Raw genomic sequence first — 114,740 nt, forward strand, 5'->3', positions numbered from 1 at the left:
CAGCTTCTCTCTGAAGTAGCGGTTCACGGCCGCGCTCAAACATTCGATCTCGGTCTGGTCGATCTGCACCGCTTCGGCAGCACCCTCATAGGCGCGGCAATTAGAGGTGCGGCTACGGTCGCGATTTTTATCTTGATATTTTTATCAAGCTGTGAAATTTTTTTCAATTAAATGCTGGAGGAAGTTTTCCGCACCTCAGAATGCCCTGACAATGGGCATCGGACGGAGAACACGATGGGAGGTTCAATATGCCGGTCCAAGCCGTTTCAACCGAGTGAGCCTTTCCTGCGGGAGACGCCGCGTCCTGGACCTAAAAATCCGACGTCGTCGTCACACCTTCACAGGCAGGGGAAAGAATGCGTCCGCCTTCAGGCGCTTCTTTCGACACGACGAGATCAACACCGCAAGACGCGGCAAAGGTTCCAGAACGTCCGATGACGCGAATAGTGCAGATTTCCGATACCCATCTCAGCCCTGGTAAGCGGCATTTCCTTGCCAACAGCCAGCCGCTCCTCGACTGGCTGAAGGAAAGCGATGCCGACCTCGTTATCCATACAGGCGACGTCACCGTGGATGGCGCCGATGTCGAGGAGGACATGCGCTATTGCGCCGAGATGATGGACTCCATCGGACTGCCCTATCTCGCCGTGCCGGGCAATCACGACGTGGGCGAGCCCAAGCATCTCTATCAGCCAGTCAACGCAGAACGCCTGGCCCGCTGGCGACGTCATTTCGGGCCGGACTGGTGGCATCGCGACATCGAGGGCTGGCGCCTGATCGGACTCGATTCGATGCTGTTCGGCAGCGACGAGCCGGCCGAAACGGAGCAGATCGCGTGGCTGGAAAACGCCATGCGCGAAGCGTCCGGGCGCCGGATCGGCTGGTTCACCCATCGCCCGCTCTTCATCGGCGAGCCGACCGAAGGCGACGTTGGATACTGGGCGCCCACTCCCGAGCCTCGCGCGCAACTGCTCGACATGGTGCGCCGCTACGACGTGGCCTTCGTGGCCAGCGGCCACCTGCACAAACTCTACGATCGTCAACTCGGCGGCGTTCGGTACCTGTGGGGGCCGTCGTCCGGCTTCCTCGTCGAGGCGCACTTGCAGCCGGAAGGGATGGCCGGAGAAGCCACCTTGGGCGTGCTCGTCTACGACTTTTCCGGGTCCGATTTCACCGTGCGGCCTCATGAAATTCCGGGCCTCACACCCTTTTTCATCGGTGATGTCGTGCATGAGGTCTATCCACCGAGATAGCGCCTCTACCCAATTGTTCGCGAAACGGAGCAACCCCAGTGGCTGCAGTGGAAATAAAGAACCTTTCGAAGTCCTTCGGGCCCCACCGGGTTCTCAAAGACATCAACCTGTCCATCAACGATGGCGAGTTCCTGACGCTTGTCGGCCCCTCCGGCTGCGGAAAATCGACGCTCATCCGCATCATCGCCGGCCTCGAGCCGCAAACCTCGGGCTCGATCCTCGTCGATGGCGCGCCGATCGATCATCTGAGGCCGCATGAGCGGCGCATCGCCATGGTGTTCCAGAGCTACGCGCTCTACCCGCACATGTCCGTCTTCAACAACATGGCCCTGCCCCTGACGATGACCGGGCTTAGCCTCTACGAGCGCCTGCCGCTCGTCCGGCTACTCTCGTCCCGGCGCCGCAAGGTGATGCAGGAGATCGGCAAGCAGGTCAGGGGCATCGCGGCGCAACTTCAGATTGAACCTCTTTTAGAGCGCAAGCCCGCCCAGCTCTCCGGCGGCCAGCGTCAGCGCGTCGCGCTCGGTCGCGCCATGGTGCGCCAGCCCGCCGCTTTCCTGATGGACGAGCCACTTTCTAACCTCGACGCCAAGCTGCGCGTCCACATGCGTAGCGAGCTGGCCGAGCTTCACCAGAGACTCGGCGCGACATTCGTCTACGTCACGCACGACCAGGTCGAGGCGATGACCATGTCAAGCCGGGTCGCCATGATGGAAGGCGGAGACATCCTTCAACTCGGCACGCCCGACGAACTCTACGACAGGCCGGCCAACATCCAGGTCGCCCAGTTCATCGGCAGCCCGACGATCAACCTGATTCCCGTGACGGTGGGGGTCGGTGGGCGGCTGGAATTGCTCGGAAAGCCTCTGCCGATCGGCACCGCCCTCCCCGCCGGAGAGAAAGCGACGATCGGCGTCCGCCCGGAAATGATCCTGCCCGGCGCGGTCTCGGGCCAGTCGGCGGACCAGGTCCCGCTTCCGGCGAAGCTGCGGCGCAGCGAGCATCTCGGCTCCGAGAAGATCCTGCATTTCGATGTTCCCTCGCTCCCTGGGATCTTGGTGACCTCGCGCATAGGCGCGGGCGTGCCGGACGGTGAGGTCGAGAACACCGAACTCTTGTTCCATCCCTCGGCCTGCCATGTCTTCGATGCCGCCGGAAACCGCGTGGAACCCCAAGTTTCCCAAGACGCGGCCACCGCCGCCAAGGGAAAGCTGCGCCTCGCAGAGGGAGCGCGCGCATCATGAGCCTGACCGCGGTCCCCGCTCCGCCCGCCCGGCCCGGTGCCCGGCAGGCCTTCATCGAGAGGCTGGTCGCCGGCGGCTTCGCGCTGCCTGCCCTGCTTTTGCTGGTGCTGACGATCCTCGTGCCGCTCGGCGTGCTCGGTTATCTCAGTTTCACCGACTACGAGCTCGGCGAGGTCGATGTCCATTATGTCGGCCTGCAAAACATCACCGACGCGCTGACCGATCCGGAATTCCGCCGCGCACTCAAGAACACGCTCGTCTACGTCGCGATCGTCCTGCCCGGCTCGGTGATCCTGTCGCTGCTCGTCGCCGTCCTCGTTCACCGCCGCAAGCGCACCCGCTCGCTCTACGAAATCATCTACTTCCTGCCTGTGACCTCGACCTTCATCGCCATGGCGACGGTGTGGCAGTTCCTGCTGCACCCCAGCCTCGGCCCGGTGAGCGCGGTGCTGCGCTGGCTCGGCATCGGCGAGGTCGCCTTCCTGAGCAATCCCTCGCTGGCGCTGCCGACGCTTGCCGTGATCGGCATCTGGCAACTGGTCGGCTTCAATATGATCCTGTTTCTGGCCGGCCTCTCGACCATTCCAAAGGACCTCTACGAAGCCGCCGAGATCGACGGCTGCGGCGGCGAAATCGACCGCTTCCTGACGATCACGTGGCCGCTGCTGGGACCGACGACCATGTTCGTCATCGTCACCAGTTCGATCACCGCCTTCAAGGTGTTCGACACGGTGGCGGTGCTGACCCATGGCGGTCCGGTGGGATCGACCGAGGTCCTGCTCTACAAAGTCTACCTCGAAGGCTTCCAGTACTTCCGCATGGCGTATGCGTCGGTCCTCACCTTCATCTTCCTCATTTTCATTCTGGTCTTCTCGATCCTCCAGACCGTCGTCATGGACCGCAGGGTGCATTACTGATGACCGACACAACCATCACTGCTCCCGCGATGGGGGGCACAACAACCACACCAGCTGGCTCCGCCGGCCGACGCTTCGCCTCTCTGTTCATCACTCACGGCATCCTGATCACCGGCGCGGCGTTCATTCTCCTGCCTTTCCTGTGGATGCTGGTGACCTCGATCAAGCCGCCGGAAGAGGTGTTCAACGCCCAGCTCAGGATCTGGCCGAGGCATTTCTACGGCTTCGAGAATTATGCGATGGCGCTGACCAGCGCGCCGCTGCTGCGCTTCGCTCTCAACGGCGTCATAGTGTGCGGCGGCATCCTCATCATCCAGCTTCTGGTCGCCATCCCATGCGCCTACGCGTTGGCCAAGCTGAAGTTCCCGGGCCGCAACCTGCTTTTCGTCCTCGTCCTGCTCGGCCTATGCGTGCCCGAACAGGTGCCGGCGCTGCCGATCTACATCGCGCTGGCGAAGATGGACCTGCTGAATACCTATTTCGCCATGATGGTGCCCTTCTTCCTCTCAGTCTTCGCGATCTTCCTGTTCAGGCAGTTTTTCCGTTCCTTCCCCGACGACATCATTCATGCCGCGCGGCTCGACGGGATGAGCGAGTTCGAGATCGTGTGGCGCATCGTCACGCCCAGCGCCATGCCGGCGATCGCCGCCTTCGCGGTGTTTTCCTTCGTCGCGCACTGGAACGACCTCTACTGGCCGCTAATCGTCATATCCGACGTCAACCTGGCGCCGCCGCCGCTCGGCATGATGTTCTTCTCGGACGCCGAAGCCGGCACCAACTACGGCGCACTGACCGCCGCCGCGACCATCCTGACCGCGCCACTGCTGCTCGCGTTCCTGTTCGCACGCCGCCGCTTCATCGAGGGCGTCACGATGACCGGCGTGAAATAAAACTGACAACTGGCGCGGCTAGAAGCCCGGTCGCGCCGTTCCCCCACACCTTTCGCGGGGCAAGGCGGCATCATCGCCTCAAGAGCATCGGGCAAATCGCATAACCGGAGGAAAGCCTTAATGAAATTCCTGTCAAAGATCATCGCGGCCTCGGCCGTATTGCTGGGAGCGGCGTCGACAGCGCTGGCCCAGTCTCCCGTGACGCTCGACGTCTACTACGCATTCCCGGCCTTCGCGAAGTTCCATGAGCCGCTGGCCGCGGAATTCATGAAGGAACATCCCGACATCAAGATCCAGTTCCGCGCGCCGGCGGCCAGCTACGACGAAGGCCACCAGGCCATGCTGCGGGCCTCCATCACCAACAACCTGCCCGACGTCTATTATTCGGGCTATCACGTCCTGCATGAACTGGTCGGCAAGCTGAAGGCGCGCAACCAGATCTTGGACCTCGGCACGATGATGGACGCCGAGTCGAAGGAATGGCGCGACGCCAACTACGCCGACAACATTCTCGACCTCGGCCGGGTGGACGGCAAGCTCTACGGACTGGCCTTCAACGCTTCCATGCCGATCATGTTCTACAATGCCGACCTGGTTAAAAAGGCCGGCGGCGATCCCGACAACATGCCTACCGACTGGCCGGGCATTATGGAACTCGCCAAGAAGATCAAGGCCACCGGTTCCGGCATCGCCGGCCTCGCCTACAATATTCATGACTGGCCCGACGAATGGCTCTGGGACGCCATGTTGATGCAAGGTGGGGGCGAGCTGACCAAGGACGGCAAAGTGGCCTTCGGCGACGAGCACGGCCTGAAGGCGCTGGAATATTTCCGCAGCTTCGTCACCGATGCCGGCATGCCGTTGATCGACTGGGATCAGTCGCGCCAGGCCTTTATCGCCGGCCAGATTGGCATCTTCTTCGATACGCCTGCCCGTCTCAGCCAGGATACCGAACTGATCGGCGACCGATTCAAGCTGCGTACCGCGGTCTTCCCGGTCGACAACAAGGAAAAGGGTGGCCTGCCCACAGGCGGCAACGCGGCGGTGATCACTGCCTCCGACCCGGCAAAGCAGAAGGCAGCCTGGGAATTCCTTAAATTCGTCACCGGCCCCAAGGCGCAGGAGCAGGTCGTGAAGATGAGCGGCTACCTCCCGACCAACAAGGCCGCCACCGGGACCGACTATCTCGGCCCGTTCTACGAAGCGAACCCGAATTACGCCACCGTTGCCAAGCAGATGGCACTGTCGCGCCCGTGGCCCGGCTATTCGGCGGGCAACACGGTCCGCATCTGGCGCACCCAGCGCGAGATCATCAGCAAGGTCATGAGCGGCGACGTATCCATCAAGGACGGGCTCGACAGCCTCGTCTCCGAAACACAGGCACTCATGAAATAAGTCGCCATGCCACGCGCGCCGGCCGGCTTCGGCTGGCGCGCCCTTTTTAAGGTGGCGCCGATGTGGCGCCCTTCTTGTGTCAGCCCTCCCTTCACACTGCCGGACCTCCCGATGCTCATTGCACAGATCAGCGATTTTCATATCCGACCCGACGGCCAGATGGCCTATGAGGGTCTCCAGACCAACACCATGACTCGTCGCGCCATCGCGACCGTCGCCGCGCTCGATCCGGCGCCCGATTGCGTCCTCGTCACCGGCGATCTCGCCGATTGCGGTCGCCCGGAAGAGTATGCGCTGGTCGCCGACATGCTGTCGGCCCTGCCCATGCCCGTCTTCGTCATTCCTGGCAACCACGACCGGCGTGAGACAATGCGCGAGGTGATGGCGCCGAAATTCCCCTATCTGAGCCAGTCGCCGGATTTCCTGCATTATACGATCGAGGACCTTCCGGTCCGCCTTATCGGGCTGGACACGGTGCAGCCGGGCGAGGACGGTGGTGCGATCTGCGAGCGGCGCGAAGCCTGGCTCGGTGAGCGTCTCGCCGAGGGCGACGGCCGCCCGACCTTCGTCTTCATGCACCATCCGCCCTTTCCCGTCGGCGTGCACGGCATGGACATCATGATGTGCGTCGTCGGCGACGGCTTCCGCGACATGATCAGGTCCCACGCCGAAATCGAGCGGGTGGCCTGCGGGCACTATCACCGGCCCATCACCACGCGCTTTGCCGGCACGGTCGGCTTCGTCGCGCCGGGCGTCGCGCACCAGGTCGCGCTCGATCTTCGTCCGGGCGAGCCCAATCGCTTCATCTTCGAACCGCCGGCTTTCGCCCTGCACGCCTGGTCGCCGCAGACCGGTATCGTTTCGCACGTCGTCCCGATCGGCGATTTCGGCCCCGCCCACGATTTCATCACCGATGTCGACTACCCCGGGAAAAACGAAACATGAGCGACTACCGTCAAATCCTGAAAGACGCCGATGCCGTCGCACGCAAGGCAGCCGCGACGTTGATGTCGATGCGCGAGGAGCGCCTCGACGTCACTCGCAAGGAAGGGCTGGACATTGTCACCGCCGCCGATCTCGCTTCGGAGCGCATTGTCATCGACGGGCTGCGCGCGCTTACGCCGCAAGCTTCCATCCTGTCGGAAGAAGCCGGCACGACGGGAATCTTGGGCGAAAGCCGCTGGATCGTCGACCCGCTCGACGGCACGATAAACTACGCGTCCGGCCTGCCGTGGTTCTCCGTCACCATGGCCTATCAGGAGCAGGGTGCGACGAAGGTCGGCCTGACCGTCGCGCCCGCCGCCGGCTTCGAGGCGCACTACACCTGCGAGGGGATCGCGACCGTCAACGGCAAGACGGCCAATGTGTCGACAACTGCAAGACTGGCCGATGCGGTCATTGCCGTCGTGCTGACGTCGCACTTTTCGGCCGAGGAGGTGGCGCGCACCGCAGAGATCGTGCGGCGGCTCGGCGTCGGCGCGCGCGGCGTGCGCGTTATCGTCTCAGGGGCCTTTGAATATTCGATGGTCGCCGCCGGCCAGCTCGATGCGGCGGTTTCGATCAAGGCCGACGTCGTGTCCTACGCGGCTGCCATGCCGCTGCTACGCGCAGCAGGAGGCAAGGTCACCACGCTTTCAGGTGTCGACTCCACAGACGAGGACACGCAGAAGGTCGGCTCGAACGGGCTCATTCACGACGAACTTCTTGAAGCGCTACGCGGCCTGTGACACCTGGCGCGCAAACCGGAGCGAGCATGCAAGACACATTGATCATATTCGACTGCGACGGCGTGCTGGTCGACAGCGAACCGCTGGCGGCGCTTGCCTACGGGCGGGTCTATTCGAAACACGGCATGGAACTCGACCCGCAGGCGGTCCTGCAATGCGTCGGCATGAAGCAGACCGACATCCTGGAGCGCATCAGGCTCACGACCGGCCATCGTCTTGAGGAGCATCAGACCACGGATTTATGGGACGAGGTGAAAGCGCTCTTCACCGAAAGTCTGCAGCCGATGGCGGGCCTGAAGCCCTTCCTTGAACAGCTGTCCAATCCCCGCTGCGTCGCCTCATCCTCCTCGCTGGAACGGATACATCACAGCCTTTCGGTCACAGGGCTCGCGAGATTCTTCGGCGAGAACATATTCTCATCGTCAATGGTCGCGCGCGGGAAGCCCGCCCCCGACATCTTCCTGTTCGCCGCGGATCAGATGAGCATCGAACCGAAGCACTGCGCGGTTGTCGAGGACTCGCCTTTCGGCGTGCAGGGCGCAGTCGCCGCCGGCATGACGGCGATCGGCTTCATCGGCGGCGGCCACACCTATCCGGGGCATGCCGAGAAACTACGCGTGGCCGGCGCCCGAACCATCTGCGCCGACTGGGACGAAGTCGCGCGCGAACTCGTTTCTCTGGAGTTGATCGCACCCGTCTCCGTGTAGATTTCAGGCCCAGCGAAAGCCGGGCAGCAGATAATCCGGCACCGCCCTTTCCTGCTCAAACACCGTCGAAAGCGCCGCGTCGCCGAATGTAACAGATAGGTAGGATTCCGTAATTGGGGCCGGAACAAGAGCTGTTTCAGAATCTGCTTAAGGTCGAACGGAGAGCGAACACCCGGATGTTCGCTGTGGATGCGCGATTGCCAGCGAACTTTCGAAACTACCTGCCGGTGCCAGAGGTACCGCTCACATGATCATTATCAGGTAGCCGAAGTTGGTCCAAAAGGGGCCGTGCCGTTGACGATCACCGCACCGGCTGAGCCAACGAATCGTCCAATTGCACCGTCGCCGCCACGCCCTGACGAGCGCGAGGCCGCCTTAGATTTCTTTGCTTTCTCTTTTTCACTTGACGCGGTTCTTCGTTTGAAAGCGCACCCGTCACGCAGTCGACCACGTTGAACGCAACAAAGTCCGCTTCCAATTGCTCGGCGAGGCCCGCCGTATCCTCCCTGGGCTTGTCATGGGTGTCGTGCCAGAGCGCGATTCCGATGCGTGCACACGGTGCGAGTCGCCTCAAGCGCCTCACGACGAACACCGCGTGTTTGAACGAATCGCGGTTGAGGAAGCCCACGACGACTGCGTCGCGAGCTTCAAGCGGAAGTTTCCGGATCCGCGCGGGGAGGAGGTCACGGTGGCTCGCGGCCACGCAATCCGCACCCTCGATCGAAATGACCTGCGCGAGCATCGCAGCGGCCACATCGTCGAGGTCTCCGCGCCCGCCGATACACAGCACTGACTTCCCAGCACCATCCGGGAGATCAGGCGCAAACTCGGCTTGATCCTCATCCTCTTCGCCCGGATCCGCGCTCGCGCCTTCTTTTTCCGCGTGCTCGTCTTCTTCCTCTTCTTCTTCCTCCGCGGCGATCTCGTTGAGGTTGGCCACCAGGGTGCGGGCGTTTTCGGCAAGGTTCGCCAACTGACTTGCCGTCAGTGCGCCCCGAGCCCGGTCCTGTTCACCAAGCAGCAACGCCGGAATCGCAACCGTGCTGTGGAACTCGATCAGGTATTTCTCCTCGAGCATTTCTTCCGCGTTGTCGGTGGCTTCGTCGATATCGTCGGCAAGAAGCCGCTGGTACAGACGCTCCTTCGGGTCAAGCACCGGCTCATCGCCAAACAGGATCTGCAGGAATTCGAACTGGGGCACGTGCCGTCCAAGCACGACAAGGCAGACGGTCAACGGCGTCGACAGCACCAAGCCGACCGGGCCCCATAGCCAAGCCCAGAAAACGGCGGCTACGATGATCGCCAGCGGCGAGAGGCCCGTGTGCGAGCCGTAAAGCCAGGGCTCGACGATGTTGCTGATTACGAGCTCTGCCAAGATGAAGAGAGCGCCAGTCCATACCAGTAAGCTCCAGCCGGGAGCCACTGCGAAGGCAAGAAACAAAGGTATCACCGCCGCGATAACCGGACCGATAAAGGGTACGAAACGCAAGACAACGGCCAACATGCCCCATAGCAGGGCATTGGGAATGCCAAGAAACCAAAGACCTATCGCAAGGGGCACGCCGTAAACGATGTTCACGACCAATTGCATGAGCAGATATTGTCCGACGCGACTGCCTGCATCCTGCAATGCCTGGGTCGTGCGATGGAGATCGCTGTAGCCCACAAGGCGGATGAATCGATCCCGCAATTCTTCACGCTCGAGCAGCATGAAAATCACCACGATGATGACAAGGCCGGTCGTGGCGAGTGGTCCGATCAGCGGCTCGATAATGTTCCTCAGCGTCTCTATCGGACGCTGGGGCGAGAATATCTGAACCAGAAGCGGATCCTGCTGCTTCGTGGTTTGCTCCACATCTGCCTGCCCGCTGGATTGGGATTTGTTTATCTCAGTGTTGACGCGCTCGAACACCTTGCCGAGCCGGCTGATAAGGCCGTCTTCGGATCCTGTTTCTTTCAAAGTCCGAATCTTCTCGAGGATGTTGGATTGGTATGTCGGAATGTCCTGCGCGACCTGGCTCACCTGCGTGGCAACGATCAGGCTGAACAGCGACACGAGGACGAAGGCCGATGCAACCGCGCCAAGCACAGCGATCATTCGCGGCAGCTTCAACTTTCGGAGCAAAGAAACAATCGGCGCCAACGCAAATGTGAGAAGGACCGCTATTGCCAATGGCAGCAGGACCTCCTTGGCGACGTAAAGAATGGCGACGGTAGCAATCATCGCCACGACGGTTGCCAACTTCGATGTCATAAAAGCAGGGGGCATGATGGGACCTATCTGCAGTCTCGCGATTTAGAGGACGGCCATGGCCTAACCGCGCAAAGCGTGCGCTGGTCCATATACTGGCACCTCCTCAGCTTCTGGCCAATGACCTGGTTCGTTACACCGCATGTGTGATGATCTCGAACTTTTGCAGGGCATGTAGCCCAAAGGTGTGGATCATCGGAACATCCGCGGCGTCCCTCGCAGGCCCAAAAGATTTCTTTGGCGGCGTGCTTCCTACCCGGCTGGCAATGACCAAGGTCATCACGCATGGCGTGACCGGCGCGTCCGTATTTCGGCCTGGTGACTGGCCAGCGGAATTCGCTGAACGGATCAGCGCTGCGGTTTTGCCGGGTTACAACACGTTCTCCCGAGCCGACACTTTGAAAGCGGCGGATTGTCGGCCGCAGCCGACGCTACCGTGCATTTTCAGCGAGAGGATCCCGACGAGGGTGCCATCACGCGCTACACGGCGGTTACGCGGAAATCCGTTTAGCGATGATCAAGGGAGTGATTGACGAACTCAAAAGCAGGCACCGAAAACCGGTCGAAGCTCGAGTTTGGAAAAGGGCGGCAAGCCGATCGTCGATGGCGAACTCGACTTGGATGCGCTCTCGATGGGGTCGCCGGTTCGACGGCAGACGGCCGTCATATCGGCTTGCCTGGAATCAAGGAACATGGGGGGGAGTCTTTTGTTCGGGAGTTACAGAACCGGATCGATGGGAGCGACTGAAAATGAGACAAGACATTGTGGCTGGCGCGAACTTCCCCGACTACGTTCTTCCCGACCACACCAAGACACCACGGCGGCTGTCGGACCTGCAGGGCGACCAGCTGATGATCGTGATGCTGACGCGTGGGTTCTTCTGTCCGAAAGACCGGCAGCAAATGCTCGAACTGGTGCGGTTTCACTCGCAATTGGTCGTCGGCTACACACAGCTCGTCACGATCACCACGGATGATTGGCATACGACCAACAACTACCGCCAGCAGACCTCCGCGCCCTGGCCCTTTCTTTATGACGAGGAACGGCTCGTGCAGAAGGACCTGGACATCAAGGAATACACCGACACCACGCACGACGTGATGATCCCGCACACGATCGTGCTCGGGCGGGACCTCGAAGTCTTCAAGGTCTACAACGGTTACTATTACTGGGGCCGCCCCTCCACCGCCGAATTGCACGCAGAACTGCGCGAACTGGCGCGAAGGACCTATCGCGACTGGGACATCACCGAACCCGAGCTGCGGGAGAAATGGAAGAAAGGCGATAAATCCGACTTCTACCCCTATGGCGGGAATTCCATCTCCATGGACACACTCATGCTCCAGATGGCCGGCGCGGTCGACCAATATGCCGGTCGGGCAAAGAGAAGCTGAACGGAGGAAGCCAGCATCGCTCGCGGCGGTCTTCTCCCAGTCACGCTTTTTGTCCAGCCGCGCTTGGTAAACGAACTTTTTTCCGATCCGGGCCTGCTACTGGATTTCCGCTTCCGCAACAGGGCCATCCTTTTCTATCTCGGAGAGCTTTCGACGCTTTCGCTGCGCGAATTCCTGCGGATTCGCACGTCTTCGTGACGCACATGCATATGGATCACTTCAGCGGTTTCGACCGCCTGCGCAGGCTGTCGCTTTACAGCGCAAGCCCGGAAGTCCACGGTCAAAATTTTATTGAGCAACATCACTTGTTTAGAGGAAAGCCGATGGTACCGTTGGCTGGGATCGAACCAGCGACCTCCGGATCCACAATCCGGCGCTCTAACCAGCTGAGCTACAACGGCACGTCTGCCTGAGCGGGATCGGCGGAACATAGTCCCCTCGAGCGCTCTGTCGTTCGGCGATGCGTCCTTACGGGCTTATGGATTTTAATTCAAGGCTTTTGCAAAGCAAAGGTCACTTGCCCACATGGAAGCGGATCTGCGGACAAGAAAAAGGCCGGCGGGAGGAGGTGCCGGCCTTTTCCTGTTACGAGCCAGCGGGAGGAGGTGCTGGCTGGTCACCCCGGAGGCGGAGGGAGGAGGTTCCGCCGACCGGGTATTCGTTGATGGCTGCCATCATACACACGATCATTTCGAAGAAAATGCGACCTTTTGTTACATCTTCTGATCATGCGCAAATATTAGGCGGCCTTGATGTCCTTCATCGCCTTCTCGAAAACGGTCTTGATCGGCTTGGAGACATCCTCGGCCGCCTTGGAGGCGACGGTCTGGAACTCCTTGGCTTGCTCGACGGTCATTTCGACGCGCTTGCGCAGGAACGCGGTCTGCAGCTCCACGACTTCCGACAGCGATTTGGCGCCGATCAGCGCCTCGAGATGCGAAAAGCCCGCTTCGGCATTGGCGCGCAGTGCGGCAACGGTCTTGAGCGACAGGTCGCTGGAAACGGTCTTGGCGGACTCGTATGTGGATTCCAGGGCCTTCTGGGTCTCCTCGGCGCCAGTCTTGAGCTTGGCGTAAGCCTCCTTCGACTGCTCGACGCCCTTCTCGGCGAAAGCGCGGATCTGGTCGGTGGCCTTGGAAGCGTCAAAGCTCGGGAATTCAACGTTTTCGATGGTCTCGGCAGTCTTGGTCCTGGACATTTTCCATCCTTTTCAGCGGTAGCGGCTTTGACGGAAAGCCGTCTCGTTCATGTATGATGGCAATATAAAGGCAATTTTTGTGCATTGCAATATCTTTGTTGCACTGCACCATAGATTCCGTTTCGGCCGTTAACCAAGAGCCGAAATTCAGGCCTATGCACGTTCTGGCTTGTGGACCTTCGCGCCGCCGGCTTTTATTAACAAAGCGTTAACTGCAAAAATGCCCGCTGCATGAGGATTTCGCCAGCGCATGCCGTCCGAATATTCCTTTCTTGACGTCGCCGTGCTCGACGCGGTCCGCCAGCGCTTCGCCGCCGGCGACGCGATCGCGATCCTGTCGGCGAATCTGGAGCAGGTGATCTGGGCCAATGGACCGGGTGCCGCGGTGTTCGGCTATCCCGACATCGAAAGCATCATCGGCGCCGAGGCACGGCTGCCGCTGATCGCCAGCCGCCAGATCATGGCAACCAGTGGATTTCCCGACATCGGCAGCGACCGCACCATCACGGTCAGGCTGGCGACCGGCATGTCCAGCCGCGCCATCGGTTTCCTTGCAAGTGCTGTGGCGCTGCCCGACGGCGAGAACGCCATCATGCTGGCGGTGCCGGCGGCCCAGACCGGCTCGCGCAGTGCAGCCGAAATCGCCGGCAGGGCCATCAGCGGCTTCACGGAAGATGGCCATTTCATCGCCTTCATCGACGCCAGCGGCAATGTCGAAGCGGCATCGGAGAGCTTTTCGCAGCTCGGCATCGAGCCCGCGACGCTGGCCGCGCTGGTGGCCGACGTCGCGAATGAGGGCGACCGCATCGTCAAGCGGCTGGTTCCGGGCGGCGGCACATCCTATCCGGCGGGTCTCGCCCGGCTGACGCCTGAGCGGCATTTGCTGGTGGTGATCGACGAGAACAGGCTGGACGACGGTGCGCCTGGGCAGAGAACTCCAGCGGCCGAGCGTTCCGAAGAACGTGACCGCTCACAGGCCATCGCCAAGGATATTTCGGAACCGGCAGCGCGAATCGCTGCCGAAGCGGCCGTGCAGGAGGCGGAGGCGGCAGAACCCGGACAACCGGCGACAAGCGGCACGCCGGCACAGCACGACCATTGGTATTTCAATGCCGGCGAAGACCGGAGGCATGCGCGCGGCCCAGCCGCGCCGGACGCCGAAGCTGCACTTTCGCCGGCTGCCGCCGAAGGTCCAGCCGAGGACGCGAAGCACGATGCCCAGGCTCCAGTTGTTCCGGCAGCCCCGGCCGCCAGGACCGTGGACCGCACGGCGGCGCCGCTGCGTTTCGTCTGGCGAACCGACGCCGAGGGCAGGTTCAGCGCGCTGTCGCCGGAATTCGCCGACGTCGTCGGCAAACCGGCCGCGGACGTCATCGGCAGGCGCTTCAGGGACGTCGCGGCGGCCTTCGGGCTGGATGCGTCCGGCGAGATCGCCGGTCTCCTGGAGCGGCGCGACACCTGGTCCGGCCGTTCCGTGCTGTGGCCGGTCGTCGGCACGGACCTGAAGATCCCGGTCGACCTGGCGGCCCTGCCGGTCTATGGCCGCAGCCGTGCCTTCGAGGGCTTCCGCGGTTTCGGCGTCGCCCGCGCCGGCGACGCCGTCGTCGATCCTGAAGCGATCGGCATGGCGCTGGTGCCCAACAGCGAGGCACCCCCGGCGTCGGAACCGGTCGAACCCGCACCCGAGGAACCGAAGACCGAGGAGTTGAAGCCATCGGACCCGTTCCGGGGCGAGGTGCCGGCGCTGACCATCGTGCCGAAGCCTGAACGCCGCTTTGCCGACAAGGTGATCCGTCTGGCCGAACATCGCCAGCCGGCTAACGACAAGGGTCTGTCGACCCTGGAACGCAGCGCCTTCCGCGAGATCGGCGAGCGGCTGAAGAAGGAAAGCAGCCCGGCCGAGCCGGAGGCCGAAAGACCGGGTCCGGACGATGCCGGGCAACCGGAGGCGGCAACGCCGGCGGGGCCGTCCGAGAAACCAGCGGACGCCCGCAAAAACCTTGCGCCAAAGGGCGAAGCCGCACCGGCCGAGCCGTCCGAAACCGATGTCGATGCCGAGGATGCAGAGGACCTCGCCCGGCTCGATGGCGAACGGCCGGACAAAACGGCTGATGAGGAGCCCGCCGACACGGTAGCCGGAGTGACGGGTTCGCTGCTCGACTATGCCGAGCGGAGCGAGGAACCAGCGCCGATCGCCGACAACAATGACGAGACCCCGGCTTCCGAACCGGCGGCGGCGCGGACGGAACGGGAGAGCGAAGAGCCCGTCGCGGCGGCAGGCGAACCGACCGTCGCCGGCGCCAACGATGACATTGCCGACGACGAGAGCATGACATCGGCCGATTTTCGCGATGCCGAGGACAGTGAGGACTGGGTCGGGGACGAGGAAGCGTCCGCGTCCGATGAGCAGGCAGCAACCGCCGAGGGGGCCGCCGGCACAAGCGACGCGGTGGAGGCTCCGGTCGAGCGGCCACGCCTCAAAGTGCCTCCGCTCAAGCTCGAAGGGTTCGTGCCGTCGGCCTTTGCGGTCGGAGACGAGAGCAAGGCTCCCGACACCTCGCTCCTGAGCAAGCTGCCCGTGCCGCTGCTCATCCATTCCGGGGATGAACTTCATTACGCCAACGAGGAGTTTCTCGTCCTGACAGGCTATGAGACGCTCGATGAACTGGCGGATGCCGGCGGGCTGGGCGCGCTGTTTGCCGATCCCTATGGCCATGATGGCGCCGCCGAGGGCGCCGACCGGGCGTTGCGGCTGAAGACGCATGGCCGGCAGGAATTTCCAATCGAGGCTATCCTGCGCTCGGTGCCGTGGCGCGACGGCAAGGCGCTGATGCTGGTGGTGCGCCGTTCGGGCGAGGATGAGGCACCGGCGGCACTGCATGCGGCCGGCGACGAGCAGACGCAGCCCGATATTTCCGAGCTCAAGGCGCGCATCGCCGAGATGCGCACCATCATCGATACCGCCACCGACGGCGTCGTGCTGATCGGCCGTGACGGCGCGATCCGTTCCATAAGCCGTCCAGCCGAGGCGCTGTTCGGCTTCGATAGCGACGACGTGACCGGCAAGCCGTTCGCCTCGCTGTTCGCCATCGAAAGCCAGCGCGCGGCGCGCGATTATCTCGACGGCCTGTCCGAGCCCGGCGTGGCGAGCGTCCTGAACGACGGCCGCGAAGTCATCGGCCGCGAGGCGCAGGGCCGCTTCATTCCCCTGTTCATGACCATCGGCCGGCTGCCCAACGACAGCGGCTTTTGCGCGGTAGTGCGCGACATCACGCAGTGGAAGCGGGCCGAGGAGGACCTGACCCAGGCGCGTGCGGTGGCCGAGCGCGCCTCCTCGCAGAAGACGGATTTCCTCGCCCGCATCAGCCACGAGATCCGTACGCCGCTCAATGCCATCATCGGCTTTTCCGAACTGATGGTGGACGAGAAATTCGGGCCGGTGGCCAATGACCGCTACCGCGATTACCTGCGCGACATCAACCGATCGGGCAATCATGTGCTCGATCTCGTCAACGACCTTCTCGACATCTCCAAGATCGAGGCCGGCCAGCAGGAAATGGCCTATGAAGCGGTGTCGCTCAACGACACACTGGCCGAGACGGTGGCGATGATGCAGCCGCAGGCCAACCGCGAGCGCGTCATCATTCGCTCCAGCTTCGCGTCGCGACTGCCGGAAGTGGTGGCGGACCTGCGCAGCGTGCGCCAGATTGCCCTCAACATCCTGTCGAACGCCATCCGTTATACCCAGGCCGGCGGCCAGGTGATCGTCTCGACCGCCTATGAGACATCAGGCGATGTCGTCATGCGCGTGCGCGACACCGGCATCGGTATGAGCCAAGCCGAGATCGAGCAGGCGTTGAAGCCGTTCAAACAGATCAATGCATTGAAACGGGGGCGCGGCGACGGCACCGGTCTCGGCCTGCCGTTGACCAAGGCGATGGTTGAAGCGAACCGCGCCCGTTTTATCATCACCTCGACGCCCGGCGAAGGAACCCTGGTCGAGATCGCGTTCCCGTCGACGCGCGTGCTTGCGGAATAGGCAAGCTCCCGTCCATCCAACCGCCTGAAAAAGAAAAGGCGCCCAACAGGACGCCTTGAAAGATGGGATTTGCTGTCACAACGGGGGCTTGAGCGAATTCAGATCCTCCGGGGGCTGAGGAACGGGATTTCTCCCTCAAGTTACGTGCGACTATCGACGCCGGGCCTTAACAAGTCCTTACCAGGTCCCGAAAAAATTTACGAATGTGTACCACTCGTGAAATCTAGGTAAATTCGCGCGGCAGATTTGATTAACCATGCCGGGCGGGGCGGTCACTCGGCCAATTGCGGCAGGTTTCTGAACAGCTCGAGCGCCTCGGGATTGGCGAGCGCCTCCTTGTTCTTGATGGCGCGGCCATGCACGACGTCGCGCACCGCAAGCTCGGTGATCTTGCCCGATTTGGTGCGAGGAATGTCTGACACGGCCACGATCCTGGCCGGCACGTGGCGCGGGCTGGCGCCGGCGCGGATTTTCGCCCGGATGCGCTTCTCCAGATCCTCGTCGAGCTGAACGCCGGCGGCCAGCCGCACGAACAGCACCACACGCACGTCATTGTCGAAATCCTGGCCGATACAGAGCGCCTCCAGGATTTCCGGCATCTGCTCGACCTGATTGTAGATCTCCGCCGTACCAATGCGCACACCACCCGGATTGAGCGTCGCGTCGGAGCGGCCGTGGATGATCATGCCGCCATGAGCGGTCCACTCGGCGAAGTCGCCGTGGCACCAGACATTGTCGAAGCGCTCGAAATACGCAGCCCGGTATTTCTTGCCCTCGGGGTCGTTCCAGAAGCCGATCGGCATTGCCGGGAACGCCTTGGTGCAGACCAGTTCGCCTTTCTCCTGCCTGACCGGCTTGCCGTCGTCGTCCCAGACGTCGACAGCAAGGCCGAGGCCTGGTCCCTGGATCTCGCCGGTCCATACCGGTTCAGTCGGGACGCCGAGGACGAAGCAGGAAACGATGTCGGTACCGCCGGAGACCGATGCCAGATGCACGTTCTTCTTGATCCCGTCGTAGACGAAGCGGAAATCCTCGGGCGACAGCGGCGAGCCCGTCGAGGAGATGGCGCGCACGGTCGACAGATCATGGCTTTGGATCGGCTTGAGGCCGGCCTTGCGTACCGAATCGATGAATTTCGCCGAGGTGCCGAAGAAGGTCATCTTCTCGGCGTCGGCGAAGTCGAACAGCGCATTGCCATTGGGGTAGAAAGGCGAGCCGTCATAGAGCAGCAGCGTCGCGCCCGAAGCGAGGCCCGACACCAGCCAGTTCCACATCATCCAGCCGCAGGTGGTGAAGTAGAAGAAGCGGTCGCCGTCGAGCAGGCCTGCGTGCAGGCGATGTTCCTTGAGGTGCTGGATCAGCGTTCCGCCGGCCGAATGGACGATGCATTTGGGGATACCGGTCGTTCCGGACGAGAACAGGATGTAGAGCGGATGCGCGAACGGCAGCCGCTCGAAGGTGACCTGCCTGACCGCGAAGGGCGACAGCGCCTCTTCCATCGCCACGGCCTTATCGATCGTATCAGCGACATCGGCCGAGGTGCCGAGATAGTCAACGACCACCACCTTGCGGACAGTGTCCAGCTTTGCCGCCACCGCGGCGATCTTGTCGGCGACCTCGATCGCCTTGCCGTTGTACCAGTAACCATCGGGAACGATGAAGACGACGGGCTCGATCTGCCCGAACCGGTCGAGAACGCCCTGCTCGCCGAAATCCGGTGAGCAGGACGACCACACCGCGCCGATAGAGGCGGTCGCGAGCATCGCGGCGACCGTTTCCGGCATGTTGGGCATCATCGCAGCGATACGGTCGCCTTTCTTGACCTTGAGCGACAAGAAGAGTTGCTGGAAGCGCGAGGTGAGCGCATGCAGTTCGTTCCAGGACAGCCGGCGCTCGACCTTGTCCTCGCCGCGAAACACGATCGCCTCTCCTGCTCCGGTCTTCTTCAGGAGGTTCTCGGCGAAATTCACCATCGCGTCGGGAAAGAAGGCCGCTCCCGGCATCTTCTCGCCAGCGACGAGCACACGCTCGCTTTCGGCGCTGCCCTTGTCGCCGACGATGCCGCAAAAATCCCAGACCAGGCTCCAGAACGCTTCGCGGTCCGCCACCGACCAACGGTGAAGGTCGGCATAGGAAGTCACGGATATGCCGCTTTTTGCAGCGGCGGCCTTCATGAAGGCGGTCAGCGGCGCAGCGTCAATCTGGTCCTGCGTCGGGGTCCAGAGTGGTACTTCGGCAGCCATGATGGGTCCTCCCAGGATCGCCACCGCTTATGCATATTGCGCCGCAGCAGAGCAAGATTTTGTTCGGCCGAGGCGTCCAGATGTGCGCAAATGCCATCGCCGGGCCATAAAGACTTGAAATGCCTCGACCCTAAGTCGTAGTGACGACTAGAAGTCGTAGTGACGACTGGAAGTCGTGGTGACGACCGGGTTTACACCCGCCGGACGATTTTTGTCGGAACGAAAGCATACGGGGCGATATGCCATCATCTTTGATCCGACGCGGAACATGGGCGATCGGCGCTGCCGTGATCGTCATCGCGCTGGTGGTCGCCGCCCTGCCGCTGATCGCTTCGACGCGTATCGTGCGCGATCGTATCGCCTGGGAATTGAGTGCCTGGAGCGGTTTCCGGGTTGCCATCGAAGGCTCGCCGCGCATCGAGGTCTGGCCGAACTTCCGGGCGATCCTGACGGATGTGACGCTTTCGAAGTGGACCGACGTCGACGCACCGCCGGTCGTCGAGGCCGAACGGGTCGAGGTCGACCTCTCGGCCATGGCGGCGCTGCGCGGCGACGTGGTGTTTTCCACGGCGCGGCTGGTGCGGCCGACGATCAGGGTCCAGCGCACGGCGAGCGGCCTGTTCCTGCCCACCGCTCCGACCGGCGGCCGCATCGCACGCGCCATCGACGTGGCGCGCGGCGTGGTCGGTGCGGACCCCGCCAAACCCGATCTTGACAAGCTACCGGCCGACACTTTCGGCACGGTGGAGTTCAGGGACGGCCGCATGGTGGCGTCCGTCAACGGCAAGGACGAAGAGGTGCTGAGTAGCCTGAGCGGCCAGGCGACATGGGCGGCGATGAACAGCAATGCGACGCTCTCGGCGACCGGCATCTGGCGCGGCGAAAGCGTCGCCGTGGATGCCGCATCGCCGAAGCCGCTGGTGTTGTTTGCCGGCGGCATGGCGCCGCTCACCCTGTCGTTCAAGGCGGCGCCCGCCACCTTCTCCTTCGACGGCACAGCCAGCATGTCCGAAAACGCCTATTTCGACGGCCAGGCCAAGTTTTCAGCGCCCTCGTTGCGCCGTGTGCTCGAATGGTCGCAGGCCGATATCGCGCCGGGCGCCGCGATCGGCTCCGTCAGCATCTCCAGCAAGGTGACCGCGACGGCGGGGCGCGTCAAATTCGAGAACACCGCACTCTCCCTCGACAATAACCCAGGCATGGGTGCGCTGGACCTGTCGCTTGGCGACGCACAGCCGGTGATCTCCGGCACGCTCGCCTTCGACACGCTCGATCTGAGGTCGTTCCTGTCCGCCTTCACGCCGCTCGGGCCGGCAAGCGGGGCAGGTCCGAGCGAAGTCGACACGAATTTCGCCGACCGGGTCAATCTCGACCTCAGGCTGTCGGCGGCGCACGCCACGGCCGGCTCCATCCAGCTTGCCGACGTCGCCGCCACGGCGCAGGTCAAGGATGGCCTGTCCGTTTTCGACATTTCCGATGCCTCGGCCTTTGGCGGCAACATACAGAGCAGCCTTCGCTTCGACCGCAAGCCCGAGGGCAGCCAGGTCGAGATCCGGCTGCTGGCTTCCGATATCGATGGCGGCGCTTTCGGCACGGCGGCCGGGATGACGCGGCTGGTGCCGGTCGGCACGGGGACCGTGTCCGTCATCCTCAAAGGGCCCGGCAGGACCTGGGACTCGATCTTTGAAACCGCCGACGGCTCGGTTTCGGCGACGTTCGGGCCAGGCGCGCTCAGCAAGTTCAACCTGCCGGCCTTTCTCAAGCATACCGAACAGGGCGGCTTCTTCGCGCTCGATGACGTCTCGGACGGGACGCTGCCGATCGATGGCGCCGAACTGAAGGCCACCATCTCGAAAGGCGTGGCGAGACTGGACAAGGCCGAGGCCAATTCGGCGAAGTACAAGATCTGGCTTTCCGGCATCGCCTCCTATGCCGGACGGGGGCTGGCGCTGTCAGGCGGTGTCATCCAGCCGGACCAGGTCGCCACGCAGGCAAACGGCCAGCAAGGCCCCAAGCAATCGTCCTTCTTCGTTGGGGGGACATGGAGCACGCCGTTCATTTCGCCGATCAACCGCGGCGTGTCGGGCGAATAAGCGCCTTTCGGCCTCTTGTTCAAGGATGATCTCGACAAACGGAACCGTTTGTCCGCGAAAACCGGTGCCCACTTTTCGGGATCATGCTCAGCCGCGTTGCGCGGCCTGCTCGTCGCGCTGGCGCTGCACCTCGCGACGCTTGTTGGCAAGCGAAGCGATGATGACGCCGACCGCGACGACCGCGATCAGAATGGTGCAGGCGGCGTTGATCTCCGGCGTCACGCCGAGACGAACCTGGCTGTAGATCTTCATCGGCAGCGTGGTCGCACCCGGCCCCGAGGTGAAGCTGGCGATGACCAGGTCGTCGAGCGAGAGCGTGAAGGCAAGCATCCACCCCGACACGATCGCGGGCAGGATGACGGGCAGCGTGATCTGGAAGAATGTCTTGACCGGCGGCGCGCCGAGATCCATCGCCGCCTCCTCGAGCGAGCGGTCGAAAGATACGAGGCGCGACTGCACGACGACGGCGACGAAGCACATCGTCAAGGTGGTGTGTGCGAGTGTGACGGTGAGGAAGCCCCGGTCGAGGCCGACAGCGACGAAGAGCAGCAACAGCGACAGGCCGGTGATGACTTCGGGCATGACCAAAGGCGCGAACACCATGCCGGAGAACAGCACCCTGCCCCGGAAACGCGTGTAGCGTGTCAGTGTCAGCGCCGCCAGCGTGCCGAGCACGGTCGCCGCCGTGGCCGAAATGATGCCGACGCGCGCCGTCACCCAGGTGGCGTCCATGAGGCCTTGGTTGTGGAACAGCGACACGTACCATTTGGTCGAAAAGCCGCCCCAGACGGTGACCAGCTTGGATTCGTTGAAGGAGAACACGATGAGCAGCACGATCGGTAGATAGAGGAAGGCGAAACCGAGCACGATCGAGGTGATGTTGAAGCGGCTCCAGCTGCTGTTCATTTGTCCTGCTCCTGCGCCTTCGCCTGGGCTTGCTGGAAGATCATGATCGGGACCGTCAGCAACAGCAGCAGGATGACCGCAACGGCTGAAGAGACCGGCCAGTCGCGATTGGCGAAGAACTCGTTCCACAACGTCTTGCCGATCATCAGCGTCTGCGAACCGCCAAGCAGATCGGGAATGACGAATTCGCCGACCGCCGGAATGAACACCAGCAGGCAGCCGGCGATGACGCCGGGCAATGACAGCGGGAACGTGATCTTCCAGAATGCACTGGTCGGCGGACAACCAAGGTCCTTGGCCGCCTCGATCAGCGAATAATCCATTTTTTCCAGCGACGAATAGAGCGGCAGCACCATGAACGGCAGGTAGGAGTAGACGATGCCGATGAAAATCGCCGTATAGGTGTTGAGGATGACCAGCGGCTGGTTGATCAGATGCAGCGACAGAAGCAACTGATTGAGCAGCCCCTCGGGCTTCAGGATGCCGATCCAGGCATAGACCCGGATCAGGAACGAGGTCCAGAACGGCAGGATGACCAGCATCAGCAAGGTCGGGCGGATCGTCGCCGGCGCGCGGGCCATGCCGTAGGCTATGGGATAGCCGACGATCAGCGTCAGCACGGTCGAGATCGCCGCGATGATCAGGCTGGTGACATAGGCGTTGAAATAGAGCGCGTCCTGCGTCAGCCAGGCATAGTTGTCGAAGTTGAGATCGCGAAAGCCCGCGAAGAAGCCGGAGACGCCATCGCTGAAATCAAGCACCGGCGTATAGGGCGGCATGGCGATCGCCGTCTGCGACAACGAGATCTTGAAGACGATGATGAAGGGGACGAGGAAGAAGAACAGCAGCCAGAGATAGGGAATGAAGATGACGAGACGGTTGACGAAGCCGGCGCCCAGCCGCGCCAGTAACGGTTTTGCCGCGGCCGGTAGGGCGGCGTCGGTGGCGGCGATGTCGGACATGTCAGCCCCCTACCGCGTCAGTACGACGCCGGCATCCGGCCGAAAAGAGACCCAGGCGCGGTCGTTCCAGGTCAGCGGGTCCTCGGTGATGCGCGCCGCGTTCAAGGCGCTTGCCCGCACGAGCTGCCCGTCGTCCAGCCGGACGTGATAGACGGTCATGTCGCCGAGATAGGCGATGTCGTAAACTTCGCCCTCCAGCGCATTGACGCCATCGGCCGGCTTCTTGGACGACACCTTGATCTTCTCCGGCCTGATCGCGAAGACGATATCGGCGCCCGCGGCGGCGGCATTGCCGGCATTCTCGACGAGGATCTGGGCGCCGGTCGCTCCGGTGATGCGCGCCGTCTTGTCCGTCCGTTCGGCAACCTTGCCCTCGAACATGTTCACGTTGCCGACGAAATGCGCGACGAAGCGCGACGCCGGGGCCTCGTAGACTTCCGCCGGCGTCGCGACCTGCATGACCTCGCCCTTGTCCATGATGGCGATACGGTCGGCCATGGTCATGGCCTCTTCCTGGTCGTGGGTGACAACGACGAAGGTGAGGCCGAGTTCCTGCTGAAGGTCCATCAGTTCGAACTGCGTCTCCTCGCGCAGCTTCTTGTCGAGCGCGCCGAGCGGCTCGTCGAGCAGCAGCACCTTCGGCCGCTTGGCGACCGAACGGGCGAGCGCGACACGTTGGCGCTGGCCGCCGGAGAGCTGGTGCGGCTTGCGCTTGGCGAACTGCTCGAGCTTGACCAGCTTGAGCATCTCGGCGACGCGCTTTTCGACGTCTGGCTTGGCCATCCCTTCCTGCTTGAGGCCGAAGGCGATGTTGTTCTCCACCGTCATATGCGGAAACAGGGCATAGGACTGGAACATCATGTTGACCGGCCGGCGATAAGGCGGGATGCCGCGCAGATCCTGGCCGTCGAGCAGGATGCGGCCGGCCGTCGGCTCCTCGAAGCCGGCGAGCATCCTGAGCAGCGTCGATTTTCCGCAACCGGAGGCGCCGAGCAGGGCGAAGAACTCGCGCTCGAATATGGTCAGCGAGAGATTGTTGACGGCGGTGAAGTCGCCGAACTTCTTGGAGACGTTGTCGAACTGAATGTATGGCTTGGCGTTCGGATCGTTCCAAGGCGCGAAATCCCTGCGGATGCTGCCAAGCGATTTCATGTGCCACTCCGCTGCTGTTTTGCCCCATCGAAAAGAAGGAGACCCGGCAGGGTGACTGCCGGGCCTCCTCGGACTGACTACTGACCGGTGACGATTTTGGTCCAGGTGCGCGTAATGACGCGCTGGGTCTTGGGATCGTAGGGCGAGATCGTAAAGAGCTTCTGCAAGGTCGCGGCGTCCGGGTAGACAGCGGGATCCTCCAGAAGCGCCTTGTCGACGAATTGCTGGGAAGCCTTGTTGCCGTTGGCATAGAGCACGGCGTTCGACGATTTGGCGATCACCTCCGGCTTCATCATATAGTTCAGGAACTCATGCGCCTCGGCGACATGCGGCGCATCGGCAGGGATTGCCATCTGGTCGAACCACATTTCGGCGCCTTCCTTCGGCACGGCGTAGCCGATCTCGACGCCCTGCTTGGCCTCCTCGGCGCGGTTGCGCGCCTGGAACACGTCGCCCGACCAGCCAACCGCCAGGCAGATATCGCCATTGGCCAGAGCGTTGATGTATTCGGAGGAATGGAACTTCCTGATGTAGGGCCTGATCTTCATCATCAATTCCTCGGCCTTGGCAAAATCGTCCGGCGACGTGGTCTCAGGATTGATGCCGAGATATTTGAAGGCGGTCGGGAAGATGTCGGTCGGCGAATCCAGGACATAGACGCCGCAATCCTTCAGCTTGGCCAGCTTTTCCGGATTGAAGAACACGTCCCAGCTGTCGATCTTGTCGGTGCCGAGCGCTGCCTGCACTTTCTTGATGTTGTAGCCGAGGCCGACCGTGCCCCACATGTAATTGATCGAATATTCATTGCCGGGATCGTATTTGGCGGTCCGTTCCGAAACCGTGTCCCACATGTTGGAGAGGTTCGGCAGTTTCGACTTGTCGAGCTTCTGGAACACGCCGGCCTGGATCTGGCGGGCAAGAAAATTGCCGCTCGGCACGACGACGTCATAGCCGCTGCCGCCGGCAAGCAATTTGGTTTCCAGGATCTCATTGGAATCGAACGTGTCGTAGACCACCTTGATGCCGGTCTGCTTGGTGAAATCGTCGATGACCGTGGGGTCTATATAGTCCGACCAGTTGAAGACATTGACGACGCGGTCCTCGGCGTGGCCGCCGAGCGTAAAGAGCGCCAGAAATGCCGAAGTCGCCGAAAGCCAGAGCGCTTTGCGGATCATGCTATTCTCCTTTGGTGAGTGTTCCATCGCCGGCGCGTCGCGGTATCCGCGCGGCCGGGCATTTGCTTCAGACTATTGAGCTTTCCAGGAGGCGACAAGCGCCAATTGCCGCGCCGCCGGCTGTCGCAAGCGATGCTCGCGCGCCACTGTCCTGGGCTGGAAGGAGTCGCCGCATCGTCAGAAGCTTTCGCCGCCGCGCAGGCAGAAATACTGGAATATGATCCGGTCTCGATCGGGTCGCCGGGGAGACTTGGCAAGATAAGCCTGTCTTGTTGTTGCCGTGGTCCCAGCCTGCCCGCGCGGCAGCGAACTTGTCAATGGCAAAGCTAGGGCGCCGCATCAATTCGGCGACGGCACGCCGGTGACCCCTGCCCTGACTGGCCGCGTCTGTCGCTTGAACTCCAGTCCGATATGGACGAGCAGCGCCGTGACCACCACCGCGCCGCCGACGATGGTGCGGCCCGACGGCACCTCGGAGTGGATCAGCCACACCCATATCGGCCCGAGGATCGGCTCGAACGTACCCAACAGCGCGGCGACGGCGGCCGGGATCAGCCTCGCGCCGGTGGCGAAGAAAGCGAGGCCAAGGCCCAGATTAACCACCCCGAACACGAAGAGAAAACCCATGTCGATGCCCGATACGGCGAAGGTCGAAGCCTGCGAGGCGGCAAAACCCGCCGCCAGGATCGTGCCGAGGCAGGTCGCCGGCGTCATGCGCACGCTGGAAAAGCGCCGGGTGATGACCGTGGCGATCGAGAACATGACGGCGATCAGCAGCGCCAGCCCGTCGCCCATGGGCGAAACGGCGCCATCCAGCGATTCCGACACCATGATGGCGACACCGGCGATGACGGCGGCAATCGCCAGCCAGGTCGCGACCGCCACTCTTTCGCGAAAGAGCGCCCAGGCAAACAGCGCCGCAAGCAGCGGCACGCCGGCCTGCATCAACAGGATGTTGGCGACGGTGGTGTAGGCAAGCGCCACGACGAAAGAAGTCGACGCGGTGGCGAAGCAGAAGCCCACGGCAAGGCCGGGCAGGCCCATGCCGCGAAACGACCTCAGCATGCCGCGCCAGCCGTCACGCCAGACCATGAAGCAGAGCAGGAAGGCCGCCGCCCACACGGAACGCCAGAACACCACCGTCCAGCTGTCGCCGGCGGTGATGAAGCGGGCGATCGTGCCACCGAAACTCCACATCAATGCCGACAGGAACACGAGCAGGAAGCCGATGCGCTCCTCCCGCTGCGGGACGGTCGATGAACGAGCGATCGGCGATGATGCTGTGTCGGTCATGGGTACGACTGTCGATGTTTGAGAACGGCACAATGCGCAAGGGACGACAAAAACGTACCTTATTCGCGTAACGCAAAGGCGCGGGTCCGGCGTGATCCAGAGACCGGCGGCGATTGTGGCAAGTCCGCCTTGCGAAGCGTCACTGGAAATCGAAGGCGCTCAGGCCTGTCACCATCTCGTCGAGGCCAAGCGGGCGCGTCACCGGCGGCTCGGCGCGCGTCAGGCAGCCGACGCGCTCGCAAAGCCGGCAGGCGGGCCCGACCGGCGTCGCCGCTACCGCGCCAGCTCCGCCTTTTCCGGCCGTCGGGCCGGGAAGTGCCGCACCGTAGACAATGTCGTCGCGAAAGCCGATGTCGCACCCCAGCAGCAGCGCAGTACGGCGCGGCCGCTCGGAGAACGCGCCTTGCGGCCCCTCCAGCGTGCGGGCGATGCAGAGGAACTCGGCGCCGTCGGGCATTTCCACCGCTTCCACGAAAATCTGGCCGGGCTGGCTGAAGGCGACGTGCACGGGAAGCTTGGGACAAGCGCCACCGAAGCGGCTTTGCGGAAAGCCCAGGCTGCCGGCTTTGCGGAAGCGATTGCCGGCATTGTCGATCTCCAGCATGAAGAACGGCACGGCCGAGGCGCCTTGCCGCTGCAGCGTGGTCAGCCGGTTGGCCGCCTGCTCGAAGGAAACGCCGAAGCGTGAGCGCAGCACGTCGATATCGTAGCGGGCACGAACGGCCGCCGCGTGGAAAGCCTGGTAAGGCATCATCAGCGCATGCGCCGCGTAGCGCCCGAGTTCGAACCGGGCGAGGCGGCGGGCCTCATCTGTGGACAGTTTCAACGCCTGGATCTCGCCGGCTATCGCGACGGTCATGCGGATCAGGCATGCCTCCATCGCCATTTCGCGTAACTGGTCGAACGGCGACAGGCGCTCGGACAGGAACAGGCGCTGCGAATGGCGATCGTAGCGGCGGCGCCAGTTCGGCATGGTGGCGACCGGCAGCACCTTGACGACGATGCCGTATTCGCGCTTCAGCCAGCCCTTCAGCGCAGCAGACAAATCATCGCCGGGATCGAGCACCGAAGTGAATGCTTCCGCCTCTTCCTCGATATGCGCAAAATGGTTCGGCCGACGCTCGAAAATCTCATGCACCTCGTCGATCGGCAGGCGGGCGCTGGAAAGCGCCGTCACCCGCCCCTCGCGCGCAAGAAGCTCGTTGAGATCGGACAGGCGCTCGGCCTGTTCGCGATAGGCACGGAACAGTTTTATCACGGCCGCGGAGGCATTGGGCGCGGCTTCGGCAAGCTCGATCAGTTCCTGGTCTCCCGGCAATTCGCCAGCCAGCAGCGGATCGGCAAACACTTCCCTCAAGGCCGCGACAGAGCCGCCCGCTTCGCCCTGCAGCTCATGCGGATCGACCTTGTAGACGGACGCCAGCTTCAGGATCAACTGCACCGTCAGCGGCCGCTGGTTGCGCTCGATCAGGTTGAGATAGGATGGCGAGATGCCGAGGCCTTCGGCCATTGCCGTCTGGGTCAGGCCCTTGGCGTTGCGGATGCGGCGGATACGCGGCCCGGCAAATATCTTCTGGTCGGCCATAGGGCTCCTTGACAGGAATTTACATTGCCGTCGCTGCTACGCTTCCATGCGATTTTTACAATAATTACAAATTTACCTCACCCATCTGTCAAACACAATACAGATTTTCCTTTATTGATGGCCTGATTCTTCGATTTCCATGGTTCTTTTCGCCTCGCACTGTAAATTCGGTCACATTCGAACGCGGCGAGGAATGCCGCCGAGCCGCAAAGAAACAATCCTCCGGAGTAGAGCATGACTGATTTTTACAACCTCGTCCCCTCGGCCCCCGAGGGCCGCTTCGATGGCATCGAACGCCCCTATTCGCCGGAGGATGTGACGCGACTGCGCGGCTCGGTGCAGATCCGCCAGAGCCTGGCGGAAATGGGCGCCAACCGGCTGTGGAAGCTCATCCACGAGGAGGACTTCGTCAACGCGCTCGGCGCCATGTCCGGCAACCAGGCCATGCAGCAGGTGCGCGCCGGGCTGAAGGCGATCTACCTGTCTGGCTGGCAGGTCGCCGCCGACGCCAACACCGCCTCGGCCATGTATCCGGACCAGTCGCTCTACCCGGCCAATGCGGCGCCCGAACTCGTCAAGCGCATCAACCGCACCTTGCAGCGCGCCGACCAGATCGAGACCTCCGAAGGCAAGGGGCTTTCGGTCGATACCTGGTTCGCACCTGTTGTCGCCGATGCCGAAGCCGGCTTCGGTGGGCCGCTCAACGCTTTCGAGATCATGAAGGCGTTCATCGAGGCAGGTGCCGCCGGCGTCCATTACGAGGATCAATTGGCGTCGGAAAAGAAGTGCGGCCATCTCGGCGGCAAGGTGCTGATCCCTACCGCGGCCCACATCCGCAACCTCAATGCCGCACGCCTGGCAGCCGACGTGATGGGCACGCCCACCCTGGTCGTGGCGCGCACGGACGCGGAAGCGGCAAAGCTGCTCACCTCCGACATCGACGAGCGCGACCAGCCCTTCGTCGACTACGACGCCGGCCGCACGGTGGAAGGCTTCTACCAGGTGAGGAACGGTATCGAGCCCTGCATCGCGCGCGCCGTCGCCTACGCTCCCCACGCCGACCTGATCTGGTGCGAAACCTCGAAGCCCGACCTGGCGCAGGCGAGGAGATTTGCCGAGGGCGTGCACAGGCATTACCCCGGCAAGCTGCTGGCCTATAATTGCTCGCCTTCGTTCAACTGGAAGAAGAACCTCGACGACGCCACGATCGCCAGGTTCCAGAAAGAGCTCGGCGCCATGGGCTACAAGTTCCAGTTCATCACGCTGGCCGGTTTCCACCAGCTCAATTACGGCATGTTCGAACTCGCCCGCGGCTACAAGGAGCGGCAGATGGCAGCCTATTCGGAGTTGCAGGAAGCCGAGTTCGCGGCGGAGGCCAACGGCTACACCGCGACCAAGCACCAACGCGAGGTCGGCACCGGCTATTTCGATGCCGTGTCGATGGCGATCACCGGCGGACGGTCATCGACCACGGCCATGCATGAATCGACCGAGCACGCCCAGTTCAAACCGGCTGCGGAATAGCAAACCAGGGATCTCGGCAAACGCCCAAGGGCATACAGCAAGGAGAAGACCAATGGCATCGATAAGCCGCGTCAAGGAACGGGCCGAAGAGCAGTCGACCACGATGAGCATCGACCAGCAAGCGACGATCCGCATGCTGGCCAACGATCTGCACCGGCTCAACCAGTCGGTGATGAAGGCGGTGGAAGCCGGCGTCTCGGTCGAGCTGGTGCGCTCGGCACGACACCATGGCGGCGACGGCAATTGGGGGGACCTGTTGATCCCGGTCATCGTCACGCAGCAAAGCCATGGCTGATCGAAGATCGCGCAGGCCCGCCTCTCACCTGCGCAGTGTATGCGCAGGTGAATTTTATTTTCATGCAACCAAGGAATGGACAGAGCAGTACAGTACTGTTGCTTGAATTGACTGCTGCGGGAATGCTTTCCCCAGCTTTTTATTTCGGCTTGACAGGGACCGCGATCTCACGCCAATTGTCGCCTGATTTCAACTCTGCATTGAAATGGGACGAGTTTCTTGGCTGACTTGGGTGCCCAGTGAAGCGTGACGACGAAAGCGCGAGACATCCGAATCTGGTGAGCCGGGATTCAGCCACGGAGACGATCCGTCAGACCTCGCAGGTGCTCGTTGTCGGCAAGTCGCCGATCAATCGGGTGGTGATTTCCAAGATCGTCGAGCGGTCCGGGCTCAAGCCGATCTCGGAATCACCCGACATGGCGGCGAAGACCTTGCGCTTGCTGGTCCTGGCCGTGATTGTCCTGGACGGCGGCGCCGATAACAGGGACTGCGACACTCTGATGCCCGGCATCGAGATGTTGCGGCGGGCTTCGGGTAAATCGCTCCCGCCCGTGGTACTGCTTTCAACCAAGAACGGCACGCCGGAGAGCCTTGGCCTTTCAAACGTCGTCGACGCGGTGGTGGCCAAACCGATTACGCCCGAGCGCTTGCAGCCGGTGATTGATCGGCTGGTCAACCGCTGAAGGCGGCAAGCAAGCCTATCCGGCGAGGCTTTCGATCAGTTCGGGCAGTTGTCCGAGATCGGAGATCTGCCGGAAGCGCGGTTCGGCAATGGGCGCTTCGACATGTTCAAGCACCCAGGTCAATTCATGCGGCACATGAACGCCCCAGCCGCCGGCCTCGATGGCCGGCACCACATCGGACTTCAGCGAATTGCCGACCATCATGCTCCTGGCCGGGCCGTCGCCATGGCGACTGAAAACGCGCGCATAAGTAGCCGCGTTCTTGTCGCTGACGATCTCGATCGCGTCGAACAGATCGCCGAGGCCGGACCCGGCCAGCTTGCGTTCCTGGTCGAACAAATCACCCTTGGTGATCAGCACGAGGCGATAGGCGCCGGCGAGCCGTTCCACCGTCTCGCGCGCATGCGGCAAGACCTCGATCGGGTGGCTCAGCATCTCGCGGCCGGCGCCGAGGATCTCCGATATGACCGAAGCCGGGACGCGGGCTTGCGTGACCTCGATCGCCGTCTCGATCATCGACAGCGTGAAGCCCTTGATGCCGAAACCGTAGACGGCAAGATTGCGTCTCTCCGCCTCCAGCAGCCGTGCCGAGATATGTTCCTCTTCGCCGTGATCGGCAAGCATGGCGGCAAAGCGCTTCTCGGTCATGCGGAAGAACTGTTCGTTCTGCCACAGCGTATCGTCGGCATCGAAGCCTATGGTGGTCAGTTCGCCGGTCTTCTGCATGGACGCATCTCATATGTGAACGAGGCTGAACCTAGTCTCGCAGCCGCGATTTTCAACCGCAACGGCCAATGCCGGCTGCTCCCCTTCCCTTCGGTCGCCGGGCACAGCTATACTCCTAAATCCGCAACCCAATCTGGTGAATGATGCCGCCTGCAAAAAAGGAAGTCCGTCCGTCGAGCCGCGGAGGGCGCGCCCGCACGCCTGCCTTCGTGAAAAACCTGCGTGGTGTGAAGAACTGGAAGGAAGTCAGCGAATGGCTGCAATGGCGCGGCATCGAAGACATCGAATGCATTACGCCTGACCAGGCCGGCGTTGCCCGCGGCAAGATGATGCCGTCGAAGAAATTCACCTCCAACACCTCGCTGGCGCTGCCTTCAGCCGTATTCATGACCACCATCTCAGGCGGCTATCCCGAAGACGGCAACGGCTTCCATTATCCGGAGGACGACGGCGACCTCAAGCTCATGCCGGACCTGTCGACGCTGACGGTGGTGCCTTGGGAGGAAGACCCGACGGCGGCCGTCATCTGCGACCTCGTCCACCAGGACGGCCGTTCGGTGGAATTCACGCCGCGCAACGTGTTGAAGCGTGTTCTGGCCGCCTATGACAGGCGCGGGCTGAAACCGGTGGTGGCGCCCGAGATCGAATTCTATCTGGTGCGCAAAAACCCGGATCCGGATTACCCGCTGACGCCGCCCGTCGGCCGTTCGGGGCGGGCGATCGGCGGCGGCGCCGGTTATTCGATCGCCGGCGTCAACGAGTTCGACGAGCTGATCGACGACATCTATCATTTTTCCGAAAGCCAGGGCCTGGAGATCGACACGCTCATCCATGAAGAGGGCGCCGGCCAGCTCGAGATCAATTTGCGCCACGGCGATCCCGTCGAACTCGCCGACCAGGTGTTCATGTTCAAGCGCACTATTCGCGAGGCGGCGCTGAAACACGAAATCTACGCCACCTTCATGGCCAAGCCGATCCAGGGTCAGCCGGGCTCCGCCATGCACATCCATCAGTCGATCATCGACAAGAAGACGGGCAAGAACATCTTCTCGGCCGAGGACGGCTCGGAAACCGAGGACTTCTTCCATTTCATCGGGGGCATGCAGAAGCATGTGCCGAACGCGCTGGTCATGTTTGCGCCCTACGTCAATTCCTACCGCCGGCTGACGCAGTCCGCCTCGGCTCCGGTCAACAACAAATGGGGCTACGATAATCGCACAACGGCATTCCGCGTGCCGCGCTCGGATCCGGCGGCGCGCCGCGTCGAAAACCGCATCCCCTCCTCCGACGCCAATCCCTATCTGGCAATGGCCGCTTCGCTCGCCTGCGGGCTGATCGGCATCACCAACAAGATCAAGGCCGAACCTCCGGTGCTGACCACCGCCAATGCCGACGAGATCGACCTGCCGCGCAGCCTGCTCGAAGCCGTCGACCTGTTCGAGGGGGACGAGGAACTCTGCGCGCTTTTGGGCAAGTCCTTCGCCGCGACCTATGCGGCGATCAAGCGGGCGGAATTCGAGACGTTCATGGAAGTGATCAGTCCTTGGGAGAGGGAGTATTTGTTGCTGAATGTGTAGGGGAGTAGGGATGAATGGCCGAAAAGACAGGCTCTTACAAGGACTTGCTTGTTTGGCAGCAGGCAATGGATCTTGCTGTGGCAGTTTACAGCTCCACAAAATCATGGCCCAAGGAGGAACTTTATGGATTGACCAGCCAAGTCCGCCGTTCCGCAAGCTCGGTGCCGGCAAATATAGCTGAGGGGTATGTAGAGAAATTCGAGGATCCTACCAACAGTTTCTTCGCATCGCCCAGGGATCATTGAAGGAGCTGGAAACTCAACTTCTGATCGCTGAGCGGACTGCATCGCCTCGCAGGCGGCGACAGCGTCGTTGTTGGCCAGCACCGAAAGTGTGGGGAAGCTCTTGCGGCTTTTGATCCGCAAATTGTCCCCGGAATAGCCTACCCTACTCCCCTACTCCCCTACTCCGTGAGCATCATGCCCTACCAATCCCCGATCTCCCCCGGCCGTTCCTGGTACGAGGACACGGCCGGCCCGCGACCCGAGTATCCGGCGCTGGACGGTGACCGGAGCTGCGACGTCGTTATCGTTGGGGGCGGTTTCACCGGCTTGTCGGCGGCGGTGCATCTGGCCAAGGCGGGCACCAATGTGGTTTTGATCGAGGCGTATCGCTTCGGAGACGGCGCTTCCGGGCGCAATGGCGGCCAGCTCGGCACCGGGCAGCGCGCCTGGGCCGAGGAATTGGAGGCCGAGTACGGGTTTTCCCGCGCCAAGGCACTGTTTGACCTCGCCGAGGAGGCGAAGGCGCATCTGCTCGAATTCGCCGCCGCCAACCAGATCGATATCGACTACATGCCGGGCCAGCTCTCGGTTGCGCACAAGCCGCGCTATGTCGACGACTACAAGGCGCATGCCGAGATCATGGCCAGCCGCTTCTCCTATCCGCACATTTCGTTCATGGACGCGACGGAAACTGCGCAGCGGCTGGGCTCGACAGCCTATTTCGGCGGGACGCGCGACACCGGCACCGGCCATATCCATCCGATGAAACTGGTGATCGGCACGGCGCGGGCGGCGGCACAGGCCGGCGCACGATTGTTCGAAGCGACGCCGTCGACCGGCATTGTTTCGAGCGGCGGCACGGTGAAGGTTTCGACAGCCAGGGGGACGATCACAGCGCAGAAATGCCTGATCGCGGTCAATGCCTATGGCGGCACGCTCGAACCGGTGAGTGCCGCGCACATCATGCCGATCGGCTCGTTCATCGGCGCGACCGTGCCGCTTGGAGCGGATTCGAACGTGCTGCCGGGCGGCGAGGCCGTCGATGATTCCCGCTTCGTCGTGCGCTACTTCCGCAAGTCGAGGGATGGCCGGCTGCTGTTCGGCGGACGCGAGGTCTACGGCGTCAACGACCCCAAGGACATCCATGTCCATATCCGCCGCCAGATCGCGGAACTCTATCCCGGACTGAGGGACGTCGAAATCACGCATGGCTGGGGCGGCTATGTCGGCATCACGGTGCCGAGAAAGCCGTTCGTGCGCGAAGTCATGCCGAATGTGATCTCGGCCGGCGGCTATTCCGGCCACGGCGTCATGCTGTCGAACTTCTTCGGCAAGCTCTATGCCGAAACGGTAGCCGGCAACCGCGACCGGCTAAAGCTGATCGAGGATTTGAAGATTCCGCCGTTCCCCGGTGGCCGGCGCTTGCGCGCGCCGCTGCTTTTCCTGGCGCTCAACTGGTTCGCGTTGCGCGACAGGATTTAACAATTGTTGAGTAATATCGTGGGGGCCGCGACATCCAAGCGTTGCAGAATCTTCAGCAATGGCGCACTGATGCCACAATCGCGGGCAAAAAGTGCAATCTCTAGGCGAATATAGACGGGGATTTTCTGCGGGCCCGCCCGCTGTTTGATTTGGGACCGGTGCGACCGACGCACGCATTGCGGTGTTTGATCGAAGAACATCGGCCCCTTATGGAGGTGGCAAGAGTGAGAGAGCCCTTCAGTTTCGGTGCTCCGGAACGTCGGCGCTTTGCCATGCAGTTCGGCTACGACATGCGCCCGTCATTCTGGCAGGGAGTCCGTTCGAACTCGCATCTGGTGATTGCCGCGGTCGGCACGGCCGCGCTGCTCGGCGTGGCCGCGGTGGCACTGTGGCTGGCGTTGCCGGCGAACGAGCGGCAAGCGGTTGCCAATCCAGGGCAAGCCATTCCGGCCGTTCCGGTGAAGACGACGAAGATCGCGGCAGCGGGGATCACGGCGGCCGCGGCGGCGGTGCCGCAAGCGGCGCGAAAGTCCGACCAGGTCTCGCCGACCGTGGCTGTCTCGGAAGCCGCCATTCCGGCGCTCGCGGCGAACGACCCGCGCTGGACCGCCTCCCAATCGAAGACCGCACCGGCTGCTTCCGGCCAGTCGGCGAGCAAGGCCGGGCAGACGCCTGACAAGCCGGCGGCGGCGGCATTCGCGCAACCCGCTGCCGACACCGACGCCGCCACCGAGCTCGCCAAGGTCGCCGCACCGGCCCCGGCGGCGGGCAGCAGTCCCGATGGCGCGCAGACCGCCGCCATTCCGGCCGCGCAACCACAAGTAGCGTCGCAGCAATCTGCCGCGCAGGATGACGACAGCAAGGCCGAACCGCGCAAAGCGGCCGCGGCTGGCACCGGGCGCATCCTCAGGGCCGTGACTATGCGTAGCGGCCCGAAGAAGAATGCGGCCGCCATCGTCACGGTGCCCGCCAAGACCTCGGTGCAAGTGATGAGCTGCAAGCGTTGGTGCCAGATCGTCTACAACGGCAAGACAGGCTGGGTCTACAAAACTTACATCAAGACCGGCGCCTGACGCACCAGCGCCCCGATCAAGGCAGGCACGGCCGAGCCGATCTTTGGCGCAGCGATGACGGTGTGCGTCAGATGCAGCGCCCGCCGTCGACCTCCAGTGCAACCCCAGTAATGAAGGCGGCCTCGTCGGATGCCAGCCACAGTGCCGCATTGGCGATGTCGAGCGGGGTCGAAAGCCGGCCGAGCGGGATCGAGGCGCGGAATTTCTCGCGGATTTCGGGTGTATCGGCGCCCATGAATTTTTCCAGCATGCCGGTCTCACCGGCCACCGGACACAGGCAGTTGACGCGGATGTTCTTCGGCGCGAGTTCCACCGCCATCGACTTGGTGGCGGTGATCGCCCAGCCCTTGGAGGCGTTGTACCAGGTGAGGCCGGGCCGAGGGCGCAGGCCAGCGGTGGAGGCCGTGGTCAGGATGACGCCGCCGCCTTGCCGCTCCATGATCGGCACGACGGCAAGGGCAGCATGATAGATGGCCTTCATGTTGACCGATGTGATCAGGTCGAACGTCGCCTCGTCGACTTCGAGCATGTCGCCATTGCGATGGGTGAACCCGGCATTGTTGACCATGATGTCGATACGTCCGAAGGCGCTTTTGGCGGCATGGACCATCTCGTCGAATTCGGAGCGCTGCGAAACGTCGGTCTGGGTCCAGATCGCCGCCTCGCCGATCTCGCCGGCTACGCGTTCGGCGCCCTTGGCATTGAGGTCGGCCACGACGATCCTGGCGCCCTCCTCGGCGAAGCGACGGGCAATGCCCTCGCCGAAACCCGAAGCGGCCCCGGTGACGATGGCGACCTTGTCCTTCAGACGCATGTTTTTCCGCTCCCTGGGTTCATCGCGTGGCTTTTACCGTGGGCTGCCGGCGTCATGGCCTGTGCCACGACAGGCAAAGCGCTGATTCTCCCTTAGCTTTCGTCACATTCACGTCCTATGCTGCAACTGCGAAGGCTTGGCGGAGTTGTCGTTTGCCGACAAGCCTTCGCTTGGTGCCAGTGTCAAGCGCACATCTGGACCGACGCAAATATGTAGCGATCGGTCGTCGATGTGACACCATGGCACTGGAAAATTTAAATCGATTAGAATATATCAGCCGCGTACTCGCGACCGGCGTCAAAGCGGATAGACCATGACCAGCCAGATCATCCCCGTCGACCCTTTCGACTTCATCATTTTCGGTGGCACCGGCGACCTGTCGGAACGCAAACTTCTGCCGTCGCTCTACTATCGCCAGCGCGACCATCAATTTTCCGAGCCAACCCGCATCATCGGCACGTCGCGTTCGAAGATGAGTGATGACGAATTTCGGGCTTTCGCCAAGCAGGCTATTTCCGACCACGTCAAGGCGGCCGATATCGATCCCAAGGAGCTCAAGACCTTCCTGGCGCGGCTTTCCTATGTCCCGGCCGATGCCACGAGCGGCGCGGGGTTCGACAGACTGAAAAAGGCGATCGGTGACAGCGACTGCATCCGCGCCTTCTATCTGGCGGTGGCGCCGGCGCTGTTCGGCGACATCTCGCACAAGCTGAAAGAACACGACCTGATCACGCCGAATTCGCGCATCGTGCTGGAGAAGCCGATCGGCCGCGACCTCGCCTCTGCGCAAACGCTCAACGATCTGGTCGGCGACGATTTCCACGAAAGCCAGATCTTCCGCATCGACCACTATCTCGGCAAGGAAACGGTGCAGAACCTGATGGCGCTGCGTTTTGCCAATGCGCTCTACGAGCCGCTGTGGAATTCCGCCCATATCGACCACGTGCAGATCACCGTCGCCGAGACGGTCGGCCTGGAAGACCGTGTCACCTATTACGACAAGGCCGGCGCGCTGCGCGACATGGTGCAGAACCATATGCTGCAACTGCTCTGCCTGGTGGCCATGGAAGCGCCATCGTCGATGGACGCCGACGCCGTGCGTGACGAGAAGCTGAAGGTGCTGCGCGCGCTCAAGCGCATCAACGGCAACGAGGCGCCGAAGCACACGGTGCGTGGACAATACCGCGCCGGCGCTTCCGCAGGCGGGCCGGTGAAAGGCTATGTCGAGGAGCTCGGCAAGGACAGCAACACCGAAACCTTCGTCGCGATCAAGGCCGAGATCGGCAACTGGCGCTGGGCAGGCGTTCCGTTCTACCTCAGGACCGGCAAGCGGCTGGCAACCCGGGTCTCGGAGATCGTCATCGAGTTCAAGCCGATCCCGCATTCGATCTTCGGCGGCGACAGCGCCGGGCCGATCTTCGCCAACCAGCTGGTCATCCGGCTGCAGCCCGACGAAGGCGTCAAGCAATTCATCATGATCAAGGACCCGGGTCCGGGCGGCATGCGGCTGCGGCAGATTTCGCTCGACATGAGCTTCGCGCAGTCCTTCGACGGCCGCGCGCCCGACGCTTATGAACGGCTGATCATGGATGTTGTGCGCGGCAACCAGACGCTGTTCATGCGCCGCGACGAGGTCGAGGCCGCGTGGAGGTGGATCGACCCGATCCAGAACGCCTGGGAAAGCGCCAGGCAGGAGGCGCAGGGCTATACGGCGGGCACCTGGGGACCTTCGGCCTCGATAGCGCTGATCGAACGTGACGGGCGGACATGGCACGAGAGCAATTGAACAGCGCCAGCTACAACTGGAATGGCTTTTCCGACCGCGCGGAACTGGCGGCTGGGCTGGCCGGCCGCGTCGCCGACCGGCTGGCAAAGGCAATCGCGGCGCGCGGCACGGCGTTACTGGCCGTTTCCGGCGGCACGACGCCGGCAAAATTCTTTGCTGCCCTGTCGGGAATACCGATCGCCTGGGACAAGGTAACGGTGACGCTGATCGACGAGCGCTTCGTGCCGGCCTCCTCGCCGCGTTCCAATGCCGGACTGGTGGCCGCCAATCTGTTGCAGAACGCGGCTGCGGCGGCACGGTTCGTGCCGCTCTATCACGAAGCCGTCAGCATCGAGGATGCCGCGGCATCGGACAATGCGGCGCTCCAGTCCCTGCCCTGGCCGCTCGACGTCGCCGTGCTCGGCATGGGACCTGACGGCCATACCGCCTCATTCTTTCCCGACGCCGACGATCTGGCGAAATTGCTCGACCCGTCCTCGCACAGGATCGTGCTGCCGGTTCATGCGGCAAGCGCCGGCGAGCCGCGGCTGACCCTGTCGCTGGCGCGCATCATCGATGCCGGCTTCCTGGCGCTGCACATAGAGGGCGAGGACAAACGCACCGCCTTCGACGGCGCGGTGGCACCCGGTCCGCGAAAGCCGATCCGCGCCGTGCTCGACACCGCCCCCAGGCCTGTAGAGGTTTTCTGGGCACCCTAACTCTAGACTTATCTGGTCCCGGCAAACGGCGGGAGGATGTTTCCGGGACCTCGCTTGAAAGGACCGAACGCCATGACCGCAAGACGCGATATCGAAGCCATCACGGAGCGCATCCGCCAACGCTCCAAGCCGGGCCGCGAGCGCTATCTCGGCCGCATCGCCAGCGCATCGAACCAGACCGCCAACCGGGCGGTGCTGTCCTGCGGCAATCTTGCCCATGGCTTTGCCGTGTGCAGCCCCTCGGAGAAAGTGGCGCTGGGTGCCGACAAGGTGCCGAACCTCGGTATCATCACCTCCTACAACGACATGCTGTCGGCGCATCAGCCCTTCGAGACATTCCCGGCGCTGATCAAGGAAGCGGCGCGGGAGGCCGGCGGCATCGCCCAGGTTGCCGGCGGCGTGCCGGCGATGTGCGACGGTGTCACCCAGGGGCAGCCGGGCATGGAGCTTTCGCTGTTCTCGCGCGATGTCATCGCCATGGCGGCCGCGATCGGCCTGTCGCACAATATGTTCGACGCCGCCGTTTATCTGGGCGTCTGCGACAAGATCGTGCCCGGGCTGGTGATCGCGGCACTGACCTTCGGCCATCTGCCGGCGGTGTTCATTCCGGCCGGGCCGATGACGACAGGCCTGCCCAACGATGAAAAGGCCAGGGTTCGCCAGCTCTATGCCGAGGGCAAGGCAGGCCGCGCCGAACTGCTGGAGGCCGAGTCCAAATCCTACCATGGACCGGGGACATGCACCTTCTATGGCACGGCCAACTCCAACCAGATGTTGATGGAGATCATGGGCCTGCACACGCCAGGCGCTTCCTTCGTCAATCCGGGCACGCCGCTGCGAGACGCCTTGACCCGCGAGGCGACCAAGCGGGCGCTGGCGATCACCGCGCTTGGCAACGCCTATACGCCGGTCGGGCGGATGATCGACGAGCGTTCCATCGTCAACGGCGTGGTTGGCCTGCACGCGACCGGCGGCTCGACCAACCATACCATTCATCTGATCGCCATGGCCGCAGCCGCTGGGATCGCGCTGACCTGGCAGGATATTTCCGACCTCTCGGAAGCGGTGCCGCTCCTGGCGCGCGTCTATCCCAACGGGCTTGCGGATGTGAACCATTTCCATGCCGCCGGCGGGCTCGGCTTCCTCATTCGCGAGCTGCTCGACGAAGGCGTGCTGCATGAAGATGTGCAGACGGTATGGGGCGAAGGCCTGCGGCCCTACGCAGTCGAGGCAAAGCTCGGTGCCGACGGCAGCGTCGTGCGCGAAGCCGCCCCGCGCGCGAGTGGCGACGCGAAGGTCCTGGCGCCGTTCAAGAAAGCCTTTCAGCCGACGGGCGGCCTCAAAGTGCTGGCCGGCAATCTCGGCCATGCCGTCATCAAGACGTCCGCGGTGAAGCCGGAACGGCGCCTCATCGAAGCGCCGGCCAAAGTGTTCGACAGCCAGCAAGGGCTGAACGAAGCCTTCAAGGCCGGCACGCTCACCGGCGACTTCATCGCCGTCATCCGCTTCCAGGGGCCGAAGGCCAACGGCATGCCGGAACTGCACAAGCTGACCACCGTGCTCGGCATCCTGCAGGATCGCGGCCAGCGCGTCGCACTGGTCACGGACGGGCGCATGTCCGGCGCCTCCGGCAAGGTGCCGGCGGCGATCCATGTCACGCCGGAAGCGGTCGAGGACGGCCCGATCGCCAGGATCCACGACGGCGACATCATCCGGCTGGATGCGGATGCCGGCACGCTTGAAGTGCTGGTACCGGCAGCGGAATTCGCGCTGCGTCGGACGGCGGAAGCCGATCTCATCGGCAATGAGTTCGGCTTCGGCCGTGAGCTCTTCGCCGGGTTCCGTCAGCTGGTGGGTCGAGCCGACCATGGGGCCAGCGCGTTTGGAACCGACGCAGCGGAATTCGCACTGCAATGAAAAGGGACGGCTCCTGGCCGCCGTAGCTGAAATGTGGATTACTTGCTTGTCGCGGGGATCGTCGTCAAAGCCGGTTATTTTGTTGCGAAGATTAGGATTTCTGAGATCGGACGTGGCCGAAAGGGCAAAGCACAAGGCTTTCCGTAAATAACTCGCCCCACTGTGCTTCTCGAATGCAACTGCTCTCCGCTGGCGGCGTACGCTAGCTGTTCATGATTCCTCCGAATCACCACAAAATCTCAATTTTTCGTCAGCTCGCCATATGGGCAAATTCGCGAAGCTGCCGAAACTACGACATGCAAGCCGAAACTCCTCGGTGACGCCAGCTATGCGACGGCCTTCGCCACCATGTCCGGATGCTGACCGATCACGCGCACATAGGCGATAGCGAAATCCGGCGCGGTTGCCCGCGCCTGCTCCCAATCGCGTAGCGTGCCGACCGGAACCCGGAAGCGGCTGGCGAACTCGGACTGCGACAGGCCAAGCCCGGTCCTCGTCTTGCGGATCAGGCGGGCGCGCTGGCCCCGGTCCATCGCCCCAGCCGTCACGTCGAAGTCATCGGCGTCAGCCGGGTCAGCAGGTAGCGAGATATGCTCGTTCTTCACCCTTGTTGCTCCTTCTCACTGAGATGAAGCGGGGCTGTTCACCCCGCCAGACGAAGACGCCGGTGAACAGCTTCTCCCCGACGATGCCGACCACCTTGAACCGTTCCTCGCCGTCGATCTCTCGGATGGAGGGGATAATGAGATGGTTGTCGTCCTCAAAAATCCGATCGCCAAAGGCCAGCGGTAATTTGTGCTTTTCGCGATTCGCCGCATCCTTGGCAGAGTCGAACCTGTCCTGCGTCATGGGCTACAATCATACGGGATTTCCGTATAGATCGCAAATCCCTTTTCACTCGTGAAATGTCGAGGGTTTTAGGAGCGCGACAAACCCACAGAGGAAAGGCGCTTAAACCGCTCGGTATGGTAACTGGAGCCGCTGGGTAAACCTTCGCTCGGCCGGCTAAAGCGCCGGCGATTTCGGGCAGCACATTCATCGCATCTCGTCCATGGTCGAGCTTTCAGCACGGCCGGAATGTCGTAGGTGTCGTTGATTGACTTGACGGTTCGCCAATCGAGACCGGCCTGGTAGGCCGGCTCGTGGGCCGCCCCTTCTGTTGCTGACAACCAAACCCTACTGAACCGTGATCTCGGCCCGTTCGCCAGCCTTGACTGTCACCGGCATCTCCTTGTCATGACCCTCATCCGACATATGCCGGACGACGACATAATCGCCGGCGGGGATCGTCTGCTGCCAGTTGTCGCCGTAGTTGAAGCCGAGCGATTTGCGCTTGCCATCGATGTCCTTTTTCGACGAAAACACCTCAATCGAATAAGCGCCGGGCGCCGATATTGCGAGCACGCCCGCATCGAGCACGACCTTCACGTCCTGGCTGTCGCCGGGCTTGATGCTGAAAGGCTGCTCGACGACGGCGAGATCGAGCGTTGTCACCGCCACATAGTCGTCGGGCGGCAGCCAGAACTTGCTGTCGGCCCCATAGGAGTGCTCGACGCTGTCGCGGCTGCCGTCGATCTTCTTCTTCGCCTTGACGATCTCAAAGCCGATGGCCGAATTGTCGGCCTTCTCGCCGCCAGACGTATAGTAGGCATTGAGCATGGCCTGGCCGACGCCGACCACGACGTCCTTTTCTACGGTCTGCCCGGCGGCGAGCTGGATTGTTTCCGTCACCGTGCCGGCACCGATCTGCACCGTCACCTTCTGTTCGCCCGCCGGCACGATGGCCTGGGTGTCGCCGTAATGGGTGGTGCTGCCACCGGGATAGGCGAAATCGACGCGGGCTTCGCTGCTGATCTCGGCACCCTGGCTGGCATGCGGGTGAATGATCAATGTGCCGGCGTTCAGGATAAAGAGCGGTTTTTGGACCTGGCCGGCCTCGATCTTGACCTTCTGCTCGACCTTGGCTTCGTCGTCGCGCGCGACGACGATATAGTCGCCGGGATCGAGTTTGCCGCTATAGCTGCCATATTCGGTGGTGACGGACTCGCCGCGCGAGCCGTCGGGGTTGGCTTTGTAAATCTCCCAGGCATTGCCGTCGGTGATCGGCTCGCCGCCTTCGGCCATCACCACGGTCGGCTGGAAATTGAAAGCAGGCCTTGCAGGCTCCGGCGCAGGCGCTGGCGCTGGCGCCGGTTCGGTTGCCGGCGCCGGCGCGGGGGGCGGTGACGGCGCCGGTGCGGCGACGGTTTCGACCAAAGCTTGCCGCAGCGCCTTCTCGTCGGACGCCTGGATGTACTTGCCGCCGGTGTTGTCGGCGAGGCAAGCGATCTGCTTGCCTTCGTCGGCCGTAAGGCCAAAGCCGACAACGTCGGCTGTGAAATCGACGCCGGACGATTCGAGTTCCTTGCCAAGCGCGCAAGGATCGCCGCCACAGGTCTCGAGCCCGTCGGTGATGAGAATGACGGTCGCCTTGTCCTCGGTGTATTTCAGCGCTTCGGCCGCCTGCTTGACGGCTGATGTCAGCGGCGTCTTACCGAGGAATTTCATGCTGTCGGCCGCGGCCGAAATCGCGCTCGCCGAGCCGGCCTGCGGCGGTACGATCAGCTGGATGTCCTCGCAACTGCCTTTCTTGCGATGGCCATAGGCCATGAAACCGAGTTCATCGTCGGCGGGAACCGATTGCAGCACGCTTCTCAGCGACTCACGGGCGATTTCCAGCTTGGGCCTGCCGTCGATCTGCGCCCACATCGACCCTGAAGCGTCGAGGATGATGATGAGCTTGTTCGCGGCAAAGCCGAATGTCGTCATCGACAAAAGGAGAAACGCCGCAGCGACGCTCCGTGCAAGTCCCGCCATCAAAATCTCCTGAGTAGCCGCCCCGTCCGCCGGCTGAAGCTATTTGAGCCCACCCTGGGACACAAGCCCGGACGCGGCTTGTCCGCGGCTTAGTAGGTGGTGCGGCGCTCTTCGGAAGGCGGGCGGCCAAACTGCAGCCGGTAGCTCTGGGCAAAATAGGAATGCGAGGTGAAGCCGGTGGCGATCGCCACATCGAGGATCGGCATGTTGGTCTGGCGCAACAATTCGCGCGCCCGCTCCAACCGCAGCCGCATGTAGTAGCGGCCGGGCGTGACGTTGAGGTGGCGCAGGAACAAACGCTCCACCTGACGCACCGAAAGGCCGGCCGATTTGGCGAGCTGCACCGCCGAGAGCGGCTCGTCGAGATGGTCGGCCATCAGCTCGACGATGCGCCTGAGCTTCTCCGACTTGCCGGTGAGATCGCGCTCGGGCCCGACGCGCTGGCGGTCGCCGGCCGAGCGGATGCGCTCGTGCTGGAACTGGTTGGCGACGCCATTGGCGAGGTTCGAGCCGAAGTCGCCGCGCACGATCTCCAGCATCAGGTCGATCGAGGTGGTGCCGCCGGCGCAGGTGTAGCGCTTGCGGTCGATCTCGAAGACGTTGCCAGTGCAGTTGATGTCGGGAAAGCGCTCGACGAAGCCGGCGCGGTTCTCCCAATGGATGGTGCAGCGATAGCCGTCGAGCTGGCCGGCCTCGGCCAGCAAATAGGATCCGACCGACAGCGCGCCGAGCGCATTGCCGCGCCGGCCCCAGCTGCGCAGCGCCGCCAGAACCTTGCTCTTGCCGGGAAACTCCGTGGTCAGCCCGACCGAGACGAAGAGGATGTCGACCGGCGGAAGGTCGGCAACCGCATAGTCGATCTTGAGCGGCAAGCCGTTGGACGCCATCACCGGATCGCCATCGGCCGATACCGTCGTCCAGCCGTAGAAATCGCGGCCGAGCAGCCGGTTCGCCGAACGGAACGTGTCGATCGCGGCGGCCAGCGAGAACATGGAGAACTTGTCGACCAGCAGGAATGCGAATTGCCGGCCGCCTTGAACGGGATCATTCATGACCGGCCGTTCCAAGGGAATAGTTGGGTTCGGCAAAGCTGCTGCTTTCTGGTGGTCAGAAGGAGGGCCGTTTCAACCCGGCCGCAAGGTAGGCGGAGGCTAACGTATTGGCCATCAGCATGGCAATGGTCATCGGCCCGACGCCGCCGGGCACGGGCGTGATGGCGCCGGCGGCCTTCGCCGCTTCGGCATAGGCGACGTCGCCGACGAGGCGGGATTTGCCCTCCCCCTTCTCCGGGGCCGGGATGCGATTGATGCCGACGTCGATGACGGTTGCGCCGGGCTTCACCCAATCGCCCCTGATCATCTCCGGCCGGCCAACGGCGGCGACGAGAATGTCGGCGGTGCGGGCCAGCCCCGGCAGATCCTTCGTGCGGCTGTGCGCGATGGTGACGGTGCAATTGGCGGCGAGCAGGAGATTGGCCATCGGCTTGCCGACGATGTTGGAACGGCCGACGACGACGGCATTGAGGCCCGACAGATCCTTGCCGCGCACGCGCTCGATCAGGAGCATCGAGCCGGCGGGCGTGCAGGGAACGAAAGCGGTGTCGAGTTCGCCGGTGCCGAGCTTGCCGACATTGATGAAATGGAAGCCGTCGACATCCTTCTGCGGCGCGATCGCCTGGATGACCTTGCCGGCGTCGATGTGGGCGGGAAGCGGAAGCTGCACCAGGATGCCGTTGATGGCGGGATCGGCGTTGAGGTCGGCGATGATCTTGAGCAGCGCCTCCTGGGAGGTGTCCGCCGGCAGCGTGTGCTGGACCGAATGAAAGCCGCATTCCTTGGCGGTGCGGGATTTGGAGGCGACGTAGACCTGGCTCGCCGGATCCTCGCCGACGATAACCACGGCGAGGCCGGGCTGGATCTTGCCCTTGGCGACAAGCTCCGCGGTCAAGGTCTTCACCGTCCGCACCACGTCTTCGGCAACGCTTTTGCCGTCAATCACTTCGGCCATATGAATCACCCCTCGATACGTTCCGCCAAACCGGCCGCGTCTGAAAATGCGGCGCTTTGGATCCTTTTCTCAATCGTGTGCCGAAGCCTGCATGACCCGGCCAGCCGGGCTGCGTCTCCGGCAAGACACCGCGCGGCATTTTGACGAAAATTCGAACACGCAATCCCGTCAAAGCGCCGTCCGATGCCGTTTACGCGAAACCGGCCCGCTTTTGTTCGACACAGGAGACTATCTTGTGGCTCAGAAATAGCGGCGGCCGGCGCGGCTCTCGGTAAGCTCGCGAACAGCCTCGCGAAATTCGCGCAGGCTGGCGCGAATTTCCTCGATCGACGCCTGCTCGGCGCCCTTCTCGGCGGCGGCGGGCTGCTCCAGCGGCGCGGCGGGATAGGCCGACGGCTGAGCCGGAGCGGGTGCGGCCGGGTAGGGCATGGGCGCGCCATAGGGCGCCGCGGCCTGGGGATGGCCTGCCGCCGACCGCGTCTGCCAAGGCTGCATGTGCGGATAGACCAAGGGCTGCGCATAGGGATGGGACGAGGCCGGATACATCGCCTGCTGCGGCACCAGGGGCGACCGCAATGGCGGTCCCATGGGCCGCGTATAGCCGGCGTCCGCGTCTGGCTGAAAAGATGGCCGCGGATAGTCTGGAGCTGGCGGGCGATGTCCAAAGGCGGAATCCGGAGCCGGATAGTCGGGAAATGCCGGAGTGCTCGCCGGCCGGCCCTCTTCGGCGACAGCGGCCGATGCAGATGCACCGGGAAACGCATCGTCCTGCGCCTCGGTGCCGGGCTTGCGGGACACGGCTTTGCGCAGCCTCGACATCAGCAAGCCGATCCGGCTTGGACCCTCGGTGGCAGCGGCTCCGGGCTGCGCGGCAAGCGGCGGCACTGATGCTGGTGGCGGCGGCGGTGATTGCGGCGGCGATGCTTGCGGTATCGGCGGCGCCGGCGGAGGCGGCGCCCGGAATGCTTGGTCATCGAGCGGCGCCCGGCGCTCCTCTATCTTGCGGTCACGGCGGGATCGTGACCCGGCGGTCTCACGCAGGCTTTCATAGGCGCCGCGCATGGCGCCGAGACCGACGCCGGAGGCAAAGCCCAGCAGCAGGCCGGCAAGCGCCACCACGGCGCGCGACGGCCCGTTCGGCTCCAGCGGAATGGAGGCGGGCGAGATGACGCTCATATTGGCGGTGTTGATATTCTTCTGCTCGCCGGTCTCCTTGGCGCGCAGGAGATATTGCTCATAGACCGAGCGCTTGGCCGAGGCCTCGCGTTCCAGTTCGCGCATCGAGACAAGGTCGCTGTTGACGTCGCCGCTGCGCACCTTCATCTGCGCCAGGCGGGAAGCAAGGTCCTGTTCGAGCTGGACCGAGCGTTTCAGGTCAACCTGCAGCGACGACGCGATGCGGCTGAGTTCGGCGACGATGCGTTCGCGCGCGCCGGTGAGCTGGGCCTCGAGCGCCTGGCGCTCGGGATGGCGCGGTCCGAGCCGGACCGCTGCCCGATCAGCCTCCTGTTTGAGCGTTGCGTATTGCGAGCGCAGATCGCTCATGGAGTTGGAGTTGATCTCTTCAGGCAAGGTGCCGCTGAGCACCGAATTCACGTTGACCTGACGTGCCGAGGCCGCGCGGGCGTTCAGCTCCAGCGTGCGGGCGCGAGCGACGGAAAGCTGCTCGTTGAGCTTGAGCATCTGGTCGTCGCTGATCAGATGGCCCTGCGCGTCGACAAGATCATGGGTGGCCCTGAAATCCTCGACCTTGCGCTCGGCCGCCTCGACGCCCTTGCGCATCTCGTCGAGTTTCGCCGTCAGTTCGTTGTTGGCCCGGCCGGCAGTGTCGGACTGGATTTCACCCGAAGTCTGCAGGAAGACCTTCGTCATCGTTTCGGCGATGAGCGCCGATTTCTGGGCGTCCTGCGTGGTGACGCCGATGGTGATCACGGAGGTCTTGCCGCCGCGCTCGACCGAAACGCTCTCGGCCAGGTTGACGATGGCAAGGGAAAGGCGGCGGGATTGGTCGACACCGCCCGGTCCGTCCTGGCGCAACAGGATCGAGCGGATCAGCGATATGACGCTCAGGCCGCCATTGCCTTGGCCGTTGAACTCGGGGTCGTCGACAAGGTTGAGCTCCTGGACAACCTTGTTCAACACGGTGCCGGAGGTCAGCAACTTGATCTGGTTCTCGACGTTGACGAGCGCCGCGTCGGGCATGACCACCGCCTGGGTGAGATCGCGATCCGTAAGCTTCAGGTCGCGCGGGTCGACGATCAGTTCGGTGGTGGACTCGTATTTCTTCGGCGTCGACAGGGCAATCGCAACGCCGAGCGCCGCGCCCAGTACCGTCGTGGTGATGATCAGCGCTTTGGACCTGGCGACGCCGCGAACCACCTGCATCGGATCGATCAGGGGCTTCCATTGCTGGCTGTCGGCATCCTCGCCAGGAGATGCTCCCGCTTCGCTCGCGCTCAGCGGTTCGGATGTGCTGCGCGGGGAATCAACGCTCGAGGCGATCTCAGGAACCGTCTCTTCATACGGCATCGCCGGGTCCGAACCGCCGATACCGGCCCCATGGGGCGAATGCGAAATGCCGGCGGACGCCGGAGCCGGCTCGTCGCCCGGCTGCAAGCGTTGCGTTGCGGCGGATGCGGAAGGCGCCGGATTCATCTTCGCCTCGCGCTGCGAACGCGCCAGGCGATGACGTGTGGCGGCATCCTCGCGCCATGACGGATTTGCCCGATCCCCTAGCGAGACCAGCGATGCCTCGTCCTCACCGCGCACGGCTTGGCCAAGCGCCAGCAAGGATCGCTCGCGCCTCCAGTCCTCACGATTTTCCCTGTCGCCCATTGTCGCGGAGCTTACTTTCAGCCGCCAGACAGCGGCAGTCGGCCATTTGTTAAGCCACGCTAAACAAGCATAGGAAACAAAAGGTTAATTTTAGGCGGCCGAAAGCATTGCTTGATGCCGGCTGCTTGGAATTTCAGCAGATGCAGGAAGATTTCAGAAGGGCACGTTAAACTTTGCCGCCTATGCCTTTCCCTGACCTATGACTGAGGCCAGCGACATACCGCAGAGGCGGCCCCTCGCCCGGATCGGCACCTTCGTGGCCGAAAGACGGGGGATGGTTCGCGACTATTTTTCAGCGATCAGCGGCGCCGGCGGGCGGCTGGTGTTTTCACTCGCCTACTTCATCGCCTTGGCCAATACGCTTTCCATCGCCGAGTTCGGCATGTTCGCCACCGCCTCGGCCGCCGGAGTGATGCTGTCGCGGCTTCTGGCCTTCGGCTTCATCTCGGCACTCTACCGCACCGCCACCATCCGCCCCAACCTGATTGGCACCTTCACCGCAGGCTTCCTGCTGCTGGGCATCGTCTCGTTGCCGCTGCTCGCCGCGGCCTCCTACATCGTCTACCTGATCTTCTTTGCCAGCACCGTGCCGCTGCCGGTGTTCGCGGCAATCGTCTTTGCCGAGGCGCTTCTGTGGCGGCCGGTGGAGGTGGCGCTGATCGTCAACAACGGTCTCGGCAAATTCGGCCGTGCCGCCGTGCTGGCGATCCTGGCGACGGCGTTGCGGGCAGCCGGCGCGGTGCTCTTCATGTTCTGGGCGCAACACAGCGTCTGGGTGTGGTCCTGGTTCTATATCGGCGCGAACGCGGCCTCGCTGCTGGTCGCGTTCGGCCTCTTCTATCCGCGCCAGCGGCTGCGGCTGCGCGGCGAGCTCTATCTCAGGCGGCTCGCCGATTCGATCTACGTCGCCGGCGCCGAGGTGTTGTTCTACCTGCAGATGGAGTTCGACAAGCTTCTGGTGCTGGCGATCGGCGGGCCGCACCTGGCCGGCATCTATGCCATCATCATGCGGCTGGTCGACCTGACGGCGATCCCGATCCGCACCTTCTCCATGATGCTGGTGCAGCGCATGATGCGCGCCCCGGAGCTCTTGTCACGGCTGGCGGTCAAGAGCGGCATCGAAGGCGGCGTATTCGCGGTCTCGACGCTGGCGCTGCTGGCGCTTGCCGTGGTGCTGCATTTCTTCCCCGGGGCGCTCGGCAAGAACGTCTCGGAGGCCGCTCCCCTGGTGGCGCTTGCGATCGGCGTTCCGGGACTGCGCAATCTGGTCGAATACCAGGCGGAACTTCTGTTCGCGCGCGGCCAGACGCTGGTGCGGGCGCTCAATCTCGGCCTGCTCGCCGCTCTCAAGGCGCTGCTGCTGACCTATGTGCTGACAACCATTGCCGACACATCGAAGCTGGTGCTGTCGCTCAACGTCGTCTTCCTGCTGCTCTATCTCGCGTCGATGCTGCTGACCTATTCGGCGCTGCGCAAGCCGGCGAAGGCGATCTGATCCTTCATCCGGGCAGTCTTTCCGCGAACCGGTTCGCTTTTCAGGATCAGGGTCGGTCGAGCCCGATCAGCCGGCGGATGCGGCCGGTATCGGTGCCGATGAAGGACTGCATGCCGATCGCCACCTGTTCGGGCGCCATGGCGGCAACGAAGCGACGGAATTCATCATCCGACAGCGCCTCACCGGTCCAGTGGACGCGGCAGAATTCTTCCGAGCCATGGAAGTGGCCAGCGCCGTCCAGCAGATCGTCGACATAGCGGCCATAGATCATGCATTCGGAGAATTTGCGCGCCGAGCCGACGACCTCGACCCAGTTTCGGCCATGCACCTCCTCGATCCGACTGCACATGGCCAGCACGGTGTCGCGGCGCCAGGCGATCAGCGTCGAAATGTAATCGTGAACCGAATTCCTCGACGGATCGATGCCGAGCGCGGAGCCGGCATTGCGCGACCATATGCGATGCTCGTCATGACCGTCCTGCGCAAGCACGCCGTCACGGCGGAACAGCCGCGCCTTGCCGTCGCGCCAGAACGCGCCGCAATCGAAAGGCTTCAGGAAGGCGACGTCGGAATCGCAGAAGACCAGGACGTCCTGGCATGCGTGCGCCGCAACGGCGATGCGGCGCAGCTGCTGCACGTGCCAGCCGCGCAGCGGCTGCGTCTTCAGGCTGAGCCAGACGCGCCGCCGGAACAGGCTAAGCGGATCGTCGAAGACATGCAGCCAGCGCGGCAGCAACTCACGTTCGTCGACGACGGATCGGTTGGCGCTCTCCAACCGGCGAAACAATTTAACGTCCCGGGCTTCGACCAGAATGTAATGATGCGCGACGCCCGTGACGTGGCGGTCGAGGGTTTCGCAGAGCAGGCGGCAACGCTCGAAATCCGGCGCATAGCTTGCCGTCACCATGGCTGCCGTCGGCGTTGCCCGAAGCAGTCCGGGTTCGGCGATCGCGCCCGGAACGAACCTCTCGTTCAACGGACGTCTCCGGCTTGGGGCCGGAACAATTTCTGTTTGAGGACCCGCCACAGGAACAAGGGGTTGCCGACCACATAGCGGCGCCAGAGCCGTCCCGGCTCGACCGCCAGGCGAAACAGCCACTCCAGCCTGAGGCGCCGTATCCACAAGGGCGCGCGCGGCACGGCGCCGCTGAGAAAATCCAGCAGCGCGCCGACCGCGATCGGCAGCGTGCAGTGGCGCTCGTCGATGTGCCGTTCGATCCACAATTCCTGGCGCGGCACGCCCATGGCGACCAGCAGCATATCAGGCCGCAGCGCCGCGATGCGTTCGATGATTTCCGGCTCCTGCGCAGCGGAGAAGTAGCCGTCATGGATGACCACGAATCTGTGCTGGACGGCAATCGCCGCGAGCTTCTTCGACGCGGCCTCGGCATTGACGCGCGTCGCGCCGAGCAGCCCCACGGTCAGCGGCCGGGTCACCGACCGCAGAAAGGCCGGTACGAAGTCGGTGCCGTTGAGATTGTCCGGGAACGGCGCGCCATAGAGAAGCTGCGCTGCGAGATCGACGCCGATGCCGTCCGGCAGGATGAGAAAATCGTCGAGCGCCTGGGCGAACACCGGATCGGTGTAGGCGAGATTGGCGTTATGGGCGTTGAGGAAGCTGACCTTGGTGAAGCGTCGTTCCGCGATCAGCCGCGTCAGCAGGGCGATCGCGTCGTCCCAGCGAATGGCGAGCACGGAGATGCCGAAGATCGTCTTCAATGTGTCGGGCCCGAATGCGGCGCGGGCGGCGTGCATGTTCATGCAAACGCCTCCTGCATGACCGGACCGAGCTTCTCCAGGCCAAGCCGGATGGCGGCGTCGAGCGCCTTGAGCTGCCGGCGGTGGAACGCGCTGCCGTCAACGTCGCTTATGTCGGCCGCCGCGGTCTCCAGCGCCTTGGCAAAGGCGACCGGATCGTCGGTGACCGCGCAATTGACCGGGCGATGGTCAATGCCGCGCAGCGCGTGGCTGGTGGCGACGGCGGGCAGGCCTAGCTCGAACGTTTCGATCGTCTTCAGCTGCACGCCGCTGCCGGCGGTGCTGATGAGCGGGATGACGGCGCCGCCACGTATGAAGGCCTGGGCGTCCGGCACGCGTCCGACGAAAGCAACGCCGGGATGCGACGAGACGATGTCAGACGGCATGCTGCCGGCGATCCTGATGCGGAAGTCCGGGCGCAGATGCGGTACCACCTTGTCCAGGAACCAGCCGAGCCCGATGCGGTTCGGCTGCCAAGTCCAGGTGCCGATCAGCGCGGCGTCGCACTCAATCTTGCGCCGGCCGTTACGCGCCGGTGGCGTGGCGCCCGTCACCAGCGGCAGCACCGCCGAGCGGTCGTCGGAGGCCACGCCAAGTGCCGAACGGTCTTCCTCGGCCAGCGTGAAGACGAAACGCGCGCGGCGGCACAGACGCTCTTCCACGCTCTCGAGCAGCCTTGCCTCGCGGCGGAACAACAGGCGCTGGAAGATGCCCGGGGCGGCAGCGGCATTTTCCCGCGCCGAAAGATGCTCGACATTGTGGGCGACGAAGATCGAAGGCCGCTCGTCGAAGAGTTTTTCGAAGGCGCCGGCGAACTGCACGGAATTGAGCACATAGCCGTCGAAGGGGCCGGCGCGCTCGATGGCGGCGAGGACTTCGGCATCGGAGACCGCACGCAACTTGGCCGACGCGAAGGTGAGGCCCGAAAGCATCGCCTTGCCGACCCAGGCAAGCTTTTGCAGCGCTGAAGCATCTTCGGTGCGCACGTCGACAGCACCCAGAACGATGGTGCTTTCAGGATCGGCGGCGGCTTTCCCCGGCCAGATGAAGCCGATGACGGTGACGCGCGCGCCGGCGCGCCGCAAGGCAGCGATGATTGCAGCATTGGCGATCTCGTAGCCCGATGCGAGAGCGCCATCGGGCACGATCGATGTGGCGAACAGCAGATGCATCTCACCTATCCTGTGGTGCAGCCGGTAGCAAAGCGCGGTGAACCCTTGATTAAACGCGCGCGCATCGACGACCCAAAACCTCGGCTTGAAGAGCCACTCCGTGAAAGGTGATTAACGAAACGTTATCGTCATGGTGCTAACAGAACTCGACCCACCATGCGGCTGACACGGATGATCCCTTTGCAATCGGACGGTTCGGTATCGATCGCGGGACGATCCCCCCGGCTTGACACGGAGGGCGTCGAAGCCGTCGTCACCTTGCCGACCTTCAAGCGGCCGGACCAGGTCCTGCAAACGCTGGCGTCGCTGCGGGCACAGCAGACCGGCAGGCGCTTTGCCGTCATCGTCATGGAGAACGAGGCCGAGGCGCGTGCCGGCGCCCAGGCGTCGCTGCCGCTGTTCGAGCGCGGCGACATACCGGGCATGGTGATCATCGCGCATCAGCGCGGCAATTGCAGCGCCTACAATGCCGGCTGGCAGACGGCGATCCTGCATTTCCCGAATTTCAGGCACCTGCTGGTCATCGACGATGACGAGATAGCCGATCCGCACTGGCTGGAACGGATGTGCGCGGCGGCCGAGAGCCTTGGCGCCGATGTTGTCGGCGGTCCGCAAGTGCCCGACTTCGCCGATCCCGCCCATGCGCGCTGGGCCAAGCATCCGGTCTTCGCGCCGCCCTACCGCAAGACGGGCCTCGTGCCGGCGCTCTATTCGTCCGGCAATCTCCTAGTGGGGCGCAACGTGCTTACCGCCATGGGGCCGCCGTTCCTCGACCTGAAATTCAATTTCATGGGCGGCGGCGATTCCGACTTCCTGAGCCGGGCGGCGCAGCGCGGCTTCGTGCTTGGCTGGTGCGCCGAGGCCAGCGTAACCGAGACAGTCCCGGCCCGGCGGGTCGAGGCCGACTGGATCCGCGCCCGCAGCCTGCGCAACGGCGTGATCTCGACGCTGGTCGAAAAGAAGAAACGCGCCGGCACCCCGCTGGCCGGCGTCAAGGTGTTGCTGAAGAGCCTGGCCCTGCTTGCCGCCTCGCCATTTCGCGGCGCCGCCAGGCTTGCACGGACAGGATCGCCGGCGGCCGCCATCTACCCTGTCCATGTGGCGCTGGGCCGCGTGCTGGCCGAATTCGGATATGCCAATGAGCAATACCGCCAGCCTGAAAAGAACTGAGCGCGCGCCGCTCAGCGCCGCGTTCACACGCGACGGCGTGGCAACCGCGATCGCGGCGCTGCTGTTCACCGTCATCCTGATATCCTTCCGCCCGTTCCAGCCCGCGGGCGCGGAACTCACCGGCGAAGGCGGCGACATCGTCAACCAGCTCGGCTTCGGCTCGCTCGGCGCCGTTTCCATCTTTTCGCTGATGGCGTTCGCCGAGCCGCGCATCGTGCGTTCGCTGCTCAGCCCTTCCTGGATGCTGATGCTGGGTTTCTTCTTCCTGTCGGTGGTGCTGGCGACAGACCCGCCCTCGGCGATGCGCGCCGCCTCCTTCACCATGATCGGCATCCTGACCATGGCGACCGTCCTTGTGCTGCCGCGCGATGCGGACTCCTTCTCGAAGGTCATCATCTTCACCGCGGTGGCCGTCATGGGCCTGTCCTATCTCGGCCTCATCGTCTTTCCGCACGAGGCAATGCACACGGCCGATTCGCAGGAACCCGAACATGCCGGCCTGTGGCGCGGCGTCTTCACCCACAAGAACATCGCCGGCCCGGTCATGGCCTGCTTCAGTTTCGCCGGCCTCTATCTCTTCCGGCGCGGGCAGCGGTTCTGGGGCGCCGGAATTTTCTTCGCGGCGATGGTGTTCATGCTGCACACCGGATCCAAGACCACGGCCGGCCTGGTGCCGTTCTCGATCCTGATCGTCATGTTTCCAAGCATCGTCGGCATGCGGCTCGGCACGCCGATCCTGTTCGCGCTGGCGATCGTCGCTACCGCGGTCGGCACGCTGGGCATCGTTTTCCTGCCGCCGGTGAAACAGCTGGCGGCGATCTATTTCCCCGGCCTGACCTATACCGGGCGCACCACGCTCTGGGAGTTCGCCGGCGAGATGCTGGCGAAGAAACCGTGGACCGGCTACGGCTATGAGAGCTTCTGGGGAACGCCGCTGCTGCTCAACCAGGATCAGCCCTTCGACCGGCCGTGGGATATCAGGACCATCGTGCACGGCCATGACGGTTATCTCGACATCGCGGTGCTGATGGGCATTCCGGCGCTTTGCGTGGCGGTCTACACTTTCCTGATCGCCCCTTTGCGCGACTACATGCGCATTCCCTTGCGCAAGGAAAACATCTATCTCGGCGACTTCTTCATGATGGTGGTGCTGTTCGCCGCGCTCAACGCCTTCCTCGAAAGCTTCTTCTTTCATCGCGGCGATCCGGTGTGGCTGTTCTTCGTGCTCGGTGTGCTTGGGCTCAGACAAGTTTCGCTGCGTCCGGTCGCGCTGCGCAACGCCGGTCGTGGCGCGCGATTGGGCCACTCCACCTGACAGGGCTTCCCCGTTGATCCGCGAGCGTTTATGTGAAGCCTTTCCTCGGAGGGCTTTCGATGACGATCAGGCTTGTTCTCGCCGGCTGCGGCAATATGGGTTACGCCATGCTCTCGGGCTGGCTGAAATCCGGCAAGCTTGCACCGTCGTCCGTTTTCGTGGTCGAGCCCAATGCCGACCTGCGCCAGCGCGCGGCCGCACTCGGATGCGGAACGGCTGCCGACGCCACCGATATCCCGGCCGGTGCCGTGCCTGATCTCATCGTCATCGCCGTGAAGCCCCAGGTGATCCGCGACGTCACCGCCGCTTACAAACGTTTCGGCGAAGGGCGCACCACCTTCGTCAGCATTGCCGCGGGCACGCCGGTCGCCACCTTCGAGGAAATCCTGGGCGACCGCGCGCCTGTTGTGCGCTGCATGCCCAACACGCCTGCTTCCATTGGCAAGGGCATGATGGTGGTGTTTTCCAATCCGCTGGTTTCCGACGACACCAAGCGTTTCGTCGCCGACCTCTTGTCGGCCAGCGGCGAAGTGGCCACCATCGACGAGGAGGGACTGATGGATGCGGTGACCGCCGTGTCGGGATCGGGGCCGGCCTATATCTTCCATTTCATCGAAGCGCTGACCGTCGCCGCCGAGAAGGCGGGCCTGCCGGCGGCGACCGCCAGGCTGCTCGCCATGCAGACCGTCTATGGTGCCGCCTCCCTCGCCGCCGAAAGCGGCGAGGAGCCGGGCCTGCTGCGCCAGCAGGTGACCAGCCCGAACGGCACGACGGCGGCGGCGCTTGGTGTGCTGATGGGCGAGGACCGGTTGACCAATCTCCTCACGCAAGCGGTGGAAGCGGCGCGGCTGCGGTCGATCGAACTGGGGAAATAGAGCAGACTCCCTAGGCCAGATCGGTATGCGAGAAGTCGTTGCCTTTGTAGAGCAGAGCAGAGCCACGACTCTTTGCGCATGCATAGGACAGGCAATCGGCCAGGTTGAGTTGGGCGGGATGCCCGCGTCCTTTTCCATAGTCTGAAAAAGCTTGGACCGCGAGCTTGGCGTCGCCGGCGTCGATCGGAACGATTTCGATTTCGGACTCGCGCAGAAAAGCCTCTATCGCCACTTCAGCGACAAGCGGCTCAACGGCCAGCATAGTTGAAAGCCGCATAGCCGCTTCGAGCACCACCAACGCGGAAGTAATTTTGCGAGGTGCTACCGCGATGCGGTTGCTCCACTCGCCAGCATCTCCCTCTCCCGAAAGAATTGCGACGACCACCGAGGTGTCGACAAACATCAAGAGTGGCCCCACATCTCATCGATCTCATCCTTGTCTACGGGCCGGCCGCCATGACCAGCTCTGGCTTTGAGTTCATCAGCGATGGCAGCCAGCCGCTGCGCCAACGGAGCGCGTCCACTTTCCCGTTTCAGTTCGGACTCAAGAGCTTCGATCACCGCCTCGGTCATCGAAATCTTGCGTTTGGCGGCGAGCCGCTGTGCCAGCTCACGTGCACGCGGGTCCCTGATCTGGAGGTTCATTGGTCGATCCTCAGCGTCATCTGCCATTACAATATAGTGCATCTGTCATGACAGCGCCACAACGGGCTTATTTTTCGTACAGCATCTCATCCTGCAGCCGGCGCAGAGCGAACAGTCTCGTCGCCCGGTCGGGTGCGGCGTTGTCGGCCGTCAACAGCTCGCCTTTCCTCACCGGTTTCAGCACCTTGCCGCCCTCGAGTAGGCCGACCGGCACGGCACGCCGGGCGCGAGCGTCTTCGACGGTCATCGTCCAGGAGCGATAGCAGGTCTCGCCGATCGCATCGAAGGTTTCGCCGGCGGCCAGATCCCGCTTGGCGACGGCGCATACCTCGGCGACCGGCCTTGGCAGCGGCACCATGTCGGGCTTGCCGAAGAGCACGATGCGGGCCGCCGTCAGCGGCACTTCCAGCGAGGTCAAATGGTAGGGTCGGAACAGGCTGTAATAGGGACCGTGGCCGATATGCAGGTCGTCCATGCGCTCGACGATGCGCGGGTGGGTCGCCTCGACGATGACGAAGACACCGGGTGCGACACCCTTGCCGATGGTGTAGTCGACAACGCCCTTTTTCGTGAGCAGCCCGCCATGCTCGCGCGGAATGAGCACCTTGACGAGGTCGTCGCGGTCGGCCTTCGGGCCGCGCATGCCGGGCACGTCGGGCACCAGCCCGGTGGCGTTGGCGATGGCGCACATCTCGACCATGGTTTTCGAACCGTCGACGAACTCGACCAGCATGCGCGGGTTCATGTTGCGGCGGATCGCTTCCTCGCGATAGTCGTCGGGCACGGCATCGTGGTTAAGCGGGTTGTTCTTGCCCTTGCCGGCCGAGACGATGGTCAAGTCCAGTGCGGAGGCGAACTCGATCAGCTCCATGCAGCTCGAGGGCTCGTCTCCGGCGCCGACCGAATAGACGACGCCGAGGCGATCTGCCTGCTGCTTGAGATAGCAGCCGATGGTGACGTCGGCCTCGACATTCATCATCACCAGATGCTTGCCATGCTGCATCGCCATCAGGTCGAAGTCGGCGGCGACGCCGGGCTTGCCGGTGGCGTCGATGACGACGTCGATCAGCGGATTGGTGACCAGCATCTCGTTGGAGGTGATGGCGATCTTTCCCGACTCGATCGCCGCGGTGACTTTCGAAGCGGTATCGGCTTCGACGGCCATCGCTTCGTCACCATAGGCGATGCGGACCGCTTCGCGCGCCGTATGCGGACGTCTTGTCGAGACCGCGCAGACCGAAATGCCGGGCATCAGCATGCCTTGCGTGACCAGATCGGTGCCCATTTCGCCCGAACCGATGACGCCGATGCGTACCGGGCGGCCCTCGGCGGCACGGCTGGCGAGATCGCGGGCGAGCCCGGTCAAGGCGACATTGGTCATGCGGGGATGTCCACAGCTTCCTGGTTCGCGTCGGATTAGCAGGGAATAGCTCCTCCTTGCCAACGAAACTGGCCTCGGCCCGTCAATTTCCCATGAAATCGCGCAGGACAGATGCGCTCGCCACGGTTCGGTTGGCCCAAAGACTGGGCTCCGAACTCGGCGACAAAGACCTGACGACTGCCAGTCCGCTGTGCCGGCAGTTTCTCCTGATAGGAATTTTTTCTTGACTGGGTGAGGGCAACTATGCTACATATTTGCCCATGGTGCTGAGTTGCGCCAAGGGCCCGCCGCACAGGCGGGTTTTTCCGTTCAATGGTCCGTCAAGAGCGCACAGGCGAAGGCTCCGTCAGCCCGGATGCCTTGGGTTCAAAGACTTGCCAATTGACATTGCCTTGAACTGCCTCAATAAAACATTCGTTCGCCAGCGAAGGCAAATGTTCATCCCGCATCACCGAGCGGGACGCATTCCGCCTCGCGGGCAGAACGGGGAGTGCCTTTGCGCCGAGGTTGGCGGCAAAGGCGTTGGAGGTCAACGGGGCATCATTTCGAACCCGGGGGTCGGGCTCGGTGCTCCAGGGGAGGACAAATGGATACTATTCTTGCGGGCCTCAAAGGGGCCATCGACACGCTCGGCGCAACAGTGCTGCTGCCGATCGTCATTTTCATCATAGCCGTCGTTCTGGGCGCAAAGGTCAGCAAGGCTTTTCGCGCCGCGGTCACCATCGGCGTCGCCTTCATCGGCATCAACCTCGTGCTTGGCCTGATGTTCACGTCGATCGGCGACGTCGCCAAGGCCATCGTCACCAACACCGGCATTCATCGCGACATCATCGATGTCGGCTGGCCGTCGGCGGCCGCCATCGCCTTCGGCTCGTCGGTCGGCCTGTGGGTCATCCCCGTCGGCATCCTGGTCAACATCGTGCTGTTGCTGACGCGCATGACGCGCACGCTCAATGTCGACGTCTGGAACTTCTGGCACTTCGCCTTTGTCGGCTCGCTGGTCGTGGCGGCGACCGACAATCTGGCCTACGGCATCGCCATCGCGGCATTGGTCGCGGCACTGTCGCTGCTGTTCGCCGACTGGTCGGCGCGCGCAGTGCAGCAGTTCTACGGCGTGCCCGGCATTTCGGTGCCGCACCTGGCTTCCGCGCAGATCCTGCCGATCGCCATCATCCTGAACTGGATCATGGACCGCATTCCCGGCATCAACCGCATCAACATCAACACCGAGACGATCGAGCGCCGGTTCGGCGTGTTCGGCGAACCTGTCGTGCTCGGCTTGATCATCGGCCTCGTGCTCGGCGCCATCGCCTTCTACAATGCCGGCGATCTCGGCACGGTGCTCGCCAAGGTGCTGGGCACCGGCATGACCCTGGCAGCCGTCATGCTGCTTTTGCCGCGCATGGTGAAGATCCTGATGGAGGGCCTGATCCCGGTCTCCGACGCGGCGCAGGAATTCGTGCGCAAGCGCACCGGCGACCGCGAGCTTCTGGTCGGCCTGGACTCCGCCATCCTGATCGGTCATCCCGCCGCGATCTCGTCATCGCTGATCCTTGTGCCGATCGCGATCATCCTGTCGGTGATCCTGCCGGGCAACCGCGTCATCCTGTTCGCCGACTTGGCGGTCATTCCCTTCATCGTCGCCATGACCGCGCCATTGGTCAAAGGCAATGTGTTCCGCATGGTGGTGATCGGCACGGTGACGCTGGCGATCGGCTTCTACGTCGCCAACGCGCTGGCGCCGCTGTTCACAAGTGCTGCCGTCGCCTCGGGCTTCAAGCTGCCGGCAGACGCGCTGCAGATCACCTCCGTCGTCGACGGCTTCCTGTGGGTGCCCTATGTGATCATCGAGGCGATCCAGGGACTTGGCCTTACCGGCATCGTCGTGATCGCCGTGGTCATCGCGGCACTGTTCGTCCTCTATCGTCGCAACACGCTCGGCTGGGAGCGGGCAGCGGGCGCCGAGGACGAGCCGGCCGAAGGCACGGCCTGAGCCTCGTCGCGCCTGACGTTTGAAATGATGGTGCGCCCTCCCCGGGCGCACGATTTTGCCGACGGAGCAAAAACATGTCTGACAGCCTCATGCAGCTTCTGGACCCCGAAGCGATCGTGCTCGGATCCGATGCCTCGACCAATGAGCAGATCATCCGCATCCTGGCCGGCCGGCTCGAGACGCTCGGCTATGTCAAGAACTCCTATGCCGACGCGGTCGTGCGTCGCGAGTTGACCATCCCGACAGGACTGCCGCTGGAGCGCGCCGACAATGTCGCGGTGCCGCACACCGATCCCGAACATGTCCTGAAGCCCGGGATCGCTTTGGGCACATTGAAGCACCCCGTCGTCTTCGCCAACATGGAAGACCCCGACGAGAAGCTGCCGGTCGGCTTCGTCTTCCTGCTTGCCATCAATGACAAGGACAAGCAGATTGAAGCGCTGCAGGCCGTTATGGCCACCATCCAGAATCCAGATGCATTGGACGGCCTGAGGTCGGCCACGACGCTAGACGACGTTCGGGCCGTGCTCGGCTGAACAAGGAGAAGCAAGAGATGTCCAGACAGAAAACAATTCTCTTTGCCTGCGGCACGGGCATAGCCACCTCAACCGCGGTCAACGTCGCCGTCACCGAGGCGATGAAGCAGCGCGGCCTGACCTTCAACGCCCAGCAGGCCAAGGCGACCGAAGTGCCGGGGCTGGCCGACAGCGTCGACTTCATCGTCGCCACGACGCCGATCTCGGCTTCGGTGACCAAGCCGGTCATCAAGGGCCTCGCCTTCCTCACCGGCATCGGCAAGGACAAGGTGCTCGACGAGATCGAGGCGCAACTGCGCAAGTAGGCCGCGGCACGCGCTCGGTTTCAGGTCACCCTGACGTAGCTCGTCATGCCCGACTTCTGATGCTCGATGATGTGGCAGTGCAGCAGCCAGTCGCCGGGGTTGTCGGCGACGAAGGCGAGGCTCACCTTCTCGTTGGGCTGGATGAGATAGGTGTCTGAAATCAGCGGCTGCACGGGCCGAGTCGAGGATGACAGCACTTTGAAGCTCATGCCGTGCAAATGCATCGGATGCGATTGCGGCGTCAGGTTCTCCATGTCGATGACATAGCTCCTGCCAAGCTTCAATTCGGCCAGCGGCGCGGTCGGATCCGGCGTGTCACCCGGCCACGGCACCTTGTTGATGGCCCAGAAACTGTAGCCGAGCGAACCGCATATGCCGTCGCTCGCAATGTTCTCGGCCGTGGCGCTGAGCGCCAGCGAAATATGCTGGGCAGCGGAGAGATCGACCTCCGCCACCGGATTGGCCTCCAGCGGCGCGACATCACGAATGTCGCGCTTCAGCGAGCTGCCAGCCGCACGCAAGGTAGCCAGCACCTTGGGCTTGGTGCCCCTGACGTCCCGCAGGCTCACGACCGCGCCCTCCGCGTCAGGCATGCGGATGGCGAGTTCCATGCGCTGTCCCGGGCCAAGCAGCAAGGCATCGGGCGAAAAACGCTGCGGCACCGGATTGCCATCCAGCGCGATCACCGTCGCCTCCGCGCCGTCGACGCGAAAGGCATGGATGCGCGTCACGTCGGTGATGGCGACGCGCAGCCGCACCAGCCCGCCGGCTGGCGCGTCATAGTGCGGCTGGTCGAGCCAGTTGGCCGTGCGCACCGTGCCATAGGTGCCGGTTCTCGCGGCATCCCGCGGCCGGAACTGATCGATGAACTGGCCATCGTCGCCGAGGCGCCAGTCGCGCAGATTCAGGACGATTTCGGCATCGAATTTCGGATCACCGGGATTTTCGACCACGATGACGCCGGTCAGGCCGTGCCCCATCTGCTCCAGCGTGTTGCAATGCGGGTGGTACCAGAAGGTGCCGGCATCGGGCGGCGTGAAGGCGTAGTCGAAATGATCGCCGGTATAGACATAGGGCTGGACCAGGAACGGAACGCCGTCCATCCTGTTGGGGACCCGAACGCCGTGCCAATGGATCGTCGTCGGGTCGTCGATCGCGTTGACGAGCCGGGCGGCGAAGGGCTCGCCCTTTTTCATCCTCAGCACCGGCGGCATTCCGGCGCTGCCATATGTCAGCACGTCCCGGGTCGGGCCGACCTCCATCAGCGTGGCCTGGATCCTGGCCGTCCGCAGCACCACCGGCTCGGGCGTGGCGACGGCCCAGCCGCCAAGCCTCCCCATCGCCGCGAGCCCGCCCGCACCGGCAACCGCGGCCGATTTCAGAAGTCGACGGCGTGTGATCAAGCTCATGCTGCGCTCCAGCGGGAAAACCCTCGGAATCGCCGACTTGAATCACGATCGGACGGCCAGCGCAAATGCCGATATCGGCATTTGCGTCTCGATGAAGCCGCGGCCAGCACCGTCTGCGCGGACGGCGCTTCGCCCTGCGACTCTGATCGGGACGACGGCCGCGCCAGGTCATGCTTCAAGGCACTGACCGGAGCGGACTCGCCCGGGTCGCCAATGCCGATGTTTTCAACCGTCCGATCGGGCGGGTGGGTAGCGGAAGGGCGTCAAGCGGTCGCCCCCTATGGGCAGGCGCTCGTCGCGGAGGAAAGCAAGCAGGCCGATTTGCTCCCGCCATGAAAGCGCGACGAGAACCAACCTTGCGCGAAATCTCGGATTCAGGTGCCCGATGCGCCTTTTTTTTGCCCATTCGTGCCGCAAGGGCTTAAGAATGGGATGGATGGCGCTGAAAATGTCGGGCAGTCTGGTGCTGCGAGAGAGGATTGAACTCTCGACCTCTCCCTTACCAAGGGAGTGCTCTACCACTGAGCTACCGCAGCCGCTGATGGCGGGGCTTCTGCCATATCGAACCGGCAAGCGCAAGGCCAAGTGCAAAGCATCTGTGAAAGCCTTTGCCGGATACGTTTTGATGACATGGCCGCGCCACAATGTTGGTTATGCCTGAATAGCGGCCTGGCCGGCCGCCGGCTAGGACGGGACGATGAACGATAAGACAATTCCACCGAAAAAGGGCGGCACCGGCCGCAAGGACCGCCTGGCCGAGCAGCTGCGCGCGAATCTGCTGAAACGCAAGGCGCAGTCGCGCTCGCGGCGCGCCGGCGACGCTGACAAGCGGCCGGACGGGGTCGGCGCGGCGAAGGAAATACAAAAAGATTAACTCAAATCCGCCACTCTTGGGTCGGGTGCCAGGAAATCCTATTTCTTGAACCAGCTCGGCCGATGGTCTAGACGGGCCGATACTCAAACGATTGAAACCGGCTTTCAGGGCCGAGGGGATAGTCTTCATGGATCGCATCAGAATTGTCGGCGGCAACAAGCTCGCCGGAAGCATTCCGATCTCGGGCGCGAAAAACGCCGCCCTGCCGCTGATGATCGCGTCGCTTCTGACAGACGACACGCTGACGCTCGAAAACGTGCCGCATCTGGCCGATGTCGAGCAGCTGATCCGCATCCTGGGCAATCACGGCGTCGATTATTCGGTCAACGGACGCCGCGAAAAGCAGAATGAAGGCTATTCGCGCACCATCAATTTTTCCGCCCGCAACATCGTCGACACGACGGCCCCCTACGAGCTGGTGTCGAAGATGCGCGCTTCGTTCTGGGTCATCGGCCCGCTGCTGGCCCGCACGGGCGAGGCCAAGGTGTCGCTTCCGGGCGGTTGCGCCATCGGCACGCGGCCGGTCGACCTGTTCCTGGAAGGCCTGCAGGCGCTGGGCGCCGACATCGACGTCGACACCGGCTACGTTATCGCCAAGACCAGGAACGGCCGCCTCGTCGGCAACCGTTACGTCTTTCCGAAAGTGTCGGTCGGCGCCACCCATGTGCTGATGATGGCGGCGTCGCTCGCCAAGGGCGAGACGGTGCTTGAGAACGCCGCCTGCGAGCCCGAGATCGTCAACCTCGCCGAATGCCTCAATGCCATGGGCGCCAGGATTTCCGGCGCCGGCACGCCAACCATCACCATCGACGGCGTCGAGGCGCTGTCGGGCGCGCGCGTGCGCGTCATCCCGGACCGGATCGAGACCGGAACCTATGCCATGGCCGTCGCCATGACCGGCGGCGACGTCGTGCTCGAGGGCGCGCGTCCCGATTTGCTACAGACCGCGCTGGACGTGATCTCGCAGACGGGCGCCGAGATCACGCCGACCAATTCCGGCATCCGCGTCAAGCGCAACGGCGCCGGCATTTCACCGGTCGACGTGACGACGGCGCCCTTCCCGGCCTTCCCCACCGATCTACAGGCGCAGTTCATGGGGCTGATGACCATGGCCAAGGGCAAGTCGCGCATCACCGAGACGATCTTCGAAAACCGCTTCATGCATGTGCAGGAACTCGCGCGCCTGGGCGCCCACATCACGCTTTCGGGCCAGACGGCGATCGTCGACGGCGTGCCGAAATTGAAGGGCGCGCCTGTCATGGCGACCGACCTTCGCGCTTCCGTTTCGCTGGTCATTGCCGGCCTGGCGGCCGAAGGCGAAACCACGGTCAACCGCGTCTATCATCTCGACCGCGGCTTCGAGCGGCTGGAGGAAAAGCTGTCCAATTGCGGCGCGGTGATCGAACGGATCTCGGCTTAGGCCGATCCCCGCCCGCCTCACGGCTGCGCGGACCGGAACGACCTCCGGATTCCTGCTTGAGCATGATCTTTTCCGAAAAGCGGTTTCCACTTTTCGGGATCATGCTCTAACAGAAGGCTGAACAGTCAATTTTCAGGTGCGAAATCCGCATGAACGGCCTCAAGCTTATCGCCCTCGACGACCAGGACCTGAGCATCGTCTCCGCCCACGTCCAGGACGCCGTGATGAAAGTCTCGGACCTTGAATACCTTCCCGCGGCCAAGCGTTTCGTGCTGACCATGAACCGTTTCGTCTGGGAGGCCAAATCGGGCTTCTTTCGCCAGCACAACGAACGGCGCCAGGCCGTGCTGCATTTCGATCGGGTTCTGGGCGCCAAGACCAGCGGCATAGCCCGCGACAAGCCGGCCGAAGTGCTGTCGCTGCTGGCGATCAGCTTCATCGAGATCAGCAAGCCGGCCGGCATCGTCGAGCTGATCTTTTCCGGAGGCGGCGCGATCATGCTCGATGTCGAATGCATCGAGGCCCGCCTTGCCGATGTCGGCGGCGCGTGGGAAGCCACGTCGCGTCCCGTGCACAGGGCTTGAGCGATGGCCATCACGCTTCGTCAGTCCGACGCCGATTTCGAACAGCGTTTCGCCGCTTTCCTCACCACTAAGAGGGAAGTGTCGGCCGATGTCGACGCGGCCGTGCGCCAGATCATCGCGCGCGTGCGCGCCGACGGCGACGCCGCCCTCGTCGATTTTACCAGACGCTTCGACCGGGCCGACCTCAGGGAACTTGGCATTGCCGTGTCGAAGGACGAGATCGCCCGCGCCTATGCCGCTTGCGACCACCAGACGATCGAGGCACTCGAATTCGCGCGCGACCGCATCCGCGCCTACCACGAGCGGCAGCGGCCGAAGGACGACCGCTTTACCGATGCCGCGGGCGTCGAGCTCGGCTGGCGCTGGACTGCGGTCGAGGCGGTCGGGCTTTACGTGCCGGGCGGTACTGCGAGCTATCCCAGTTCGGTGCTGATGAACGCCATACCGGCCAAGGTCGCCGGCGTAGAGCGCATCGTCATGGTGGTGCCGGCACCCGGCGGCGTCATCAATCCGCTTGTGCTGGTGGCGGCCGACCTTGCCGGCGTGCCGGAAATCTATCGCGTCGGCGGCGCCCAGGCGATCGCTGCCCTGGCCTATGGCACCGAGACGATCAAGCCGGTCGCCAAGATCGTCGGCCCTGGCAATGCCTATGTCGCGGCGGCCAAGCGCCAGGTGTTCGGCACCGTCGGCATCGACATGATCGCCGGCCCCTCGGAAGTGCTGGTCGTGGCCGACGGCGACAATGATCCCGACTGGATCGCCGCCGATCTCCTGGCCCAGGCCGAACATGACGCGTCCGCGCAGTCGATCCTGATCACCGACGATCCGGCCTTTGGCAAGGCGGTGGAGGAGGCGGTCGAACGGCAGCTGCCAAACCTGCCACGGGCGGAGACGGCAGCGGCGAGTTGGCGCGATTTCGGCGCGGTGATCGAGGTTGCGGCGATCGAGGCGGCGCTGCCGCTGGTCGACCGTATCGCGGCCGAGCATGTCGAACTGGCAATCGACGATGCCGAGGGTTTCCTGTCGCGGATGCACAATGCCGGTGCCGTGTTTCTCGGCCGCCATACGCCGGAAGCCATCGGCGACTATGTCGGCGGTTCCAACCACGTGCTGCCGACGGCACGCTCGGCGCGTTTCTCGTCAGGCCTTTCGGTACTCGATTTCGTCAAGCGCACCTCGATCCTGAAGCTCGGGCCCGAGCAATTGCGCGCGCTGGCGCCCGCCGCGATCGCGCTGGCCAAGGCCGAAGGGCTCGACGCGCATGGACGCTCCGTCGCTATCCGGCTGAACATGTAGGCGCCATGTCGGGCTCCGATCAAACCCGTGCGAGGCTGATCGATGTCGAACTCGATGAATCGATCGGCCGTTCGACGCCCGACGTCGAGCACGAACGCGCGGTGGCGATCTTCGACCTGATCGAGGAGAACAGTTTTCAACCGGTCAACGACAGCGGCGCCGGCCCCTACCGGCTGAAGCTGTCGCTGGCCGAGTCCCGCCTGGTTTTCGCCGTGACGCGCGACGACGGTTCCGCCGTGGTCACCCATATCCTGTCGCTGACGCCGCTCAGGCGCATCGTCAAGGACTACTACATGATCTGCGAAAGCTATTACGACGCCATTCGCTCCTCGACGCCGAGCCATATCGAGGCGATCGACATGGGTCGCCGCGGCCTGCACAACGAGGGTTCGCAGACGTTGATGGACCGGCTCGCCGGCAAGATCGACATCGATTTCGACACGGCGCGCCGGCTGTTCACGCTGGTCTGCGTGCTCCATTGGCGGGGTTAACCCCTGACCGCCGACGCACCGCCCCGTTCGATCCTGTTCCTGTGCGGCATGAATGCCGTGCGCTCGCCGATGGCCGAGCTGTTGGCGCGGCGCATGCTGCCGGCCAGCACCTTCGTCGCCTCCGCGGGCGTGCGCAGCGGCGAGCGTGACCCGTTCGTCGATGCCGTACTTGCCGAGGAAGGCCTGTCGCTGGGCGAGCGCCATCCAAGGACGATGGACGAGCTGGAAGACGACTATTTCGATCTCATCGTCACGCTCGCGCCGGAGGCGCACCATGCCGCGCTGGAGCTCACCCGCTCGCTCGCCGTCGAGGTCGAATACTGGCCGACGCCGGATCCAACCGGCGCCAGCGGCACGCGCGAGCAGATCATCGCGGCCTATCGCGATGTGCGTGAACGGCTGAAGTTGCGCATAGGCCGACGTTTTTTGCTTCCAGAAGCAAAAAACGCGACGGATTAAGCGTGTTCACAAGCCGACGATTATCATATAGGTTCCGCCGAATTTCCGGCTAGAGTCGGATGCGGTTGGGTCTCTTCGACCTGACAGCTTCCGACTCTAGATCAAAGAAGTAGAGCATGATGTCGTCCGAAAACCGCTTCATACTTTTCGGCATCATGCTCTAAACGCCGGGAAACCATCCAAGCAAAGGTATCGAATGCCGAAGGAAGAAGTCCTCGAGTTTCCGGGTGTCGTCACGGAACTGCTGCCCAACGCCATGTTCCGGGTGAAACTCGAAAACGAACACGAAATCATAGCCCATACGGCCGGCCGCATGCGCAAGAACCGCATCCGCGTGCTGACCGGCGACAAGGTCCTGGTCGAGATGACGCCCTACGACCTGACCAAGGGCCGCATCACCTATCGTTTCAAGTAAGATCAAGGCCGACTGGTCCGCGATGAGCATTTTGCTGAAGCTGGTGCTTGCCTCGGGTTCGCCGCGCCGCATCGAACTCCTGCAGCAGGCCGGCATCGAACCGGACCGCATATTGCCCGCCGACATCGACGAGACGCCGCTGCGTGCCGAGCATCCGCGCTCGCTGGCCAAAAGGCTGTCGAAGGAAAAGGCCGAAAAGGCATTTGCCTCACTGAAGTCGGAAACCGACTACGCGCCGGCCTTGGTGCTGGCCGCCGACACGGTGGTCGCTGTCGGGCGGCGCATCCTGCCCAAGGCCGAGACGCTCGATGATGCCGCCAACTGCCTCGGACTGCTGTCGGGGCGTTCGCACCGGGTCTATTCCGGCATCTGCCTGATCACGCCCGGCGGCAAACTGCGCCAGCGGCTGGTCGAGACGCGGGTGCGGTTCAAGCGGCTGCCGCGCGAGGAGATCGACGCCTATGTCGCATCGGGAGAATGGCGCGGCAAGGCCGGCGGCTATGCCGTACAGGGGCTTGCGGGCGCTTTCGTCGTCAAGCTGGTCGGCTCCTACACCAATGTCGTCGGCTTGCCGCTTTACGAGACCGTAGCGTTGCTTTCGGGCGAAGGCTTCAAGGTCCATCACAACTGGTCCTCGGCGCGGCCATGAGCGCGGACGACAAGGTGACGCCGCTGCGGCCAAGGCGCCCCTGCCCCGAATGCGGCAAGCCTTCGGCGCGCGAGACCTACCCGTTCTGCTCCAAGCGCTGCAAGGACATCGACCTCAACCGCTGGCTGAAGGGCGCCTATGTCATCAAAGCCCGCGACGACGAGGAAGAACCCGACGCCGACGAGCCGAAATAAGCTAAGAGCGACGCTTGATCAGGCGGCTTGGATCTTGCGGCTCACGCGCGCCCAGGCCGGCAGCCAGTCGCCGTGAGCGGCAAGAAGCTCGTCCACCAGTGACCATATCTGGTCGAGGTCGAGCTCGGCTGCCGTGTGCGGATCCATCATCGCCGCATGATAGATGTGTTCCCGGTTCTCGCTCGTCAGCGCCCGCACCGTCAGTTCCTGCACGTTGATGTTGGTGCGGATCAGCGCCGTCAATTGCGGCGGCAGGTCGCCGATGTAAGTCGGCTGGATGCCGGAGGCGTCGACCAGGCACGGCACCTCGGCGGCGCACTCGCGGGGCAGCGAGGTGATGCAGCCATTGTTGCGAACATTGCCGTAGATCACCGACGGCTCGCCGGTCCAGACCGAATTCATGATCGAGGAGGCATATTCCTTCGACTGCTCGACCTCGATGCGCTCGGCCGAACGATAGGCTTCCGCCTGTCCCTGCCAACGCTCGATCTGCTCGATGCAGCGCTTGGGATATTCATCCAGCGGGATACCGTATTTCTCGATCAGGTCGGGACGGCCGCTCTTGATGAAATAGGGCGTGTATTCGGCGAAATGTTCGGAGCTTTCGGTGACGAAATAGCCGAGCCGGGTCAGCATCTCGTAACGCACCTTGTTGGGGCAGCGCGGATTCCAGCCGGGCTTGGGCGCGCGGCCATCGCGATAGGCGCGCAGGAGATCCGGGTAGAGGTCGCGGTAGGAGCCGTCGGCCTGGCGGTGCTCGAACTTCAGGTAGAAGGCCATGTGGTTGATGCCGGCGGAGCGATAGCGGATGTCCTCGTAGGGAAGATCGAGATCGTGCGCCAGTTCCATCGCGGTGCCCTGCACCGAGTGGCAGAGGCCGACCTGCCTGATCTCTGGATATTTCTCCGATATCGCCCAGGTGTTGATCGCCATCGGGTTGACGTATTGCAGCATGATCGCCTCGGGGCAGACGGCGAGCATGTCCTCGCAGATCTTCCACAGATGCGGCACGGTCCTCAGGCCTCGCATGATGCCGCCGATGCCGAGCGTGTCGGCTATGGTCTGGCGCAGGCCATATTTCTTCGGCACTTCAAAGTCGGTGACGGTGCAGGGCTCGTAGCCGCCGATCTGGAAGGCGACGACGACGAAATCGGCACCGGCCAGCGCCTTGCGCTGGTCGGAATAGGTCTCCGCTTTCGCCTTCACGCCGAGCGTCGCGATCAGCTTGTTGACGACGACGGCACTCTCTTCCAGCCGCTGCGGATCGATGTCCATCAGCGCGATCGTCGCGCCCGAAAGCGCCGGCCGCTGCAGCACGTCGCCGACGATGTTCTTCATGAACACGGTCGAGCCGGCGCCGATGAAAGTGATCCTGGGATGTCTTGCCACGCTAACCTCCGGCATGTGTTCAGGCCACGTCGAAAGCGGCCCGGACGAGCCGTTCGGTGTAGGCGGTCTTGGGATTGGTGAGGACCTCGTCGACAGGTCCCTGTTCGACGATCTTGCCGTGCTGCATGACGATGACGCGGTGGCACAGAGCGCGAACCACCTTGAGATCGTGCGAGATGAAGAGATAACTCAGGCCGCGCTCGTCCTGCAGCTTGCGCAAGAGATCGATGATCTGCGCCTGGACGGAGAGGTCGAGCGCTGATGTCGGTTCGTCGAGCAGGATGAATTCCGGTTCCAACGCGATGGCTCGGGCAATCGCGATGCGCTGCCGCTGTCCGCCGGAGAACTCGTGCGGAAATCGCGAAAGGATGTCGCCCGGCATGCCGGCGCTTACCAGCGCCTCGCGCACCCGCTCGACCCGCTCGCGCCGCGTCGCCCCGATGCCGTTGACGATCAGCCCTTCCTCGATGATCTGCCCGATCGTCATGCGCGGGTTGAGCGAGGAGAACGGATCCTGGAAGACGACCTGCATGCGCGATCGCAGCGGCCGCATCTCGGCCCGTGACAGCCCATGGATCGGCTGGCCGTCGAAACGGATCTCGCCGCGCTTGGCATCGATCAACCTGAGCAGGCACTGGCCGAATGTGGTCTTGCCGGAGCCGGATTCGCCGACCAGTCCCAGTGTTTCGTGGCGGCAAAGCTTGAGATCGAGATCGTCGACGGCGACCAGCTCGCGCCAGTCGGGTTTGAGGAAGGTGCCGTGACGCAGCATGAAGCAGACGCGCACCCCGTTCGCTTCGAGGATGGTGCCGGAGCCCTCCGGCAGCGGTTGTGGCCGCCCGCGCGGTTCGGAGGCGAGCAGTCGTTGCGTATAGGGATGCTGGGGATCGGAGAACAGACGTTCGGTGACGTTATGCTCCCGCATCTCGCCATGCTGCATGACATAGACGTAGTCGGAGAATTTGCGCACGACCGTGAGGTCATGGGTGATCAGGATCACCGCCATGCGCAGCTCTTTCTGCAGATTGCGGATCAGGTTCAGGATCTGTGCCTGGACGGTGACGTCGAGCGCCGTCGTCGGTTCGTCGGCGATCAGCACGTCGGGATCGTTGGCCAGCGCCATGGCGATCATCACGCGCTGGCGCTGGCCGCCCGAGAGCTGATGCGGATATTGCTTGAGCCGCGCGACGGGATCCGGGATCTGGACATGCTGCAGGAGTTCGAGCGCCCGTGCCCAGGCTTGCCGCCGGCCGACCTTGCGATGAACCCTGATCGCCTCGACGATCTGGCTGCCGATCGTATAGATCGGATTGAGCGAGCTCATCGGCTCCTGGAAGATCATCGAGATGCGGTTGCCGCGCAGCTTGCGCCGGGCGCTTTCGGGGAACTTCAGGATGTCCTGCCCATCATAACAGACGGTCGATCTCGGCGACACGGTGGCGCGCCGGGACAGCAATCCCATGACGGTGCGCGCCGTCACCGATTTGCCGGAACCGGATTCGCCGACGATGGCGATCGTCTCGCCGCGATAGAGCTGGAACGAGACGTCCTTGACCGCCTCGACCGTGCCGTGCTCGACCTTGAAGACGACCTCGATGTTGCGGGCATCGATGACGGGTTCTCCCTGGCGTCCGTCATGGTCGTGCCGGACGGAAGGTGCGAAAGGTTCGGAGAGCGCGAGCGTCATCCCAGCCACCTCAGTAAGGATCGACGGCGTCGCGCAGGCCGTCGCCCAGCGCGTTGAAGGCAAAGACGGTGACCAGCACGAAACCGACCGGCGACAGTATCCACGGATAGGTGCCTATGACGGAGTAGGTCGCGGTGTCCTGCAGCATCAGCCCCCAGGAGATCAGTGGCGGCTTCACCGCAAAGCCGAGAAAACCGAGGAAGGATTCGAGCAGCACAACGGTCGGGATCGCCAACGTCACCGCGACGATCACATGGCTCATCACATTGGGGAAAATGTGCTGCATGATGATGCGCCGGTCGGTGGCGCCCACCGCCATGGCGGCGCGTACGTATTCAATGCGCGCAAGCGCCAGCGTCTTGCCGCGCACCTCGCGCGACATCTGCGCCCAGCCCAGCGCCGACATGACGATGATGACGAAGGCGAGGAAGACGTTGGTGGGCGCGGTGACCGGGATCAGCGTCGTCAGCGCCAGATAGAGCGGCAGCTGCGGGAAGGCCAGCACGAGGTCGACGAAGCGCTGCATCCAGACATCGAACCGACCGCCGAAATAGCCGGAAGCCATGCCGACCGTAGTGCCGATGACGGTGATGATGAAGACCACCGTCAGCGCGATCATCAGCGAGACTCGCGAGCCGTGGATGGCGCGCGAGAGCACGTCGCGTCCAAACTTGTCGGTGCCGAGGAAATGCACCGGCTGGCCGTCCATCGAACCGAAGAAATGCCGGTTCGCCGCAATGAGCCCGAAGAGCCTGTAGGGCGCGCCCTCGACGAAGAAGCCGAGCAGTCTTGGATGATCATAGTCGGGACCGACGATGGGCTGGAAGGTGACCGGATCGAGATCCGCCGAATCCGCCAGCGCATAGACCCTGGGCCGGGCGACGAAATTGCCGTCCCTGTCGTGGAAAATAGGGGTTTGCGGCGGCGCGAAGGCGACATCGGTCACCTTCGGGTCCATCGGCGCCAGGAACTCGGCGAATACCGCCATGAGGATCAGCAGCACGACGAGCCAGAACCCCGCCATGCCGGTCCAGGAGCGCTTCAGCCGGCGCCAGACGAGCGCGGTGTAGCTCTCGTTGCCGCGCGCGGGTCTCTCGACGGGTCCTTCGGCCGGCAGCGGCGGTGGCGATGTATCGCGGGCCAACATCTAGCTCTCCCCGAACTGGCGCACGCGCGGATCGAGCAGGACCAGCAACATGTCGGCGATGATGTTGCCGACGATCAGCGTCGCCGACAGCACCATCATGAAAGTGGCGGTGACATAGACGTCGCCGACCGCCATCGAGCCGACGATCGCCGGGCCGACGGTCGGCAGCGCGAAGATGATCGCCGTCTCGATTTCGCCGGTCAGCATGTAGGGCAGCACCACGCCCTGATACATGACCAGCGGATGCAGCGCATTGGGCACGGCGTGTCGCATGACGACGGCGCTGCCGGTCAGCCCCTTGGCTCTGGCCGTCTCGACATATTGCGCATTCAGCGTGTCGAGCAGATTGCCGCGCATGACGCGCATGTTGTAGGCGAGCCCGCCGAAGGTGGCGATCGCGACCACCGGCCAGACATGCTTGACCAGATCGACGAACTTGGCCCACGACCATGGCGCACCGCCATATTGCGGCGAGAAGAAGCTGCCTATCTCCGAGACGTTGAACTGGAAGACCAGGAGATAGACGATGATCAGCGCCATCAGGAAGCGCGGCACCGTCATGCCGAGGAAGGAAATGGCCGAAAGTGTCGAGTCGATCCAGGTGTATTGCCTGGTTGCCGCCCAGATGCCGAAGGTGATGCCGAGCACCGAGGCGAGCAGATGGCACACAAGCGCCAGGATGAGGGTGCGCGGCAGGCGCTCGCCCACGACGTCGGCTACCGGCTTGTTGTAGTAGAGGCTGTAGCCGAAATCGCCGCGGGTGACGATGCCGCCGATCCAGTTGAGATACTGGACGGGCAGCGGCTTATCGAGGCCATGTTCGATCCGGTAGGCGTTGGCCTGAGCGTCGGCTTCGGCGAAGGAAGCGCCTCCCTGGTTGATCAGCTGCGAGCGGATGTAGTCGGCATAGTCGCCGGGCGGTGCCTGGATGATGGCGAAGGTGACGAGGCTCAGTATGGCAAGGACCGGGATTGCCGACGCTATGCGCATGAGCAGAAATCGCAGCATGGACGGTCGCTTCCTCGTCTTGCCGATCGCGTCTTTTTGGTGCGTTCGGAGGTTGCCTTTGTCCGGCCGCGCCAGCGGCGCGGCCGGAGGTCTCAGTCAGGGGAGGTAAACTTACATCGGGCCCTTGTCTCCAGGCTTGCCGGGCAGCTCTTCCGGGAACAATTCGTATTTCGCCTGCTTGTCGGCCGCCACGAAGACCCGCTCGCGGATGATCGAATCCTCTGCCCAGTTGAACATGTAGATCGGCGTGCCCCTTGGAACGTTGGAGAAGCGCTTATTGACGATCAGCGCACCGGGATATTCCGTCAGGCCGACATTGTAGACGTGCTCCGTCGAAATCTTCTGGAAGTCTCTCATCAGGGCGGCGCGCTGGTCATTGTCCTCAGACGTGACAAATTTGTTGACGATGTCGACGAGGTCCTTCTCGAAAGGCATCAGGTCGACCTCGCCGCTTTCAGGTGCGCGGTGATCCCAGCTGGTCTTGGGGCCGACGGGAGCGAGCTGCACGGTGTTCTGCACGATGGAGGTCAACTCCTGGTCGTTGCGCCGGATCAGCCAGTCGAAGCGCCCGGAATATTGCGAGGCATCGCGCTGCGTGCCGTTGAGACCGTTGAGCACGATCCGCAGCCCGAGCTTCTCCATCTGGGCGACAACGCCTTCGGCGAGGCTCTTGTCGGTGCCGTAGTCATTGTTGACCAGCATGACGATCTCGACATTCTTGCCGCCGGCCGTGCCGGCCGGGAAGTTCACGAAACCGTCGCCATCGGTATCCTTGAGTCCGGCCTTGGCGAGTTCGGCCTTGGCGCCCTCGAGGTCGAAGGGATAGTAGACCGTCGACTTGCGGTCATAGAAGCTGGTGCCGGAGGACAAGCCGCCGGGGTAGATGGCGGTGAACGGCCCCTTGACCAGGGAGTTGCCAAGCGCCTTGCGGTCGAGCGCCATGGTAACGGCCTTGCGGAAATCCTCATTGCGGTTCAGCTCGCGAATCGCCTGACCGCGCTCGTCCGGGTTGCCCCAGCCATTAGCGGAAAAATTGAGGCGCAGATTATAGCCGATCAGCCGTGGACCGAACGCCAGGCGTGCAGGCGCATTCGCCTCCGCGGCCCGCTTCAGCGAGGCGACGAAGTTCTCCGGCTGCTCCAGATTGGAGAAGTCGCCCGAGCCGGCCACCGCCTGAACATCACGGTCAGCCCAGGTGGACAGCTTGTAATGCAACTCGTTGAGGTAGGGCAGCTGATTGCCCTTCTCGTCGACCTTCCAATAATAGGGATTGCGGCGCATGACGATGATGTCATCCGGCCGGTATTCAACCGGCACCCAGGCGCCCATGACCGGCATGTTCATATATTCCGGCGGGAAGGCGTTCTTGAACTGGTCGTAGGTGTTCTTCGAGTATTTCGGATGTTGCGGCTTCAATATGTGCGCGGGGCCGGGGCAGAAGGTGCCGTAGGCCATCGCGTAAAGATACTGTTTCGGGAAGGCCTCCTTGAAGGTCCACTCAACGGTGTAGTCGTCGACCTTCTTGAGCGTGGTGCCGACCCCGAAAGTTTCCTGGGTGGCACCATTGAGCGGCGAGACATTGGGATCGACGACCTCGTCGTCCCAGTAGAACATGACGTCGTCTGAGTTGAAGGGCGCGCCGTCGGACCATTTGGCACCCTCGACGAGGTGCATGGTGAGCTTGTGGCCATCCGCCGACCAGTCCCAGCTTTTGGCGAGGTTGGGCAGCGGTTCGGTGTCCTTGGCCTCGACCTGAAACAGCGGCGCGGTGCGCGTCAGGCATTCGGACAGGCCGATATCGATGCCGCCCCATCCCTGCGTCTGACCGGCGCCGTAGTTCCAGCCTTCCGGCCGCCCGCCGATAACGTGGCGCATCGTATCGCCGTAGACGCCGATGCCATCAGGCATGTTGCCCGTCTTGAAAACCAAGGGCTCCTTCGGCAGCCTGTCTTTCACCGGCGGCAGCTTGCCGGGCTTGACGTATTTCTCGGTCACCCAGTCCGGCTCCTGATAGTCCGGCAGCGCCTTGAACTCCAGAATGGAGTCGCGCGGCACATAAGTGATCTTGCCTTCGGCCGGAAACGCCGCCGGTACCGGCGGGACCGTCGGCTCGGAGGCGAAAGCGTTGAGCGCCGGGACGGAGACGCTCAGCGCCAGTCCCGCGACCATGCTAATGCTGCGTAGGTTCCTCATTGTCTCCTCCCTCGTGTTCGGACGTTTTGTTTTGCTGCTGCTCGTCTTGTGCCTGGACGGCTGACTGCGGTGGACCTACCTCCCGTGGATCCGCCGTCGCACCCTGTTTTCAGCCAGCCTGCTTCAGCGCGGCCTTCTCGGCGCGCAATTCCTCGATCGAGCGGACGCTGCGCCGCGCGGCGCCCGCCCATTCGCGGGTCTTGACCCTGGATCTGGACAGCCGCTCTTTTGCCGCCGGAACCGCATGCGCAAATTGAGGCAGCCAGGCCGCCTGGGCGACGACCATTTCGTCGACCATCTGCCAGACCTCTTCCGGTGTCGACACCGCGCCGACCAGCGGGTCATGCAGCACGGCAAGCTTGAGCAGGTCGATGTCGCCGGATATGGCGGCATGCACCGACATGCGCTGGACATTGATCGAGGACATGCAGGTCGCGGCACATGCCTCCGGCAAGGTGATGCCGGCCGCCATGTTGATGCCGAAGCGGTCGACGAAGCCGGGCGATTCGACGATGGCGTCCTGCGGCAAATTGGTGATGACACCGTCATTCTTGACGTTGAAGTGGCCGCGATAGACGCGGTTGGTCTCCAGCGCCTCCAAGATGTGGCTGGCATGCTCGTTGGAGCGTTTTGACGGATCGATCGGCTTCGACGCCGCTTCGAGGAATTGCGGATATTCCGTCTCGAACCAGTTGCGGGTCTCGGTGGAATAACGGAGATAGCCGCCCGTCTCGCCATGGATCCAGTCGGACATGTCGATCCAGCGGGTGATCTCGTCCGGGCGCTTGCGGTACCAGGGAAGATACTCGGACAAATGGCCGTTGCTTTCGGTCGAATAGACGCCGAAGCGCTTCAACACGTCTATGCGCAGCTTTTCCTGCCTGGAATAGACCGGGTGAGCCTCGAAGGCGGCGACCAGCTCGTCCTTGCCGATTTCGCGCCCGTTCAGGCGCAACTCGATGAACCAGGTCTGGTGGTTTATGCCGGAACAGACATAGTCAAGCTCCCGAGGTGACTTCGCGCCCAGTACCTCGGCGATCTGCTCGGCGCCGTGCTGGACCCCGTGGCACAGCCCGACCGTGTCGACCTTGCCGTACTCGATCGCCGCCCAGGTGTTCATCGCCATCGGGTTGGCATAGTTGAGGAATTTCGCATCGGTCTCGGCGACATCGCGTATATCCTTGCAGAAATCGAGGATCACCGGGATGTTGCGCTGGCCATAGAGGATGCCGCCGGCGCAGATCGTGTCGCCGACGCATTGGTCGATGCCGTATTTCAAGGGGATCCTGATATCGTCGGCATAGGCTTCGAGGCCACCGACCCGCACACAGCTGATGACATAACGAGCGCCCTCGAGCGCCTTGCGGCGGTCTGTCGTCGCCGTCACCTTGGTCGGCAATTTGTTGGCCTCGACGATCCGGTCGAGGATCGCCTTGATCATCTGGAGATTGTGCTCGCTGACATCGGTCAGCGCGAATTCGATACCCTTGAATTCCGGCACGCACAATATGTCGGTGAACAGTTTCTTGGTGAAGCCGACGCTGCCGGCGCCGATAATAGCGATTTTGAAACTCATCACCTTCACCTCGATCCGATCGAATGCTAGGCAAGGAGCAACAAGGGAGGATATGGCCACACGCCAAGGCGCGCGTGCCAATCGAGCCGAATTCCGGCTTTTTTCCTCCCGCCCGCTCCTCGACTGCGGGTTCTTCACGTTCTTCGAGGATGGATTATGCGCTTATTCGCGAGCACGGCCAGAGAAGGATTATGCTTTCAAGGGTAATTTTGTGCTGCGGGATCTGATCGCCAACGGACAGTCGATGCGTACGATCTCGCTGCCGCGCGGTCGCCAGCGCCTGCATGCCATGCCGACGAGCACCGGCTACGAAGTGCGCGAAGGCGAAATCTATGATTGGGACGGGCGCAAGCGCGGCCAGACGCCATTCACCGTGCTCCAGCACACGATCAACGGAAGCGGCCGGCTTCGCTATGAGAACCGCAACTATCGCCTGCAGCAGAACGACACGCTGCTGGTGCTGGTGCCGCACAACCACCGCTACTGGCTGGCCAAGGACGAGCGCTGGGAATATTTCTGGATCTCGATGAATGGCGAGGAGGCGCTGCGCATCCACAAATCGATCCTCGACGTCTCGGGTCCGGTGTTCCGGCTGCAGCCGGAGACGATCGATCATCTCGCCGATTGCAGCCTGCGTCTCATCAACGGGGCCGCTGCGCCGGGGGCGGCTTCAGCGATCGCCTATGAGGCGGCGATGGCGCTCTACGACGATGTCTTCGGCTCGCACGCCTTTGCGGAGAAGCAGAGCGCCATGCAGCCGGTCATCGACCACATCAACGCCAATCTCGACAGGCCGCTGCCGGTAGCGGACCTCGTCCAGATCAGCGGCCTCAGCCGGGCGCACTTCTCGCGCTGCTTCGCCGAGAGCGAAGGCATCCCGCCCGCGGAGTTCGTACTGCAGCAGCGGCTGCAACGCGCCGCCAAGCTTTTGACCAAGGCTGACTTCCTGCCCGTGAAGGAAGTCGCCATCCTGTGCGGCTTCGAGGACGCGAACTATTTCTCGAAGGTCTTCCGCCGCTGTTACGGCATTAGCCCGGGCCAGTTCCGCACCACCGGCATGTATGCCAGCATGAGGGTTCCGGCCAGGCGCGACATCAGGGTGTCCGACGACGAGACCTGACCCCGTCGCCGTCCAGCGCAGCCTTGCATGACATGCACTACGCCGCTTGCCGGCTGCCGCCGTCCAGCCATTGGAGATCGGCAGGTGAAAGCGCGATGTCGAGGGCGCGCAAGCTGTCGTCCAGTTCGCCCAGCGTGCGCGGGCCGATCAACGGCACCGATGGGAAAGGCTGGTTGAGCACATAGGCGAGCGCAATATGGATCGGGCTCTTGCCCAGCCGCGCGGCAAGTTCGATCGCCCGGTCGCGGCGGCCGAAATTGCGCTCCGAGTACCAGACCCGCACCAGTTCTTCATTGTCGCGCCGGTCGCGCCCGGCGCGTTCGGTGAAGAAGCCGCGCCCTTGGCTCGACCAGGCGAAATTCGGCATCTGCCGGGCGGTCAGCCAGGCCTTCCAGTCATCGGTGGAGGAGGTCACGCAACCGGCCCAGATCGGCTCCAGCATTTCAGCCAGCGAGAAGTTGTTGGAGAGCGCGCCGGGCTTTTGCTTGCCGGTGCGCTCGGCATAGGCGATCGCCTCGTCCATGCGCTGCATCGTCCAGTTCGAGCCGCCGAACGGGCCACGGATGCGGCCTGCCTTGACCTCGCGGTCCATCGCATCGACGAATTCTCCGACGGGCACGTCCGGATTGTCGCGATGCATGAAATAGATATCGACATGGTCGGTCTGCAGACGGTCGAGCGACTGGACGAGCTGCTTGCCGATCACGTCGGGATAGCAAAGCGGCGAATGTGCCCCCTTGGCGATGACCACCGACTGCTCGCGAACGCCACGGTTCTTCAGCCATTGCCCAAGCAGCGTCTCGGTGTAGCCGCCGCCATAGACATAGCCGGTGTCGAACAGATTGCCGCCAGCCTCGAAGAAGGCATCGAGCAGGATCGAACCCGACGAGAAAGTGCGGAAATCCTCGAAACCGAGCGCCACGATCGAGGCCGGCTTCGACAGGCCCGGAATGGCGCGTTTGGCGATCGCCGTGCCGCCGGATCGCAAGGGCCGGTCGGCGATGGTGTTGGTGCGTCGCGAGGCCTTTTCGATCTCGTACTCCAACCCCACAGCCGCGCGCCATCTGTCGAGCACGCGCAAGGTGCCGAGGCTGTCGGCCCAGGCCATGCCCGGCCAGGCGAACTCCTGCCGGCCGGCAAGGATGGCGTCCCCGGCGGCGTCGACTTCGAAGGAATAGACGTGACGCTTTTCGTTCACGCTGATGGTTTCGCGCACGCCGTCCGCGCCGATCACATCGATCCGGCCGAGGCCGACATCGCGGTCGCCGCCGGCGAACCAGAAATCCGGCACTTCGATGCGGCCCCTGGTGCCGAAAATCCTGAGCACATTGTCCTGGTTGAGGGAGATGCTGCAGGAGACCTCGGCGACGATGCCGCCCGGGAAATGCAGCAGCGCGGAGGCCCATTCGTCGACGCCGGACTGGCCAAGGTGGGCAACGCCGGTCACCTTGTCCGGCTCCAGGAACGGCTTGCCGGCCGCGGCGCCGGCAATCAGCCGCGCCATCGAGACGGGATAGCCGCCGACGTCCAGGATGCCACCGCCGGCGAGGTCGTTGGCATAAAGCCGGTGCTGCGGCATGAAATCAGGCATGGCAAAACCGAAGCTCGACTTGATCATCCTGATCTCGCCGATGACGCCGGATTTGATCAGTTCCACCAGCTTCAGCGTCTGCGGGTGCAGCCGGTACATGAAGGCCTCGCCGAGAAAGGTGCCGGCCTTGCGCGCCGCATGCATCATGGCGTCGGCCTCGAAGGCGGTCAGCGCCAGCGGCTTTTCGCACAGCACATGCTTTCCCGCCTCCGCCGCCCGGATCGCCCATTGCGTGTGGCCCGGGTGCGGGACCGAAATGTAGATCGCGTCGATTTCCGCGTCAGTGAGCAATGCTTCGTAACCGTCGAGAATGCGGGCGCCGGGAAAATTCTCGGCCAGGCCCGGCTTGCCCGGATCGCGCGCACCGATGGCGACCAGCTTTCCGTTGCGCGAGCCGGCGACGCCGCCGGCGAAGGCCTTGGCGATGCTGCCCGGGCCGAGAATACCCCAGCGGATGGGCGTGGTTGCAGTCATTGTCATTCTCCTTGCGGGATGGGAAAGGGCAGCCGATCAGCGCAGCCGCAGCCCTTTTTCGTCGAACAGGTAGGATTTGCGGATGGATACGGTGATCTCCGATGTTTCGGGGACCTTGGCCGCGTCGCGCTGGATCACCACGTCCTCGCCATTGGCCGTTCTGGCGTAGAGAAAGCTCGTGCCGCCCAGGTGCTCGACCACATCGATGGTGACGGCAAGATCGGCGTCGCCTTCTCCGGCGCTGCCAAAATGTTCGGGCCGCACGCCAACGATGACCTTGCTGCCGATTTCGGACGCGGCGCCCGTCAGCGGCTGCGTGATGCGGGTCTTCTCCTGGCCAGCGAGTTCCACCACGACGCCGCGCGCATCGCAGCCGACGACGCGGCCCTTGATGAAATTCATCTTCGGCGAGCCGACGAAACCGGCCACGAACTGATTGTCGGGATTGTCATAAAGATCGAGCGGGCGGCCGATCTGCTCGACATGGCCGCCGCGCAGCACGACGATCCGGTCGGCGAGCGTCATCGCCTCGGTCTGGTCGTGCGTGACATAGACCATGGTGGTGCCGAGCTCCTTGTGCAGGCGCGAGATCTCGACCCGCATCTGGACGCGCAGTTCGGCGTCGAGGTTGGACAGCGGCTCGTCGAACAGGAACACCTGCGGCTCGCGCACGATGGCGCGGCCGATGGCAACGCGCTGGCGCTGGCCGCCGGAGAGTTTCTTCGGACGGCGCTCCATCAATTCGCTGATGCGCAGGATCTCGGCCGCCCGTTTCACCCTGCGGTCGGTGTCGGCCTTCGGATTGCCGGTCATACGCAGGCCGAAGGAGAGATTCTGCTCCACGTTCATATGCGGATAGAGCGCGTAGGACTGGAACACCATGGCGATGCCGCGGTCGGCCGGCTCGACATCGTTGACCACCTTGCCGCCGATGGCGATCTCGCCATCGCTGATATCCTCCAGCCCGGCGATCATCCTGAGCAGGGTGGACTTGCCGCAGCCAGACGGGCCGACGAAGACGACGAACTCGCCATCCCTGATGTCGATGTTGGCGCCATGGACGACCTCGAAAACGCCGAAGCGCTTGACGACATTCGTGAGCGTGACGGTTGCCATGCCTACCCTTACTTGACCGCGCCGGCGGCGATGCCGGCAATGAAATGGCGTTGCAGCAGCACGAACACGATCAGCATCGGCACCGTCAGCATTACCGCGCCCGCCATGATGCCGCCCCACGACACTTTGGTGAGGCCGATCAGCGTGCCGAGCGCCACCGGTGCGGTCATCGCGCCGGGCTGGCTGTTGATCAAAAGCGGCCAGAGATAATTGTTCCAGGACGCCAGGAACAGGATGATGCAAAGGGCGGCCAGCATCGGCCGCGCCAGCGGCAGCGCGATGAAGACGAAGATGCGCCACTCCTTCACGCCTTCGACGCGGGCGGCATCGAACAGGTCATCGGGCATCATGGAAAAGCTCTGGCGCATGAACAGCACGCCCAGCGAATTGAACAGCGGCGGCACGATCAGCGCCACCCAGGTGTTCGCGAGCTTGAAATCGCGCGCCACCATGATGAATTGCGGGATCAGCACCACCGCATAGGGAAGCGTGATGGTGCCCAGGATGATGGCGACGACCAAGCCCTTGCCGACGAACCGGTAACGCGCCAGCGCCCAGCCGGCCATCGACGTCAGCAGCACCGACAGAAAAGTGTAGGTGACCGCCACCGAGACGGAGATGAAAATCGCGCCGACAAAGTCGGTGTCGCGCTGCAGGTTGTTGAAATTGTCCACGAAATTGCCGTGCGGCAGCAACTCGATGCCGGGGCTGAAGATGCCGTTGTCCGGCATGGTCGAGAACACGACCATCATCCACAGCGGAAACAGCCAGATCAGCGCCAGTGGCGTGAGGAAAAGATGCAGCAAAAGGCTGCGCTTCAGCCTGGCCGAGGCGAGCGAGCTCATTTCGGTTCCCTCGTCAGCCACAGTTGCACCAGGGTGATGGCGATCGCCAACCCCGCCATCGTGTAGGCGACGGCCGAGGCGTAGCCGAAATTAAGCGACCGGAAGCCCTGGCGATAGAGCAGCAGGCCGAGCGTCTCGGTGCCGCCGCCCGGCCCGCCGCGTTCGGTGATCAGGAACGGCTCGGTGAACAGCTGCATGGTGCCGATGATTGACAGCACGGTGCAGAACACGATGACCGGCTTCAACAGCGGCAAGGTGATGAAGAAGAACTGCTTGAGCTTGCTGACCCGGTCGAGCGTCGCCGCCTCGTAGACATCCTCGGGAATGGACTGCATGCCGGCCAGAAGGATGATGGCGTTGTAGCCGGCCCAGCGCCAGGTGACCGCGATCATGATCAGCGCCATGGCCGGCGTGACATTGGAGAACCAGTCGATCTTTGGCAGCCCGACGCTGTTCAGGAGCTTGTTGATGATGCCGAAATCGAGGTTGAACATCAGCCGGAACACCGCGGAGTAGGCGACCTCGCCGACCACCACGGGAGCGAAGAAGGCGAAGCGGTAAAGTCCCCTCGCCTTCAGGAGCGGCGAATTCAAAAGCACGGCCATTACCATGGCCAGCGCGATCATCACCGGCACCTGGATGACGAGGATGAGCAGCGTGTTCTTCAAGGCATTGAAGAAGGCCGGATCGCCGATCAGCCGGCCCCAGTTGAAGCCGGGCGCAAAGCGCCAGGGCACGGTGCGCGTCGCCTGGAACGAGATCAGGAACGAAGAGATGATCGGCCATACCCAGAAGACGGAGAAGATCAGCAAATAGGGCGCGAGGAAACGATAGGCCGTGGCGTTGCGGTTGCGCATCGTGCTCCTCCTTCTCTCGTCGGCGTTTCAAGCTGTGGTCCCGCGCGCAGCGGCAACCGGTTGGTCGGGACATGCGACATTTCACACGTCCCGCGAGGAAGCCCCGCGGGCCGCGGTCGGGTCCGGGCGGCGCATGCCTGCCCGGACCCCGTCTGGGAGGTTATGACTTGACCGGCAGCCCGGTCGCCGCCGCGATCTGGCCGGCGGCATCGTCGAGTGCCGCCTTGGCATCGGGATAGCCGCCGGCGAGATATTTGGTCTGCACCGCGCGCATGATGATTTCGGCATCGCTCTGGAACTGCGTGCCGCGGCTGGGGACGATCTTGGGCAGGGTGGCGAGGATGTCCTTCCACACCGCCTGGCCGCCCCAATAGGGCAGGCCTTCAGACACGTAGGGGTCGTTCAGCGCCGACACCAGCGAGGGAACGAGGCCGAACTCCTTCAGCATGGTGATCTGGCCCTCATTGGTTTCGAGCGTGTATTTCAGGTACTCGTAAGCCGCTTCCTTGTTCTTCGACCCCGAAGTGATGGCCAGCGACGACCCGCCGAGATTGGCGGCGCGTGGCCCGTCGGCGGTAAGGCTCGGCATCAGGTAGACGCCCCATTTGCCGTTTTCGCCGGCCGATTCGGTGCGGATGGTGCCTTCATACCAACCGCCATAGACCTGGGTGGCGACGGTGCCGGCGGTGTTGTTGGTGATCTTGGTGCCCCAGTCGGCCGAGGAGATGACGCCGGCGTCCTTCATCTCCTTGATCTTGGCCAGCGTATCGATGCATTTCGGCTGGTTCACCGTGATCGACTGGCCATCCTCGGAGAAATAGCCGCAGCCCTGTTCATTGGAGATCATGCGGAAGAATTCGGTGTCGCCGTTGAAGTCGGCGTTGGTCATCGTGACGCCGGGATTGGCGGCCTGGATCTTCTTGCCGGCGGCAATGAAATCGTCCCAGGTCTTGATCGACGCCGGATCGACGCCGGCCTTTTCGTAGAAGTCGCGGCGGTAGAAGGCGGCGACCGGGCCGGAATCCCACGGCATTGCATAGGCCTTGTCGCCGACTTCGAGCTCGGTGCGCTTGAAATCGGGGAATTTCGCCTGGTCCTCTGCGCTGTAGCCCAGCGTGTGCAGGTCGACAAAGCAATCGGGAAATTGGCTCCAGTAATTCTCGGCCTCGCCGTTCTCGATGGTGACGACATCAGGCAGGCCGACGCCACCGGCGGCGCATCCGGCGATCGATTTGTCATAGGTCGGCTGGTTGCCGAGATCCTGGACGGTGACCTTGATGTCAGGATGCAGCTTGTTGAACCCGGCAATCGTCGCCTTCAGCGACGAGGCGGCGATGTTCCAGCTCCAGATGGTGATTTCGCCCGATTGCGCGAAGGCCGGGGCTGAACCCAAGGCAAGCGCGAGCGCGGCGCAGGACAGTGTGATGCGCATTGAAATCCTCCCATTTCATTTGCTCTCTCTGCGAGCCGGGCTAGACTATGCGGCGCGGAAGGCTTGTCCCCGACAAAGGGAATACGAAATTGGCGGAAAGTAAGATGCCGGACCGGCCGTTTTACCAGCCTGGCGCCAGCAGCGTGGAAGGAATGCCGCTGCTGTTGCAGATGTTCCACACCGCTCCCCTGGTGATGCTCAAGCCGCATTGGCATGCGCAGGTCGAGGTGAACTTCATCGTGCGCGGCAGCGTGCATTACCGCATGAACGACCACGAAATCTCGCTTTCGGCCGGTGAGATGTGTCTGTTCTGGGGCGGACTGCCGCACCAGATGGACGATTTGAGCGACGACGCCATCTATGCCGGCGCGCATCTGCCGCTGGTGCATTTCTTCCGGCTGCATCTGCCGGCTGACATACGTCACCGGCTGATGACGGGTGCCACGCTGGTGACCAGCGCCACCGATCAGTCCGACAACGATAATTTCGACCGATGGAACCGCTACGCCCGCTCCGGCGACCCGGCCAAGGCCGAGCACGCCGTCAACGAACTGTTGCTGCGGCTCGAGCGGGTGCGGTTCGAGCCCTACAGGCTGGTGCCGGAAAACGCGGCTGGACAGGAAGCGGGCAGTCCGTTCGACCAGCAGTCGTCGCGCAATGTCGGGCGCATGTGCGATTTCATCGCCGAGAATTTCCTCTACGACATCGATTGCATGAACATAGCGGCGGCCGCCGACCTCCATCCCAAGTACGCCATGAGCATCTTCAAGAAATCGACCGGCATGACACTCAACGAATATGTCAACCTGTTGCGGCTGAGCTATGCGCAGGCGCTGCTCATGCACCAGGATGCCAATGTGCTCAGGGTCGCGATGGATTCGGGCTTCGGTTCGCTCAGCGCCTTCAACAAGTCGTTCCGGAAGCTCGCCGGCATGACACCTACGGATTTTCGCAAGGGATTGGCGGGCGCCAGATAGCGGCGGCGTGGCGCGGAAACCAGCGCATCGGGCGGCACTTCTTTTCCTGCCGGAAATCCACATCTGGGCGCTGGACAGGCCGGATTCCCATGCTATAACCCACGCGCTTTCAAGGGACGCCCACGGCGCTTCCATGAAATCCGGAGCGCGAGTTTTCGTTAGCCGGAACAGGCCCAGATAGCTCAGTTGGTAGAGCAGCGGACTGAAAATCCGCGTGTCGGTGGTTCGAATCCGCCTCTGGGCACCATTTCCCCCTAAGCCGCTGATTTTCCTGAAGCGTTATTTTCCAAGGGTTTGACCCACCTCGACTGTCATACACGCTGTGATACAGTCGAGGAATGGACGACATGCGCAAGATACCAAACACAATCATCCGAAATGGCATCTACTATGTTCATGTCCGCGTGCCGAAAGACCTCATAGAGAGTTAGCCGCCCTGCTTGGGGCAAGAGTTGTCGAAGGTGACGATGGCCCAGCGGTTCTGGCGCAAGGCCAACTTCCGCATCCATCCGGTCCTCTCCCCGAACTTGGCGCGGCACCAGGCGCCGTCGGTCGCCGTCATGCACAGTTCGGTCGTGACGCAGGTTTGCGACGGAACCACGCCGACCACCTCAGCGTCGTCGCGCGCCTCGGCGCGGACGTTCAGGTTAACCAGGACCTGGACGCTGGCGCCTTCCGGCGCGGGAGGCGCGGCCTGTGCCGCATCCGCGCACTTGCTGGTGAAGCCCGAATAGAAGCAGCCCCCGGCCCGCTTGGCAGTCTTGAGCATGGCCGCCGTTCCGGCAACACCGACCTTCTCGAAGATCAGGGGAGCGCCCGATACGCTGGTGCCGCTGATCCGCCGCTGGTTGCCGCCAAGACGGGCGATCACCGCTCCGGCCGCATCGAACAGGGCCATCTGACCCTCGCTCACGCCCCAGGAACTGACCAGAGCGGCATCGCCGCGGCAGCCCAGCCCCTTAATGGCGAAGCGGCCGTTCGCATCGGCTGTCGACCCCAGCGCCATGTGGCAAGTTGAGGGAAGGTTGGAATAGCGCGCATCAACGAGCTGCCAGGTGCCGCTGAATGCCTGAACGAACTGGTCCACGGACTGCGCCCGTACCACCGTGGCCGGGAACGACATGCCCGCCACGGCCAGAACGACGGTCAAAAATCTCGCAACCTTCATGATGCCCTCTCCGCTGCGCAAAAGTCGAAAATTAGGGAGCTAGCGACTTCCTCAGGGCTCGCCCGCCGAAACCTCGGCCTGGCCGACGACCCTGCCGTCCTGCCGGAGAACAACCCTGATGGAGATGTGGTCGCCCTTGGCGAGAGACAGCGCAGTCCTGGCTATGTCCTGGGATTGGCCGGCGGAGAGCCTCAGTGTGCGGTTCTGGCGCGTGGTCATCGTGCCCGAGCCGCCCGTCCGGTCGATCTCAACCGAGCCCTCGATCTCCACAACGCCAAGGCCGACGGCCGATGCAGTGATCTGGACCCCGGCGCCCGTGGGCACGATGGCGATGGAGGGGACCGCGACGGCGCCTCCGTGCTGCGCCACCGCGCCGCCTGCACCGCAGGCGGCGGCAAGACCCACGACGAGTGCAGCCGCGCCGCGCATCGCTAGAAACCGGTCTGGGTGATCGAAACTGTTCCCGGCGCCGTCGAGAACACCTGCATGCCTGTCACGCCGACCGGGCTAAGATTGTTGCCGTTCTGCGTGATGGTCACGGCGGTGTTGGCCGCCACGGACGTGGAGAAGGTGTTGCCGTTGCCGTTCTGAACTATCTCGCCGCTGCCACCAGAACCCACGGTGAGTGAGTTGGCATTGCCGCTGCCGTTCTGCACGATCAGACCGGTTGCGCCACCGCCTACGGTCAGCGATGCATCGTTGCCATCGCCGAGCTGCAGGACGGCGCCAAGGGAATCGGCTCCAAATGCGCTCAACTGAGCCGAATTGCCCAACGTCCCGCCAGCCGAATTGTCCTGGAGAAGAAACAACTGACCACCATCGCCTTCGATGGTCAGCGTTGCGGTGTTGCCCTGGCCTGTCTGAAGCGCGGACGGCGCAGTCGCCTGGTCCATCCGGTACAGGTCGCCGACAGCAAGCGTGCCGCCGAGCGCGTTATCGATCATCTGCTGCGTCGGGCCGGCGACAAGCGAACCGGTGGCGCGCGACTGGTCTGACGACAGGACGTTTCCCTCGAGCGCGCCAGGAGGGCTGGTCTGGATGATCTTCAGGACGTTATTGTCGCCAGCAAAGGCCGGAGAGGAACATAAGACGAGAGCGCTCGCCAGAACAGCCGTAGATTTGCGCATGATGCGAACAAGCTCCCTGTGTTGCGTCACCAGGATGTCTGCGAGACGCCGACCGTATTGCCGTTTCCGGACTGTGAAAATCCCACGACGTTATTTCTTCCGGCTTGGGTGACGGCTGCCTGATTTGCCATGCCCGAGATCGAGGCTGTAAGCCGGTTGCCGCTGCCCTCCTGCGCGAAAGCGAAGAGATTGTAGCTGCCGGTTACGCTGGCGATGATGTGGTTGTCGAATCCGCTCTGTGTGATCGAACCGGGCGTGAGGCCAGCCGAGAGGATCGCTCCGATGAAGGACGGGCCAAGCGGGCCGCCGTTGAAATCGCTCTCGATGTTGACGTCGATCACGTTCGCCGCGCCGAGACCGTGGTGGGCCTGAAGAACGGACACCGCATTGAGGCTGCCGCTCACGTCGAGCATGAGCGAATTGGACAACCCGTGCTGGGCCAGGATAACCAGTTCGTTGCCGGCCTGGGCAGGCGCCGACGCCAAGACGACGCCCGCAACAAAGACAGAATGCAGATTCATTGTTACAGTCCCCTCGTAATGTGGGGAGATCATCGCAAGTGCTGCCTAATATCCGGGCCTCGGGATCGATCAAAGTTGAAGCAACGTCGCTTTCTCCGGTCCGACCGAAGACAAGGTCATTGCTGGAGCACGACGGCGCTCTGCCAGAACCAGCCTGAGGCGCCACGCCACCGAACTGGTTGCTGTCGCCGTGCACCGACGCCAGGAGGGTAAGCGCCGCGCCGCCCTTTGCGTTGGAGAACGGATTGAGAGGGTCCATGAGCATCGTCAACGCACCGGCGCTATCGAGGCCACATAGTCACGTTGCCGGGCCGCCTTCGGAGTCGCGGCAGGGTTTGGCGCCGTCGCCGCGCCGGCGACCGCAGGCGAAGCCTCGGGAACGGCCACGCCCGGCTCAAGCGAGCCGACGGTTTCGTCCGGCGCTGCGGGAGGCGGAGCCACGGGAACGGGCGCGCCCGGCGGCGGAGCCGCCAGGGCCGGAGTCGTGCGTCGCGGCGCAGCCGCCGCGCGCGGCCATGCGGCTGTCGTCTCGACGACGTCCGCGGCGTTGCGTGTCTTGGGCGGCGGCACGATTTCAGCGGCCGCGGTCAGCTTGGTGCCATACTTCTCGTTGCGGTAGTCGGCTATCAGCTCGCGTCCTGCATCCCGGTCCTCGAACGACCAGACACCGAGTTCGGCGCCCTCGATGATCATACCCATCACCGCCTTCTCGATGGCCTGCTGCACGGCGATCTGCTTGGGCTCGTTCTGGGTGACGCCCGCCTCAGCCTCGAGGATCTTGTCCAGGGCGACATAGCGGAATGCACCGCCCTGCAGCGCGTAGGAGGCGATCATCTTGTGAACCGCCACGCTGGACAGCACCTCTCCCGTGTTCGTCGAAACAGCCCGCAATGTGACGGTCACAGTGTCCTGCTGCCACTTCACATCGCCGCCGATGCCCAGGTAGCGCGCGCCGATGCCGCCCGTCATGGTGTTGGTGTCGTAACCGGTGATTCCGCCCTGGAGGATGATGCCCGCGTGATCGAGCGGCGGCAGGACCCGCGCGTCGATACGCTGCTCGTTGCGGTAGAGCCGCCGCATCTCGGTGACGATCTGCCGTTCCTTGAGCAGGTCGTCAAGGCGGGCACGGTCGAGCACAGTGAACCAGCGCTTCTCGCCAGCATCCTGCAAGGCCTTGATCAGCATGGGCGCACCGCCCTGGGTGACAGCCCGCGACAGGGTCTGGACGTTCTCGCGTTCCTTGTACTGGCCGGTGAGATCGGGGAAATCGTAGACGGCGACGGTAATTCGCTTCGAGGGGGCCGGGATGGTGCGCAGGCTGTGGCTCTGCTTCGTCACAGGCGTATAAACAGGCTGCAGAACGCCTTCGGTCGGCACCGCTTGGCATCCGCCAAGCACTGACACGAGTGCGCCTACGACGGCGACCCTTGCGATCTTTGTCCCAAAGCGCCGGCTTTTCGGCATGTCGCCCTCCCGTGAGGCCGCTGCCCGCACTCGCACTGATCCATCCCGCATCGAAATCAATTGAGCCCCGGGCTGAGCGACGTGCTCGACGTCAGGTCGCCGCTCAGGGCGCCGGTGTTCAATCCGCCGGACAGAGCGTTGCCCGACTCCAGGCCACCAGCGCCCTGCATGAGGGAATTCACGGTGTTGTTTGTCGCGACCAGCAGGGGCACCACGATCTCGGTGACGCCGGTCGGGTCAGTGATGATCAGCCGGATCGAATCGACGGTCCGCTCGAAGGTGACGGTCGTCTCACCGAAACGGACCGTACCCGAGTCCTGGGGATTGTCACCGAAGATCGCCTCGGTAACCTGATTCGCGAGCCCCGAAAGCAGGCGGCTCTGGAGCTGGCGGATGAAGAGGTCCGCGTCGGTGGAGCCCGGATCGCTCGGATCCGTCGAATCCGTGCCCGGGCCTGGCGTGCGGGCCGTGGCCGTACGCTGGGCGTTGGCGAGGCCGAGCAGGTGAGACGAATTCAGCGGGCTGCCGCCGAAGGAGGGGTTGACCGGAGTGTAAACCATATCCTGAGCGACCGAACCGCCCGCGGCAGCCAGAACAACGCCAGCGGTCAGAAGCGCCGCACAAGCAGTCTTCATCATCTCATCTCCCCCAACACCTTGCGAATGAAAACCGCCATAACGGCGTTTCTTGCAAACACTTCCAGGCACCGTTTCCGCCACCCTGCCGCTTTTCCCCAACGTACATGGCAGGATCGCTATTTGCGCCTGCGCCCGGCCTCACTGCGCTTTTACGGGACGTGCTGGCGGGGCGGCCTGGCAACCCTACTGCGAGACGCCGATGCTGTTTGAGCTGCCGATCTGGCTGAACGATGCATAGTTGCTGTTCCCCGCCTGGACGATCGCGACCTCGTTGCCGGTTCCCATGACCGACCCGTCGATCGTGTTGCCGCCGCCGATCTGGGCGAAGGCGAACTCGTTCAGATTGCCGACGACGTCATAGGTCAGGCTGTTGCCCGACAGCGCCGAGGACGAGTCCTGAAGCGCCCTGCCCGCCACGAGTTGACCGCCAGACGTGCTGACCAGCAATCCCGCGGCGCCGGTCAGGCTGCCACTGCCGTTCGAGTCCCCCTGGAAGGTCATGCTGACCGTATTGAAGCTGCCGTTCTGGTCGATCGCTACATCGTTCTGGTCGCCGAAGATGTCGACAGAGCCGGTATTCACGTCTCCTGTCTGACTCAGCGTGACCTCGTTGGCATTGCCGTTCGCCAGCGCCACCGCGTCGTTGAAGGTGCCGTCCTGATCGACGTCGAACTGGTTGCCGTCCCCGTAGATCTCGATGAGCGCGCTGTTGATGGCGCCGTCCTGGGCGAGCGTTGCGCCGTTGAGGTTTCCGGTGACGACCATCCCGCCCGTATTGCTGCCCTCCTGGTCGACCGCCACGTCGTTCTGGTCGCCCTGGATGTCGACTGTCGCTTCGTTGGAGCCGGCCGCGCCGAGTTGATCGACGACAAGGTTGTTGCTGTTTCCATCGACGCGGATCCCGGCTTCATTACCGAAGGAGGAGATGGCTTCCTGGTCGAGCGAAACGACGTTGAGGTTTCCGGTGACGAACACCTCGCCCGTATTGCTGCCGTCCTGGTCCACCGCCACGGCGTTCTCGTCGCCGAGAATGTCGACGGTCCCGTAGTTGCTGCCGATCACGCCCAGCTGGTCGAGCGAAATCGTGTTGGCGTTCCCGTCGACGTCGATCTCGCCGACATTGCCGAACGAAGCGAGGCTGTCCTGGTTCAGGACCACCGCATTGTCGTCGCTGCTGCCGGCGGTCCGGGATCCGATCAGGACCTCGCCGAGATTGGCGATTCCGATCTGGCTCAGTGTAAGTTCGTTGGAGTTGCCGTTCGCAAACGCCAGCGCCTCGTTTGCCTCGCCAATCTGGGCAATGCCGAACTGGTTGCTGTCTCCGCGGATCTCGAGTTCGGCGCTGTTGACGTCGCCTTCCTGCGATACCGCGACCTGATTGGCATTTCCGTCCACAGTGCCGACGATCCGGTTACCCAGCCCGTCCTGGACGAAGCCGAACAGGTTGCCGTCGCCGGTCGCGACATAGCTCAGGTCGTTGCCTTCCCCGGTCTGGCGAATGCGCGACTGGGAGATCCCCACGCCCAGCGCCACCCCGGTGAAGACGCCGGACGTCACCCCGTTGCCGGCACCCGAGAAGGTCAGCCTCGCGGTGTTGTCCAGGGTGCCGGTGTTGGTCTGGCTCAGCTCGCGAATCTGGTTGCCATTGCCGCCGCCCTGGGTCACCGACGCGACGTTCGTGCCGCCGCTCGAGGCGCTGTTGATCTGCGTCGCCGTGTAGACGAGCTGGGAATTGCCAGTCTGGTTGACGGTCAGCTGGTTGCCGAAGCCGGTCTGGTGCGCGCCACTGCCGTCATTGCGCGGGCCGCTGCTGGTGTTGCCCACGCGCGAAGACTGGCCGGTCTGGGCGATGGTGACGTCGTTGGAACCGTCCGCGGCGCCGCCGGTGAAGGTCTGCCGCAAGTTGGAGACGCGTGCCGACCAGCCGCCGTTCTGGGTGATCGTTGCGTTGTTGGAAGAGGTCGTCGCAGACGTGCCGCCATTCTGCTGCACCTCGAAGACGGCCTGGTTGGCACCCGTCTGATCGATTCGCAGATAGTTGGAGTTTCCGATCTGGTCGATGCCAAGACCCGCCTGGTCGCCCGGCGCTCCTGCCCGGTTGATCTGGTTGCGCGGCGGGCTGTTCACGTTCGAGTCATGCGTCTGGTTGATGATCAGCTCGTTGTCGGTGCCGTCCTGCCGGATTCGCTGCGTCGTGTGTCCGGCTCTGTTGCCGACGGCTGAACCGTTCGACTGGCCCTGGACGATGGAGGCCGAGTTACCGTCGCCGATCTGGTCGATATAGGCCTCGTTCTCGCCTGCGAGTGCCGCCCCCATGAGAAGTCCGACCGCCGTGGTGGTCGCAAGTGTCAGCTTGAATGTCATCGTGTAACCCCTGTCACGCGGTTGAATGTTGCTCGAAGACGGCGGCCGGGCGGCTTCCCGCCCGGCCGATAGTGCTTACTGCGAGACTGAGAGGCTGTTCGAGCCGCCACCGTTCTGGGTGAACGACGTCACGTTGTTCGACCCGTTCTGCAACACGGCGACCTGGTTTCCATCGGATGCGCCGGCGTTGCCGACGAGGCCGGTGATGGAGTTGCCGCCACCGATCTGAGCAAAGGCGAACTGGTTCAGATTGCCGATGGCCTCATAGGTCAGGCTGTTCCCCGTCAGGGCCGAGGACGAGTCCTGAAGAGCCCTGCCCGCCACGAGGAGGCCGCCCGAACTGCCGGCCAGAGCTCCCGCAACGCCAGTCAAGCCGTTGGCGCCGTTCGTGTCACCCTGGAAGGTGATGAGGGCCGTGTTGAAGCTGCCAATCTGGCTGATCAGCGCTTCGTTGCCATTGCCGGTCGCCAGAGCCAGCGCATCGTTCAACGTGCCGGACTGGACCACGGCCAGCTCGTTGCTGTCTCCGAGGATCTCGATCTGCCCGTTGTTGAAGTCGGCGGTCTGGTCGAGCGATGCGGTGTTGAGGTTTCCGACCACCGACACCAAGCCCTCGTTCCTGCCGACCTGGTCGACCGTCACCTGGTTCGTGTCGCCGAAGACGTCGACGAGCACGTTGTTGCCGTAATCGAGACTGGTCACGCCGAGCTGGTCGACGGAAATCGTGTTGGTGTTTCCATCGACGAGAATCTCGGCTTGATTGCCGAGCGAGGCGCCGCTGTCCTGGTTCAGAGCCACGACATTGTCGTCGCTGCCGCCGTTCCGGTCGCCGATCAGGATCTGGCCGATATTGGTGCCTCCTGTCTGGCTCATCGTGACGTCGTTGGCGTTGCCGGTCGCCCGCGCCGTCGCCTCGTTGTAATCGCCGGACTGGTCACCGTCGAACTCGTTGTCGTGCCCGATGATCTCGAGCAGCGCGCTGTTGACGGCTCCGTCCTGGTCCAGCGTTGCGTCGTTGGCGTTTCCTACGACGTACACGTCGCCCTGATTGCTGCCGTTCTGGTCGACAGCCACGTCGTTGTCGTCGCCCTGGATGTCGACGCCCGCATCATTGTAGCCGGTCGCGCCGAGCTGATCGACCGACACCGTGTTGCCGTTTCCGTCGACCAGGATCTCGGCGTCATTGCCGAACGAGGAGCCGGTGTCCTGGTTCAGGACCACCAGGTTCTCGTCGCTGGCGCCGTCCCGGTCTCCGATCGCGATCCGACCGATATTCGCGTCGCCCGTCTGGCCCACCGCGAACTCGTTGGCGTTGCCGGTCGCCCGAGCCACCGCGTCGTTCCCCGAGCCGGACTGGTCGATGCCGAACTGGTTGCCGTCACCGAGAATGTCGAGCAGCAGGCTGTTGCCGTTGCCTTCCTGCTTGATCAGGCCCTGCGTCACCGAGGACGAGGTGGTGACGAAGGTGCCGAAGCCGGTCGTGCCGTTCGAGTTGCCGACCTGCGACGCGTCCGCGGTGTTGCCATCGCCGACCTGCGATCCGTCGATCGCGTTGCCGTCGCCGTCCTGGCTCATGGCCGTCGCATTGCCCTGACCGTCCTGGACCGAGGCGCCGATGCGGTTGCCTGCCCCGGTCTGACTCAGGTTGGCGTCGTTGCCGCCGCCGGTCTGCGTGACTCCGCCGCTGACGGAGTCAGCGTTGCCGGTGCCGATGATGTTGCCGCCGGCGCCTTCGCTGGTCTGGGTGATCGCCACAGTGTTGGCAGCACCCGAGACATGCGTCTGTGCGATGCCGGTGACGGTGGAGAGCCCATCCACCGGCTCGCCCGAAGCGGTCTGCTGGGTGACGGTCGCGCTGTTGAGCGTCCCCGAGCCGCTTGCGCTGCCCTGGTTGATCTGGTTGACGCGGTTGCCGTCGGAAAGCTGGTCGATGACCAGCACATTGCCGTCGCCGGTCTGGTCGAGGCCGGTGCCGCGGGTACCCACCTGGTTGCGGTTGCCGGCCTGCCCGACGTCGAGGCTGTTGCCCGAGCCGTTCTGGCTGGCCGCGTCGGTCGCGGTGCCGACTTCGTTCTCGTCGCCGGGACCCTGCACCACCATGCCGGTGTTGCCGCCGCCCGTCTGCGAGACGTTAGCGAAGTTGTCGTCGGCCCAGGCCGGCGCAGACACCAGCGCCATCGCCGTCGCGGCCAGAAGTGTCGAAGCGAAACGTTTGGATGAGAGTAGTGCGGTCTTCTTCATTTTGGTTATCCCCAACTAGAGGTTTGAGAGATATCGATGCCGGTCGCGCCCGGATGCCGGAAGCCGGATTGGAGCGCGGGGACACCGTCAATTTGTTGAACCTTGGCGTCTGCAACGTGTCCTAAGCCGCGCACACTGCTTGCGGCTTCAAACTGAATAGACGCACCATGCTTCTGCAAATGGACGCCGGAGCAGGCGAACCTGGCTCCGGCGTCATAAGACCTCTACGGCTTGGCAACTGCCGCCATAGCGGCGCGCGCCTGCTCGACCAGATCGACGCCGATCTTTTCGCTGTACTCTTTCACGACAGGCGCAACGCGTTCGGTCATGGCTGCGAGCGCTTCAGGCGTGGGTTGGGAAATCTCGAAGCCCTTCGCCGCGAGCTCCGCCTCCAATTTCCCTGCCTCCTTGCGAGAAAGATCCCGTTGGAAGGCTGCCGATTCCTTCGCAGCTTCCATGACGGCTGCCTTGTCCTCCTCGGAGAGGCTGCCAAACCATTTCTGGCTCGCGAGAAGAACAAACGGCGTATAGACATGGCCCGTCTTGGTCAGATACTTCTGCACCTCATAGAACCTTGCGGTGTAGATAAGAGCGTACGGCGTCTCCTGGGCATCGACGGCGCCATTTTCGAGCGCGCTGTACAGCTCAGGCCAAGGAAGCGGCGTCGGATTGGTTCCCAAAGCCGTCCAGGTCGCAATGAACAACGGGTTGGGTATGACGCGGATGTTGATCCCTGCCATATCGTCCACCGTTTTGACGGGACGAACCTTGTTGGTCATGTGGCGGAAGCCGTTGTCCCACCACGCCAGACCGACGATGCCGGTCTTTTCCTTCAGTTGTGCAAACAGCTGCTCGCCGACCGCGCCGTCCATGACGGCATCGACCGCGGCGAAGTCCTTGTAGAAAAACGGAAGATCGTAGATCATGAATTGCGGAACGACGCCGACCAGGTTGGGCGTGGGGCCAACCATGATATCGATGAAGCCGGCCTGAACCGACGCCTGCATCTCGGGCTCGCTGCCGAGCACGCCATTTCCGAACGTGTCGATCTTGATGCGCCCGCCCGTCTTCTCTTCCACCAGCTTCGCAAAATAGCGCGAAGCCTGTCCGACCGGATGGTCTTCCGTAGGCACGTAGCCCAGGCGCGGGTTCTGAGCCATGGCCGGAGCGGCGGCCAAGATCCCTCCCAGCAGCGCCGCAGTCAGAAACAATACTTTCTTCATAGTTCAACCTCCCAAGAATTGGTTCAAAGGAACCAGAATGCAGGAACTGCAACCACTAAGGAACAGGACCGGCGGTACGAGAATGGCCTATTCGGCCAAGACTAACGATATGGCGTCCCTGGCTGCTGAAGCGGACGGTACGCCGCTTCTGCTACGGCGCCGACGAGCCTCCGACGGGCGGTGTGATCAATTCTACGGCCACGATGAACGCGCCCCCGCGAATACACCCCGGCCGATGCTCCCCCGCGCCAAAGTCAGGTCAGACCAACGGCCCGCCCTCACGATGAGGACGGGCCACCGGCAACATCAATCAAGCCATCCCTTGCCCGAGATCGGGGGCATCGGTGGGTTGGGCTGGCTGGCAGTCGGCGGCCAGTTATGCGTACCGGTCGGGAAGGGATTGATGGCAATCCGCGTGTCACTCCCCGGACAATAGTTCGCCGCCGAGTGCCACCGGCCGGCCGGGACATAGACAATGTCGCCGGCCTCCGAGACGAAGCCCGGCAGGCCTTCGAGGTTGTATTGGATCTGACCTTCCATGATGAACCAGAATTCACCATAGTTGATGTGCCTGTGTCCGAGCGCCGTGGGGGACTGCATATTGCAGTTGAACGCCTGGCCGCGGATGGCGTTAACGAACAAGCCAGGGGCGGTTACGAATGCGCCGCCCGAGGGCGAAGCAAGGAAATCCCTGAAAGTAGAATTGCCCGTCCCAAGGGCTTCTGCACCCGGATCCTGTCGCGTCAACGCCCAGGTCATCCCCGGCTGCGGCTTAGGCAAGGTTGCCGCCGCCTGCGGGTAAGTGATCTTGGCGTCCGCGGTGAAGACCTCGAAGTGCAAGGACGGCACCGCGCCGACGTTCTTCATCTGGAACTGCGTACGCGCGGGAACCTGGACCATAAAGCCTTTGGTGGCCGTAAACGGCGCCTCGCTCCCGATCGTGAACTCGACCGAACCTTCCCAGACAATGAAGGCCGCGCGGGTATCCGATATGAACATGGCCGGCGACTGATCACCGACCGCCAACTGAACCCATGAAGCCCGCAGGTGCGCGTCGCTGACGATCTCCTGGTGCCAAGTCTTGGACTGATTGGCGGGAGAAATCTTGGCGCGCACGTCGGCTATCGTCGTGTGTGGCTTGTTCGGGGCCTTGTATGGTGCCAGCGCCACCGGCTTTGGCGTCCAGGTGAACACCGTCTGTGCGAGCGCCGCGGTGGACGATACCGCCCCGATCGCCAGCGCGGCCACCACGGCCAATCCGCCTTTCCATAGGTTCATGAGAGTCACTCCTCCGTTTTCTGCTTGACCGATGGTGACACCGCGAATCTGACCGAAACCCCAAGCATCGACCGATCAGAAAAATCCACAATGTGGACGCGATGTCCAACAATGCATATTGGGCAGACTATTAATGGGTTGTCAACGCCTCACCGCGGCGCTTCAGGGCCTGTCGATCGGATGCTTGCCTGTTGGGTTAACGTGCATGGATCATAACGTCCGCTGACAGTGCAGGAGGCCTCGGCGGCTGATCGGAGGCTGTCTAGGGTACGGGTGTGATCGCCGCTCCACTCTGGAACCAGGCGATCACGTTCTGGGCCACGAGGTCCGCCATTGCGGTGCGCGTACTGACCGACGCGGACCCGATATGCGGCAGGATCGTCAGGTTATCGAGCGCCAGCAGGTCTTCGGAGACATTGGGTTCATCCGCGAGCACGTCGAGGCCGGCCGCCGCAATGGCTGCTGTGCGCAGGGCGCCGATCAGTGCATCCTCGTCCACGACGGTTCCGCGGCCTACATTGATGAACACGCCCTCGGGCCCGAGGGCGGACAGCACCTCGGCATTCACGCTGTTTGCGGTCGACAGGTCGCCCGGCACGATGGAGATGAGTACATCGACGGCACTGGCAAGTTCCAGCAGTGAAGGAAAGTAGTCGTACGCAACCCCCTCCGCCGGGCGCCGGCTGTGATAGCCAACAGGAAGCCCAAACGCTTCAATTCGTCGGGCAATGCAGCGACCGATCCGCCCCATTCCGTAGATGCCGACCCTGCGGTTCCGCAGTGTCAGACGGCTAAGCGGGTAGTCGGATGCTTTCCACCGACCCCCGCGAACGAAGGCTGCCGCCTTGGGTATCTCGCGCACGACGCTGATAAGGAGCCCCAACGTGAGATCGGCGACCTCCTCGTTCAGGACATCAGGGGTGTTCGTGACGACGACGTTCTTGCTGCGTGCGTAGGCAGCATCCACCGCGTCGTAGCCGACGCCGTAGCTGGCGATGATCTCAAGGTTGGGAAGGGCGTCTATGAACTGCCGATCGATTGTGGCGCGACAGGCCACGCCACGAATTGACGCCCGCACCTCCGGGGACAGATGGGCGTGAATGTCACAGTCAGGGGTTTCGACCAGGCTGAAATGCGTTCCGAGCATGCAGCGGGCATGCTCGTGCATCCAGCCTGGTATCAACACGGTGGCGGCGGGTTTCGACAAAGGCTTTCCTCCGGTTCGGGGTGTCACTGCCGGCACGAATGGCCGCAGGTGAATCAGGGTTTTCGCACGGGAGGCCTTTGGATTGCGCAATGCGCCGATAGTGAGCCGCGGACTTGATTTTGGCTTCGAGTTCGCGGCGGCTGGCCAGTTCCTCCGGCGCAATCGGCATGTCAGCGGTTCCTGTACCATGTCCTCCAAGGTCGTCATCGATGTGACCATATTGTGGTCAGTTTGTCCAAAATTCTGATAGGGGCCTGCAACCTCTTTGTCAAGATGGCGGGAACGCCGCAACCACAAGGTGGAGCTTGACAAGTGTGCCGTTCCACCTAATGCTTGGGCAGATTGTCCATATTATGGACGGAGCGATTCCAAAAAGGTCGCACGTCGCATTCACCGGCTGCACGAAATGTGCCGAATGCCAGACGGTGGCTGCAGCGATGCATGTGCGGAATGTCAAGGAGAGTGGCAGCGTGAACAATATAAACTACCTTACAAATATCAATTTCGGGCTTGGAGCAGCCGAGTCACTGGCAGAAATTTTGGACGAACTCGGCGTGTCCCGCCCTTTGGTGATCAGCGATCACGGCATCAAATCCGCTGGTTTGCTTGAGCGTCCGGTATTCGAGTTCCTGAGAACAGCGCCGATCTTCCTGGACGTTCCCTCCAACCCGACTGAGAGCGCAGTTGCTGCCGGTCTCGCGCTATACAGGCAAGGCGGCTGCGATGGGGTAGTGGCGATTGGCGGAGGCTCTCCGATCGACCTGGCCAAGGGCGTGGCGCTGCTTGCCACGCACGATGGTGAACTTGAGCGTTATGCAGCGATCCTGGGCGGGGTGGCACGCATCACTGGCGCGGTAGCGCCGCTTGTGGCCATCCCGACAACGGCGGGTACGGGGTCCGAAGTTGGACGCGCGGCACTGATTACACTGGATGACGGCCGGAAGCTCGGATTTATCAGCCCGCACCTCATCCCGCGCAGGGCGATCTGTGACCCGGGGTTGACGATGGGGCTCCCCCCGGCTCTGACGGCCTCGACAGGGCTCGACGCACTGTCGCATTGTATCGAGACGTATCTTTCCCCCCGCTATAATCCGCCTGCCGAGGCAATTGCCACCGACGGCTTCCAACGGATATGGAAGGCTTTGCCTGTCGCCTACGCAGACGGCGCGAACGCGGAGGCGCGGACCGAACTCATGATGGGTGCCCTCGAAGGGGGCATGACGTTTCAGAAGGGGCTTGGCGCCGTCCATGCGCTTAGCCATGCATTGGGCGGTCTCAAGGAGGCTAAGCTCCATCATGGGACGCTCAACGCCATCCTGATGCCGACCGTCCTTCGGTGGAACGTGGAAGTTCAAGCCGTGGCTCAGAAGGTCGACTACCTCGAGCGCCTGGCGGGACTTGAACATACAACGCTCGCAGATGCACTGGACGGGTTGAACAGTAGTCTTGGCATTACGCCCAGATTGTCCGAACTGGGGGTTCCCCGGCACGTCATCGATTGGGTGTGTGAGCGAGCCATTGCAGACCACAGCCATCCCACAAATCCACGTTCGCTGACCAAGGAAGACTACGCCGCGATCCTTGAGACCGTTTTCTAGGCTGCGAATGCCCTCAAAGGAGGAGCGAGGAGGTAATTCCGTGAGACCGATCGTGATCGTAACGGGCGCAAGCCACGGCATCGGTGCCGCAACGGCGCGGCTGTTCGCCGTTGAAGGCTACGATGTTTGCATAAACTATCTTTCGGATGCTGCCGCTGCATCCGAAGTCGTTGAGCACTGCAACGCCGCAGGCGCCCGCGCCATCGCGGTACAGGGAGACGTGGGCAAGAGGGAGGACATCGAGGCCCTGTTCAGTGCCTGCGACGATGCACTGGGGCGAGTGACCTGCCTGGTTAATAATGCCGGGATCATTGGGAAAGCCTGCAGAATCGATGAGTTGCAGCCCGCGGTGCTGGAAAACACCTTCAGGACCAACGTCTTCGCCGTCATGTACTGTATACAGGAAGCCGCGAAACGCATGTCCAACCGCAAGGGCGGCAGAGGCGGGACGATTATCAACATGTCTTCGCTCGCCGCCTTCCTCGGCAGCCCGAACGAATATGTGCATTATGCCGCAAGCAAGGGTGCAGTGGAATCCATCTCCATCGGCGCGGGGAAAGAACTGGCGCCGGAGGGCATCCGTGTGAATGCCATACGTGTCGGGACCACCAACACGCGGATACACACACAAGGCGGAAACCCCGAGCGACCAGCCAGGATTGCGGCGGCAACCCCCATGGGGCGCATCGCGGAGCCTGAAGACATCGCGCGCGCGGCCCTGATGCTTGCGTCTCCTGGCGCGGGGTTCATGACAGGCACCCTGATCACGGTGTCCGGGGGGCTCTGATGCTCCGCGGTCGGGATATTCCGCTGGGAGTGCCAGGCTGGCCTGGCACTCCTGCTGAGACCAGTCGCGCCCCATCCACGGGCATTCATTCCAGCTCAATTGCCGCGCGACGCCAGTCAAGCACTCTGTAAGGTGCCTCGTCCGCGTTCGATACAAGTATCAATGCCTCGAAAGATTCGCTGTAGCCGGACCGCAGGGTCGTCCTGAGATCGACGCGCCAGCTCGGTGCCGGCTTCAGTGTGTTGAAGGTCACCCCCGCCAGCGACTGATCGAGTTGCTCGCGCGACAGACGGCCGGCGTGGAAATCCTTGATCGCCTTTCGCACCGACGGCGGCAGGCCAGGAATGTCGCCCAGCAGTCCATCATCGAGCGCTTCCAGGCGAACGCCGGCCAATCCGGAGGAGACGGTGACATAGGGTTCGATGGCGATGGCCATGTCGGGCGTTATTCCCGGGAAGGCGGCCAATTCGGAGACCGTCTGAAACAGCTTTGTGTCGTTTCCAGCCTGCTGCGGAGCGGAACCGGCCGGCTGTCCGTTCGCCGGAGTCGGCCGGGCGCGGTGGCCGATGATCTTTGTCGCCAGATCCTCCGCGGTTCCGGGAGCGGCGCCGGCGGCTCGCAACGCGCCAACGATCAGCGGCCGCTCGGCGGTGTTGAGATCGATCCGCAATGCTTCATTTCTCGCAGAGATGGAAGCGACCCCGGCCGGCAGGGTGATCGTGGACGAAATCTGATCGCTCAGCTTGCCCACACTGTCGGGCGGGCCAGCGCGGATCTCGGCCGCGGCCTGCGACAGCCCGGCTTCCGCCAGAATGCGCGCCGACGCCTTGTCTTCCGTGACGCGCACACTGGCCACGACCCCGGTCATCTGCACGCGAAGTATGACGGCAAGGAATCCCAGAAAAATCATGATCCACAGGACGCTGACGAGGATTGCACCTCGCCGGGTCGTTGCCGAGTTCATGCCCACTGCCGCAAGACCCATTTCGGCCCCATGCTTCGCCACGAAAGGTGACGCCACGATCGCGTCGAAATCAAGACTTCGCTCCCCGGCTCAAGCAATGTGATCACCATGCGGCGGGCAGCCACGCCCAGATGATGACCAGTGCCGGCGCGAGGAACGTTCCGAACGGAACGCGCGCCGCGGCACGGAGCGGGCGGCGCAAGCGAACCGCGCGGATGATGCTGAAGATGAAAGCCGCGACCGAAGCAAGCAGGATCTGGGCGCCGACGCCGGCCAGCCCGGCCAAGACGGTGGATACACCGATCAGCTTGATGTCGCCGAAGCCTATGCCGTCGCGGCCGCGCAGCCTCCCATACGCGACGTCGAACAGACACAGCAGGAGCATCAGGACGCCCCCCGGCCCGATGCGCCAGGCCAGCGCGGCGAAATCGCTCGCCTCGAACCACCAGTCGGCGAGCGCGACGACCAAGATGCCGGCCGTGTAGCGGTCAGGAATGAGCAAAGACGCAAGATCATGGACCGCGATTGCCGCGGCCAGAAGGCATAGCGCAAGCGCCGAAGCGACGACGAATGCGGGGCTTCCGATGACAGCCGGCACGGTAGCGGCGGCGAGCGCGACTGCGACGGCGGCGGTAGACCGACGCCGCGCCCTCAGAATCTTCATTCGATCATCGTCTTGGCCGGCCGCCGAAGCGGCACGTTTCTGGATGGCTCGTTCATCAGCCGCAATTGCGACCGCATCTCCTCCGCCACATGTTGCGCATCCATGCCGTCCTTCATGACCTGAGGCCGGATCAGGATGATCAGCTCCGTCCGCGTCGCGGAGTTCTGGTTGCTCCGGAAGGCGTCGCCGATGACGGGCAGATCGCCAAGCACCGGCACACCGTCGCGGCCGCGCTGCTGGCGTTCGCTGATCAGTCCGCCGAGCATCACGGTCTGGCCGCTGGTGACCGATACGGTCGAGCTGACCTTTCGTTGCGATATGGTCGGCGTCAGGGACTGGGCCTGGCTGCGCTGGACCGAGCTGATCTCCTGTTCGATGACGAGGCTGATCGTGCCGTTCCCGGTGATCCGGGGCAGAACCTTCAGGATCACGCCGGTATCGCGGAACTCGACGTTGTTGACGACCGGCGCTTCGGGATCGGTGACGGACTGCGCGGTGCGGGTGACGATCGGTATTTCATCACCGACCTGCAGCAAGGCGGGTTTGTTGTCGAGCACCACTACCGAGGGCGAGGAAAGCACCTTGACCTCGGTAACGCCGCGCAGCGCATCGATGACAACGCGCGGCTCGGTGTCGGGGCCAAGCAGCAGGTTGAAGCCCGGAAGCGTTCGCGACAGCACGGCCTTGCTGGCTTCCTGGAACAGACCGACCGATCCGTGGTTGCCGCCCACGCCGATATCATTGGATTTCAGGAAGAACTGCACGCCATAGCGCAGCTCGTTGGTCAGGGTGACCTCGGCTATCGTCGCTTCGATAGCGACCTGCTCTTGCGGCCGGTCGAGTGCGGTGATCGCCTGTTCGATCAGCCGTTGCTGGTCGGGCCGCCCGTAGATGAGAATGGTGTTGTTTTCGGGGTTCGCGGCGATGCGCACGCCGCTTTGCGACCCACCACCGCCCGGGATAGGCTGGTCGGTTTCGCCAGCGGGGGCCGGCAGGCTATCCGCCATGCGCTGATCCGGCGTCGCAGTGGCCGCCTGCGAACCGTTTGCGCCCTGATTCTGGCCGTCAGCCTGCGAGCCGGGCGGAAACTGCGAGGCCGGGTCTTCTGAAGCCGACGATGCCGGGGCGCCGTTGAATATTTCGTTGACCATCGATGCAAGGCGCCGTGGCTCCAGGTGCTGGACCTTGTACACCCGCAAATTGGAGGCAGACGCGTCGATCCGGTCGAGCCGCTCGATCCAGCTCGCCGCGCGCTGCAACTGGTTGCGCGTCTTCGCCACCACCAGAATCGCATTGCTGCGCTCGATCGGCTCGACCCTGATCGTGTTGCGTCCGCGACCGCCCTCCCCGATGTCGAGCACGCGGGTCAGCTCGGGCATCATGGTGGCCGCGCTGGAATTGTTGACAGGGAAAATGCCGACTGACTGGTCGGCCAGCCAGTCCTGGTCGAAAGAGCGCGCTGCTTCGATCGCCGCAGTCCGCTCCGCCGCCGTCCCCTGGAAGATCAGCGCGTTGCGGCTGGGATCCTCGCGCACCATGCCGGGACGGGCGACGAAGTTTTCGAGCAGCGGCAGGATCGTGCTGGCGGAAACGTTTTTCAGGGGAAACACCGTGACGGCGTAGCCAGGCTGGATGGTGGTGCCCGGATCGAGTTGGGCGGCTCCGAACGCTTCGTTCGCAGGTATCAGCCGCAGACGGTCGCTTTCGCGCATCATGGCCACGCCGCTGCTGTGCAGCGCGGACTCGAACATGGTGAGGATTTCCGCGGCCGGCGTAGGCTTCGACGTCGTGATCGATACCTTGCCCGCGATTCTGGGGTCGAGCGAGTAGCTGATCCCCAGCACCTCGCCCAGCACCGTGCGGGCCGCGACTTTGATCTCGGCCTCCTCGAGGTTGACCTCGAACTTTTCGCCGCTCAGCCGCTCGAGCGACTTGCGCTCGCCGGCAGTCAGCTGCTGTTGGTATCCGTAGTATACTTCACCCTGCCGGTTGTTCTGCGTGCGGCCGAAGCCGAGCCTCGACAGAAAACCGCCGCCGGAAGGTTTGCGCGCACTCAAATCTGCGTTCGCGACCTTGTCCAGGGCATCCGGCCGCGCGGCAACGTCTCCAAGATAATCACCAGTGGAGGTACACGCGGCCACTACCGCCAAGAGGCAGGCCGCCGCGCCTCTGCGAACCCACACGGAACAGGCATTTGGGGCACTGCCTTGCCGACCTACGCTCACCTACACACCCAACCCAAGCCTACGCCCGGCGCCTCGGGAAAGTACCGTTCTATGACGCTTGAAAACCACAAGGCACGCTTTCTGCTTCCCGCTTGGACACCGTACACCTCGTCGACCTCGGTCAGCCCGAGGTAGGTGAAGAACTCGAACTTATGCCGCGATTCGACATGGACCTGCGCCAGCGGCTGCAACTCCTCCCGCGTCAGGGCCCCGCCGACGTCGTCGTTGAGGCCCTGCTCGCATGGGCGGCAAAGCCATCGTCGAATGTTCAGCCTAACTCCTCCACGGTTGGGATTCTCAATGGAACCAGCCCGCTGGCACGGTCACCAATGCCGGGAACAGAACCAGCAGCACGATGAGGACCATCTCGGCCAGAAGGAAAGGCCACACACCTCTCAGGGCCGACCCCATTGAAACTTTGCTGATTCCGCACACCGTGTTGAGGACAGTTCCGACAGGGGGCGTAATCATGCCGACCGCGGCGGTCATGATGAACATGACCCCAAAATAGATCGGGTCGATCCCGGCCGCCGTTACGAGCGGCATGAGGATGGGTACCAGTATGGTGATCGAAGGTGCGAAATCGAGCACCATGCCGATGACAAAGATCGCCAGAACGATCATGGCCATCAGCAGGATCGGCATATCGATGAAAGGACTGAGGAGAGTAACGAGCTGGGCGGGCAGACTGGCGATCGTCATCATGAAGCCGGTGACCACGGAGGCTGCCACCAGCAGCATGATTACTGCCGTCATTCGACCGGCGTCGAGCAGCGCGTCAAAGAGCAGCCGCGGCGTCAGCTCCCGATAAACAACCAGCCCCACGAACAGTGCATAGAAGGCTGCAACGACGCCGGCCTCCGTGGGGGTGAAGATGCCGAACCGCAGTCCGACCAGGATAATCACCGGCAGCATCAACGCCCAACCGGCGGTCAGAATGGCTTTCGGGATGTCCCTGCGCGGGAGTTTGGGCTGGACCGCCGACGTTTCCTTTCTGGAGACGATCCACCAAGTCACCACCAGGCTCAGCCCCATCAGGATCCCTGGCACGATTCCGGCGAGGAATAAGCCGACGATGGAAATGTTTGCGGTGACGCCCAGGATGATGAATCCGACAGAGGGCGGGATCACGGGGGCAATGATGCCCGTCGCCGCCATCAAGCCCGAGGCGCGACTCATGCTGTAGCCCGCATCGCGCATAAGAGGGATCAGCATGACGGCAAGCGTCGCCGTATCCGCGATTGCCGATCCGGAGAGGCTGGCCATCAGCAAGCCCGTGCCGATGACCACGTAACCGAGGCCGCCACGTATGTGACCGAAGAGCGCCAGGGCCACGTTCACGATGCGGCGGGAGAGGCCGCCGGCGTTCATGAGCTCGCCGGCAATGAGAAAGAACGGGATCGCCATCAGCGGATAACTGTCCGCGCCATTGACCAGCCGTTGCGCGAGGATCTGAGCATCCAGATTTCCCATCAGCAGCATCATCGCAACCCCCGACAGCATCAGAGCGAAGGCAATGGGAATCCCGATGCCCATTGCACCGAGGAGTGAACCTATGAAGACCAAGCCGCTCACGGTGTTTTCTCCGAAACTAGCGCGGGGGACACGGCCGGTGGCGGCACATCGATCTCTGCTCCCGACCATGGGGCGGGCAGGATGCCGCGCAGCGAGCGCCACAGATCAAGAAGGAGGATCAGAGCCATCATGATGGCAGCGGTGATACCCGCGGCGTAGATGGCCCCGACGGGAATTCCCGACAGTGCTTGGACGTTGCCCCATTCGATCACGGTGAGTGACCAGCTGCCTTGTGCCAGGAGCCAGCAGCACCAGAGCATCAGGCCGTATGAAACAAGAAAGCAGACGAAGCGCGCCCTGCGAGGCAACCGGACCACCAATGAGTCGACGCCGAGATGCGCGCCCTTGGCTAGGGCCACCACGGATCCCATAAAGATGATCCAGACGAGAACCACACGGGAGACTTCAACGGCAAACGGAATGCCTGAGCTGAAGCCGTAGCGTAGCACGACATTTGTAAAGATTAGGATGCTGATGACGGCCATGCCGACGACGACGAAGACGTCAAAAGCCTTGAAAAGCCACTGTAACGGCGTGGTCATAACTGCTCCCAAAAGGTTGTGCGCGCATGCATCGATCCTTGCGGCACTCTGACGAGAATCCGCAGACCGTGAGCAGGGAGCCTCCAGCATGCTGATGGGGTAGAAACACCCAATCGCGTGATGAAGGCCTGTCCTGCTCATCCGGTCGAACAGCGCAGGGGTAAAGCCAACGATCCCTCCAACCAGTAGGAGGTCCCGGGCGAGCTTCCGGTGTCAGACACCTTCCACCACGGCCAGATGTGCCTTGGCATGCTTCTCGCGGGCCTTGATCGCCGTCTGATACTCTGGAGAGTTGTAGCAGGCGAGAGCGGTCTCGTAGTCCTTGAACTCGATGACCGCCAGGCGGTTCGCGTGAGGGCCCTCCATGACCTGGCTCGTTCCCGCGCGAACGACGAAGGACGCCCCGTATTTGTCGAACGCTGCCTTGTTCAAGGCAATGTATTCTTTATAGCCCTCATGGTCCGCGATATCGACCATTGCAACCCAGTATCCTTTTTTGGTCATCTGCTTCCTCTCCCACAGAAATTCCCATACCCTCTCGCGGAAGATACGGACGTCCCGATGCATTCAAATTCGCCACAAGTGCGTTTGCCGTTGATCCTCCTCGATCACACGGCTAGAACCGAAACTACGACGCTGACTACAATATGGACAGCTTGTCCAAAAGCGTGTAGTACCACCATGTTTCGTTGTCAAGCTTGCAAGGAGATGCGCCATGGGCCTAAGTGAGCTCCAGGACGAAGCCGATGAGAGAGCTTCTACTCACGTGCAGGGAGCGGCCTCGTTCTCGAAGTTCATCACGGTGCTGCAGATCATCGCGGATGCCCCTGGAACCTTGGACATTGCCCAACTGACAAAGTGCGCGCCATTTCCCCGGGGGACGGTCTACCGTCTCGTTTCGGCGCTCACGGCGGAGGGACTCATCACACAGTCGGGAGAGGGTGGAACGTTCCGCTTGGGGCCGCGCCTCCTCCAGCTTGCTGCCAAGACCTGGGAGGACTCCGACTTGCGGACGATCGCCAGGGATTTTCTGGTTTCGCTCCGCGACGCAACCGATGAGGCGGTTCACCTTGCGGTGCCCAGCAACAACCGGATGGTCTACATAGACAAGTTGGTGGGCTCCAGCAGGGTTCAGATGAAAACCAGCATTGGCGGCCAGGTTGAACTTCACTCGACATCCGTGGGTAAGGCGTGGCTGTCTGGTCTGCCAGACCAGCGGCTGTTGGAAGTCATCAAGAGCCTGGATCTGAGACGCCATACCGCCAAGACGTTCACGACACCCGAAGCGCTGTTCGATGAGTTGAAGCGGACGCGCGAGCAAGGGTTCGCGTTCGATGACGAGGAGAACGAACCGGATATCCGCTGTCTCGGCAGCCCGATCTTCAATCGTTCGGGGGAACCGATCGGAGCGGTCAGCATCAGCATGCCGGTGTACCGGCACGACGCTCGGCGCCACGAGCTCTGCGCAAGGCTGGTGCGTCAAACGGCGAAACAGATCAGTGGCGAATTGTCCAGGATGGTGTAGCGCCGGGCGCGCCACCGCGTCCATCGCCACCATCGACGTACCGCTTTAACGGCATCGCTATCATTCGACGCTGAGGAAGATGGCTGATCCAACAGCACCGAAACAGCCTTGGGGGCCGTTCAAGCCAGGTCAGTCCGGAACCCGGCAGGCAGGCCCGAAGGGGCCCACAACAAGCTCGTTGAAGCATGCCTCGAAGACATGCTCGCGGATTGGGAGGCCAACGTGCCAGCAGCCATTGGCAAGAAGCGAGAGAAAAAGCCAGACGCACACCTCGAAATCGCCGCTTCGATCCTGCCGCGAGACTTGCCGCACCAGATCGACAAGCGGCAGCCCTTCGTCAATGCCTTCGCCCACCGCTACAACCGTCACAGGGCACACGACGCTCTCGACGAATCAACTAAGCCGAGTATCTCAAGACCTTCAGCGGCGCGCCCCGCAGGCCTCCTCACATGTCTTGAACCAGGACATCCTCCAGGATGACACCAAGCGAACTCACTGTGCCGGAATGGCTGCGACGATCTCAGGCGATAGCCTGGGTGACATTGCTTGGCATGCTCTTCCATATCGCATTTGCTTTCGGACACATCGATGGCCCGACGCATAGAAACGGCTTGCTCTTATCCAGCTTCGAGCGGTCGCTCGCAGGATCCGGAGAAGGGCCCGCGTCGGGGCACCACGACGACAAGTCCCAGGGCCGTTGTGACATATGCATCATCGGCTCCATGGGAGCCGCACTGCCGGCGCCTGCGGCAGTTCATGTCCTTTCCGAGCTCACCTTCTACGCGATCGACTGGGTCGCGACTGCGGCGCGCCCGGACACCAGAGAACTCTCTTCACACTACGACATCCGCGGCCCTTCGCGAGCTTGAATGGATGGCTGAACTGCCGCTTCTCGCGGTCGCGCAACGCGCCGACACTTGTTATGGCGGCTAATGACCATATCGATCTGGAGAGACAGAGATGGGATTGCATCACCACACCGGGACGTTGTTTGCCGCTGGCATGTTTATTGTTATTTCGACGGCGCACGCAGAAGAAGATCGTCGAGAGCTTGGACCACATGTTCATGGACACGGGACATTGGCGATCGCTTTCGAGGCCAACAATGTTGAGATGGAGCTCGCTGCCCCTGGCATGGATATTGTCGGGTTTGAGCACGAAGCTGAAACCGCGGAGCAGAAGAGCGCCGTCGAGACCGCGCTCGCCGACCTTAAGGAACCCTTGAAGCTCTTCGCGATGCCCGACTCCGCAGGGTGCACCGTCACCTCCGCCGACGTCAAAGTCGTCGCGGAAGAACATGAGGACCACCCTGCTACCGCGGAGGCTGGTGAGGCCGCGGGTTCTGAAGAGCACGGGACCCATCACACCGAGTTCCGAGCAACTTATGCTCTCGCCTGCGCGGATACTGCCCAGGCCGCGTGGCTCGACTTCCCCTTCTTCGATCGCTTCGCCGGATCCTGGAAACTCGGCGTGACGGTCGTCGATGCCAATGGACAGACCGCTTTCGAGGTGTCCCGCGAGGCGCGCTATCTGGAGAGATGAGATGAACGCGGACGCCGCGACGGACGCCGTGCGCTTGCACGGCGTCGAATACAGGTGGAACGCGCGAGACCCGTTTTGCCTCTCAATCGGCGAGTTCGAAGTTTCCCGCGGTGAGCGTCTTCTGCTGCTTGGCGCATCCGGTAGCGGAAAATCGACGCTCCTCAGCTTGCTGACAGGCATCGCGTTGGCGCAAGCTGGGCGCTTGGAAGTCCTCGGGCAACGGCTTGACGAATTGAGCGGCAGCGGGCGCGATCGGTTTCGGGCGGAACATTTTGGCATCATCTTTCAGATGTTCAATCTTCTTCCCTACGGCGCCGTCATCGACAATGTGCTGTTACCGCTCAGCTTCGCGCCGGAACGTCGCGCCCGCGCAACGGCCGCGGGAGGCGCGGAGAGCGAAGCCCGGCGCCTCTTGTCGGCCCTGGGACTTCCGGCGGATATCGGGCAGCAGACGGCGGCCACCCTGAGCGTCGGTCAGCAGCAACGCGTCGCGACGGCGCGGGCGCTCATCGGCTCCCCCGATATTGTTGTCGCCGACGAGCCTACATCGGCTCTCGACGACGATCGGCAGCAGGATTTTCTCGACCTGCTGTTCGGCCAGATCGAGGCCACAAAGGCAACTCTGATCATGGTCAGTCACGACCGCCGCTTGGCGCAGCATTTCACGCGGGCGATCCAGCTCAACGACATCCTTACAACGTCGAAAAGCCGAGCCCGGGCATGATTGTCGCACGTCTCACTCTGCAATCGCTGCGCAACCGCTGGATCACGGTGTTGCTGACGATCCTTTCGATCTCCGTCAGCGTCATGCTTCTGCTCGGTGTCGAGAAGGTGCGCAGTGGCGCGCGAGACAGCTTTGCCGGGACCGTGTCTGGTGCGGATCTGGTCATTGGCGCCCGATCGGGTGCCATGCAGCTCCTTCTCTACTCGGTGTTCCGCATTGGCAACGCGACCAACAATGTCACCTGGCGCAGCTACGAAGACATCGTTTCGCGCCCGCAGGTAGCCTGGGTAATTCCGCTTTCACTTGGCGACAGCCATCGCGGCTTTCGCGTCATCGGGACGACTCCGGATTACTTCGAGCACTTCCAATATCGCGGCGGCCAGGCCTTGACGTTTGCCGCAGGCGCACCCTTTGACGACCTGTTCGATGTCGTCCTCGGCTCGGATGTTGCGAGCCGGCTTGGCTATTCCATCGGCGACAAGATCACTGTCGCGCACGGTGCGGGCTCCCTTGGGCCGCAGCATGACGACCTCCCGTTTCGCGTGTCCGGCATACTGGCACGTACCGGCACGCCGGTGGACAAATCCCTCCATGTCAGTCTCAAGGCTATCGAGGCCATTCATGTCGACTGGCGGTCCGGTTCACGGATCCCGGGACAAGTTACACCGGCCGACCGTCTGCGGCAGATGACCATTGCTCCGAAGGCGGTAACCGCCGCGATCATCGGCTTGAAGTCGCGCCTGCAAGTCATCGGGTTCCAGCGCGGCGTGAACGAGTACAGGGCCGAGCCTCTTTCGGCTGTGCTGCCGGGGGTCGCCTTGCAGGAGATGTGGGGACTGGTCGCCACCGCCGAGACCGCATTGCTTGGCGTCTCCGCGATGGTCGTGGTGACCTCGATGCTCGGCTTGTCGGCAATGATCCTGTCGACGCTCAACGAGCGACGGCGTGAGATCGCGATATTGCGCTCGCTGGGGGCAAAGCCCGGCACGGTTGCAGGACTTCTTGTCGGAGAGGCGACACTGCTGACAGTAGCGGGAATCGCAATAGGAACGGCGGCACTTTATGCGGTCCTGGTGGTGGCCCGCCCGCTTGTTGACAGACAGTTCGGCATCGACATCGGCATTCAGCCCCCATCCGCAACCGATGCCCTGTTGTTATTGGCAATATTGATCGGCGGGATGGCCGCCGGGTTCCTGCCGGCCTGTCGCGCCTACAGGATGTCACTCGCAGATGGCATGATGGTGAGAACATGAAGACTTCCGGATTCCTCGGCAACGCGAGGTCGATGTTGCGCTGCATCGCTCTCATCCTGGCCGTTTTGGGCGCGGGCTGCGGCGCGGCATTCAGCGAGGCCGCAACCCAGCTGAAATGGGAGATGCTGATCCCGCCGACAGAACCGCTGGCAAATTTCCCGGACGAACTTCCTTTTGAGCAGCAGGAGGCCCTGAGAAATGTCCTATACTGGAAAGGTCACCCGTCGGGCGAGTTGAGCGAAGAGTTTGCCCTTCAGCGCGACGAAGCCAAAAAAAGGGTCGACGCCGACAGGGAGAAACTTGCAAAGCAAGGCGTCGATCTTGATGCGCTTTACGAACGATACGTCGCCTGGGCTACGGAGATCGAGAGGCGTGGAACCCTCACCGAGAAGAAGTTGGACGGGGCGCAGGTAGCCATCGCCGGCTATCTGCTGCCCCTGGATTTTAACCCGGACGGTACGACGGAGTTCCTGCTGGTCCCCTATTTCGGTGCGTGCATCCATGAGCCGCCACCGCCGCCGAACCAGGTGATCTACTTGAAATCCACCGCTCCGTACGCGCCTGCGGCCCTGTTCGAGGGCGTGATGATAACCGGCACGATGCGCGTGCAGTCCGAAAGGAAAGACCTCTCCTTTGTGGACGGTTCAAGCGAAGTTGCTTCGGGCTACGTCCTGGAGAGCGAAAGCATCGAGCCCTATCAAGGCGAAGGTGGCGGGCAATAGTGGCCAGTCCTGCGGAGGCGATGCCAACCGCCAGTCCGCGGGTCAGAGGCAGGCACGGACGTGGATGGATGCGCTCAGCGAAACCCGGTGACCCTGAGCACCTCCGCCGGCGAGGTGAGACCTTGCCCTGCCTTCCTGGCACCGTCATGCGCCATCGTGCTCATGCCCCGCTCCAGCGCGAGCGCTTCGATCCTGGAGTGGTCTGCTCCTTGTGAAGCGAGCTCGATGATAGCCTCCTCGAGGACCAGGATCTCGAACACGGCGATGCGGCCTCGATACCCGGTGCCGTTGCAACGGCCGCAGCCCACTGCGCTGAACACTTTCTGGCCCTGGGAGAACCCGACGGCCTGGTAACGCGAGTCGGAGGAGAAAGTCTCGGCCGGAAGAATTCCTTCCTGCTTGCAGTGATCGCAGAGCCGCCGCAACAGGCGCTGGGAGATGATGCCGCGTACGGCGCCGACCAGCAGATAGGTCTCGACACCCAGGTCGCGCATACGGGTGAAGGCCGCCGCCGCGGTGTTCGCGTGGACCGTGGTGAGAACGAGGTGTCCGGTGAGCGCTGCCTGGACGGCGGCCCGTGCCGTCTCGCCGTCGCGTATCTCGCCGACCAGGATCACG

Annotated in this window: 98 protein-coding genes, 3 tRNA genes and 4 pseudogenes (2 of these 105 running past the window's edge); 47 read left to right on the forward strand and 58 right to left on the reverse strand. The window is 63.1% G+C overall.

What is annotated here, in order from left to right:
- Positions 1–93, reverse strand: a pseudogene (locus FJ942_RS07565) (glycerol-3-phosphate dehydrogenase) (its annotated part extends 460 nt beyond the left edge of the window); the annotation flags it as partial.
- A gap of 353 nt (positions 94–446) precedes the next feature.
- Between FJ942_RS07565 and FJ942_RS07570 the strand changes: the two are divergent.
- The 8 genes from FJ942_RS07570 (at position 447) to FJ942_RS07605 (ending at position 8,133) form a co-directional block, all read left to right on the forward strand.
- Positions 447–1,253, forward strand: coding sequence for a metallophosphoesterase (locus FJ942_RS07570; protein WP_181169853.1), 807 nt, complete (start codon positions 447–449; stop codon positions 1,251–1,253).
- A 38-nt stretch (positions 1,254–1,291) separates the two neighbouring features.
- A complete protein-coding gene (locus FJ942_RS07575) occupies positions 1,292–2,497 on the forward strand; it encodes an ABC transporter ATP-binding protein (RefSeq protein WP_140666402.1) in 1,206 nt (401 codons plus the stop codon).
- Positions 2,494–3,414: a sugar ABC transporter permease gene (locus FJ942_RS07580; protein ID WP_140498510.1), complete on the forward strand. Its 921-nt coding sequence runs from the start codon at positions 2,494–2,496 to the stop codon at positions 3,412–3,414. Before FJ942_RS07575 ends, FJ942_RS07580 begins: the two co-directional genes overlap by 4 nt.
- Positions 3,415–3,443: 29 nt before the next feature.
- Entirely contained in the window at positions 3,444–4,304 is an 861-nt protein-coding gene (locus FJ942_RS07585) for a carbohydrate ABC transporter permease (RefSeq protein WP_140558077.1), read from the forward strand.
- Positions 4,305–4,424: 120 nt separating this feature from the next.
- Positions 4,425–5,699, forward strand: coding sequence for an ABC transporter substrate-binding protein (locus FJ942_RS07590; protein ID WP_140897439.1), 1,275 nt, complete (start codon positions 4,425–4,427; stop codon positions 5,697–5,699).
- 111 nt (positions 5,700–5,810) lie between these two features.
- Positions 5,811–6,644, forward strand: a complete 834-nt coding sequence (locus tag FJ942_RS07595; RefSeq protein WP_140498512.1) for a phosphodiesterase — start codon at positions 5,811–5,813, stop codon at positions 6,642–6,644.
- Positions 6,641–7,426 (forward strand): inositol monophosphatase, encoded by a 786-nt coding sequence (locus FJ942_RS07600; RefSeq protein ID WP_140561359.1) that lies wholly within the window; start codon positions 6,641–6,643, stop codon positions 7,424–7,426. Before FJ942_RS07595 ends, FJ942_RS07600 begins: the two co-directional genes overlap by 4 nt.
- 26 nt (positions 7,427–7,452) lie before the next feature.
- The gene (locus FJ942_RS07605) at positions 7,453–8,133 is read left to right on the forward strand and encodes an HAD family phosphatase (protein WP_140567202.1); all 681 of its coding nucleotides are present in this window, start codon (positions 7,453–7,455) and stop codon (positions 8,131–8,133) included.
- Between the two features lie 301 nt (positions 8,134–8,434).
- On the opposite strand, the pseudogene FJ942_RS07610 reads toward FJ942_RS07605, so the two are convergent.
- Positions 8,435–10,381: pseudogene (locus tag FJ942_RS07610) on the reverse strand (AI-2E family transporter); the annotation flags it as partial.
- Positions 10,382–11,134: 753 nt separating this feature from the next.
- Between FJ942_RS07610 and FJ942_RS07620 the strand changes: the two are divergent.
- A complete protein-coding gene (locus tag FJ942_RS07620; RefSeq protein WP_140567197.1) occupies positions 11,135–11,779 on the forward strand; it encodes a redoxin domain-containing protein in 645 nt (214 codons plus the stop codon).
- Between the two features lie 324 nt (positions 11,780–12,103).
- Here FJ942_RS07620 and FJ942_RS07625 read toward each other — a convergent pair.
- A tRNA-His gene (locus FJ942_RS07625) sits at positions 12,104–12,180 on the reverse strand.
- Between the two features lie 338 nt (positions 12,181–12,518).
- Positions 12,519–12,977, reverse strand: a complete 459-nt coding sequence (locus FJ942_RS07630; protein ID WP_140498518.1) for a phasin — start codon at positions 12,975–12,977, stop codon at positions 12,519–12,521.
- A 250-nt stretch (positions 12,978–13,227) separates the two neighbouring features.
- Here FJ942_RS07630 and FJ942_RS07635 point away from each other — a divergent pair, with 250 nt between their 5' ends.
- The gene (locus tag FJ942_RS07635; RefSeq protein ID WP_140897440.1) at positions 13,228–17,016 is read left to right on the forward strand and encodes a histidine kinase dimerization/phospho-acceptor domain-containing protein; all 3,789 of its coding nucleotides are present in this window, start codon (positions 13,228–13,230) and stop codon (positions 17,014–17,016) included.
- 272 nt (positions 17,017–17,288) lie between these two features.
- Here the strand turns inward: FJ942_RS07635 and FJ942_RS07640 are convergent, their stop codons facing one another.
- Entirely contained in the window at positions 17,289–19,259 is a 1,971-nt protein-coding gene (locus FJ942_RS07640; RefSeq protein WP_140897441.1) for an acetoacetate--CoA ligase, read from the reverse strand.
- Between the two features lie 239 nt (positions 19,260–19,498).
- Between FJ942_RS07640 and FJ942_RS07645 the strand changes: the two genes are divergently transcribed.
- Positions 19,499–21,352 (forward strand): AsmA family protein, encoded by a 1,854-nt coding sequence (locus tag FJ942_RS07645; protein WP_140498521.1) that lies wholly within the window; start codon positions 19,499–19,501, stop codon positions 21,350–21,352.
- A gap of 87 nt (positions 21,353–21,439) precedes the next feature.
- Here FJ942_RS07645 and FJ942_RS07650 read toward each other — a convergent pair whose 3' ends face one another.
- The 6 genes from FJ942_RS07650 to FJ942_RS07675 form a co-directional block, all read right to left on the reverse strand.
- A complete protein-coding gene (locus FJ942_RS07650) occupies positions 21,440–22,258 on the reverse strand; it encodes an ABC transporter permease subunit (protein ID WP_140498522.1) in 819 nt (272 codons plus the stop codon).
- Positions 22,255–23,220, reverse strand: a complete 966-nt coding sequence (locus FJ942_RS07655) for an ABC transporter permease subunit (protein WP_140498523.1) — start codon at positions 23,218–23,220, stop codon at positions 22,255–22,257. Before FJ942_RS07655 ends, FJ942_RS07650 begins: the two co-directional genes overlap by 4 nt.
- A 9-nt stretch (positions 23,221–23,229) precedes the next feature.
- Positions 23,230–24,372 carry an ABC transporter ATP-binding protein gene (locus FJ942_RS07660; RefSeq protein ID WP_140513400.1) on the reverse strand — a complete coding sequence of 381 codons (1,143 nt, stop codon included), beginning with the start codon at positions 24,370–24,372 and terminating at the stop codon, positions 23,230–23,232.
- 77 nt (positions 24,373–24,449) lie between these two features.
- The gene (locus tag FJ942_RS07665; RefSeq protein ID WP_140513398.1) at positions 24,450–25,547 is read right to left on the reverse strand and encodes a polyamine ABC transporter substrate-binding protein; all 1,098 of its coding nucleotides are present in this window, start codon (positions 25,545–25,547) and stop codon (positions 24,450–24,452) included.
- Positions 25,548–25,886: 339 nt separating this feature from the next.
- Entirely contained in the window at positions 25,887–26,840 is a 954-nt protein-coding gene (locus tag FJ942_RS07670) for a DMT family transporter (RefSeq protein WP_140525264.1), read from the reverse strand.
- Between the two features lie 139 nt (positions 26,841–26,979).
- The gene (locus tag FJ942_RS07675; RefSeq protein ID WP_140498527.1) at positions 26,980–28,425 is read right to left on the reverse strand and encodes an XRE family transcriptional regulator; all 1,446 of its coding nucleotides are present in this window, start codon (positions 28,423–28,425) and stop codon (positions 26,980–26,982) included.
- A gap of 234 nt (positions 28,426–28,659) precedes the next feature.
- Here FJ942_RS07675 and aceA point away from each other — a divergent pair, with 234 nt between their 5' ends.
- The 3 genes from aceA to FJ942_RS07690 all read left to right on the forward strand — a co-directional run bounded on the left by aceA (position 28,660) and on the right by FJ942_RS07690 (position 30,927).
- Positions 28,660–29,949 carry an isocitrate lyase gene (gene aceA, locus FJ942_RS07680; RefSeq protein WP_140633110.1) on the forward strand — a complete coding sequence of 430 codons (1,290 nt, stop codon included), beginning with the start codon at positions 28,660–28,662 and terminating at the stop codon, positions 29,947–29,949.
- A gap of 52 nt (positions 29,950–30,001) precedes the next feature.
- The gene (locus tag FJ942_RS07685) at positions 30,002–30,244 is read left to right on the forward strand and encodes a hypothetical protein (protein ID WP_140498529.1); all 243 of its coding nucleotides are present in this window, start codon (positions 30,002–30,004) and stop codon (positions 30,242–30,244) included.
- Positions 30,245–30,483: 239 nt separating this feature from the next.
- Positions 30,484–30,927, forward strand: a complete 444-nt coding sequence (locus FJ942_RS07690; RefSeq protein ID WP_140498530.1) for a response regulator — start codon at positions 30,484–30,486, stop codon at positions 30,925–30,927.
- 15 nt (positions 30,928–30,942) lie between these two features.
- Here the strand turns inward: FJ942_RS07690 and FJ942_RS07695 are convergent, their stop codons facing one another.
- Positions 30,943–31,653 (reverse strand): HAD family hydrolase, encoded by a 711-nt coding sequence (locus FJ942_RS07695; protein WP_140498531.1) that lies wholly within the window; start codon positions 31,651–31,653, stop codon positions 30,943–30,945.
- A gap of 140 nt (positions 31,654–31,793) precedes the next feature.
- On the opposite strand from FJ942_RS07695, the gene FJ942_RS07700 reads away from it, so the two are divergent.
- The 4 genes and pseudogenes from FJ942_RS07700 (at position 31,794) to FJ942_RS07715 (ending at position 36,009) form a co-directional block, all read left to right on the forward strand.
- A complete protein-coding gene (locus FJ942_RS07700) occupies positions 31,794–33,230 on the forward strand; it encodes a glutamine synthetase family protein (protein ID WP_181168616.1) in 1,437 nt (478 codons plus the stop codon).
- A 14-nt stretch (positions 33,231–33,244) separates the two neighbouring features.
- Positions 33,245–33,611: pseudogene (locus FJ942_RS07705) on the forward strand (four helix bundle protein).
- Between the two features lie 38 nt (positions 33,612–33,649).
- Positions 33,650–34,936 carry an FAD-binding oxidoreductase gene (locus FJ942_RS07710; protein ID WP_140897442.1) on the forward strand — a complete coding sequence of 429 codons (1,287 nt, stop codon included), beginning with the start codon at positions 33,650–33,652 and terminating at the stop codon, positions 34,934–34,936.
- Positions 34,937–35,160: 224 nt separating this feature from the next.
- Positions 35,161–36,009 carry an SH3 domain-containing protein gene (locus tag FJ942_RS07715; protein ID WP_246675049.1) on the forward strand — a complete coding sequence of 283 codons (849 nt, stop codon included), beginning with the start codon at positions 35,161–35,163 and terminating at the stop codon, positions 36,007–36,009.
- 67 nt (positions 36,010–36,076) lie between these two features.
- On the opposite strand, the gene FJ942_RS07720 is transcribed toward FJ942_RS07715, so the two are convergent.
- Positions 36,077–36,823, reverse strand: coding sequence for an SDR family oxidoreductase (locus tag FJ942_RS07720; RefSeq protein ID WP_140501098.1), 747 nt, complete (start codon positions 36,821–36,823; stop codon positions 36,077–36,079).
- Between the two features lie 313 nt (positions 36,824–37,136).
- Between FJ942_RS07720 and zwf the strand changes: the two genes are divergently transcribed.
- The 3 genes from zwf to edd all read left to right on the forward strand — a co-directional run bounded on the left by zwf (position 37,137) and on the right by edd (position 41,224).
- A complete protein-coding gene (gene zwf, locus FJ942_RS07725; RefSeq protein ID WP_140501096.1) occupies positions 37,137–38,609 on the forward strand; it encodes a glucose-6-phosphate dehydrogenase in 1,473 nt (490 codons plus the stop codon).
- Positions 38,591–39,307: a 6-phosphogluconolactonase gene (gene pgl / locus FJ942_RS07730; protein WP_140658445.1), complete on the forward strand. Its 717-nt coding sequence runs from the start codon at positions 38,591–38,593 to the stop codon at positions 39,305–39,307. The genes zwf and pgl overlap by 19 nt, the downstream gene beginning before the upstream one ends.
- 72 nt (positions 39,308–39,379) lie before the next feature.
- Positions 39,380–41,224, forward strand: coding sequence for a phosphogluconate dehydratase (gene edd / locus FJ942_RS07735; RefSeq protein ID WP_140525577.1), 1,845 nt, complete (start codon positions 39,380–39,382; stop codon positions 41,222–41,224).
- A 326-nt stretch (positions 41,225–41,550) separates the two neighbouring features.
- Here edd and FJ942_RS07740 read toward each other — a convergent pair whose 3' ends face one another.
- From FJ942_RS07740 to FJ942_RS07770, 7 genes and pseudogenes are all read right to left on the reverse strand, one after another.
- A complete protein-coding gene (locus tag FJ942_RS07740; RefSeq protein WP_140501090.1) occupies positions 41,551–41,829 on the reverse strand; it encodes a helix-turn-helix domain-containing protein in 279 nt (92 codons plus the stop codon).
- A complete protein-coding gene (locus FJ942_RS07745; protein WP_140501088.1) occupies positions 41,798–42,073 on the reverse strand; it encodes a BrnT family toxin in 276 nt (91 codons plus the stop codon). The genes FJ942_RS07740 and FJ942_RS07745 overlap by 32 nt, the downstream gene beginning before the upstream one ends.
- Positions 41,985–42,360: pseudogene (locus tag FJ942_RS28825) on the reverse strand (hypothetical protein); the annotation flags it as partial. The pseudogene FJ942_RS28825 and the gene FJ942_RS07745, both read right to left, overlap by 89 nt.
- A gap of 40 nt (positions 42,361–42,400) precedes the next feature.
- A complete protein-coding gene (locus FJ942_RS07755) occupies positions 42,401–44,080 on the reverse strand; it encodes a VWA domain-containing protein (RefSeq protein WP_140513380.1) in 1,680 nt (559 codons plus the stop codon).
- An 89-nt stretch (positions 44,081–44,169) separates the two neighbouring features.
- Positions 44,170–45,132, reverse strand: a complete 963-nt coding sequence (locus FJ942_RS07760; protein WP_140501084.1) for a GlxA family transcriptional regulator — start codon at positions 45,130–45,132, stop codon at positions 44,170–44,172.
- 55 nt (positions 45,133–45,187) lie between these two features.
- Positions 45,188–46,087 (reverse strand): bifunctional methylenetetrahydrofolate dehydrogenase/methenyltetrahydrofolate cyclohydrolase FolD, encoded by a 900-nt coding sequence (folD, locus tag FJ942_RS07765; protein ID WP_140501082.1) that lies wholly within the window; start codon positions 46,085–46,087, stop codon positions 45,188–45,190.
- A gap of 240 nt (positions 46,088–46,327) precedes the next feature.
- Positions 46,328–48,922 carry a GumC family protein gene (locus FJ942_RS07770; protein ID WP_140897443.1) on the reverse strand — a complete coding sequence of 865 codons (2,595 nt, stop codon included), beginning with the start codon at positions 48,920–48,922 and terminating at the stop codon, positions 46,328–46,330.
- A gap of 199 nt (positions 48,923–49,121) precedes the next feature.
- Here FJ942_RS07770 and FJ942_RS07775 point away from each other — a divergent pair, with 199 nt between their 5' ends.
- On the forward strand, positions 49,122–50,417 hold the full coding sequence (locus FJ942_RS07775; RefSeq protein WP_140501079.1) for a lipopolysaccharide biosynthesis protein: 1,296 nt from the start codon (positions 49,122–49,124) through the stop codon (positions 50,415–50,417).
- 46 nt (positions 50,418–50,463) lie between these two features.
- On the opposite strand, the gene FJ942_RS07780 is transcribed toward FJ942_RS07775, so the two are convergent.
- From FJ942_RS07780 to FJ942_RS07790, 3 genes are read right to left on the reverse strand one after another with little or no spacing between them, the layout of a single operon-like run.
- A complete protein-coding gene (locus FJ942_RS07780; RefSeq protein WP_140897444.1) occupies positions 50,464–51,393 on the reverse strand; it encodes a DUF6492 family protein in 930 nt (309 codons plus the stop codon).
- A complete protein-coding gene (locus FJ942_RS07785) occupies positions 51,390–52,178 on the reverse strand; it encodes a WecB/TagA/CpsF family glycosyltransferase (RefSeq protein ID WP_140897445.1) in 789 nt (262 codons plus the stop codon). Before FJ942_RS07785 ends, FJ942_RS07780 begins: the two co-directional genes overlap by 4 nt.
- Positions 52,175–53,347 (reverse strand): glycosyltransferase family 4 protein, encoded by a 1,173-nt coding sequence (locus FJ942_RS07790; RefSeq protein WP_140897446.1) that lies wholly within the window; start codon positions 53,345–53,347, stop codon positions 52,175–52,177. Before FJ942_RS07790 ends, FJ942_RS07785 begins: the two co-directional genes overlap by 4 nt.
- Positions 53,348–53,518: 171 nt before the next feature.
- Between FJ942_RS07790 and FJ942_RS07795 the strand changes: the two genes are divergently transcribed.
- From FJ942_RS07795 to proC, 3 genes are read left to right on the forward strand one after another with little or no spacing between them, the layout of a single operon-like run.
- Complete coding sequence (locus FJ942_RS07795; protein ID WP_140897447.1) at positions 53,519–54,517, forward strand: glycosyltransferase; 999 nt, start codon at positions 53,519–53,521, stop codon at positions 54,515–54,517.
- The gene (locus FJ942_RS07800; RefSeq protein WP_140897448.1) at positions 54,486–55,832 is read left to right on the forward strand and encodes an O-antigen ligase; all 1,347 of its coding nucleotides are present in this window, start codon (positions 54,486–54,488) and stop codon (positions 55,830–55,832) included. The genes FJ942_RS07795 and FJ942_RS07800 overlap by 32 nt, the downstream gene beginning before the upstream one ends.
- A gap of 59 nt (positions 55,833–55,891) precedes the next feature.
- Positions 55,892–56,707: a pyrroline-5-carboxylate reductase gene (gene proC / locus FJ942_RS07805; protein WP_140501067.1), complete on the forward strand. Its 816-nt coding sequence runs from the start codon at positions 55,892–55,894 to the stop codon at positions 56,705–56,707.
- 10 nt (positions 56,708–56,717) lie between these two features.
- Here proC and FJ942_RS07810 read toward each other — a convergent pair whose 3' ends face one another.
- The 3 genes from FJ942_RS07810 to FJ942_RS07820 all read right to left on the reverse strand — a co-directional run bounded on the left by FJ942_RS07810 (position 56,718) and on the right by FJ942_RS07820 (position 58,733).
- A complete protein-coding gene (locus FJ942_RS07810; protein ID WP_140501065.1) occupies positions 56,718–57,110 on the reverse strand; it encodes a type II toxin-antitoxin system VapC family toxin in 393 nt (130 codons plus the stop codon).
- Positions 57,110–57,352: a type II toxin-antitoxin system VapB family antitoxin gene (locus FJ942_RS07815; RefSeq protein ID WP_140501063.1), complete on the reverse strand. Its 243-nt coding sequence runs from the start codon at positions 57,350–57,352 to the stop codon at positions 57,110–57,112. Before FJ942_RS07815 ends, FJ942_RS07810 begins: the two co-directional genes overlap by 1 nt.
- Before the next feature lie 67 nt (positions 57,353–57,419).
- Positions 57,420–58,733 (reverse strand): NAD(P)H-dependent oxidoreductase, encoded by a 1,314-nt coding sequence (locus FJ942_RS07820; protein WP_140897449.1) that lies wholly within the window; start codon positions 58,731–58,733, stop codon positions 57,420–57,422.
- Between the two features lie 586 nt (positions 58,734–59,319).
- On the opposite strand from FJ942_RS07820, the gene FJ942_RS07825 reads away from it, so the two are divergent.
- From FJ942_RS07825 to FJ942_RS07835, 3 genes are all read left to right on the forward strand, one after another.
- Positions 59,320–60,726, forward strand: a complete 1,407-nt coding sequence (locus tag FJ942_RS07825; protein WP_140501059.1) for a PTS transporter subunit IIC — start codon at positions 59,320–59,322, stop codon at positions 60,724–60,726.
- Positions 60,727–60,800: 74 nt separating this feature from the next.
- On the forward strand, positions 60,801–61,262 hold the full coding sequence (locus tag FJ942_RS07830) for a PTS sugar transporter subunit IIA (protein ID WP_140897450.1): 462 nt from the start codon (positions 60,801–60,803) through the stop codon (positions 61,260–61,262).
- A gap of 17 nt (positions 61,263–61,279) precedes the next feature.
- Complete coding sequence (locus tag FJ942_RS07835) at positions 61,280–61,567, forward strand: PTS sugar transporter subunit IIB (RefSeq protein ID WP_140513359.1); 288 nt, start codon at positions 61,280–61,282, stop codon at positions 61,565–61,567.
- 20 nt (positions 61,568–61,587) lie between these two features.
- On the opposite strand, the gene FJ942_RS07840 is transcribed toward FJ942_RS07835, so the two are convergent.
- Positions 61,588–62,976, reverse strand: coding sequence for a multicopper oxidase family protein (locus FJ942_RS07840; RefSeq protein ID WP_140897451.1), 1,389 nt, complete (start codon positions 62,974–62,976; stop codon positions 61,588–61,590).
- A gap of 461 nt (positions 62,977–63,437) precedes the next feature.
- Positions 63,438–63,512, reverse strand: a tRNA-Thr gene (locus FJ942_RS07845).
- Positions 63,513–63,673: 161 nt separating this feature from the next.
- On the opposite strand from FJ942_RS07845, the gene FJ942_RS07850 reads away from it, so the two are divergent.
- The 9 genes from FJ942_RS07850 to yacG all read left to right on the forward strand — a co-directional run bounded on the left by FJ942_RS07850 (position 63,674) and on the right by yacG (position 69,358).
- Entirely contained in the window at positions 63,674–63,850 is a 177-nt protein-coding gene (locus tag FJ942_RS07850; RefSeq protein ID WP_140897452.1) for a hypothetical protein, read from the forward strand.
- Between the two features lie 127 nt (positions 63,851–63,977).
- Positions 63,978–65,270 (forward strand): UDP-N-acetylglucosamine 1-carboxyvinyltransferase, encoded by a 1,293-nt coding sequence (murA, locus tag FJ942_RS07855; RefSeq protein WP_140897453.1) that lies wholly within the window; start codon positions 63,978–63,980, stop codon positions 65,268–65,270.
- Positions 65,271–65,419: 149 nt separating this feature from the next.
- Positions 65,420–65,854, forward strand: a complete 435-nt coding sequence (locus tag FJ942_RS07860; RefSeq protein ID WP_140501047.1) for a DUF2948 family protein — start codon at positions 65,420–65,422, stop codon at positions 65,852–65,854.
- A gap of 3 nt (positions 65,855–65,857) precedes the next feature.
- A complete protein-coding gene (hisD, locus tag FJ942_RS07865; RefSeq protein WP_140525560.1) occupies positions 65,858–67,150 on the forward strand; it encodes a histidinol dehydrogenase in 1,293 nt (430 codons plus the stop codon).
- A 5-nt stretch (positions 67,151–67,155) separates the two neighbouring features.
- Entirely contained in the window at positions 67,156–67,641 is a 486-nt protein-coding gene (locus FJ942_RS07870; RefSeq protein WP_140501043.1) for a UPF0262 family protein, read from the forward strand.
- 48 nt (positions 67,642–67,689) lie between these two features.
- The gene (locus tag FJ942_RS07875) at positions 67,690–68,100 is read left to right on the forward strand and encodes a low molecular weight phosphatase family protein (RefSeq protein WP_140501041.1); all 411 of its coding nucleotides are present in this window, start codon (positions 67,690–67,692) and stop codon (positions 68,098–68,100) included.
- 196 nt (positions 68,101–68,296) lie between these two features.
- On the forward strand, positions 68,297–68,515 hold the full coding sequence (gene infA / locus FJ942_RS07880; protein ID WP_006200926.1) for a translation initiation factor IF-1: 219 nt from the start codon (positions 68,297–68,299) through the stop codon (positions 68,513–68,515).
- Between the two features lie 22 nt (positions 68,516–68,537).
- The gene (locus FJ942_RS07885; RefSeq protein WP_140513345.1) at positions 68,538–69,164 is read left to right on the forward strand and encodes a Maf-like protein; all 627 of its coding nucleotides are present in this window, start codon (positions 68,538–68,540) and stop codon (positions 69,162–69,164) included.
- Positions 69,161–69,358: a DNA gyrase inhibitor YacG gene (yacG, locus tag FJ942_RS07890; RefSeq protein WP_140501037.1), complete on the forward strand. Its 198-nt coding sequence runs from the start codon at positions 69,161–69,163 to the stop codon at positions 69,356–69,358. Before FJ942_RS07885 ends, yacG begins: the two co-directional genes overlap by 4 nt.
- Before the next feature lie 18 nt (positions 69,359–69,376).
- On the opposite strand, the gene FJ942_RS07895 is transcribed toward yacG, so the two are convergent.
- From FJ942_RS07895 to FJ942_RS07920, 6 genes are all read right to left on the reverse strand, one after another.
- Positions 69,377–70,747, reverse strand: coding sequence for an alpha-glucosidase/alpha-galactosidase (locus FJ942_RS07895; RefSeq protein ID WP_140897454.1), 1,371 nt, complete (start codon positions 70,745–70,747; stop codon positions 69,377–69,379).
- 19 nt (positions 70,748–70,766) lie between these two features.
- Positions 70,767–72,434, reverse strand: a complete 1,668-nt coding sequence (locus FJ942_RS07900) for an ABC transporter ATP-binding protein (protein WP_140625613.1) — start codon at positions 72,432–72,434, stop codon at positions 70,767–70,769.
- 10 nt (positions 72,435–72,444) lie between these two features.
- Entirely contained in the window at positions 72,445–73,581 is a 1,137-nt protein-coding gene (locus tag FJ942_RS07905) for an ABC transporter permease (RefSeq protein ID WP_140686536.1), read from the reverse strand.
- On the reverse strand, positions 73,582–74,589 hold the full coding sequence (locus FJ942_RS07910) for an ABC transporter permease (RefSeq protein ID WP_140686535.1): 1,008 nt from the start codon (positions 74,587–74,589) through the stop codon (positions 73,582–73,584).
- 111 nt (positions 74,590–74,700) lie between these two features.
- On the reverse strand, positions 74,701–76,782 hold the full coding sequence (locus FJ942_RS07915) for an ABC transporter substrate-binding protein (protein ID WP_140897455.1): 2,082 nt from the start codon (positions 76,780–76,782) through the stop codon (positions 74,701–74,703).
- Between the two features lie 109 nt (positions 76,783–76,891).
- The gene (locus tag FJ942_RS07920; protein WP_140897456.1) at positions 76,892–78,358 is read right to left on the reverse strand and encodes an alpha-glucosidase/alpha-galactosidase; all 1,467 of its coding nucleotides are present in this window, start codon (positions 78,356–78,358) and stop codon (positions 76,892–76,894) included.
- A 211-nt stretch (positions 78,359–78,569) separates the two neighbouring features.
- On the opposite strand from FJ942_RS07920, the gene FJ942_RS07925 reads away from it, so the two are divergent.
- Positions 78,570–79,478: an AraC family transcriptional regulator gene (locus FJ942_RS07925; RefSeq protein ID WP_181169855.1), complete on the forward strand. Its 909-nt coding sequence runs from the start codon at positions 78,570–78,572 to the stop codon at positions 79,476–79,478.
- Positions 79,479–79,515: 37 nt separating this feature from the next.
- Here FJ942_RS07925 and FJ942_RS07930 read toward each other — a convergent pair whose 3' ends face one another.
- The 5 genes from FJ942_RS07930 to FJ942_RS07950 all read right to left on the reverse strand — a co-directional run bounded on the left by FJ942_RS07930 (position 79,516) and on the right by FJ942_RS07950 (position 85,793).
- Complete coding sequence (locus tag FJ942_RS07930) at positions 79,516–81,543, reverse strand: aldo/keto reductase (protein ID WP_140897457.1); 2,028 nt, start codon at positions 81,541–81,543, stop codon at positions 79,516–79,518.
- 36 nt (positions 81,544–81,579) lie between these two features.
- Positions 81,580–82,659 (reverse strand): sn-glycerol-3-phosphate ABC transporter ATP-binding protein UgpC, encoded by a 1,080-nt coding sequence (ugpC, locus tag FJ942_RS07935; protein WP_140897458.1) that lies wholly within the window; start codon positions 82,657–82,659, stop codon positions 81,580–81,582.
- An 8-nt stretch (positions 82,660–82,667) separates the two neighbouring features.
- Entirely contained in the window at positions 82,668–83,504 is an 837-nt protein-coding gene (locus tag FJ942_RS07940; RefSeq protein WP_140513329.1) for a carbohydrate ABC transporter permease, read from the reverse strand.
- Entirely contained in the window at positions 83,501–84,361 is an 861-nt protein-coding gene (locus tag FJ942_RS07945; RefSeq protein ID WP_140501017.1) for a sugar ABC transporter permease, read from the reverse strand. The genes FJ942_RS07940 and FJ942_RS07945 overlap by 4 nt, the downstream gene beginning before the upstream one ends.
- Before the next feature lie 160 nt (positions 84,362–84,521).
- The gene (locus FJ942_RS07950) at positions 84,522–85,793 is read right to left on the reverse strand and encodes an extracellular solute-binding protein (RefSeq protein ID WP_140501015.1); all 1,272 of its coding nucleotides are present in this window, start codon (positions 85,791–85,793) and stop codon (positions 84,522–84,524) included.
- A gap of 104 nt (positions 85,794–85,897) precedes the next feature.
- Here FJ942_RS07950 and FJ942_RS07955 point away from each other — a divergent pair, with 104 nt between their 5' ends.
- Together FJ942_RS07955 and FJ942_RS07960 are read left to right on the forward strand one after the other, a co-directional pair.
- Entirely contained in the window at positions 85,898–86,770 is an 873-nt protein-coding gene (locus FJ942_RS07955) for a helix-turn-helix domain-containing protein (RefSeq protein WP_140567748.1), read from the forward strand.
- A gap of 171 nt (positions 86,771–86,941) precedes the next feature.
- A tRNA-Phe gene (locus FJ942_RS07960) sits at positions 86,942–87,017 on the forward strand.
- Between the two features lie 180 nt (positions 87,018–87,197).
- Here FJ942_RS07960 and FJ942_RS07965 read toward each other — a convergent pair.
- From FJ942_RS07965 to FJ942_RS08015, 11 genes are all read right to left on the reverse strand, one after another.
- On the reverse strand, positions 87,198–87,938 hold the full coding sequence (locus tag FJ942_RS07965) for an AprI/Inh family metalloprotease inhibitor (RefSeq protein ID WP_140501010.1): 741 nt from the start codon (positions 87,936–87,938) through the stop codon (positions 87,198–87,200).
- 51 nt (positions 87,939–87,989) lie between these two features.
- Entirely contained in the window at positions 87,990–88,367 is a 378-nt protein-coding gene (gene csgH, locus FJ942_RS07970) for a curli-like amyloid fiber formation chaperone CsgH (protein WP_140501008.1), read from the reverse strand.
- A 2-nt stretch (positions 88,368–88,369) separates the two neighbouring features.
- Positions 88,370–89,065, reverse strand: a complete 696-nt coding sequence (locus FJ942_RS07975; protein WP_140525781.1) for a hypothetical protein — start codon at positions 89,063–89,065, stop codon at positions 88,370–88,372.
- Positions 89,066–89,091: 26 nt separating this feature from the next.
- Positions 89,092–89,586: a hypothetical protein gene (locus FJ942_RS07980; RefSeq protein WP_181169857.1), complete on the reverse strand. Its 495-nt coding sequence runs from the start codon at positions 89,584–89,586 to the stop codon at positions 89,092–89,094.
- Between the two features lie 267 nt (positions 89,587–89,853).
- The gene (locus FJ942_RS07985; RefSeq protein ID WP_181165454.1) at positions 89,854–91,050 is read right to left on the reverse strand and encodes a CsgG/HfaB family protein; all 1,197 of its coding nucleotides are present in this window, start codon (positions 91,048–91,050) and stop codon (positions 89,854–89,856) included.
- Positions 91,051–91,106: 56 nt separating this feature from the next.
- Positions 91,107–91,688 (reverse strand): curli assembly protein CsgF, encoded by a 582-nt coding sequence (locus FJ942_RS07990; RefSeq protein WP_210243341.1) that lies wholly within the window; start codon positions 91,686–91,688, stop codon positions 91,107–91,109.
- Between the two features lie 183 nt (positions 91,689–91,871).
- Entirely contained in the window at positions 91,872–94,052 is a 2,181-nt protein-coding gene (locus FJ942_RS07995; RefSeq protein WP_140897460.1) for a hypothetical protein, read from the reverse strand.
- A 75-nt stretch (positions 94,053–94,127) separates the two neighbouring features.
- Positions 94,128–96,293, reverse strand: coding sequence for a hypothetical protein (locus FJ942_RS08000; RefSeq protein WP_140897461.1), 2,166 nt, complete (start codon positions 96,291–96,293; stop codon positions 94,128–94,130).
- Between the two features lie 224 nt (positions 96,294–96,517).
- Positions 96,518–97,516 (reverse strand): TRAP transporter substrate-binding protein, encoded by a 999-nt coding sequence (locus FJ942_RS08005; RefSeq protein ID WP_140500995.1) that lies wholly within the window; start codon positions 97,514–97,516, stop codon positions 96,518–96,520.
- 306 nt (positions 97,517–97,822) lie between these two features.
- Complete coding sequence (locus tag FJ942_RS08010) at positions 97,823–98,794, reverse strand: cupin domain-containing protein (RefSeq protein WP_140500993.1); 972 nt, start codon at positions 98,792–98,794, stop codon at positions 97,823–97,825.
- A gap of 262 nt (positions 98,795–99,056) precedes the next feature.
- Entirely contained in the window at positions 99,057–100,001 is a 945-nt protein-coding gene (locus FJ942_RS08015) for a 2-hydroxyacid dehydrogenase (RefSeq protein WP_246679722.1), read from the reverse strand.
- Between the two features lie 470 nt (positions 100,002–100,471).
- Between FJ942_RS08015 and FJ942_RS08020 the strand changes: the two genes are divergently transcribed.
- Both FJ942_RS08020 and FJ942_RS08025 read left to right on the forward strand, forming a co-directional pair.
- Positions 100,472–101,599 carry an iron-containing alcohol dehydrogenase gene (locus FJ942_RS08020; RefSeq protein ID WP_181169859.1) on the forward strand — a complete coding sequence of 376 codons (1,128 nt, stop codon included), beginning with the start codon at positions 100,472–100,474 and terminating at the stop codon, positions 101,597–101,599.
- 40 nt (positions 101,600–101,639) lie between these two features.
- Positions 101,640–102,386: an SDR family oxidoreductase gene (locus FJ942_RS08025; protein WP_140525786.1), complete on the forward strand. Its 747-nt coding sequence runs from the start codon at positions 101,640–101,642 to the stop codon at positions 102,384–102,386.
- A gap of 85 nt (positions 102,387–102,471) precedes the next feature.
- On the opposite strand, the gene FJ942_RS08030 is transcribed toward FJ942_RS08025, so the two are convergent.
- The 6 genes from FJ942_RS08030 to FJ942_RS08055 form a co-directional block, all read right to left on the reverse strand.
- Positions 102,472–103,350, reverse strand: coding sequence for a type II secretion system protein GspK (locus FJ942_RS08030; RefSeq protein ID WP_181167615.1), 879 nt, complete (start codon positions 103,348–103,350; stop codon positions 102,472–102,474).
- A gap of 103 nt (positions 103,351–103,453) precedes the next feature.
- Entirely contained in the window at positions 103,454–104,014 is a 561-nt protein-coding gene (locus FJ942_RS08035; RefSeq protein ID WP_140500987.1) for an A24 family peptidase, read from the reverse strand.
- Positions 104,011–106,155, reverse strand: coding sequence for a type II secretion system secretin GspD (gspD, locus tag FJ942_RS08040; RefSeq protein WP_224519202.1), 2,145 nt, complete (start codon positions 106,153–106,155; stop codon positions 104,011–104,013). The genes FJ942_RS08035 and gspD overlap by 4 nt, the downstream gene beginning before the upstream one ends.
- 381 nt (positions 106,156–106,536) lie before the next feature.
- Positions 106,537–107,814 carry a TRAP transporter large permease subunit gene (locus FJ942_RS08045; RefSeq protein ID WP_140560829.1) on the reverse strand — a complete coding sequence of 426 codons (1,278 nt, stop codon included), beginning with the start codon at positions 107,812–107,814 and terminating at the stop codon, positions 106,537–106,539.
- Complete coding sequence (locus FJ942_RS08050) at positions 107,811–108,356, reverse strand: TRAP transporter small permease (protein WP_181165438.1); 546 nt, start codon at positions 108,354–108,356, stop codon at positions 107,811–107,813. Before FJ942_RS08050 ends, FJ942_RS08045 begins: the two co-directional genes overlap by 4 nt.
- Before the next feature lie 213 nt (positions 108,357–108,569).
- The gene (locus tag FJ942_RS08055; protein ID WP_140558623.1) at positions 108,570–108,860 is read right to left on the reverse strand and encodes a DUF1330 domain-containing protein; all 291 of its coding nucleotides are present in this window, start codon (positions 108,858–108,860) and stop codon (positions 108,570–108,572) included.
- Positions 108,861–109,071: 211 nt separating this feature from the next.
- Here FJ942_RS08055 and FJ942_RS08060 point away from each other — a divergent pair, with 211 nt between their 5' ends.
- Positions 109,072–109,881 carry an IclR family transcriptional regulator gene (locus FJ942_RS08060; protein WP_140500977.1) on the forward strand — a complete coding sequence of 270 codons (810 nt, stop codon included), beginning with the start codon at positions 109,072–109,074 and terminating at the stop codon, positions 109,879–109,881.
- A gap of 129 nt (positions 109,882–110,010) precedes the next feature.
- Here the strand turns inward: FJ942_RS08060 and FJ942_RS08065 are convergent, their stop codons facing one another.
- The gene (locus FJ942_RS08065; RefSeq protein WP_140500975.1) at positions 110,011–110,235 is read right to left on the reverse strand and encodes a hypothetical protein; all 225 of its coding nucleotides are present in this window, start codon (positions 110,233–110,235) and stop codon (positions 110,011–110,013) included.
- A gap of 606 nt (positions 110,236–110,841) precedes the next feature.
- Here FJ942_RS08065 and FJ942_RS08070 point away from each other — a divergent pair.
- The 4 genes from FJ942_RS08070 to FJ942_RS08085 are packed head-to-tail and all read left to right on the forward strand — an operon-like array spanning position 110,842 to position 114,122.
- Positions 110,842–111,423, forward strand: coding sequence for a DUF2796 domain-containing protein (locus tag FJ942_RS08070; RefSeq protein WP_140500972.1), 582 nt, complete (start codon positions 110,842–110,844; stop codon positions 111,421–111,423).
- Position 111,424: 1 nt separating this feature from the next.
- On the forward strand, positions 111,425–112,147 hold the full coding sequence (locus tag FJ942_RS08075; RefSeq protein WP_140500970.1) for an ATP-binding cassette domain-containing protein: 723 nt from the start codon (positions 111,425–111,427) through the stop codon (positions 112,145–112,147).
- Positions 112,144–113,400, forward strand: a complete 1,257-nt coding sequence (locus FJ942_RS08080; RefSeq protein ID WP_210243342.1) for an FtsX-like permease family protein — start codon at positions 112,144–112,146, stop codon at positions 113,398–113,400. Before FJ942_RS08075 ends, FJ942_RS08080 begins: the two co-directional genes overlap by 4 nt.
- Positions 113,397–114,122 carry a DUF3299 domain-containing protein gene (locus tag FJ942_RS08085; RefSeq protein WP_140558626.1) on the forward strand — a complete coding sequence of 242 codons (726 nt, stop codon included), beginning with the start codon at positions 113,397–113,399 and terminating at the stop codon, positions 114,120–114,122. The genes FJ942_RS08080 and FJ942_RS08085 overlap by 4 nt, the downstream gene beginning before the upstream one ends.
- A gap of 74 nt (positions 114,123–114,196) precedes the next feature.
- Here the strand turns inward: FJ942_RS08085 and FJ942_RS08090 are convergent, their stop codons facing one another.
- Positions 114,197–114,740, reverse strand: partial view of a GspE/PulE family protein gene (locus tag FJ942_RS08090; RefSeq protein WP_140500966.1) — the 3' portion only. 1,196 nt of this gene lie beyond the right edge of the window; only the last 544 of its 1,740 coding nucleotides appear in the window; its start codon lies beyond the right edge, outside the window; the stop codon is at positions 114,197–114,199.

Origin of the sequence: Mesorhizobium sp. B2-4-2 (genome assembly GCF_006442845.1) — a bacterium.
Lineage (GTDB): Bacteria > Pseudomonadota > Alphaproteobacteria > Rhizobiales > Rhizobiaceae > Mesorhizobium.

What these genes read in the sequence shown, in the direction of transcription:
- FJ942_RS07595 (WP_140498512.1), top strand. Translation starts at nt 5,811, where the DNA reads ATGCTCATTGCACAGATCAGCGATTTTCATATCCGACCCGACGGCCAG.
- FJ942_RS07995 (WP_140897460.1), bottom strand. Translation starts at nt 94,052, where the DNA reads ATGACATTCAAGCTGACACTTGCGACCACCACGGCGGTCGGACTTCTC.
- csgH (WP_140501008.1), bottom strand. Translation starts at nt 88,367, where the DNA reads ATGCGCGGCGCGGCTGCACTCGTCGTGGGTCTTGCCGCCGCCTGCGGT.
- FJ942_RS07950 (WP_140501015.1), bottom strand. Translation starts at nt 85,793, where the DNA reads ATGCGCATCACACTGTCCTGCGCCGCGCTCGCGCTTGCCTTGGGTTCA.
- FJ942_RS07695 (WP_140498531.1), bottom strand. Translation starts at nt 31,653, where the DNA reads ATGCAGAAGACCGGCGAACTGACCACCATAGGCTTCGATGCCGACGAT.
- zwf (WP_140501096.1), top strand. Translation starts at nt 37,137, where the DNA reads ATGACCAGCCAGATCATCCCCGTCGACCCTTTCGACTTCATCATTTTC.
- FJ942_RS07605 (WP_140567202.1), top strand. Translation starts at nt 7,453, where the DNA reads ATGCAAGACACATTGATCATATTCGACTGCGACGGCGTGCTGGTCGAC.
- FJ942_RS07835 (WP_140513359.1), top strand. Translation starts at nt 61,280, where the DNA reads ATGTCCAGACAGAAAACAATTCTCTTTGCCTGCGGCACGGGCATAGCC.
- FJ942_RS08075 (WP_140500970.1), top strand. Translation starts at nt 111,425, where the DNA reads ATGAACGCGGACGCCGCGACGGACGCCGTGCGCTTGCACGGCGTCGAA.
- FJ942_RS07860 (WP_140501047.1), top strand. Translation starts at nt 65,420, where the DNA reads ATGAACGGCCTCAAGCTTATCGCCCTCGACGACCAGGACCTGAGCATC.
- ugpC (WP_140897458.1), bottom strand. Translation starts at nt 82,659, where the DNA reads ATGGCAACCGTCACGCTCACGAATGTCGTCAAGCGCTTCGGCGTTTTC.
- FJ942_RS07920 (WP_140897456.1), bottom strand. Translation starts at nt 78,358, where the DNA reads ATGAGTTTCAAAATCGCTATTATCGGCGCCGGCAGCGTCGGCTTCACC.
- FJ942_RS08035 (WP_140500987.1), bottom strand. Translation starts at nt 104,014, where the DNA reads ATGAAGATTCTGAGGGCGCGGCGTCGGTCTACCGCCGCCGTCGCAGTC.
- folD (WP_140501082.1), bottom strand. Translation starts at nt 46,087, where the DNA reads ATGGCCGAAGTGATTGACGGCAAAAGCGTTGCCGAAGACGTGGTGCGG.
- FJ942_RS08050 (WP_181165438.1), bottom strand. Translation starts at nt 108,356, where the DNA reads ATGACCACGCCGTTACAGTGGCTTTTCAAGGCTTTTGACGTCTTCGTC.
- infA (WP_006200926.1), top strand. Translation starts at nt 68,297, where the DNA reads ATGCCGAAGGAAGAAGTCCTCGAGTTTCCGGGTGTCGTCACGGAACTG.
- FJ942_RS07815 (WP_140501063.1), bottom strand. Translation starts at nt 57,352, where the DNA reads ATGAACCTCCAGATCAGGGACCCGCGTGCACGTGAGCTGGCACAGCGG.
- FJ942_RS07965 (WP_140501010.1), bottom strand. Translation starts at nt 87,938, where the DNA reads ATGAAGGTTGCGAGATTTTTGACCGTCGTTCTGGCCGTGGCGGGCATG.
- FJ942_RS07820 (WP_140897449.1), bottom strand. Translation starts at nt 58,733, where the DNA reads ATGACCAATGTCGCCTTGACCGGGCTCGCCCGCGATCTCGCCAGCCGT.
- FJ942_RS07760 (WP_140501084.1), bottom strand. Translation starts at nt 45,132, where the DNA reads ATGAATGATCCCGTTCAAGGCGGCCGGCAATTCGCATTCCTGCTGGTC.
- FJ942_RS07675 (WP_140498527.1), bottom strand. Translation starts at nt 28,425, where the DNA reads ATGGCCGACCAGAAGATATTTGCCGGGCCGCGTATCCGCCGCATCCGC.
- FJ942_RS07755 (WP_140513380.1), bottom strand. Translation starts at nt 44,080, where the DNA reads ATGGCGGGACTTGCACGGAGCGTCGCTGCGGCGTTTCTCCTTTTGTCG.
- FJ942_RS07800 (WP_140897448.1), top strand. Translation starts at nt 54,486, where the DNA reads ATGAGCAATACCGCCAGCCTGAAAAGAACTGAGCGCGCGCCGCTCAGC.
- FJ942_RS07870 (WP_140501043.1), top strand. Translation starts at nt 67,156, where the DNA reads ATGTCGGGCTCCGATCAAACCCGTGCGAGGCTGATCGATGTCGAACTC.
- FJ942_RS08080 (WP_210243342.1), top strand. Translation starts at nt 112,144, where the DNA reads ATGATTGTCGCACGTCTCACTCTGCAATCGCTGCGCAACCGCTGGATC.
- FJ942_RS07655 (WP_140498523.1), bottom strand. Translation starts at nt 23,220, where the DNA reads ATGTCCGACATCGCCGCCACCGACGCCGCCCTACCGGCCGCGGCAAAA.
- FJ942_RS07670 (WP_140525264.1), bottom strand. Translation starts at nt 26,840, where the DNA reads ATGACCGACACAGCATCATCGCCGATCGCTCGTTCATCGACCGTCCCG.
- FJ942_RS08030 (WP_181167615.1), bottom strand. Translation starts at nt 103,350, where the DNA reads ATGAACTCGGCAACGACCCGGCGAGGTGCAATCCTCGTCAGCGTCCTG.
- FJ942_RS08055 (WP_140558623.1), bottom strand. Translation starts at nt 108,860, where the DNA reads ATGACCAAAAAAGGATACTGGGTTGCAATGGTCGATATCGCGGACCAT.
- aceA (WP_140633110.1), top strand. Translation starts at nt 28,660, where the DNA reads ATGACTGATTTTTACAACCTCGTCCCCTCGGCCCCCGAGGGCCGCTTC.
- FJ942_RS08000 (WP_140897461.1), bottom strand. Translation starts at nt 96,293, where the DNA reads ATGAAGAAGACCGCACTACTCTCATCCAAACGTTTCGCTTCGACACTT.
- murA (WP_140897453.1), top strand. Translation starts at nt 63,978, where the DNA reads ATGGATCGCATCAGAATTGTCGGCGGCAACAAGCTCGCCGGAAGCATT.
- FJ942_RS07955 (WP_140567748.1), top strand. Translation starts at nt 85,898, where the DNA reads ATGCCGGACCGGCCGTTTTACCAGCCTGGCGCCAGCAGCGTGGAAGGA.
- FJ942_RS07635 (WP_140897440.1), top strand. Translation starts at nt 13,228, where the DNA reads ATGCCGTCCGAATATTCCTTTCTTGACGTCGCCGTGCTCGACGCGGTC.
- FJ942_RS07900 (WP_140625613.1), bottom strand. Translation starts at nt 72,434, where the DNA reads ATGACGCTCGCGCTCTCCGAACCTTTCGCACCTTCCGTCCGGCACGAC.
- FJ942_RS07630 (WP_140498518.1), bottom strand. Translation starts at nt 12,977, where the DNA reads ATGTCCAGGACCAAGACTGCCGAGACCATCGAAAACGTTGAATTCCCG.
- proC (WP_140501067.1), top strand. Translation starts at nt 55,892, where the DNA reads ATGACGATCAGGCTTGTTCTCGCCGGCTGCGGCAATATGGGTTACGCC.
- FJ942_RS07905 (WP_140686536.1), bottom strand. Translation starts at nt 73,581, where the DNA reads ATGTTGGCCCGCGATACATCGCCACCGCCGCTGCCGGCCGAAGGACCC.
- FJ942_RS07875 (WP_140501041.1), top strand. Translation starts at nt 67,690, where the DNA reads ATGAATGCCGTGCGCTCGCCGATGGCCGAGCTGTTGGCGCGGCGCATG.
- FJ942_RS07790 (WP_140897446.1), bottom strand. Translation starts at nt 53,347, where the DNA reads ATGCATCTGCTGTTCGCCACATCGATCGTGCCCGATGGCGCTCTCGCA.
- FJ942_RS07600 (WP_140561359.1), top strand. Translation starts at nt 6,641, where the DNA reads ATGAGCGACTACCGTCAAATCCTGAAAGACGCCGATGCCGTCGCACGC.
- FJ942_RS07915 (WP_140897455.1), bottom strand. Translation starts at nt 76,782, where the DNA reads ATGAGGAACCTACGCAGCATTAGCATGGTCGCGGGACTGGCGCTGAGC.
- FJ942_RS07710 (WP_140897442.1), top strand. Translation starts at nt 33,650, where the DNA reads ATGCCCTACCAATCCCCGATCTCCCCCGGCCGTTCCTGGTACGAGGAC.
- FJ942_RS08060 (WP_140500977.1), top strand. Translation starts at nt 109,072, where the DNA reads ATGGGCCTAAGTGAGCTCCAGGACGAAGCCGATGAGAGAGCTTCTACT.
- FJ942_RS07775 (WP_140501079.1), top strand. Translation starts at nt 49,122, where the DNA reads ATGACTGAGGCCAGCGACATACCGCAGAGGCGGCCCCTCGCCCGGATC.
- FJ942_RS07975 (WP_140525781.1), bottom strand. Translation starts at nt 89,065, where the DNA reads ATGCGCAAATCTACGGCTGTTCTGGCGAGCGCTCTCGTCTTATGTTCC.
- edd (WP_140525577.1), top strand. Translation starts at nt 39,380, where the DNA reads ATGACCGCAAGACGCGATATCGAAGCCATCACGGAGCGCATCCGCCAA.
- FJ942_RS07795 (WP_140897447.1), top strand. Translation starts at nt 53,519, where the DNA reads ATGATCCCTTTGCAATCGGACGGTTCGGTATCGATCGCGGGACGATCC.
- FJ942_RS07985 (WP_181165454.1), bottom strand. Translation starts at nt 91,050, where the DNA reads ATGCCGAAAAGCCGGCGCTTTGGGACAAAGATCGCAAGGGTCGCCGTC.
- FJ942_RS07685 (WP_140498529.1), top strand. Translation starts at nt 30,002, where the DNA reads ATGGCATCGATAAGCCGCGTCAAGGAACGGGCCGAAGAGCAGTCGACC.
- FJ942_RS07720 (WP_140501098.1), bottom strand. Translation starts at nt 36,823, where the DNA reads ATGCGTCTGAAGGACAAGGTCGCCATCGTCACCGGGGCCGCTTCGGGT.
- FJ942_RS07945 (WP_140501017.1), bottom strand. Translation starts at nt 84,361, where the DNA reads ATGCGCAACCGCAACGCCACGGCCTATCGTTTCCTCGCGCCCTATTTG.
- FJ942_RS08005 (WP_140500995.1), bottom strand. Translation starts at nt 97,516, where the DNA reads ATGAAGAAAGTATTGTTTCTGACTGCGGCGCTGCTGGGAGGGATCTTG.
- FJ942_RS07650 (WP_140498522.1), bottom strand. Translation starts at nt 22,258, where the DNA reads ATGAACAGCAGCTGGAGCCGCTTCAACATCACCTCGATCGTGCTCGGT.
- FJ942_RS07645 (WP_140498521.1), top strand. Translation starts at nt 19,499, where the DNA reads ATGCCATCATCTTTGATCCGACGCGGAACATGGGCGATCGGCGCTGCC.
- pgl (WP_140658445.1), top strand. Translation starts at nt 38,591, where the DNA reads ATGGCACGAGAGCAATTGAACAGCGCCAGCTACAACTGGAATGGCTTT.
- FJ942_RS07810 (WP_140501065.1), bottom strand. Translation starts at nt 57,110, where the DNA reads ATGTTTGTCGACACCTCGGTGGTCGTCGCAATTCTTTCGGGAGAGGGA.
- FJ942_RS07620 (WP_140567197.1), top strand. Translation starts at nt 11,135, where the DNA reads ATGAGACAAGACATTGTGGCTGGCGCGAACTTCCCCGACTACGTTCTT.
- FJ942_RS07640 (WP_140897441.1), bottom strand. Translation starts at nt 19,259, where the DNA reads ATGGCTGCCGAAGTACCACTCTGGACCCCGACGCAGGACCAGATTGAC.
- FJ942_RS07745 (WP_140501088.1), bottom strand. Translation starts at nt 42,073, where the DNA reads ATGACGCAGGACAGGTTCGACTCTGCCAAGGATGCGGCGAATCGCGAA.
- FJ942_RS08070 (WP_140500972.1), top strand. Translation starts at nt 110,842, where the DNA reads ATGGGATTGCATCACCACACCGGGACGTTGTTTGCCGCTGGCATGTTT.
- FJ942_RS07580 (WP_140498510.1), top strand. Translation starts at nt 2,494, where the DNA reads ATGAGCCTGACCGCGGTCCCCGCTCCGCCCGCCCGGCCCGGTGCCCGG.
- FJ942_RS08085 (WP_140558626.1), top strand. Translation starts at nt 113,397, where the DNA reads ATGAAGACTTCCGGATTCCTCGGCAACGCGAGGTCGATGTTGCGCTGC.
- FJ942_RS07910 (WP_140686535.1), bottom strand. Translation starts at nt 74,589, where the DNA reads ATGCTGCGATTTCTGCTCATGCGCATAGCGTCGGCAATCCCGGTCCTT.
- FJ942_RS07770 (WP_140897443.1), bottom strand. Translation starts at nt 48,922, where the DNA reads ATGGGCGACAGGGAAAATCGTGAGGACTGGAGGCGCGAGCGATCCTTG.
- FJ942_RS08010 (WP_140500993.1), bottom strand. Translation starts at nt 98,794, where the DNA reads ATGAACCTATGGAAAGGCGGATTGGCCGTGGTGGCCGCGCTGGCGATC.
- FJ942_RS07885 (WP_140513345.1), top strand. Translation starts at nt 68,538, where the DNA reads ATGAGCATTTTGCTGAAGCTGGTGCTTGCCTCGGGTTCGCCGCGCCGC.
- FJ942_RS07990 (WP_210243341.1), bottom strand. Translation starts at nt 91,688, where the DNA reads ATGATGAAGACTGCTTGTGCGGCGCTTCTGACCGCTGGCGTTGTTCTG.
- yacG (WP_140501037.1), top strand. Translation starts at nt 69,161, where the DNA reads ATGAGCGCGGACGACAAGGTGACGCCGCTGCGGCCAAGGCGCCCCTGC.
- FJ942_RS07665 (WP_140513398.1), bottom strand. Translation starts at nt 25,547, where the DNA reads ATGATCCGCAAAGCGCTCTGGCTTTCGGCGACTTCGGCATTTCTGGCG.
- FJ942_RS07590 (WP_140897439.1), top strand. Translation starts at nt 4,425, where the DNA reads ATGAAATTCCTGTCAAAGATCATCGCGGCCTCGGCCGTATTGCTGGGA.
- hisD (WP_140525560.1), top strand. Translation starts at nt 65,858, where the DNA reads ATGGCCATCACGCTTCGTCAGTCCGACGCCGATTTCGAACAGCGTTTC.
- FJ942_RS07785 (WP_140897445.1), bottom strand. Translation starts at nt 52,178, where the DNA reads ATGAACATGCACGCCGCCCGCGCCGCATTCGGGCCCGACACATTGAAG.
- FJ942_RS07980 (WP_181169857.1), bottom strand. Translation starts at nt 89,586, where the DNA reads ATGAATCTGCATTCTGTCTTTGTTGCGGGCGTCGTCTTGGCGTCGGCG.
- FJ942_RS07660 (WP_140513400.1), bottom strand. Translation starts at nt 24,372, where the DNA reads ATGAAATCGCTTGGCAGCATCCGCAGGGATTTCGCGCCTTGGAACGAT.
- FJ942_RS07940 (WP_140513329.1), bottom strand. Translation starts at nt 83,504, where the DNA reads ATGAGCTCGCTCGCCTCGGCCAGGCTGAAGCGCAGCCTTTTGCTGCAT.
- FJ942_RS07825 (WP_140501059.1), top strand. Translation starts at nt 59,320, where the DNA reads ATGGATACTATTCTTGCGGGCCTCAAAGGGGCCATCGACACGCTCGGC.
- FJ942_RS07700 (WP_181168616.1), top strand. Translation starts at nt 31,794, where the DNA reads ATGATGCCGCCTGCAAAAAAGGAAGTCCGTCCGTCGAGCCGCGGAGGG.
- FJ942_RS07930 (WP_140897457.1), bottom strand. Translation starts at nt 81,543, where the DNA reads ATGACTGCAACCACGCCCATCCGCTGGGGTATTCTCGGCCCGGGCAGC.
- FJ942_RS07850 (WP_140897452.1), top strand. Translation starts at nt 63,674, where the DNA reads ATGAACGATAAGACAATTCCACCGAAAAAGGGCGGCACCGGCCGCAAG.
- FJ942_RS07830 (WP_140897450.1), top strand. Translation starts at nt 60,801, where the DNA reads ATGTCTGACAGCCTCATGCAGCTTCTGGACCCCGAAGCGATCGTGCTC.
- FJ942_RS07585 (WP_140558077.1), top strand. Translation starts at nt 3,444, where the DNA reads ATGGGGGGCACAACAACCACACCAGCTGGCTCCGCCGGCCGACGCTTC.
- FJ942_RS07840 (WP_140897451.1), bottom strand. Translation starts at nt 62,976, where the DNA reads ATGAGCTTGATCACACGCCGTCGACTTCTGAAATCGGCCGCGGTTGCC.